Raw genomic sequence first — 111,811 nt, forward strand, 5'->3', positions numbered from 1 at the left:
GTGGTGCGGGCGGGTGTCCGCCTGCCGGGCGGACCGTCGGGTACCGGGACGGGGGACGCCGGTGGGGAGTCGGTCTGCCCGGCGGCGGATCAGGCCCGGCCGGTCAGCTCGTAGCCCGCGTCGTCGACGGCCGCGGTGATCGCGGCGTCGTCGGGCTCGCCGCCGGTGGTCACGGTCACCAGGCCGCCGGCGACGTCGACGTCGACGGAGATGACGCCGTCGAGGGCGCTGACGGACTTGGTGATCGCGGACTTGCAGTGGCCGCAGGTCATGCCGCTGACGGCGTAGACGGTGACGGTGCTGTCGGCGACCGCGACGGCGGTGGTCTCCGTGGTGGAGCAGCTGTTGTCGGGGGTGCAGCAGGAGCCCATGGCTTCCTCCTCGGTCGGGTTCTCGTGGCGATACCCTCGGGGGGTATCTGCGAACGAGTCCATGTATACCCCCGGGTGGTATCCGACCGCAAGCATGGATCCGACTTGACTTGATACCCCCCAGGGGTATGGTGAAGTGCATCGGGCGAACGAATCCCCGGCCCGCCCACGCCACCGCACGTACGGGAGAGCAGCCATGAACACCGGAGTGAAGATCACTGCCTTTGCCGCCGCGCTCGCCGCGACCTTCGGGACCGCGTACGGGGTCGGCAAGGGGGTCGGCCCCGTGGAGGAGCCGCAGAAGGCGGGCCACGGCGAGCACGCCGCGCAGGAACCGCAGAAGAAGCCGGGCCACGAGGGCCACGGAGAGGAGGCGACGACGGCGGCCGCATCGCTCCCGGGCGGCCTTCAGATCTCCCAGGACGGCTACACCCTGGCCCTGGAGACCCCGACCCCCGCCGCCGGCCGCAGCACCCTGAAGTTCTCCATCAAGGACGCGGCCGGCAGGAAGGTCACCGCCTTCACCACCGAGCACGGCAAGGAGCTGCACTTCATCGTCGCCTCCCGCGACCTCGACACCTTCCGCCACCTCCACCCGGTGAAGGCCGCCGACGGCACCTGGTCGGTGGACGCGGACCTGCCGGCCGCCGGCGGCTACAAGGCCTTCGCCGACTTCAAGCCGGCCGCGCCCGGCGCCAAGGGCGTCACGCTGGGTGCGGACCTCTCGGTCCCCGGGGCGTACGCCCCGAAGCCGCTGCCCGCCGTCGCCCCGACCGCGACGGTCGACGGCTACCAGGTCCGCCTGGGCGGCGTCCTGGACCCGGGCAAGGCGGGCGAGCTCCGCCTCACGGTCACCAAGGGCGGAAAGCCCGTCACCGACCTGCAGCCGTACCTCGGCGCGTACGGCCACCTCGTCGCCCTCCGCGACGGCGACCTCGCCTACCTCCACGTCCACCCGAACGAGGGCGGCCCCGGCCCGGACGTCTCCTTCACGGCGACGGCCCCCAGCGCCGGCACGTACCGCCTGTTCCTCGACTTCCAGCACGAGGGCAAGGTCCGCACGGCGTCCTTCACGGTGACGGCGGGCGCGACGGGGAAGGCGCCGGCGCCGGCCGCGACAGGGTCGGGTGAGGCGGGGCACGATGCGGGAGGTCACGCGCACGGCTAATCTGGTCATTGGACTAGACCTGTAGTCGTCATTCATGGAGGAATGGGCGAGATGAGCAACCGTGCTGTCCTTGAGGTGATCGCCCTCGACGAGGAAGACGCGGTCGCTGCCCAGACCGGTGGCGCCGACCGGCTCGAACTCGTCACCGACATGGCCGCGGACGGCCTCACCCCGTCCACGGCGTCCTTCACCGCCATCCGGGCCGCCGTCGACATCCCGCTGCGCGTGATGCTCCGCCTCGCCGACGGCTTCGCGGCCGGCGACGTCGACGCCCTGGTCGGCCGGGCGGAGGAACTCCGCTCGGCGGGCGCCGACGAGTTCGTCCTCGGCTTCCTCACGCCGGACGGCGAACCGGACCTGGTCGCGGTGGAGCGCCTCATCGCCGTCCTGGACGGCTGCCGCTGGACCTTCCACCGGGCGATCGACCGCGCCGCCGACCGCGACGGCCTCCGCAAGCGCCTCGCGGACCTGCCCGGCCTCGACACCTACCTGACGGCGGGCTCCGCCACCGGCGTCGACGACGGCCTCGCCACCCTGAAGGCCGAAGCCGCCCGCACGGGCGAGCCGGGCTACGAGCCCCAGATCCTCGTCGGCGGCGGCCTCCGCCTCGACCACCTCCCGACCCTCCGCACGGCCGGCCTCACCGCCTTCCACATCGGCGGCGCGGCCCGCCCCCAGGGCTGGACCCACCCGGTCTCGTCGGAAGCGGTACGCACGTGGCGCGAGGCGGTCGACACCCCGTAGCCGCTATCCGGGCAGCCGCTCCCGGTTTCGCCAGGCGGATTCCCAGCGGCGGGTCAGGGACGGGTAGACGATCAGGTGGCGGAACGGGGCGATCAGGGTCATGTAGAAGCGGCCGAGGCGGCCGTTGGGCTTCACCAGGACCGCCATGCGCAGTTCGTGGTCGCCCGCGGGCGTCCGTACCCAGCCCAGGTGCATGATCCCGTGGACCGTCGAGTTCGCCAGCTCGCCGGCGCTCTCGTCGTGGAGTTCGTAGAGGGGTGTGAACGGGCTGCCCTCGGGGGCGGGGGGTGCCGTCGACGTCAGCTCCTCCGGCATGCGCTCGCGCACCGGCCGGACCCGGGTGCCGAGGCCCGCCTGCTCCTTGTCCCAGCCGAGCAGGGCGCCGAGCTTCCAGCGCACCGCGAACAGGAACCGGGTGGCCGGGGACTGCCGGGCGAAGCCGCCGTCCGCCAGCATCGCGGCGAGCATCACCGGGAAGTCGTCGGGCCCCGCGCCCGGCGTCCGGTAGGACCACACGTCCAGGGTCGTGAAGTCGGGGGCGTACTCGTGGATCCGCCACGGTCGGCCGGTGTGCTCGCTGACGGGAAGTCTCATGACCGCTGCCGCCTTTCTCCTGCGTTCTATACGCTTGCGTATAACGACGAGGCCAACGATGCCAGACCTGATGTACGGAGGCGTACATTCGGTCGCCGAGTGAGGGAGGGCACACCGTGGGCGCCGCACGCACACCGCGCGAACGCTGGGTGGAGGAAGGACTGACCGTTCTCGCGGACGGCGGGCCCGACGCCGTCCGCGTCGAAGCCCTCGCCAAGCGCCTCGGCGTCACCAAAGGCGGCTTCTACGGGTACTTCGCCGACCGCGACGCCCTCCTCGCCGCCATGCTCGACACCTGGGAGCGCGAGGCCGCCGACCAGGTCGTCGAGCGGGTCCGGCAGGAACCGGACGGCGACCCCAGGGCCCTCATCACCCTCGCCGGCATGCTCACCTTCTCCGGCGAACGCCTCCGCCCCATCGACCTCGCCGTCCGCGACTGGGCCCGGCGCGACGAGGCCGTCGCCGCGCGCCTGCGCCGGGTCGACAACCGGCGCATGGAGCTGCTCCGCGAGATGATCGGCACCTTCTGCTCCGACCCCGACGAGGTCGAGGCCCGCAGCCTGCTCGCCTTCTGCGTGGCCATCGGGCACCACTTCCTCGCCGCCGACCACCAGGGCCGTAGCCGCGCCGAGGTGCTCGCCCGGGCTGGCGATCTCATCCTGGACCGGCCTCAATCCCCTGGTCCGAACGGCACGTGATCGCTAGCCTCGCGCGCATGACCTCCACCGGTATCGACGCCGCCCTCGTCCAGCGGCTCATCGCCGCCCAGTTCCCCGACTGGGCGGGGCTTCCCGTACGGGAGGTCGACTCGGCCGGCACCGACAACGCCATGTTCCGGCTGGGGGACGCGTACGCCGTACGCCTGCCCAAGGCCGACTGGGCGGTCGGGCAGGCCGAGAAGGAACAGCGCTGGCTGCCCCGCCTCGCCCCGCACCTCACCCTCCCCGTCCCCGTGCCCCTCGGTCACGGAGTGCCGGGGGAGGGGTACGACCGCGCCTGGTCGGTGTTCGCCTGGCTCGACGGCGACGACGCCCACAACGCCCCGCTCGCCGATCTCGCCCACACCGCCGTCGAGTTGGGCCGCTTCGGTCACGCCCTGCGCTCCGTCGACGCCGCCGGCGGCCCCGCCACCTCCCGCGGCGGCCCGGTCACCGGCTGGGAGGACGGCGCCATGGTCCCCGCCCTCCGGGCACTCGGCGCCGACGGCACGATCGACGCCGAACTCGCCACCGCCGCCTGGGAGTCCGTGCTCCGGCTCCCGCAGTGGGACGGCCCGCCCGTCTGGGTCCACGGCGACCTGCTGCCGGGCAACCTCCTCGGCCGCGACGGCCGCCTCAGCGCCGTCATCGACTTCGGAGCCCTCGGTACGGGGGACCCCGCCTGCGACACCATGCCCGCCTGGACCCTGCTCACCGCCGAGACCCGCCCCCTCTTCCGCGAGGCCGCCCGGGTCGACGACGCCACCTGGGCGCGCGGCCGGGGCTGGGCCCTGGTCTGGGGCGTCGTGACCGAGCACTACTACCGCGGGAAGAACCCGGTCCTCGCCACGATCGCCCACCGCAGCCACACGGAGGCCCTCGCCGAGTACGCGGCCGTGCTGTAGACGTTCGCCGGCGGCGCAGGTACGGAGCTGAGCGCGGGCGGTCGTCAGCCCGCCACCAGCTCCACCTCGAACCCGTCCTCGTTCTCCAGGTACGCCGCGTAGTGGCCCTCGCCGCCCGCGTACGGATGCCGGTCGGCGAACATCAGCCGCCAGCCGTGCGCCGGCGCCTCGGCGGCGAGGGCGTCGACGGCCGACCGGTCGCCGGCGTGGAAGGCCAGGTGGTTGAGGCCCGGCCGGAGGCGGTCGTGCGCGTCCGCCGTACGGGCCGGGGACTGCTCGACCACCAGGTAGCAGGAGCCGAGCGCCCAGCTGCGGCCGCCCTCCCAGGACTGGAACAGCGCGTAGCCGAGCGCCCCGAGCAGCCAGCCGAGGCTCCGCTCGGCCCGCTCCAGGTCACCCACCCACAGCTCGACGTGGTGCAGCGCCCCCCTCACGCAGGGGTCCCCAACTGCTCGGGAACCGGCGCCGAGTGGACGACCGTCAGGCCGGACACGGCACGGGTCAGCGCCACGTACAGGCGCCGCAGGCCGGTCCGCTCGTCCGGTTCGCCGTCGACGACGGCCGCCGGCTCGTCCAGGACCACGTAGTCGTACTCCAGACCCTTCGCCAGCGAGGCCGGGACGAGGGTGAGCCGGGACTCGGCCGTCGTCTCCTCGCCGGGCGAGAGGTACGCGAGCCCCGCCGCCGTCAGCGCCTCCGCGAGCGGCGCGATCCGCGCGTCGGCGGCGATCAGGCCGATCGAGCCCTCGTGCGTCAGCGCCTCGACGCAGGCGGCGACGACGTCCTCGTCGAGGGCCTCGCTGGGGCGGACCTCCAGGGAGCCCGGGTTCTCCCGGACCGACTCCACCGCCGCGAGCCCCGGCGACATGTGCGGAAGGAGCCGCGAGGCGTACGCGATCACCTCGCGCGGCACGCGGAAGCCGGCGGTCAGCTCCTCCACCAGCGCCTCCGGCTTCCCCAGGTGCCCGAGCGCCTGCGCCCAGCTCTCCGTCGCCCACGGCGTCGTGCCCTGCGCCAGGTCGCCGAGGACCGTCGCCGAGCCGGTCGTGCAGCGGCGGCCCACCGCCCGGTACTGCATGGGGGACAGGTCCTGCGCCTCGTCGAGGACCACGTGCCCGAGCGAGTGCGTCCGCTCCACCAGGTCCTTCACCTCGTCGATGAGGACGGCGTCCGCCGCCGACCACTTCGCCGTCCTCACGCTCCGCGCCGGCTTCGCCCAGAGGAGCAGCTTCTGCTCGTCCTCGGTGAGCAGCCCCTCGGCGTGCTCGGCGAGGAAGTCGGCGTCGCTCAGCAGCCGCAGGACCAGCTTCGCGGGCTCGACGAGCGGCCAGCACTCCTTCACGACGGCCTTCACGGCCGTGTTCCGCGCGACGGCGTTCTGCACCCGGTCGTCGGGGGCCTCGCCGGCCTCCTCCATCCGGACCAGGACGGCGTGCGCGATGCGCTGCGGGAGGGCCTCGCGGGCGGCGCCGTACCGGATGTCGCGGTCGAGCAACTCCCGTACCATCTCCTCGATCTCGTACGCGGGAACCCGCCAGCGTCGCGAACCGCGCACGACCATCAAGGACTCCGTCGGCAGCGTCACGTGCGAGCGGACCGCCCGCCGCAGCACCTCCGCCATCCGGGCGTCGCCCTTCACGACCGCCGTCGCCGCCTCGTCCGTGCCCCGCACCTCCACGTGCGCGACGAGGTCGTCGACCGTCGCCTGCTGCACCTCCAGCTCGCCGAGCGCGGGCAGGACCTGCTCGATGTAGTGGAGGAAGGAACGGTTCGGCCCGATGACCAGGGTGCCGGTGCGGGCGAGCCGCTCCCGGTGCGCGTACAGCAGGTACGCGACACGGTGCAGGCCGACGGCGGTCTTTCCGGTCCCCGGTCCTCCCTGCACGCACACCGTCCCCGACAGGTCGGAGCGGACGATCCCGTCCTGCTCCGGCTGGATCGTGGCGACGATGTCGCGCATCGGACCGACGCGGGGCCGCTCGATCTCCGCCTGGAGCAGCCGGCTGGTGTGTTCGAGCTCCTGAGGGTCGGAGAGGTGCTCGTCCTCGTACGCGGTGAGGTCGCCGCCCGTGTACCCGAAGCGGCGCCGCAGGCCGACGTCCTGCGGGTCCTTCTTCGAGGCCTGGTAGTACGGCTGGGAGACCGGCGCGCGCCAGTCGATGACCATCGGGTCGCCGTCGGCGTCGTGGACGTGCCGCCGGCCGATGTAGAACCGCTGCCCCTCCTGCGTGGTGTGCAGGTAGTCGAGGCGCCCGAAGAAGAGCGGGGTGTCCGCGAGGTCGGCGAGCGCCTTGATCCGGTCCTCGATCTGCCGCCCGAGGACCAGGGAGTTGACCCAGTTCGCGGTGACGTCCTTGATGTCGAGCGCCTCGACGTCCTCGCGCATCGCGCGCAGCGCGGCGCGGGAGGAGGTCAGATGGGCGCGCTCGCGCGCGAGCGGATCGTCGAGGGCGTCGGGAGCGTCGGATTCGGGCACGGACACGGACACGGTGAAGCCTCCGGGCAGGTGGATACGCGGACACGACAAGGTGGCCGCCGGTTTCCGACCGGACGGCGGCGCTCCACGGACGGGAAGCGGGGGAAGCCGGAAAGTGTAACTCCGCACGGACGGAGGGGCGAACCGTTTTGGCCCCTAGGGGCCGGGATCCGACGCGAGGAGGACCGGCTCTCCGACCCCGGGGACCGGGATCCGACGCGAGGCGGACCCCGGTTCACCCCCCAGACCGATGTGCCTGCAATGTCCGGATTCCATCATGGAGACATGACCGCGACGACCTTCACCCTCGTGACCACCGTCCCTCGCCCCCGCACCCGCCACCTCGCCACCGCCGCCCGCGCGATCCGCGCCTTCGGCGGCGCGGCGGCCGCGGTCGCCCTCCTGGGCGACCACGGCCCGGCCGAGGCCGGCGTCCGCGACCCGCGCCCGAAGTACCGGAGCCACTGAATCCGTTCCCCTCGCAGGAACCGGAGCCACTGAATCCGTTCCGGCGTGCAACTCTTCGCCGCCCTCGACGGTCTCCTCATCGCATCGCCCTGCAATCGAAGCAGTGAGGAACACAGCAGATCATGAGCAAGTCCTCCTTCGGCCGTCTCGCGCGACTCGCCGCGTGCGCCACCGCGGCCGGCCTGGTCACCGTCGGCGTGACCGCCGCACCGGCCGCCGCCGACAGCGACCAGCTGTGGATCGTCTCGCCCTGGGAGCTGGCGCTGCCCAAGGCCGTCGACGGCGGCGAGGCCCAGGCCGTCACCGTCGGCCTGGGGCTCTACCACGACAACGCCGGCTACCGGGTGACCGACGGCCGGCTGACCGTCGACGTCTCCGGCCTGGCGGGCATCGCCGACGTCACCTGGCCGGACACCTGCGCCCCGGCCGGCACCACCGCCGTCTGCTCCTTCCCCGAGGTCCCGCTGACCGGCGAAGCCCCGGTCGAGGTGAAGCTGCGCGCCGCCGCCGGCGCCGCGGCGGGCGTCACCGGCCAGATCAACTACACGGCCACGGCCACCACCGGCTCCGGCACCCTGGTCGCGCCCGAGGGCTCCACCACCGTCCGGGTCGCGTCCGGCCCCGACCTCGTCGTCACCCAGGCCGCCCCGGTGACCGGCGTCGCCCCCGGCAGCACCGTCCCCGTGCCCGTCTCCGTGGTGAACAAGGGCAACGAAGCCGCGAACGGCGTCCAGGTCACCCTCTACGTCACCCGCGGCCTCGACCTCGGCACGGTCGCCCCGCAGTGCACCCGCGAGCCGCTCGGCGAGGGCACGATCAAGCCGCTCACCAAGATCGACTGCGCCTTCGACGACGTCGTGGCCCCGGGCGGCACCTTCGCCCTGCCGACGGCGCTGCAGGCCAGGACCGCCCCGTACGCGATGGCCGAGCGCGTCGACATCGGCGTGCACGCCCGCGGCGGCGCCGAGGACCTCGACCCGGGGAGCAACGGCACGGTCGCCTCGATCGGCGTCACCAACACCGCGGACTTCGCCGTCCGCGGCGCGCGGCTCACCGCCGCCGCCGGCGAGACCGTCCGCGCGGACGTCACCTTCCGCAACCGCGGCCCGGCCTGGGTCGCCAACCTCGGCTCCGGCGACCCGGTCGGCTCCGTCGACGTCACCGTCCCGCAGGGCGCGACCGCGACCACGGTGCCGGACGCCTGCGAGCCGCGTACGGCGGACGGCGGCTGGTGGGAGAGCGAGGTGCGCACCGGCGCGCCGCGCTACGTGTGCCAGCTGCCGATCTGGGTGGCCGAGCAGCAGAGCATGACGTTCCCGTTCGAGCTGCGCGTCGACACGGCCGTCACCGGCGCGAAGGGCGCGATCGTCCTGAACCCGCCGTACGGCACGGGCTTCGCGTTCGACCCGAACGCGAAGAACAACAAGGCGAAGCTGGTCCTGAACCCGACGGTCTGAGGCCGACCGGGCGGGGTCCCGGTCCGTGCGGATCAGGACCCGGGCGGGGTCCCGGTCCGAAGCGGACCGGGACCCCGTCCCGTTCTCAGTCCCCGGCCAGCAGCTCGTCCGCGTCGACGATCCGGTACGCGTACCCCTGCTCCGCCAGGAACCGCTGCCGGTGGGCCGCGAAGTCCTGGTCGATCGTGTCCCGTGCGACCACCGAGTAGAAGTGCGCCTGGTGGCCGTCCGCCTTCGGGCGCAGGACGCGGCCCAGGCGCTGGGCCTCCTCCTGGCGGGAGCCGAAGGTGCCCGAGACCTGGATCGCGACCGTCGCCTCCGGCAGGTCGATCGAGAAGTTCGCGACCTTCGACACCACGAGGACGTTGATCTCGCCGTTGCGGAACGCGTCGAAGAGCTTCTCCCGCTGCGCGTTCGACGTCTCGCCCTTGATGACCGGCGCGTCCAGGTGCTCGCCGAGCTCGTCCAGCTGGTCGATGTACTGCCCGATGACGAGGATCTGCTGGCCCTCGAACTTCTTCACCAGGGCCTCGGTCACCTTCCGCTTCGTCGCCGTCGTCGCGCAGAAGCGGTACTTCTCCTCGGCCTCGGCCGTCGCGTACGCGAGCCGCTCGGAGTCCGTGAGGTTGACCCGGACCTCGACGCAGTCGGCGGGCGCGATGTACCCCTGCGCCTCGATCTCCTTCCACGGCGCGTCGAACCGCTTCGGCCCGATCAGCGAGAACACGTCGGACTCCCGCCCGTCCTCCCGGACGAGGGTCGCGGTCAGACCGAGGCGCCGCCGGGCCTGGAGGTCGGCGGTGAACTTGAAGACCGGCGCCGGCAGCAGGTGCACCTCGTCGTACACGATGAGGCCCCAGTCCCGGGAGTCGAAGAGCTCCAGGTGGGGATAGATCCCCTTCCGCTTCGTCGTGAGCACCTGGTACGTGGCGATGGTGACCGGCCGGATCTCCTTGCGCGTACCGGAGTACTCGCCGATCTCGTCCTCCGTCAGCGAGGTCCGCTTCACCAGCTCGTGCTTCCACTGCCGGGCGGACACGGTGTTCGTCACCAGGATCAGCGTCGTCGCCTTGGCCTGGGCCATCGCCCCGGCCCCGACCAGCGTCTTCCCCGCGCCACAGGGCAGCACGACGACACCGGAGCCGCCGTGCCAGAAGCCGTCGACGGCCTGCTTCTGGTACGGCCGCAGGCTCCAGCCGTCCTCGGCGAGGTCGATCCGGTGCGCCTCACCGTCCACGTACCCGGCGAGGTCCTCGGCCGGCCAGCCCAGCTTGAGGAGCGTCTGCTTGATCTGCCCCCGCTCGGAGGGGTGCACGGCGACGGTGTCCGCGTCGATCCGCTCCCCGACCAGCGGCTGCACCTTCTTCGACCGGAGGATCTCCTCCAGGACGGGCCGGTCGGTCGTGGTCAGCACGAGCCCGTGCGTGGGGTGCTTGGAGAGCGTGAGCCGCCCGTACCGGGCCATGGTCTCGGCGATGTCCACGAGCAGCGCGTGCGGCACGGGATAGCGCGAGTACTCGACGAGCGCGTCGACGACCTGCTCGGCGTCGTGCCCGGCGGCCCGCGCGTTCCACAGCCCCAGCGGCGTCACCCGGTACGTGTGGATGTGCTCCGGAGCCCGCTCCAGCTCCGCGAACGGCGCGATGGCCCGCCGACACGCCTCGGCGAGCTCGTGGTCGACCTCCAGGAGCAGCGTCTTGTCGCTCTGGACGATGAGTGGCCCATTCACGTCGATCAGGTCCTTCCCGGGCCGCTCCGATGACGGCCAATCCTCCAGTCTGCCTGATGCGGGGCCGTTGTCGGCGGGGGCTGCCACACTGAAGTCGTCGGTTTCCGCGCGAGGGAGGTGGCGAGAGATGAGCGTTGCTCACGATCCGCATGACGGGCCTTGGACGATGGAGGAGGTCCTGGCTCTGGGGGAGGACCGAGGTGAGCGTCGCGAATTGATGGGGGAAGCACTCTTGATGTCACCGGCTCCGGGATTCAAGCACCAGCGGGCGTCGTCGCGGTTGTGGGGCCTTCTGGACGCCGCTGTGCAGGCGGCGGGGGCTGATGCCGAGGTCCTTGAGGCCGTCAACGTCGTTCTGCCCGACGGCCTGTTCATCCCGGACATCGTCGTCGTGGAGGCGGCGGCGGCCGCCGAGAACCCGACCACGTGCGACGCGGACGCTGTCCTGCTCGTCGTCGAGATCGTCTCGCAGTCCTCCTCCGGCCGCCGCACCGACCGGCTTCTCAAGCCGCCGTACTACGCGGAGGCCGGCATCGAGCACCTGTGGCGCTTTGAGCTGGAGCCCGAACCGGCGCTGGTCGTCTCCGAGCTGCGGGACGGCCACTACGTGGAGCGGCTGGTCGCGGAGGCCGGGCGCGAGACGGCGATCGACGCGCCCTTCCCGTTGAAGGTCGACCCGGGCGCCCTGGTGAACCCGAGGCGCTAGACCTGGTCGTCCGCCAGTTCCGCCACGCCCGTGATCCGGTGCAGGGGGTACGTGCGGACCTCGTCGGCCGTGTGGTCGTAGCCCGTCACGAAGCCGCCCTCCACGCGGACCGGCGCGATGACCCGCTGGCTAGCCGCGCCCTCCGCGTTGACATAGCCGATCCAGACCGCCGAGCCGGTCATCGCCGCGGCCTGGACGGTGGCCAGGGTCTCGGCCGCCGAAGTGCGGGGGAGGCCGCCCGCCGCCGTCACGGGGGCCGCCGGCTCCTTCCGTACCGCCGTCGCCGCCCGGTCGCCCGCCCGGATCGCCTTCACCGCCGCGCCGAGGAGCGTGGCGTCGGGGGCCGGCGGGCCGTCGGGGACGGGCACCGGGGCCGTACGGGCCGGGGTGCGGTACGCGTCGGCGCGGGTGATCAGGACGTCGCCCTCCGCGGACTCGGCGGCCGGGGCGTACCCCATCGACCGCAGCCCGTCGAGCAGCGACGCCGGGTCCGTCTGCGCGGCCAGCACCGTCGGCGCGAGACGGCGCAGGCCCAGGGCGGCGGAGCGCCGGTCGGCCAGGATCTCGCCGAGGACCGTGTCGTCGTCGCAGCGGACGTACGCGGAGGCGGCTCCGATCCGCAGGTGCCCGTGCTTCCGCGCCACGTCGTCGATCAGATACGCCAGCGGCTGCGGCACGGGCGTGCGCGAGTGCGCGGTCAGGAAGTCGTGCAGGTCGGACGCCGACCGCCCGGAGTCCAGCGCGCGCCGTACGGAACCGGGCGTGAACCGGTACACCGTCGCGCCACCCTTCGATTCCACGTCCGCCAGGACCGCGAGCGCGTCCGCGAGCGGCCGCCGCAGCGGCCCCGGCGCGACGGCCGTCAGGTCCGCCTGGAGCAGCACGTGGTCGACGGCCTCGGGAAGCAACGGCGCGAGCAGGGTCGCCGCCCGCCCGGCGGCCACCGACAGTTCGACCCGGCCCCCGTGGTCGGCGGGGGCGGCGGCCTCCGCGAGCGGCAGGTTGAGCAGGGCCCGGGCGGGCGCCGCGAGCGCGCCCCGGCCCGTGAGCCCGAGCAGCTCGGCCTCGGCGAGGCTCCAGCGGGCGAGCCGGGAGCGGAGGTCGGTGGGGAGGGCGGAGCCGGCGGTGGGGGTGCCGGTGGCCGGGGAGTCGTCGGAAGCGGAGGCGCCACGCGCACCCGCAGCGCCGGCGGCACCGGCACCGACCGTCGGCTTCGGCGGGCTCGCCTGCGCGGCCGTCCGCAGCGGCCGCTCCCAGCGCATCCGCGCGAACAGCGTCTCCGGGTCCGCCGCCGCGCCCGGCGGGAGGGTCGCGAGGAGCTCCAGGACCCGGTGCCGGACCTCCGGCGCCGCCGCGCGGTCCAGGTCCGGGCCGAGCGCGGCCAGCGTGCGGCCCTTCGCGTCCGCGCCGCCCACCAGGCCCGCCACCCGGGTCGCCATGAGCCAGGGCGCGACCAGACGGGCCCAGCGCTCGGCGGCCGGCAGGTCGAGCCAGTCGTCGTACGCGGGCGTCGGCGCGTACCGCTCGTCCGCCTCGCCGTCCGAGGCGAGCAGCCCCGCCGCGAAACACAGCTCCAGCCAGAACGCGGCGAGCTGCTCCGTCACGTCCAGGGCCGCCGCCGTCCGCTTGAGGTCCCGTACGGCCATCCCGCCCGCCCGCAGGACCTGCGGCCCGCCCTGGTGCCAGGACTTGAGCAGCTCCTCGACGGTCGCGAGCGTCGCGTACGCCTGCCCGGCCGCCGTGCTGTCCACAACCTGGGGACGGTACTCGCGCGCCGTCTCCACGACCGGCGCCACCGGCTCCGGCGCCCGGTGCGCCCGTCCGCCCCGCAGATGCAGCGCCACCTCGCGCGGCAGCACCATGGTCCGCGCCGACACCGGAAGCAGCAGACCCCGGTCGCGCAGCCACTGCACGGGAGGCGCCGGGTTCGCGGTCACCTCGCCGTACGGCGGACCCCACACCAGCCGGTCCAGGACGGAGAGGGCCTCCGGCGACGCCTCGTCGAGGAGCGCGCCCATCCGCGCCCGGTCGGTGAACAGCTCCGTCAGCGCCGCGACCGCCGACACCGGGTCGTGCGTCGGCGTCAGCCCCGCCGTCGCGATGATCTCCTGCACCCGGCCCGGCGACATCCCCGCCGTCGCCTCCGCGACCGTCGGCCCGAGCCCGGTCGGCGACGGATGCTGCGCCGAGGGCGCGAGCAGCTCCCGCGCGGTCCGTACGAGCCGCAGCCGGTCGTCCTCGCCCCACACCAGCGCCTGCTCGCGCAGCAGCGCCACCGCGCCAGGCAGCGCCGCCTCGATCTCCGGATCGCCCTCGTCGCCGGTGAGCAGCGCGAGGAGCACGGGGTACGGGGCGGGGTCCGGGGCCACGGCCAGCGCCTCGGCCGTCTGGAGGGCGAAACGGTCGAGCCGCTCCAGGGCCCGCACCACCGAACCGCGCGTGCCGGCGCGGGTCGCCAGCTGCGTCAGGTCGTTCGGTACGGGGCTCAGCAGGTCGGGCCGGGCGCGCAGCAGCGCGGAGAGCCCCTCGTCGCCCCGCGCGCGGAGCGCCTCCGCGAGCGTGCGGGGCGCCGCGCCGGCGCCAGTTACCTCGGGCACGTGCGCCTCCCGGTCGAGCTCACCGATCCCCATCCGGACCACGTTAGCCGCTGTTCAGGCGCTAACGTCGGGCCGTACCGGGCGAACCGGCCGTGGAGGGGCATCGTGGGGATCGAGAGCGACCGTCTGGTCTACGACTATCTGAGCCGGGTCGGCGATCTGGCACAGCAGCGGCAGCTGCCGGCGAGCGACCGGATGAAGCTGGTCTCCGGCCTGCGGAACGAGATCGACCGCCGGCGCGCCACGCACGGCGAGGAGGGCGAGGCGGCGGTACGGGGCATCCTCGGCGCCCTGGGCACCCCGGACGAGGTCGTGGACCGGGCGGGCCCGTCGCCGGACCGTCCGCCGCTGCCGGAGCCCCGCACGGGGGAGGACGGGGGCACGGGCCGGACACGCGGCCTCCGCCGCCCCCGCGAAGCGGCCTCCGGCACGCCCGACAACCCGCGCACGGCGCCCGGCGCGTCGCGCGCCGCCATCCCCGCCCAGGACGACCGGGGCGGCCGCGCGGCCGGCCCTGCGGCGGACTGGTGGCGGACGGACCCCGACGACCCCTCCGACGAGGACGGCTTCCCCGGCTTCGTCGGCGGCATCGAACGCCCCGACCTCTTCACGCCGCCAGCGCCGGCGGAGGACGAGGACGACGCGGCCGAGGACCCCGCGCCGGGGAAGCGCCGCCGTCTGGCCCGTCTCCTCCGGCTCCGCAAGGCCCCGGCCCCGGCCCCCGAGGAGGCACCGGAGGCCGAGGAAGCCCCGGCCTCCGGCCGCGCCCGCCTCGCGAACCCCTTCGTCCTGCTCGCCGCGCTGCTCCTGCTCGGGGGCGCCGTCTTCAGTTCGCTGGTCGCGCTCGCGGCGGGCTGGCTGCTCGCGTACGCGTCCCGCCGGCTGACCCCGGGCGAGGTCAAGGGCGCGGTCCTCGTGATCCCCGGCCTCGCGGCCGCGAGCGGCATCGTCTGGCTGTGGGGGCGTGTCCAGGGCCGCTGGGGCGAGGCGGTGGCGCCGGGCGGCGAGGCGATGGGCGCGGCGATCGGCGAGACGTGGCCCTGGGTCCTCCGCGGCGCGGCCGTCGCGTCGGCCCTGTTCCTCCTCTGGCGCGCCCGCAAACACTGACGCGCTGCCTCCCGTTGTGGGCGCGCTTCCGCCGTTGTGGGCGCGCCCCGCCGTTGTGGGCAATCGTTCCGCTGGGGCGGAACGGGTGGGCACAACGGACGGCGCCCCTGCCGGCGCCAGGTTCCCGCGCCCTGACCCGCACCACGCGTGCGCCGCGCATCCGGTGCGGGTCCAGGCGCGGAACGCGGAGGCGCCGCGAGGGCGCCCGTCCCGTGTGCCCACCCGTCCCGCCCAGCGGGACGATTGCCCACACGGCGGTGGGCCGAGGCGCCGCCCAGCACGGGCGCGGGCGCCACACGGGGGGGGGGGGGGGGGGGGGGGGGGGGGGGGGGGGGGGGGTCAGGCGTCGGTCGGGACCACCGCGTCCGTCTGCCACGGCGCCCCCGGCACCACCAGCGGCGACCCCGTCACCGGGTCCGGGACCACCACCGACGACAGCCCGAAGACGTCCCGTACGAGCTCGGACGTGACGATCTCCGACGGCGCGCCCTCCGCGACCACCCGCCCCGCCTTCATGGCGACGAGGTGGTCGGCGTACCGGGCGGCCTGGTTCAGGTCGTGGAGGACGAGGACGACGGTCCGGCCGCGGAGCCGGTTGAGGCGGCGGACCAGGTCGAGGACCTCCACCTGGTGGGAGATGTCCAGGTAGGTGGTGGGCTCGTCGAGGAGGAGCAGGTCCGTCTCCTGGGCGAGGGCCATCGCGATCCACACCCGCTGCCGCTGCCCGCCCGAGAGCGCGTCGACGGACCGGTCGGCGAGCGCGGCGACGTCCGTGCGGTCCATGGCGTCGGCGACGGCCCGCTCGTCCTCCTCCGACCACTGCTTCCACCAGGCCTGGTGCGGCTGCCGGCCGCGGGAGACGAGGTCGGCGACGGTGAGGGCGTCGGGCGCGACGGGCGTCTGCGGCAGCAGGCCGATGGAGCGGGCGATCCGCTTCGTGGGCAGCTTCGCGAGCGACTCCCCGTCCAGCAGGACCGCGCCGCCCGCCGGCTTCAGCAGCCGCCCGAGGGCCCGCAGTGTCGTGGACTTGCCGCAGGCGTTGGGGCCGACGATCACGGTCACCTTGCCGTCGGGGATCGCGAGGTCGAGCTCCTCGACGACGGTGCGGTCCTCGTAGGCGAGGGTGAGTCCGCGTGCCTGCAGTCTGCTCACGACGTTCCTCCAACGGCTCGGCTCCGGACGATGAGCCAGATCAGGTACGGGGCGCCGACCGCCGCCGTGAGAACACCCACCGGCAGTTCGACGGGGGAGAAGAGGCGCCGGCCGAGGAGGTCGGCGACGACCACGATCACCGCGCCGGTGAGCGCGGAGCAGAGCAGCGGGATCTGCGCCGTCCGCGTCATGCGGCGGGCGATCTGCGGCGCGAGCAGCGCGACGAAGTCGACCGGCCCGGCGACGCCGGTCGCCACCGAGGCGAGGACGACGCCGACGGCGACGAGCCCGAGCCGGACCCCGCCGAGCCGGGCGCCGAGCGCGGTCGCGGTGTCGTCGTCGAGGGAGACGGTCCGCTGGGCGCGGGCCGCCCAGAGGACGGCGGGCAGCAGCAGGAGCAGGGTCCAGCGGATCGGCGCGGACTCGTCCCAGCCGCGTCCGTTGAGGGAGCCGGTCATCCAGATCTGGGCCTGCTGGGCGACGAGGTAGTCGCCCTTCGTCATGAAGAGCGTGATGAGGGACCGCAGCGCGATCGCGATGCCGATGCCGATGAGGACGAAGCGGGCCGCGTGGAGCCCGCCGCGCCAGGCGAAGGCGTAGACGAGGGCGGCGGCGAGGATGCCGCCGGCGATGGAGACGTACGGCAGGACGGTGTACGAGGTGAGGCCGAAGGTCATGGCGGCGACGGTGACGGCCCCCGCGCCCTGGCTGATGCCGATGATGTCGGGGCTGGCGAGCGGGTTGCGGGCCACGGTCTGGATGAGGCCGCCCGCGATGCCGAAGGCGGCGCCGACGGCGAGGGCGACGACGAGCCGGGGCTCGCGGAGCTCCTCGACGACGAACGCGGACGGCGACGACTGCCCGAGGAGGATCCGTACGACCTCACCCGGCGCCACGAACTTCTCGCCGACGCAGAGGTACGCGACGCAGGCCGCGGCCAGGAGCAGCAGGAGGCCCGTGGCGACGAGGGCCGAGCGGCGGTGGACGAGGAAGGAGCCGCGTCCGGCGCGCACGAGCCCGTACCCGGCGGGCCGGACGGCCTTCACAGCAACCCGGGCGGGCCGGACGTTCGCGGCGCTCACGCCGGCACCGCCTTCCGGCGCAGGGGCGTGCCAGGGACCGGCACTCCGGTCCGGCGCAGGGGCGTGCCCGGGACCGGCACTCCGGTCGGCGGCGCGCTCATGCCGGCACCGCCTTCCGCCGTACCAGCGTGACCAGGAACGGCACGCCGATCAGTGCGGTCATCACCCCGGCCGGGATCTCGCCGGGAGGGAACACGATCCGCCCGGCGACATCGGCGACGAGCAGCATCACCGGCCCGATGACCGCGGCCATCGGCAGCACCCAGCGGTGGTCGGAGCCGACGACGGCGCGGGCGATGTGGGGGACGGCGAGGCCGACGAAGGCGACGGGTCCCGCGGCGGCGACGGCCGCTCCGGTGAGGACGGTCGCGCCGAGCCCGCCCACGATCCGTACGGTCGCGACCCGTTGCCCGAGCCCCTTGGCGACGTCCTCGCCGAGCGCGAGCGCGTCGAGTCCGCGTGCCACGCAGAGCACGAGGACCGCGCCGAGCAGCAGGAAGGGCCAGATCTGGCCGACGATCTCGGTGTCGCGGCCGTCGAGGGAGCCGATCTGCCAGAACCGGAACTCGTCGAGCGCCGAGGCCCTGGTCGTGAGGACGCCGGTGGTGACGGAGAGCAGCAGCGCGTTGATCGCGGCTCCGCCGAGCGCCAGCTTCACGGGCGTGGCGCCGCCGCGCCCGGCGGCGGCGATCGCGTAGACGGCGACCGAGGCGAGGGCGGCGCCGGCGAAGGCGAACCACACGTACCCGCTGAGCTCGTGCACCCCGAGGAAGGCGATGGCGAGGACGACGGCGACCGACGAGCCCTGGCTGATGCCGAGGATGCCGGGGTCGGCGATCGGGTTGCGGGTGATGCCCTGGAGGGCGGTGCCGGCGAGCGCGAGGGCGGCGCCGACCATCAGCCCGATGAGGGTCCGGGGGACGCGGAGCTGCCGGACGACCTCGGCGTCGTCGCCGGTCGCGCCGTGCAGGAGGGCGTCGAGGACGGTGGAGGGCGCGATGGGGCGGGCGCCCACGGCGAGGCTGAGGAGGACGGCGAGGAGCAGGGCGACGAGGGCCGCCGAGGTCGCGAGGACCCGTCTGGTTCGGAAAGCGGCTGGCATCGGGACCCATCGGGGGAGTGCAGGTTTGGTTAGGCTCGCCTCAGTTTAAGCAGCCGCTCTGTGCGAACACATGTGCTATTCAGGGCCTCCGGACAATGGCTCCATGACGACCACACCGCCCGCGAACGCGCCCACCGTCGGTTTCGACCTCGACCTGACCCTGCTCGACACCCGCCCGGGCATCAGGGCGACCTGGGTCGCGTTCTCCGCGGAGGTCGGGGTCCCGGTCGACGCCGACCTCGTCGTGAGCCGCCTCGGGCCGCCCCTGGAGCAGGAGATGGCGCACTGGTTCCCCGCGGAGCACGTCACCGAGATGACCGCCCGCTACCGGGCGCTCTACCCCTCGTACGCGATCGAGCCCACGGTCCCGATGCCGGGCGCCCGGGACGCCATCGAGGCCGTGCGCGAGGCGGGCGGCCGCACGATCGTCGTCAGCGCGAAGAACGGGCCGCACGTCGAGCTGCACCTGGCCCACCTCGGCATCGAGCCCCACGCGGTCGCGGGCGGCCTGTGGGCCGAGGGCAAGGCGGAGGCGCTGCGCGCGCACGGCGCCGGGGTGTACGTCGGGGACCACGTCGGCGACGTCAGGGGCGCCGCCGCAGCGGGCGCCTTCTCGGTGGCCGTCGCGACCGGCCCCTGCCCCGCCGAGGAGCTGCGCGAGGCCGGCGCGGACGTGGTCCTGCCGGACCTGACGGACTTCCGCGCCTGGTGGGACGGGTACCTGGCCTGAGCCTCAGGCCGTCCGGCCGGAACGGGCCTGCCGCCGCTGGGCCGCGACCGAGCGCAGCACCCCGGCGGCGGCCACCAGGAATCCGACGCCCATCAGCATCGACACGAGGTACGCGACGGTGGGGAACGGGTCCGTCCCCAGGAACAGCGGGGCCACCGTGACCAGCGTCGCGACCGCGCCGACCGCGAACAGGATCACACCGGCTTTGACGAGTCCGTCACCCGGGGCACTGTCGTCCACCGGCACGGCGGGGGTTTCACTACGCATCGGGCCAGGGTAGTTCCCAGGCCGGAGGAACACATCGGCGGCGTCTTGTCACCGGCCTCCTGCCCATTAGCCTGGTGCCGGCGGGTCGGCCGACGACCCGCTGTTTGCCATCCCCATCGACGAGGACGAGGACGAGGACAGACGTGCCTACCGGCAAGGTCAAATGGTTCAACACCGAGAAGGGCTTCGGCTTTCTCTCCCGCGACGACGGCGGCGACGTCTTCGTCCACTCGTCGGTGCTCCCTGCCGGAGTCGACGCACTGAAGCCTGGTCAGCGGGTGGAGTTCGGGGTCGTCGCCGGCCAGCGCGGCGACCAGGCGCTGTCCGTCACGATCCTCGACCCGACCCCGTCCGTCGCCGCGGCGCAGCGCCGTAAGCCCGACGAACTGGCGTCCATCGTCCAGGACCTGACGACGCTCCTGGAGAACATCACGCCGATGCTGGAGCGCGGCCGCTACCCGGAGAAGGCGGCGGGCAAGAAGATCGCCGGCCTGCTCCGCGCGGTCGCCGACCAGCTCGACGTGTAGCCCGTCCCTACGGGAAGCGCAGCGCGTCCGGGCCGAGGGGCGGTACGAGCCCCTCGGCCGCGGCGCGCGTGAGCAGCCCGCGGACCGCCGCGTAGCCGTGCTCGCCGAGGTCGGCCGTGAACTCGTTCACGTAGAGGCCGATGTGCTGGTCGGCCACCTTCGGGTCCATCTCCTGGGCGTGCTCCAGGACGTACGGCCGGGAGGCCGCCGGATCGTCCCAGGCCATCCGTACCGACGCCCGGGCGGACTCGGCGAGCAGCTCAAGCGTCTCGGCGCCCAGGGAACGACGGGCGACGATCGCGCCCAGCGGGATCGGGAGCCCGGTCGTGGACTCCCAGTGCTCGCCCATGTCGGCGAGGCAGTGCAGCCCGTAGTTCCCGTACGTGAAGCGGGCCTCGTGGATGACGAGCCCCGCGTCGACCTTCCCGTCCCGTACGGCGGGCATGATCTCGTGGAACGGCATCACGACGACGTCCCCGACCCCGCCGGGCACCTTCTCGGCCGCCCACAGCCGGAACAGCAGGTACGCGGTCGAGCGCTCGCTCGGCACCGCGACCGTCTTCCCCGCCAGGTCGGCCCCCGTCCCCGCGTCCCGCGTGAGGACGAGCGGCCCGCAGCCGCGGCCCAGGGCGCCGCCGCAGGGCAGCAGGGCGTACTCGTCGAGGATCCACGGCAGCACCGCGTACGACACCTTCAGGACGTCGTGGGTGTCCCTGCCGCTCTCCGCCCAGCCGTTGGTGACGTCGATGTCCGCGAACGTCACGTCGAGCCGCGGCGCGCCGGGGACCCGGCCGTGCGCCCAGGCGTCGAAGACGAAGGTGTCGTTGGGGCAGGGCGAGTAGGCGATCTTGAGCTTGGTCACGACGGCTCCCACGACTCCACGAAGACGGTTCTGCTGAGCGGCTCGAAGGCGAGCCGGAGGGCGCCCAGGGCCTCGCCGATGCGCCAGGCGGCGCGGTCGCGGGGGCCGACGGCGTTCGACACGGCACGGATCTCGACGACCGGCACGCCGTACGCGGCGGCGGCCTCGGCGACGCCGAAGCCCTCCATCGCCTCGGCCGCGGCCGTCGGGTGCCGCTCCGCGAGTTCGGCGGCGCGGCGGGCGGTGCCGGTGACGGTGGAGACGGTGAGGACGGGCGCGAGGGCGTACGGCGGGCCCCCGGCGGTCTCCAGGGCGGCGGTGATCCGCCCGGTCAGCGCCTCGGGCACCGGGTGCACGGAGCGGCCGAAGCCGAGCTCGTCGACGGCGAGGTACCCGTCCGGGGTCTCGGCCCCGAGGTCGGCGGCGACGATCGCCGAGGACACGACGACGGACCCGAGCGGCGCGGCCGGCTGGAAGCCGCCGGCGATCCCGGCGGACAGGACGAGTCCGTACGGGTCCCCGGTCAGGGACCCGCGGGCGAGCGCCGTCCCGGTCGCGGCGGCGACGGCGGCAGGGCCGACCCCGCCGACGAGCACGTCGAGGCGCCCGTCGTGACGGCGCAGGGTGAGCCCCCCCGGCAGCGGGAGGAGCTCCGGGGCGCCGAGGCCGAGGCCGGCGGAGACGGAATCCGCCTCCGCCGCCACGGCCGTCACGATCAGGATCCGGTGGACCACCGGCGGATCAGGAGTCCTTCTTCAGCTGGAAGTGCCAGATGCCGGTCAGCTTCTTGCCGGTGTTCTCCACGATGGTCACCTGGGTCTTGTCGGTGACCTCACCCGTCGGCGACTGGGAGAAGAAGGCGCTGGCCGGGATGGTCCGGTACGTCTTCTTGTACGGCTCGGGCTCGGCCTGCTGGCCGCCGAGGAAGATCGTCCAGCCGTGGTCCGCGATCTCCGGGTCCACGCCGAAGCGGATCTTGTCGTCCGTGGAGACCGTGATGGTCTTCTCGGCCTTCTTGTTGAGGCACTGCTGGATCTGTGACTCCTTGATGGCGTCGCCGTCGTTGTAGCAGGCGGCCTCGGAGTGCACCGAGTCGGTCCCGACCGTCAGGGTCGCGAGCGGAGTCGGCTTGTCGCAGGCGGAGAGTACGAGGAGCCCGGCGGAGACGGCCCCGAGGGCGACGGCGGCCCGGCGGCGCGAGCCGGAGAAGAACGCAACGGTCATGAGCCGAAGGCTATCGGGCCGCCGCGTCCGCGCCACGCGGGGGTACGGCGTGCCGCCACGGCGTACCGCTTCGTACGGAGTGTCCCCCGGTCCGGCCCTAGGCCACTTTCGCCTTGGACCGGCCGCCCTTCGGGCCCGGGCGCCGGGCCGCCGACAGGAGGCCGCGGACCGAGAGGAGCGCGCCCACGGCCAGGATCCCGGCCGCGACGGACATGCCGAGGGTGCCGTTCAGGGGCAGGGAGATGCCGATCCCGCCGCCCACCACCCACGCCATCTGCAGCGCCGTCTCGGAGCGGGCGAACGCCGAGGTCCGCACCAGCTCCGGCACGTCCCGCTGGATCAGCGCGTCCAGGGACAGCTTCGACAGGGCCTGGGTGAGCCCCGCGACCGCGCCGAGGACGGCGACCATCAGGCCGCCGAAGAAGACGGCCGTGCAGATGGCCGTACCGCAGACCACGCTGATCATCGTGGCGATGATCACCTCCGGCCCGTGGCCGCGGTCCCGCAGCAGGGAGCCGACCGCCGTCCCGCAGGCGTTCCCCGTGCCCGCCGCCACGCCCACGATCCCGAGGGAGACGGCGGCGCTCTGCCCGGACAGCGGGTGCTCGCGCAGCAGGAACGCCAGGAAGAAGATCAGGAAACCGGACAGCATGCGCTGCGCGGCGTTCGCCTGGAGCCCGTGCAGCACCGACGGGCCCACCGTCCGCAGGCTCGGCTTCTTCTCGCCGTGCGTCAGCAGGTGCGCCCGCCGCTCGCCCTTCGCGGAGTCCACCTTGGGCGGCATCCGCAGCGCCCAGAACGTCCCGAGCAGGAACAGTGCGCACGCCCCGTACAGCGGCCAGCGCGGCCCGATCAGCTGGAGCCCCGCCCCGATGGGCGCGGCGATGCCGGTGGCCAGCAGGCCGGCCAGGGTGACCCGGGAGTTCGCCTTCACGAGCGAGAAGTTCGGCGGCAGGAGCCGGGGCACGACGGCACTGCGGACCACCCCGTACGCCTTGGAGGCCACGAGGACGCCGAGCGCGGCGGGATACAGCTCAAGACCGCCCGTCGCCACGGCCCCCGACATCATGATCGCGAGGACGGCCCGGGTGAGCATCGCGCCCGCCATCGCCGCGCGCCGCCCGTGCGGGACGCGGTCCAGGAGCGGGCCGATCACGGGGGCGAGGAGGGTGAAGGGGGCCATCGTGACGGCGAGGTAGAGCGCGACGCGGCCGCGGGCCTCGTCGGTCGGCACGGAGAAGAACACGGTGGAGGCGAGGGCGACGGTGATCATGACGTCACCGGCGCCGTTCACCGCGTGCAGCTCGATCAGCTTCCCGAGCCCGGACTCGCCCGCGCCGTGCGCGTGCGTGGCCTTCCGGATGCCCTTCGCGGTCCCGGTGAACGGCAGGTGCAGGGCGCGCCCGACCTTCCGGCCCGCTCGGCGGAGCGGCCCGGCGGGATCGTGTGATCGTACGGGGGACCGTGCGGCTGCCACTCCGTCATAGTGCCCCACGGGCGCGCCCGACGAACCGTGGCACGACGAGGGACCGCGCCCCGGGAACGGCCGGCGGACCGCCGCGCGGCCCTGGGAAACCGGCCCCCGCGGGCCCGTGACAGGGCCGCTTCACACGGCGTACGGGCTTCCGCGTCCCGTCGGTTCGCCCGGGCGCGTCGTCCGCGATACGGGCCACTTGGGACGGGCAGGTGGGCGGAGGCCCGCGAACGGGGTAGCGTGCGTAGCGCGTCACCGGCGGAATCTCTCGGCCGCGCGCCTCTTCGGCATCCCGCAGAATGGATGGCGATAGGTGTGCCCGAGACGCGCGAGACAAGTCGGGTGCGGACGTCGATGCGGCCCTCTGGTCCGCTCCGCCCGCCGCCCGTGGCTTCGCTCCCGCCCCTCGGCCGGCGCACCCGTGAGACGGCGTAGGAGAGAAGCGAGACCTGTGAGTGCTGCGACGACGCGAAGCGGTACCCCGCGTACCCCGCGAGCCACGCGTACCCCCGACCGCCTGTGCGCGGAGGCCGTAGACCTCGCGCGGGAGGCCGCCGAGGAGGCGGCCGCGCCCGGGATCGTCGGCGCGCACGTCGAGGTGGTCGCGGAGGGCGACCGCGTCGTCACGCACTACTTCGAGTCCAAGGAGCCCGGCTACCGGGGCTGGCGCTGGGCGGTGACCGTCACGCGCGCCTCCCGCGCCAAGAACGTCACGCTTGACGAAACCGTCCTGCTGCCGGGATCGGACGCCCTCATGGCCCCCGAGTGGGTGCCGTGGAGCGAGCGGCTGCGGCCGGGCGACATGGGGCCGGGAGACCTCCTCCCCACGGAACAGGACGATCTGCGCCTGGAGCCCGGCTACTCGGGCGAGGACACGCCGCCGCCGAACTCCGCCGTGTCGGAGGAGATGTCGGAGCACCTGGACGAGGAGGACGCGGAACTCACCTCGCGCACCCCGTCGCGGGGCGCGATCGCCGCGGTCGCCGAGGAACTCGGCATGCGCCGGGCCCGGGTCCTGTCCCGGTACGGCCTCCACGTGGCGGCGGACCGCTGGGACGAGGCGTTCGGCGCGAAGACCCCGATGGCACAGGCGGCGCCGGCGTCCTGCGAGTCCTGCGCGTTCCTTGTGCCGCTGGCCGGGTCCCTGAAGCAGGCCTTCGGCATCTGCGCGAACGAGTTCTCCCCGGCCGACGGCCGGGTCGTGTCCCTCGCGTACGGCTGCGGGGGGCACTCGGAGGCGGCCGTCATGCCGAAGCCGCCGCGGCCCGCGCCGCCGGTCCTGGACTCGATGGCCGCGGACGCCTTCCCGCTCCGCCCGGCGAAGGACTCCGGCTCCACCACGGAACCGGACGCGTCCTCGGAGGACCTGGGCCACTCGTAACGGGGCCGCGCCCGCGGGACGGCGCGCCCAGCGGCGCCTCCGCGTTTCGCGCCCGGACCCGCACCCCCTGTACCGAACTGGTGGTGCGGGTCCAGGCGCGTAAGCCTCTGGCGCCGGCAGGGCGCCGTCCGTTGTGCCCACCCTCCCCCAAGCTCTCGGCTTCGCTCGAGCAGGGGCCCCCACGCCCCTTGCGGAACGCCTGCCCACAACGGGCGCGGCGAGGGCGCCGCCCACAACGGGCGCGGGTCCGCGGACCGGCAGCTTCGGGGCCCGGGTCGGTGCAGGCCCCGCCCACCAGGGCCAACGACCCCGCGCGCCCCCCACCCCCGACGTGCCCCGTCCGTCCCCGCCCCGTGGCGCACGGTACCTTCGGGCCCCGGGCTCAATGGCCCGGTGGCAGTCCCGCCCCGCAGAGTGGAGTCAGACGTGAGCGTCAGCGTCCGGACGACGACCGACGGAACCGACCCCTTCGGCACCGCACGGCTGCGGCGGGGCGTGCTCGACGCCTGGGGCGCGAGTCCGGCCCGCTTCCGGGAGGACGCCAACGCCGAGGAGGACCTGGCACTCGGCGGCTACCGCGACCGCCTCGTCGTCGAGCTGGCGCAGAACGCCGCCGACGCCGCCCACCGCGCCGGCGTCACCGGCCGCCTCCGCCTGACCCTGCACCCGGCGGACCACGAGGGCCCCGCGGTCCTCGCCGCGGCGAACACCGGCGCCCCGCTGGACGCCGCGGGCGCCGAGTCGCTGTCGACCCTCCGCGCCTCCGCCAAGCGCGAGCAGACGCACGGCGCCGTAGGACGTTTCGGCGTCGGGTTCGCCGCCGTCCTGGCGGTGAGCGACGAGCCCGCCGTCCTCGGCCGGCACGGCGGCGTCCGCTGGTCCCTCGCCGAGGCGCGCGAACTGGCCGCCGAGGCCGCCCGGTACAGCCCGGGCCTCGGCGACGAACTGCGCCGCCGCGACGGCCACGTCCCCCTCCTCCGGCTCCCGCTGCCCGCCGAGGGCACCGCGCCCGAGGGCTACGACACCGTCGTCGTCCTCCCGCTGCGGGACGCGGCGGCCGAGGACCTGGCGGAGCGGCTGCTCACCTCCGTCGACGACGCGCTGCTCCTCACCCTCCCGGGTCTCGCGGAGATCGTGGTGGAGACGGCCGGGGGCGTACGGACCGTCCGCCGCTCCGAGGACGACGGCTACGTCCGTATCGACGACTCGGCCACGGGCACCCACCGCTGGCGGACCGTCAGCCACGGCGGCCCTCTCGATCCGGGCCTCCTCAAGGACCGCCCGGTCGAGGAGCGGCTCCGCCCGCACTGGTCGGTCACCTGGGCCGTGCCGGTGGACGCGGAGGGGGCCCCGCGCTACCCCCGTACGACCCCCGTCGTGCACGCGCCGACCCCCACCGACGAGCCCCTCGGCATCCCCGCCCTGCTCATCGCGTCGCTCCCGCTGGACACCGCCCGGCGGCACCCGGCGCCCGGGCCGCTGACCGACTTCCTGGTGCAGCGGGCGGCCGACGCGTACGCCGAACTCCTCGCCGACTGGCACCCGGTGACGACCGCGACCCTGGACCTGGTCCCCGGCCCGCTGGGCAAGGGCCATGTTGACGGGGCGCTGCGCGAGGCGATCCTGGACCGGCTGCCGAGGGTCGCGTTCCTGGCGCCGGCCGCGCCGTCCGAGGAGCTGCCCGCGCTGCGTCCGATCGAGGCGGAGGTCGTGGAGGGCGCGGGAGCGGAGACCGTCGACGTCCTCGCCGAGGTGTTCCCGACGCTGCTCCCCGCAGGCCTGGAGCGGCGCCCCGAGCTCCGTACCCTCGGCGTCGGCCGCGTACCCCTCACCGAGGCGATCGACCGCCTGGCCGGTGTGGACAGGGCGCCGACGTGGTGGTGGCGGCTCTACGACTCCCTCGCGGGCGTCGACCCGGACCGTCTGACGGGCCTGCCGGTGCCGCTCGCGGAGACCGAGGAGGGGGCCAGGGTCCGTACCACGATCGGCCCTCGGCAGGTCCTCCTTCCGCAGGAACGTACGCCCGCCGAGTTGACGCGGCTCGGCCTGAAGGTGGCGCACCCGGAGGCGGCCCATCCGCTCCTGGAGAAGCTGGGCGCGCTGCCGGCCACGCCCCGCGCGGTCCTGACGACCCCGCAGGTGCGGGCGGCGGTCGCCGCGTCGCTGGACGCGGGGGAGATCTGGGACGAGGACGCGGACGCGCCGGACGCGGAGGAGCTGGCCGACACGGTCCTCGCGCTGGTCCGCGACGCGGAGCTCGGCCCCGGCGAGGAGCCGTGGCTCGGCGCGCTGGCCCTGCCCGACGAGGACGGCGAACTGTCCCCGGCGGGCGAACTGGTCCTGCCGGGCTCGGCGTTCGCGGCCGTGATGCGCGAGGACGAACTGGCCTTCGTGGACGCCGAGCTGGCGTCCCGCTGGGGCGAGCAGCCCCTCGCCGCGTGCGGGGTCCTGGCGAACTTCGCCCTGGTCCGCGCGACCGACCTGGTCCTCGACCCGGACGAGGTGGAGCCCCGCGAGGGCGACTACCCGGAGCCGGACGACGCGGGCCTGCTCGACGCGGTCGACGTGTGGTGCGAGGACGTCCTGGACCGCCTCCCGATGACCGCCGTACCCCCCGTGGCGACGGAGATCGTGGCCGTACGGGACCTGGACCTGGTCGACGACGACGCCTGGCCGCAGGCGCTGGCGCTCCTCGCGCAGCCGCCGCTGCGGGACGCCCTGACCCAGCCCGTACGGATCCTCCTCCCGGACGGCACGACGGAGACGGTCCGCTCGTACACGGCGTGGTGGCTGCGCGACCACCCGGTCCTGGACGGCCGCCGCCCGGCGGGCCTGCGCGCCGAGGGCTCGGACCCGCTGCTCTCCGGCCTGTACGACTCCGCCGACGCGACCGGCTTCGAGGACGAGCAGGTCCTCCGCGCGCTGGGCGTCCGCACCTCGGTGGCGGCGCTCCTCGACGAGCCGGGCGGCGCGGCGGAGCTCCTGGCCCGCCTGGCGGACCCGACGCGGGAGGTGACGGCGCCCCAGCTGCACGCCCTGTACACGGCGCTGGCGGACCTGGACCCCGAGCAGGTGACGCTCCCCGATGACCTGCGCGCGGTCGTGGACGGCAGCCTGGTCGTGGTCGAGGCCTCGGAGGCCCTGGTGGCGGACGCCCCGGACCTCCTTCCGCTGGCCGGTGACCTGCCGCTCCTCCCGGTCTCCCCGACCCGCGCGGACGACCTGGCGGACCTCTTCCAGGTCCGGCGCCTGAGCGAGGCGGTGGAGGCGGAGGTCACGACGGTCGGCGAGGAGCACGAGGTCCCCCCGTCGGTCCACGCCCTCCTGGGCCCGGCGACCCCCTCCTCGTACATCGAGCACGAGGAACTCCACGCCGGCGGCGTCGAACTCGACTGGCGCCGCACCCCCGACGGCGTCGTCCACGCCGCCACCCTGGAGGGCGTCGCGGCGGGCCTCGCCTGGGCGGCCGGCCAGTGGCCCCGCCGCTTCGAGGTGGCGGCCCTCCTGGAGGACCCGTCGAGGACGGCGGAACTGGCGAGGGACCGCTGGTTCGACTGACCGGGGGCCGTGGCGGCGCGGCGGCGGGCGGGACCCGGAAACGGGCTGGTAGAGACCTGAGCGGCGGCGGCGCCGAGCGACCCGTCGCCTCACCCGCCCCGAGGAGGCCCCGCATGCCGCATGTTCGTGCCGACGACGTGAATCTCGCCTACGACTCCGTGGGCGAGGGCGAACCGCTCGTCCTCGTCCATGGTTCGTGGAGCGACCGCACGAGTTGGCAGGGGGCGATCGAGGCGGACATCCGGGCGTCCTTCACCGTGATCGCCTACGACCGGCGCGGCCACGGTGACAGCGAGGCGGTGCCGGGGCAGGGCACCCGGAGGCAGGACGAGGACGATCTCGCCGCGCTGATCGAGGGGCTCGGCCACGCCCCCGCGCACGTCGCCGGCAGTTCCTTCGGCGCGTCGATCGTCCTCGGCCTGGCGGCGCGGCGGCCGGAGCTGTTCCGCAGCATCACGGTCCACGAGCCCCCGCTGGTGGGGGTCGTGGCCGACGACCCGGAGACCATGGCGGAACTGCAGCAGACGCTCGTCGCCTTCGACAACGTCCTCGACCACCTCCGCAAGGGCGAGAACGAGCAGGGGGCGCACGCGTTCGTGGAGGAGGTGGCGCTGGGCCCCGGCATGTGGGACAAGCTCCCGCCCGCGATGCGGGAGACGTTCGTACGGCACGCCCAGACCTGGCTGGACGAGCAGAACGACCCGTCCTGGCCCGAACTGGACCTCGAAGGCCTCTCCGCCTGCACGGTCCCGGTCCAGCTGAGCCGCGGCACCGAGAGCCCGGCCTGGTTCGCGACGGTCCTCGACCGCCTGGCCGCGGTCCTGCCGCACGCCCGGCACCACACCTTCGAGGGCGCGGGCCACATCCCGCACGTCACCCACCCCGAGGACTACGCGACCGCCGTCACCCGCTTCGTCCGTACGGCGACACCGGGCGCCTGACCCAGCACATCCTCGCGGCCGGGGTGCGGGTCTTGAAGTGCTGTCCTTGGTCAGTTCGGCCAGGTGATGGTCTGTGCTTCCGGAGTGAGTGTGATCCGGAAGCGGTCGAGGCTGGGGGAGCCGTCCTGGCGCCATCGAGCCACGTTTTCCTCGATCCGGTTCCACAGGCGGTCCGGACCGCCTTGGCGGACGATCCAACGATCGTCGCCGTCACGGTGGAGCGCGGCCCACGCTCCCGCAGCCACGTCGATGAGTACGGGCCGCCCCTCGCCGTCGTCGGAGGAGAGCCGGATGAGCTGAGCCCGAGGCGCGGCGAGTTGGGCGACGAAGCGGGTGGTCCAGTCGTCCAAGGCGTCCGGGCCGAGGGCGGTGGCGCGTTCCTCGCCGCTCGTGAGATCGGGGAGTACTCCCAAGGACGGTGGGACCTGGGGGCGGGCCGGCATGAAGGAGATGCGGCCGCCCAGGAGCCGGCCGTGGGCGGCGCCGTCGGCGTCGATGATGAGGCGGGCGAGCTCGGAGGAGTACATCCAGCCGCACACGGTGGCCAGGATCTGGCCGCCGGGTCTGGACTGGGCGAGCCAGGCGGGTGGGATCGACAGAACTCCGCAGGTGGCCACGATCCGGTCGTACGGGCTGCCGTCCGGGTCCCCGGCGAGACCGTCCCCGACGAGCAGGCGGGGCATGTGCCCCGTGCTGCCGAGGGCGGTGCGGGCACGGACGGACACGTCCTCGTCGACCTCGACCGAGGTCACGAGGTCGTCGCCGAGGCGGTGACACAGGAGGGCGGTCGAGTAGCCGGTACCGGTGCCGATCTCCAGGACGCGCATGCCGTCGTCCAGAAGGAGCTCTTCGAGCATCCGCACCACGAGGCTCGGCATGGTGCTGGAGCTGGTCGGAGACCGGAAGATCCGGCCCTGAATGTCGCCCGGGGTGATCGTCCCGGCGATCTGGGTCACCAGCGACTCGTCCGAGTACGCGGCCGGGAGCCACGCCGGGTCCTCCGGCATGACCGGCTCCCAGCCGGTGGGGCCGTTGCCGTCGACCCGCCGGAAGTAGCCGCCGCGTAGGAACTCGTGGCGAGGTGTTTGGACCACGGCCCGGCGCCAGCCGGCCGAGCGCAGGTGACCACCTGCGGCCAGCCGGTCGGCCAGGTCCCGTCGAAGGATCGCGTCGTCGTTCACGTGGCCTTCCTCTCCAGAAGGTCGGCCATGGCCGCGACCATGGGCAGTCCCGTCTCCGGCGCCATCCACGCCCACTGGCCTGAGGGGTTGCACTCCAGGAACCACCATGCCCCCGCACGGTCCACCGCGAAGTCGAAAGCGCCGAAGACCAGTCCGAAGTGGTCGAGGTAGCGGCGGAGGGCGTCGGTGATTCCCGGCGGCGGTTGGACGACGGTGTAGTTGAGCCGGTCGTAGTCCGTGCGCCAGTCGAGCAGCCCGGAGTCGATCCGTACGCAGAACACCTGCTGGCCGATGACGGTCACACGAACATCGGCGATCTTGTCGATCCGATGCTGGAACAGGTGGGCGGTGCCGGCCACACGCTCGTCGATCTGGTCCAGAGTGACCTCGCCGACCTCGACGGTGCAGGACACCCCGTCGACACGGTAGAGGGGCGTCGACAACGGCTTGTAGAGAACGGGCCCCTGGGCCCGGATGAAGGACCGGGCGGCGACGGGGTCCGACGTGACCAGTGTCGGCGGGACCCGGAAGCCGCACCGAAGGGCGGCCGCGAGGCCGGAGGGCTTGAACTCGGCATCGCCGATGCGGTGGGGGTGGTTGACGTACAGGCAGTCGGGGAGCGAGGCCAGGATGCCACCGAGACCGTAGCGGGCCTGGGTGACCGCGAAACGGGCGTCCTGTTCGTCGAGGTGGGTGAAGGTGAAGCCGGAGGGCCGACGGTAGTACAGCGACCGTACGCGGGAGAGGTCGGCGGTCCGCGTGGGGGTGGACAGTGTTCCTGCGATGCCATGAGGCGTGAGGGTGGCCGCGAACGACAGGGTGGCGGGGAAGTCCCCCGAGTCGAGCCGCACGACCGGGACGCCCCGGTCGTGCAGCTCTCCGATCACCAGGTCGGCCGTGGGGTCGTCGATCATGGTGACGACCAGCACCGGACCGATGTGGGTCACTGGTCGGAATCGTTCCCGGTGTCGCTGTCCCCGCCGCCGGAGCCGCCCCCGCTGGACCCGTCGGCCGGGTTGCCGGTGTTGGTGGCCGGGTTGGTGCCGGTACTGGTGCCGTGCGCGGGCATCTCCATGACCTGGCCCGCCTGGTCGAAGTAGCGGGCGGTCTGGCTGTCCGGGTCGACCTCGGCCCGCGACCAGGCCGGAGCCATGGCGGGGTACGGGACCATGCGCTGCACGCCCCAGGGGGCGGGGGTGGCGTGGCCCATGGGCAGGGGCGATCCGGTCGGGAGCCGGTCCATGTGGTGGAACAAGGGATTCTCCAGGCTTGGTTCGCAGGGGCATCCGGCCCGCCGGATGGAAGGGTCGGGGTCTCGGCCGGCATGCGCCGGGGTTCTCCGTGAGGGCGGGCTACGGGACAGCGGCGTGGATGTTGTCCGCCGAGGTCGTCCACTCGACGCCGTTCGTGGGTCGAATGTGGGCGACGCGGACCACGCGGCCGTCGTTGTGCAGCTCGTGCGTCACCGCCGTCAGTTCACCTTCGCCTTGACTGGCGATGTCGCGAACGCGGGTGTGAAGCAGGGGGTGTTGCTCGTAACCGTCGTGACCGACCTGGTTCACGTCTTCGTCTCCCGTACGGCTCCGACCTCGGCCCGCCGCATGAACGTCACCCAGCCCGCAACCGCCCGCATGCGGAGCGCCCGGCTGGGAGCGCCCGGGGTCGGGTCGGGGGAGTGGTGGATCCGTCCGCTGGATCCGGGCGTTCGGCGGGGCAGTTCCGAGGTGGTCATACGATCACTCCTCTCGCGGGCCGAGGACGTCAACGCCCTTGACCCGTACGGGTGCTGGTTGTTTCCGCGTCTTGAACGTACGGTCGGGGCGGGCGCGGTAGGACTGACTGGCAGTACGTGTAGGAGACGGAGCGGTCTCGGGAGCCGACATGGTGAAGCCGCCGGTACGAGGAACCGTTGCGGGATTCGTGCTGCGTCTGGCGCGCGAGAGCATCCCGCGTACGCAGGTGTCCATGGCGGAAGCGTTGGCCGTGGATCTGGGCACGATGCAGGGCTGGGAGTCGGGGCGTAGACCGCTGGCGAACGTGAAGGCCGGAGCGCTGCTGGCTCTGCGGCGTCGACTGGGTGTGCTGGGCGCGGACCCGGCGGTGGTCGGGCTCTTGGACGCGGCGATGGACGCGGACCAGATCATCGGTGCCTCGTTGGAGCCTGCGGATGACATCGGGCTGCACCCACTCGCGACCTGGGTCCACACCCGGGACACTGCTCACATGCTGGCCTGGGCCCTGAACGGAGTGGCGCCCCCGGCACTCACCGGACGGGTCACGGGTCCCCGGCGAGGTCCTGCCGCCGCCGCTCCGCTGCTGGCGTCGGAGGACAGGGCGCTGTTCTTCGACCGCCTGCGCCGCACTGCCGAGGTTGCCCGGAGACCTGGGGGTGGCACGCTGCTGCACCGGCAGGCTCTCTACCTCGCCTCGTACGACCGGGGACCGGAAGCAGCCGCGTGGACGGCGCTCGCCCTGCACGCCCGGCGGGGAGTTCTCGCCCGCCGAGGATGGTCCGAGCACTGGGCCGAGGCCCGCTCGACTGCAACGGCGCTGGCCCGTCTGGGCGATCCCCAGCCACTTCTGGACTTCATCGAGCGTTCCCTGGCCGGTGACGACACCGCTGAGGCGGCGAACCTCAACTACTGGGCGTACTGGCTGGGCGGCGTACGGCTTCCCCAGTCCGATGACCAGTTCATGCGGGACCGGCAACTGACCGGCTGGGATCCCGTCACACTCTTACGCGGACTCACGCATGGGATGCACCAAGCTCCGGGATACGTCGATCTCTACGCGCACACCCTGTGGGCCCTGCTGGCTGCCCACCCATGGCTTCCGCAGGCGTCACCACCACTGGCACGGGACCTGGCTCAGCGCACAGGCCGACTGCTGGACGAAGGTGTCGCCTCCGGAAGAGCCCGCCATGAACTCGACACCGTGCATTACGTTTTGCGTGATCGCACCTGAGAACCGGAGGTCACCACATGGCAGACGAGACGGCGAACGCGCAGGGTACGGCCGGGTTCATCTTCGAGATGGGCGTGCTCAAGAACGCCAAGCGGACCGGATGGTGGTTCACCGGCAACAACAATCCCGAGTCGATCGCCGAACACTCGTTCCGGGTGGGCGTCATCGGCGCCGTCCTGGCCATGATGGAGGGTGTGGACCCCGCCAAGGTCGCCTTGATGTGTCTGTTCCACGACACGCAGGAGACGCGGATCGGGGACATCCCGCACATCGGGCGCCGCTACATCGACGCCGCGACGAATCAGACGGTCACCGCCGATCAGGTGTCCGCCGCGCACCCGGCGGTGAGGGCCGGGGTGCAGCGTGTGGTGGAGGAGTACGAGGCCAACGACACGCCCGAGGCGATCGTGGCCAAGGACGCGGACAAGCTGGAGTGCCTCGTGCAGGCCGTCGAGTACCGCGCCCAGGGCAACACCCTGGTCCAGGACTGGATCGACACGTCCCTGAACAGCCTCAAGACGCCGTCCGCCCAGGCCCTCGCCGAGGCCGCGCTCACCATGTCACCGCTGGAGTGGCGCAAGACCTTCCTCGGCTGACGGGTCACCTCCGGACGGCTTCCAGTCTTTCCCTGATGGTGGCGACCCTGGTGTGGACCTGGGCGGCAGGGAGGGGGGTTCGGGGGCGGGGGACGGGTTCGCCGCGGCAGGGACCGCAGTCGCCGCCTTCGAGGGTGTCGGCGTATCCCGGCGCGCCGCAGGTGCCGCATTCGAGGATGCGGGGCGGGGCCGGGGTGCGGCGGATGGGGAGGGGCGGGAGCTTGTCGGTGAGGCGGCGGCGGACGAGGCCGGCGGGGTGATGGACGGGCTGCGGTAGGCCGGTGGTGAGTACGCGCAGGATGAAGTCGTCGGTGGCCTCGCGGTCGAACCACTCCTCGACCAGCGGGGTGAGGGCGTGGCACTCGGCATGCGACAGGGACAGCGCGGAGTTGGAGCGGCCGAGGGCGGCGAGGAGGACGTAGGCGCGTGAGCGCGTGTTCCGCTTCGACTCGCGGGGGACGTCGCCCTGCTGGAACGCCGCCCACCACGCGCTGTCACGCGGCGTTCGGGTGAACCACGTTCGAGTGATCCATTTTCCGTTCGGGCACTCGCGTCCGCGCCGCAGATGTCCTGCCCGCTGGATGCGGTTGAGCGCGGTGCTCAGGGCGACCTGGCCGTACGGCAACTGCTTGGCCAGCGTCTTCACCGAGATGTCGCTGCCCTCGGGCAGCCGGTCGATGTACGCGGCGACGGCGGCCTCGCGGGCCGGGAGGTGAGCGAAGTCCTGCGGGCCCCGGGGGAGCTGGTGCGGCGCGGCACGTTTGCCGTATCCCGGGTTGGCCAGGGGGTGGGGGGCAGCACTAAAGTCGGTGTTAGCCATGGTGATCGGTCCGATCTCTCGATCTCGGTGGTGAGACCCCCTCCAGGTGTTCCCGCACCTTGTGGGGGTCGCTTGTTTCCCAAGCTCGCCGGTCACGCTAGAGGCATATGACACTGCGTGGCAAGTCGGCCACCCTCCGTCAACTCGCGGGGTGGGTGGGTGGGTTGAATCCCAGGCCCGATCCCATTCCCTCAAACACCGCTCGAAGCTCGGCGCTTGAGCTTCGGGGCCGGCCGCGCCCCACGTCGGGCCTCGGCTACGCCGGGAACCTCCGGTCCACCCACCGCCACGCGAGTTCCAGCAGTGCCGCGCCCGCCGCCGCGATGGCCACCGCCGTCCAGGGCATCGTCACGCCCACCAGCTTCAGGGCGAAGAACTCCTGGAGCCACGGGACGGCGAGGACGAGGAGGAAGGCGGCTCCCATCGCGGCGACCAGGGCGACGCGCCACCAGGTGTAGGGGCGGGCGATGATCGCGAGGACCCACATGGAGACCAGGAAGAGGGTGAGGGTGGCCGCGCTGGTCTCCGCGCCCAGGGCGTCCTCGCCCGTGTAGTAGTGGCGCGCCAGCACGTACGTGGTGAAGGTGGCCGCCGCCGCGACGACGCCGCCGGGGATCGCGTACCGCATGACCCGCCGTACGAAGTTCGGCTTGGCGCGTTCCTTGTTGGGGGCGAGGGCGAGGAAGAACGCCGGGATGCCGATCGTGAGGGTGGAGAGCAGGGTCAGGTGGCGGGGGAGGAAGGGGTACTCCACCTGGGAGACGACCACCAGGATCGCCAGGAGGACCGAGTAGACCGTCTTCGTGAGGAAGAGGGTGGCTACTCGGGTGATGTTGCCGATGACGCGGCGGCCTTCCGCCACCACCGACGGGAGCGTCGCGAAGCTGTTGTTCAGGAGGACGATCTGCGCCACCGCCCGCGTCGCCTCCGAGCCCGAGCCCATCGAGACGCCGATGTCGGCGTCCTTCAGGGCCAGGACGTCGTTGACGCCGTCGCCCGTCATGGCGACCGTGTGGCCGTGGGACTGGAGCGCCGCGACCATGTCCCGCTTCTGCTGCGGGGTGACCCGGCCGAAGACCGCGTTCTCGTCGAGGACCTTCGCCATGTCCTCCCGCGCGGTGGGCAGGTGCCGGGCGTCCACCGTGTTCTCCGCGCCCGGCATGTTCAGTTTTCCGGCCACCGCTCCCACCGAGACCGCGTTGTCGCCCGAGATGACCTTGGTGGCGACGTTCTGGTCGGCGAAGTAGGCGAGGGTGTCGGGGGCGTCGGGGCGCAGGCGCTGTTCCAGGACCACCAGGGCGGTGGGGCGGGTGTCCGCCGCCACCTCGGGGGAGTCGAGTTCCCGGGTCGTACGGGCCAGGAGCAGGACCCGCAGGCCCTGCTCGTTGAGGTGGTCGATCTCCGGGAGTGTCGGGTCGCCCGCCTTCAGGAGGACGTCCGGGGCGCCCAGGAGCCAGGTCGAGTCCTCCCCGTCCCCCTCGCTGAAGGACGCCCCGCTGTACTTGCGGGCCGAGGAGAACGGCAGGCTCTCCGTGCAGCGCCACTCCACCGTGTCCGGGTAGGCGTCGATGATGGCCCGGAGGGAGGCGTTCGGGCGGGGGTCGGACTCGCCGAGGGCGCCCAGGACCTTGCGTACGTAGGTCTCGTCCGATCCGTTCAGGGCGCGCACTTCCGTGACGTCCATGCCGCCCTCGGTGAGCGTGCCCGTCTTGTCCAGGCAGACCACGTCCACCCGGGCCAGGCCCTCGATCGCCGGCAGCTCCTGCACGAGGCACTGCTTGCGGCCGAGGCGGATCACGCCGATCGCGAAGGCGACGGAGGTGAGGAGGACGAGGCCCTCGGGGATCATCGGGACGATGCCGCCGACCGTGCGGGCGATCGCGTCCTTGAAGTTGTCGTCCTTCACGACGAGCTGGCTGATGACGAGCCCGATGGCGGTCGGGACCATCATCCACGTCACGTACTTGAGGATCGTGGAGATGCCCGTACGCAGCTCGGAGTGGACCAGGGTGAAGCGGGAGGCCTCCTCGGCGAGCTGGGCGGCGTACGCCTCGCGGCCGACCTTGGTGGCGGTGAACGCGCCGCCGCCGGCGACCACGAACGAGCCGGACATCATGCGGTCGCCCGGTTTCTTCACCACCGGGTCCGCCTCGCCCGTGAGGAGCGACTCGTCGATCTCCAGGCTGTCGGCCTCCGCCACCTCGCCGTCGACGACGACCTTGTCGCCCGGGCCCAGCTCGATCAGGTCGCCCAGGACGATCTCCGAGGTGGACAGCTCGGCCGCCACTCCGTCGCGCCGGACGGTGGGTTTCGCCTCGCCGATGACCGCCAGACCGTCGAGGGTCTTCTTGGCGCGGAGCTCCTGGATGATGCCGATGCCGGTGTTGGCGACGATCACGAAGCCGAAGAGGCTGTCCTGGATCGGCGCGACGAACAGCATGATCACCCACAGCACGCCGATGATCGCGTTGAAGCGGGTGAAGACGTTCGCGCGGACGATCTCCGTGGTCGAGCGGGAGCTCCGTACGGGTACGTCGTTGACCTCGCCGCGCGCGACGCGTTCGGCGACCTCGGCGGAGGTCAGTCCTCCGGGGCGGTGCACGACGGGCGGCCCGGTCGTCGCCGTCCCGGCTTCGGACCTGCCGCCGCCCGTGTCGATCTTCGCCCGCTGAGTCATGTTTTCGACGGTACGACCGGATTCGGTCGTTCACCTGCCGAGGAGGGCGAAGATCAGACCGGGGGAGGAGGGGAATCGTCCCCTGGTGCTACGCGCTCGTGCCCGGGTGCGACTCGGGGCTTCCGGTGGTCTCGGTGGTCGCCGCCGCCTGCGCCGCCGCGTACCGCTTGATCGCCGCGTCCCGCTTCCGCACGTACCAGATGCCGATCAGGCCGAGCCCGGCCCCCGCCAGGCACGTCCACACCCACCAGGTGAGGTCCCGGTCGTCGAACCAGCCGTAGAAGGGGACCTGGACGAGGAAGAGGACGAACCAGAGGATCGTTCCGCCGGTGATGGTGGCGACGACCGGCCCTTCGAGGGGCTCGGGTGCCTCGTGCTTCGGTGTCCACTTCGCCATGGGGCTCAGTCTAGGCCGGTCATTTTCGTGTCTACGCGCGGAGATGGACTGGCACTCGTTCATGTGTTCATACTGAAACGGTTTGCCTCTGGCGGGTTCCCTTCGTATGAACCGCCAAAAAAGGACTTTCTGAACCTCCGAAGAGGAACCCCCATGAGCTCGACGGCCACCGCCAAGGCCATGCCCCCGTCACCGGAAGACCAGCTCCCCGCGGGCCCCGTCTCCGGTCTCGACCGCTACTTCAAGATCTCCGAGCGCGGCTCGACCGTCGCCCGCGAGATCCGCGGCGGCTTCGCCACCTTCTTCGCGATGGCGTACATCATCGTGCTGAACCCGATCATCCTCGGCAGCGCCAAGGACATGTACGGGCACCAGCTCGACAGCGGTCAGCTCGTCACCGCAACCGTCCTCACGGCGGCGTTCACGACCCTCCTCATGGGTGTCATCGGCAACGTCCCGATCGCCCTGGCCGCCGGACTCGGCGTGAACACGGTCGTCGCCCTCCAGCTCGCGCCGAAGATGTCCTGGCCCGACGCCATGGGCATGGTCGTCCTCGCCGGCATCGTCGTCATGCTGCTCGTCGCCACCGGGCTGCGCGAGCGCGTCATGAACGCCGTCCCGGTCGGCCTCCGCAAGGGCATCGCCATCGGCATCGGCCTCTTCATCATGCTGATCGGCCTCGTCGACTCGGGCTTCGTCTCCCGCATCCCCGACGCCGCGCACACCACCGTCCCGCTCCAGCTCGGCGGCGACGGCCACCTCACCGGCTGGCCGGTCCTCGTCTTCATCCTGGGCACGCTGCTCACCCTCGCGCTGATCATCCGCAAGGTGTCCGGCGCGATCCTCATCTCGATCGTCGTCATGACGATCGTGGCCATGGTGATCAACGCGGTCGCGACCGTCCCCTCCTGGGGCCTCACCACCCCCGAGTGGCCCGGCAACCCGGTCGCCTCGCCCGACTTCGGTCTCGTCGGCCAGGTCAGCCTCTTCGGCGGCTTCGGCAAGGTCGGCCTCCTGACGGGCGTCCTCTTCGTCTTCACCGTGCTGCTGTCCTGCTTCTTCGACGCCATGGGCACGATCCTCGGCGTCGGCGACGAGGCCAAGCTGATCGACAAGGACGGCAACTTCCCCGGCATCAACAAGGTGCTGCTCGTCGACGGCCTCGCCGTCGCCTCCGGCGGCGCGACCTCGTCCTCCGCCACCACCTGCTTCGTGGAGTCCACGGCAGGCGTCGGCGAGGGTGCCCGCACCGGTCTCGCCTCGGTCGTGACCGGCGCGCTGTTCTCCGTGGCGCTGTTCCTCACGCCGCTCGCGACCATGGTGCCGTCGCAGGCCGCGACCCCCGCGCTGCTCGCGGTGGGCTTCCTGATCCTGGCCGGGTCGGTCAAGGACATCGACTGGAGCGACTTCACCATCGCGGTGCCGGCGTTCCTGGCCATGGTGATGATGCCGTTCACCTACTCGATCACGAACGGCATCGGCATCGGCTTCATCGCCTTCACCGTGCTGCGCCTCGCGGCCGGCCGGGGCCGTGAGGTCCCGGTGGCCATGTACGTCGTGTCGGCGGTCTTCGTCTTCTACTACGCGATGCCGGCGCTCGGCCTGACCTGATCCCCGGGCGCGTCGGACGCCCCGTAGAACTTCTCCGTCTCGTCGACGGCGGTCTTGAACCGCTCGTCGAAGTCCTCGCGAATGAGCGTCCGGGCCACATAGTCCTGGACGCTCATTCCTCTTTTCGCGGCGTGACTCCTGAGCCGGTCGAGCAGCTCACCGTCGATGCGCAGGCTGAGCACTGTCGATCCCATGCCGTTCAGGGTCGGGGCAGCCGGGGCCCCTTTGCGTCACTTTCCGGATCCGACTCACTCATTTGGGTGATACATGGATGCCGAAGCGTGATCTGGCGTGTGCCGTGCTGTCGCCGCGCGCGGGAGTTGTGGGTGTGATGCGTGTGACGTCCGACCCCTCCCGTTGGTATTTAGACAGAGTAATGAGTTAGGCTAACGAACATGCCAGATCTGTCCCACGGCACCGCCGACGACGCCGCGGCCGTGAACGCGCTCCGCTCCTCCGTCATGCGACTGGGCCGACGCCTCAAGCACCAGCGCGTCGACGAGTCGCTGAGCCCCACCGAGATGTCGGTGCTCGGCACCCTGTCGCTCTGCGGCTCCGCCACCCCCGGTGAGCTGGCCCGCAAGGAGCACGTCCAGCCGCCGTCGATGACCCGCATCGTCGCGCTGCTCGAAGCCAAGGGACTGGTCCGGCTCGAGCCGCACCCCGACGACCGCCGGCAGAAGGTGGTCAGCCAGACCGAGCAGGCCGAAGCCATGCTCGAAGAGTCCCGCCGCAAGCGGAACGCCTGGCTGGCCTCCCTCGCCGAAGGCCTGGACGAGGACGAATGGGCGAAGCTGCGCGCGGCCGCCCCGGTCCTGGAGAAGCTCGCCCACCTTTGACCGAGGCGCCAAGGAGGCGACGCACTTTGAGTACGGGACCCGGAGCAGACTCCGCACCCGTCCATAAACCCACCCTCAAGACCCGTGGGCGGGGGGAAACCTTCTCCTCGCTCCGCATCCGCAACTACCGGCTGTTCTTCACCGGAGCCATCGTCTCCAACACCGGTACCTGGATGGCGCGGATCACCCAGGACTGGCTGGTCCTGAGCCTCACCGGCTCGGCCGCCGCCGTCGGCATCACGACGGCCCTGCAGTTCCTGCCGATGCTGCTCTTCGGGCTGTACGGCGGTGTCATCGCCGACCGCTACCCGAAGCGACGCCTGCTCCTCGTCAGCCAGGCGGCCCTCGGCCTGTGCGGGCTCGCGCTCGCCGCCCTCACCCTCTCCGGCTCCATCCAGGTCTGGCACGTCTACCTGATCGCCTTCCTCCTCGGCATGGTGACGGTCGTCGACAACCCGGCCCGGCAGACCTTCGTCTCCGAGATGGTCGGCCCGAAGCAGCTCCGCAACGCCGTCTCCCTGAACTCCGCGAACTTCCAGTCCGCGCGGCTCATCGGACCCGCCGTCGCCGGTGTCCTCATCGCCGGGGTCGGCAGCGGCTGGGCCTTCCTCCTCAACGGGCTCTTCTTCCTCGGGCCCATCACCGGCCTGCTCCTGATGCGGCCCGCCGAGTTCCACCCGGTGGAGCGCGTCCCGCGCGGCAAGGGGCAGCTACGGGAAGGACTGCGGTACGTGGCGGGCCGGCCGGACCTGATCTGGCCGATCGTGCTGGTCGGCTTCGTCGGGACCTTCGGTTTCAACTTCCCGATCTGGCTCACCGCCTTCTCCGGCGACGTCTTCCACGTCGGCGCCGGTTCGTACGGCCTCCTCAACACCCTGATGGCCGCCGGCTCCCTCGTGGGCGCCCTCGCCGCCGCCCGCCGCGGCTCCACGCGGCTGAGGATGCTGGTGATCGCGGCGGCCGTCTTCGGCGTCCTGGAGATCGCGGCGGCCCTGTCGCCGGCCTTCTGGGTGTTCGCGCTGCTGCTCGTGCCGATCGGCATGATCGGCCTCACGGTGAACATCACCGCGAACTCGGCCGTCCAGATGGCCACCGACCCCGCCATGCGGGGGCGGGTCATGAGCCTCTACATGATGGTCTTCGCCGGCGGTACGCCGATCGGGGCCCCGCTCCTCGGCTGGGTCACCGACACGTACGGCGCGCGCGTCGGCTTCGCCACGGGCGGCGTGATCTCGCTCGCGGCGGCGGTCATGGTGGGCCTGGTGCTCGCCCGGGTCGGCGGACTCAAGGTCGCGATGGGCTGGCACCACGGGCACCCGCAGGTGCGGTTCGTGGCGCGGGAGCGGCTGGCGACGGCCGCCTGACGGTGCGGGGTGCGGGGTGCGGGGTGCGGGGTCACTGATGCGGGGCGCTTCCGGCGCCCCGGCGCCCCGTGTCCCGTCGCCCCTCAGAACCGCCGTTCCAGCACCTGGCCCGGCCAGTCGCCCACCTGGAACGGTTCCGTGCGGGTGAAGCCCCGGCCCTCGTAGTACTCGATCAGGCGGCCCTCGCTGCCCGCGAAGCAGTCCACGCGGAGGAGCGACACGCCCTGGCGGCGGGTCTCCGCCTCCGCGTGGGCCAGGAGCGCCGCTCCCACCCCGTGGCCGTGGAAGCGGGCGTCCGTCGCCAGGAGGCGGACGTACACCTCGGGCTCGTCCGCCGGGGCGATGTACTGGCCGGGGTGCGGGGTCAGCGTCATCGTGCCCGCCGGTACGCCGTCGATCTCGACGATCCACGGATCGCCCTCGGACATCGTCCGCTCGACCTGCTCCACCGCCTTCGGCCGCCCGGAGAAGGACTCCGTGCCCCACTGGGCGGTGATCCCCTTGTCGTTGAGCCACACCACGGCGCTGTCGAGTATCGCGAGTATCGCGGGGAGGTCCTCCGCCCCGCCCTTCCTGATCTTCATGCCGGAGACGTTAGTCGGTGCCAGACTTCTGTCATGAGGCTCTTCGCCGCCGTCGTGCCCCCGCCGGAGCGGCTCGACGAGCTCGGACACGTGGTCGGCCGGCTCCGTCGGCTGCCCGGGGCGGACCGGCTCCGCTGGACCGCGCGGCCCGGCTGGCACCTCACCCTCGCCTTCATGGGGGAGGTCGAGGAGGAGCTGCTGCCCGAGCTGCGGGTGCGTCTTGAGCGGGCCGCGCACCGGACGCCGCCGTTCTCGCTGCGGCTGCACGGCGGCGGGCATTTCGGGCGGCGGGCGCTGTGGACCGGGGTCGCCGGGGATCTGGACACGCTGCGGCTCCTCGCCGAGCGGTCCGACGCCGCCGCGCGCCGGGCCGGGGTGGCGATGGACGAGCACCGCCGCTACCAGGCGCACCTGACCGTCGGCCGGGCGCGGGGGGACGGGGTGGCGCTCGGTTCGTTCGTGGACGAGCTCGGCGGGTTCGAGGGGGCGCGGTGGCCGGTGACCGAGCTGGCGCTCGTGCGGTCGAACCTGCCGGGGGGCGGGGTGCCGGGCGCGCAGCCCCGGTACGAGACGGTCGGCGCCTGGCCCCTTGAGGGGCGCGAGGGGCACTCGGGTTAACCTCGTCGGGTGGACCCGAAGACCCGTAACCGGATCATGGCCGGCGTGCTCGTACTGATGTTCGCGATCATCGCGGTGGCCTCGCTGGCCGGCCAGTAGCCCCCCGTACCCCCTCGTACCCTTCCCTGCCCATGCCGTGGGAAGGGCCTTGCTTCGAGTGCGCTCGAAGCAGTTGGCTTGACGTCCATGGAGTACACGCAGCTCGGACGCACCGGACTCAAGGTCAGCCGACTCGTCCTCGGGACGATGAACTTCGGACCGCAGACGGACGAAGCCACCAGTCACGCCATCATGGACACCGCCCTCGACGCGGGGCTCAACTTCTTCGACACGGCCAATGTGTACGGGTGGGCGGAGAACAAGGGGCGTACGGAGTCGATCATCGGCTCCTGGTTCGCCCAGGGCGACGGACGCCGTGACCGCACGGTCCTCGCCACCAAGGTGTACGGGAACATGGGCCCCGACGGCGAGGCCTGGCCCAACCACGACAAGCTCTCGGCGCTCAACATCCGCCGCGCCGTGGAGGCCAGCCTGAAGCGGCTCGGCACCGACTACATCGACGTCTACCAGTTCCACCACATCGACCGGGCCACGCCCTTCGAGGAGATCTGGCAGGCCGTCGACGTCCTCATCCAGCAGGGCAAGGTGCTCTACGCGGGCTCCTCGAACTTCCCCGGCTACAAGATCGCCCAGGCCAACGAGGCCGCCGCCCGGCGCGGCTCGGTCGGGCTCGTCAGCGAGCAGTGCCTCTACAACCTCTTCGAGCGGCGCGCCGAGATGGAGGTGATCCCGGCCGCGCAGGAGTACGGCCTCGGCGTCATCCCCTGGTCGCCGCTGCACGGCGGTCTGCTCGGCGGCGTCCTGAAGAAGGAGACCGAGGGCAAGCGGCGTACGGAGGGCCGCGCGGCGGCCACCCTGGCCGACCCGGCCGTCCGGGCCCAGCTCCAGGCCTACGAGGACCTGCTCGACAAGCACGGCCTCCAGCCGGGCGAGACGGCCCTCGCCTGGCTGCTGACCCGCCCCGGCGTCACGGGCCCGATCGTCGGCCCCCGCACCCCGGACCAGCTGGCGGGCGCGCTGCGTGCGCTGGAGCTGGAGCTGAGCGAGGAGGTGCTGGCCGGCCTCGACGAGATCTTCCCGGGTCCGGGCCCGTCTCCGGAGGCCTTCGCCTGGTGACGTGACCTCTTCCTAAGGGGTTCCCAGCCAGCTGGTGGCGTCCAGGCGGAACGCCGTCTCCGCGGGGACGACGTTCCGCAGGGCCGCCTCCATGTCGCGGACGCGGTCCGTGCCGAGGGTGGCGGCCCATTCCGCCCGCAGGTCGTCGAAGATCGCGGCGGAGCGGGCGAGGGCGTCGTATCCGCGCGGGGTGAGCCGGACCAGTTTGCGGCGCGCGTCGGCGGGGTCGTCGGCGCGCTCGGCGTAGCCGACGGCGAGCAGGCGGTCGACGGTCTTGCCGGCGGCCTGCTTGGAGACGCCGAGGCGCCGGCCGATGTCGCTGGCGGTGGCGCCGTGGACGCCGATGGCCTGCATGGCGAAGCCGTGGGCCGGGCGCATGTCGGGGTGGCCCTCCTCGGCGAGGCGGGCGTGGAGCCGGTCGATAAGGGTGCGGAAGCCGCCGAAGAGGAGCAGGGGCAGCTCGTATCCGGGGGTGTCCCGTACGGGTACCCCCTTGCCCTTATCGACAACCTGGTTTACGTTTTCTCCAGCGACATGGTCAACCATGTTGTCCATTCTAGCCAGGGGGAACCGCCTTGTCCGCACCCGTCGACATGTCCGCCCGCACCGCCGCCGCCGTCGCCCTCCTCAAGGAGTCCCCGGAGACCCTCGACGGCTTCCTCAAGCTCAGCGCGGTCTTCGAGTCCACCACCCTCGACCCGCACTCCCGCGAGACGGTCATCCTGACCGTCGCCGAACGCAACCAGTGTCACCTCTGCGTCGACATGCACGAAGCGAAGATGGCCGCCCTCGGCCCGGCCCCCGACGCCGAACGCCTCGCCGCCGTAAGGACGTTCACCCTCCGCGTCCTCGCCTCCTCCGGCGCCGTCGGCGACGAGGACCTCGCCGACTTCGAGAAGGCCGGCTACACCCGCCGCAACGCCCTGGAGGTCGTCCTCGGCATCGGTACGTACACGGTGTCGACCTTCGCGAACCGCCTCACGCGGGCCGCCTGACCCCTCAGCCGGCGTACCGGCCGCCCAGGCCCCACGCCTGGTGCATCGCGTCGGCGAACGCGGCGGCCAGCTTGCGCTCGCCGCTCGGGCCGGGGTGCGTCCCGTCGTACGTGTCCACCCGGAGGTCGTACGACTCCGGAACCGTCGCCAGGAGCAGCGGCGAGGCCGCCGTGTCCAGGTCGGCGACCGCCTTCGCGAGGAGCTCGTTGAAGCGGGCGCACTCCGCGGCGAAGTCGGCGTCGTACCCGGCGCGGACGTTCGGGATGACCGGCAGGAGGACCGCCCGGACGCGGGGGTTCGCGGCCCGGGCCGCCGCCACGAACGCCCGGACGTTCTCCTCCGTCTGGTCGCTGTTCGTGTAGAAACCCAGGTCGATCAGACCCAGCGAGATCAGCAGGACGTCCGCCCCCGTCGCCGCGACCGTCCCGCCGATCACCGGCGCCATGTGCAGCCAGCCCTCGCCCCACCCGGCCAGATGACGCCGGGCGGCGGCGGGGAACGCCGGATCGGGGTACGCCTCCGAGGCCGGGGCGTCGGCGGCGGGGTCGTACAGACCGGAGCGCGGGCCGACGATCTCGTACCCACCGGGGAGCGTCGCCTCCAGGTGCTCCCACATGCGGTAACGCCAGGTCCAGTCGCCGGCGCGTCCGATGGTCATGCTGTCGCCGACGAACAGAAAACGCATGGTCACATCATCGCGGACCGTGTCCCGGAGCTGCGACGTGATCCGGGACACGGACCCCTTCTACGGGCCCCTTCTACGGGCCCCTTCCACGGGCCCCTTCAGGCGGCCAGGAAGCCGTCGACCGCCGCCACGAGCCCCGCCGCGTCGTCGTGCCACGGGAAGTGCCCCGCCCCCGCCAGGACCGCGAGCTCCGCCTTCGGGAACAGCTCCGCGTACGCGGTGGCCGTCGGCACGGGGGTGTTGGCGTCGCCCTCCCCGGCCACGACGAGCACCGGACGGTCGAACTCCGCGAACACCGCGCGCGTGGCCGCCGGTTCGAAGGCACCCTCGCTCGCGTAGACCCCCGCGGCCTCCCCGTTCCGCCGCCGGTGACCGTCGGCGTGCCGCTCCCGCGCCGCCTCGTCCCAGGTCCCGTGGAAGAACGGCGCCACCGCCTGGAACGTCTCCGCCGAACCACGCCCCGCCGCGAGCTCCTCCAGCGCCGCGTACGCCGGGCCGAACCACGGCTCCTCCTCGCGCCACGCCTGCCGCGCCGCCGCGAGCCGCTCCTCCCCGGACGTCTCCAGACCGACCGCCGCCGTGCCCGGCGTCAGGAGGACCAGCCGCGCCACCCGCTCCGGATACCGGGTCACGTACAGCGCGGCCAGGTTCGCGCCCGCCGAGTGCCCGAGCAGGTCGACCGAGTCGAGCCCGAGGTGCACCCGCAGCGCCTCCACGTCCTCGACGAGCCGGTCGCAGCGGTACGAGTCCGGGTCCTCCGGTGCCTCCGACGCGCCCGTGCCCCGCAGGTCCAGACGGATCAGCGTCCGGTGGGCGGCGATCCCGCCCAGGTCCCCGAGGTAGACCGAGTCCTGCATGGGACCGCCGGGCAGACAGATGAGCGGGGCGCCGGAACCGGACGCGTGGTACGCGAGGAGGGTGCCGTCGGGAGCGGGGAAAGTAGGCATGGGCGCGACCATGACAGCGGCTTGGGAGCAGGTCAAGAAGGTTTCCGTGCCGTCGTGGCAGGCTTGATCCATGCGATCTGCTCTCTGCGCCCTCGGCGCGGCCGCTGCCCTGGCGCTGCTCCCGGCCGGCCATGCCCGTGCCGAAGGGCAGGAACCCGACCGGGACTTCACGATCGAGGACTCCCGGATCACCGAGTCCAGCGGCCTCGCCGCGAGCCGGGCCCACCCCGGGATCTACTGGACGCACAACGACCAGGACGCGCCCCTGATCTACGGCATCGACTCCCGTACGGGAAAGACCGTCGCCACCCTGACCATGGCCGGCGTCGGCACCCCCCGCGACATGGAGGCGATCGCCGTCGGCCCGGACGGCGCCCTCTACGTCGGCGACATCGGCGACAACCTCGACGGCTCGTGGGACCACGTCTGGATCTACCGCTTCCCCGAGCCGAAGCAGCTGAAGGACCAGACCGTCCGCGCGCAGCAGTACGTCGTGAAGTACGCCGACGGGGCCCGCAACGCCGAAGCCCTGATGGTCCATCCGAAGACCGGCCGGGTGTACATCGCGAGCAAGAACGAGGACGGCGGCGGCCTGTACGCCGGCCCCGAACACCTCTCCGCCTCCGGCACCAACGTCTTCCGACGCGTCGGGGACGTCCCCTGGGTGACGGACGGCGCCTTCTCCCCGGACGGCGACCGGCTCGTCCTGCGCGGCTACTTCAGCGCCAAGGAGTACGCGTGGAAGGACGGCCGCCTCGCCGACGAGGGCACGGCGGTCGGGGCCCCCTTCCAGGGCCAGGCGGAATCGGTGACGTACACGACCGACGGCTCGGCCTTCATGTTCGGCTCGGAGGGCAGGAACAGCCGCGTGGTGCGGGTGGACCGCACCTCCGGAGGGCCTTCGGCGAAGCCCAAGCCGACGGAGGCATCGGGCGGCACACCGAAGTCCCCGGCAGCGGCCGACAAGAACGACCCGGGGAGCGGGAGCGCCACCACCGGCTTCCTCGTCCTGGCGGGAGCCACCGTCCTCGTCGTCGGCGTCAAGCGGCTGCTCCGCAAGCAATAAGTCAAGCGGCTGCTCCGCAAGAAATAAGGGGACAGCCGAAGGGCCCGGCGTCGGACATGTCCGACGCCGGGCCCTCCGTACGACCGCAGAGGTCAGAGCTTCTCGATGACGTAGTCGATGCAGGCCGTCAGGGCCCGCACGTCCGCCGGGTCGATCGCCGGGAACATCGCGATGCGCAGCTGGTTGCGGCCCAGCTTGCGGTACGGCTCGGTGTCCACGATCCCGTTGGCGCGCAGCACCTTCGCGACCGCCGCCGCGTCGACCTCGTCCGCGAAGTCGATCGTGCCGATGACCTGCGAGCGCTTCGCCGGGTCGGTGACGAACGGGGTCGCGTACTTCGACTCCTCCGCCCAGCCGTACAGCGCCTGCGAGGACTCCTTCGTCCGGGCCACGGCCCAGTCCAGACCGCCCTGGCCGTTGATCCACTTCAGCTGCTCGTTGAGCAGGAAGAGGGTCGAGAGCGCCGGCGTGTTGTACGTCTGGTTCTTCAGCGAGTTGTCGATCGCCGTCGGGAGCGAGAAGAACTCCGGGATGTGGCGGCCGGACGCGTGGATCCGCTGCGCCCGCTCCAGAGCGGCCGGGGAGAAGGCCGCGAGCCACAGACCGCCCTCGGCGGCGAAGGACTTCTGCGGGGCGAAGTAGTAGACGTCCGTCTCGGTGATGTCGACCGGGAGACCGCCCGCGCCGGAGGTCGCGTCGACCAGGACGAGCGCGCCCTCGTCGGCGCCCGCGACCCGCTTCAGCGGGGCGGCGACACCGGTGGAGGTCTCGTTGTGCGTGTACGCGTAGACGTCCACGCCCGCCTCGGCCACCGGCTCCGGGTGGGTGCCCGGGTCGGAGGAGATCACGGTCGGCTCGGCAAGCCAGGGAGCCAGCTTGGCGGCCTTCGCGAACTTGGAGGAGAACTCGCCGAAGGTGAGGTGCTGCGACTTGTTCTCGATGAGACCGTGCGTCGCGACGTCCCAGAAGGCGGTGGAGCCGCCGTTGCCCAGGATCACCTCGTAGCCCTCGGGCAGCGAGAAGAGGTCGGAGATGCCGGCACGTACCTCGCCGACCAGGTTCTTGACCGGAGCCTGGCGGTGGGACGTGCCGAGGAGGGAGGTGCCGGTGGCGGCCAGGGCGTCCAGCGCCTCCGTACGCACCTTGGAGGGGCCCGCGCCGAAACGGCCGTCGGCGGGCTTGATGTCAGCGGGAATCTGGATCTCAGCCACGAGGCGGAGAGTATCGGGTCGGGGCGGGCCCGGTCGCCGGATGTCCGCCCGATGAGACGAGGACTGAGACATCCTGGCCTTGTGGAAACACACGAGGAACACCCGTCCGCACTGGCCTCCGACCTGCGCGCGGCCGTCGCCGGAGAGGTCGACTTCTCCGTCACCGCGAGGGCCCTGGCGACGATGGACGCCTCCAACTACCGCCGCGTTCCGGCCGGTACGGTCGCGCCGCGCGACGCCGCCGACGTCGCCGCCGTCCTGGAGGTCTGCCGGGCGCACGGCACCACCCCGGTCGTCGCGCGGGGCGCCGGGACCTCGATCGGAGGCCAGGCGACGGGCACCGGCGTCGTGCTCGACCTCACACGGCACATGGGCGGGATCGTCTCGCTCGACCCTTCCGAGCGCACGGCGGTCGTCCAGCCGGGCCTCGTCCTGGACCGGCTGCGGGCGGCGGCCCGCCCGTACGGCCTGACCTTCGGCCCCGACCCTTCCACGCACAGCCGCTGCACCCTCGGCGGCATGATCGGCAACAACGCCTGCGGGGCGCACTCGGTCGCCTGGGGGACCACGGCGGACAACGTGCGCTCGCTGGAAGTGGTGACGTACCGGGGTGAGAGGTTGACGCTGGGGCGGGGCGGACAGGGCGCGCCGACGGGTCTTCTGCGTCTCGTCGACCGTCATCTCGCCCTCCTCCGGACCGGCTACCCGGAAGGCCTCCCGCGCCGGATCTCCGGCTACGCCCTCGACGCGCTGCTCCCCGAGCGGGGGGTGGACGTGGCCCGCTCCTTCTGCGGCAGCGAGGGCACCCTCGGCGTGGTGACGGAGGCGACGGTGTCGCTCGTCCCGCTGCCCGCCGAGCCGGTCCTCGTGGTCCTGGGGTACGCGGACGAGACCGCGGCGGCGGACGCGGCGGCGGGCTTGCTCGGGTACGGGCCGCTGACGGTGGAGGGGATGGCGGCCGATCTCGTACGGGGGGCTTCGGGGCTGCCTCGCGGCAGGGCGTGGCTGTTCTGCGAGACGGACGGTGCTCCGGCCGCCGCGGATCTGGTCCGGGCGGCGGACGCGCTGGACGCGGTCGTGGTGCGGGAGCCGGCCGGGCAGCGGGCGCTGTGGCGGATCCGGGAGGACGCGGCCGGGACGGCGACCCGGATGCCGGGGGGCGGGGACGCCTGGCCCGGGTGGGAGGACTGCGCGGTGCCGCCGGCCCGGCTGGGCGCGTATCTGAGGGAATTCCGGTCCCTGCTGGCGGATTTCGGCCTCAGGGGCGTCCCGTACGGGCACTTCGGCGACGGCTGCGTCCACGTCCGCATCGATTTCGACCTGTGGACGGGGAAGGGCGTACGGGACTTCCGCCGCTTCTCGGAGGCGGTCGCCGACCTCGTGGTCGCCCACGGCGGCTCGCTCTCCGGGGAGCACGGCGACGGTCAGGCGCGGGCCGAGCTGCTGCCGAGGATGTACGGGGAGGAGCTGGTCGGCCTCTTCGGCGCGGTCAAGGACGTGTGGGACCCGGACGGGGGCCTGAACCCGGGGATGCTGGTGAGGCCGCGGCGACTGGACGAGGGACTGCGCTTCGAGGGCCTGCCGGTGGTGGTGGTGGGGGTGGGGGTGGACGTGGGGGCGGACGTGGGGAGGGCCGCCGCCCGCTGCGTGGGCGTGGCGAAGTGCCGGGTGGCGGGGCCGAGCGCGGGCCCGGGGGTGATGTGTCCCTCGTACCGGGCGACGGGGGAGGAGAAGCACTCCACCCGGGGCCGGGCGCGGCTGCTGCACGAGATGGCGCTGGGCGAGGTGATCACGGACGGCTGGCGCTCGGAGGAGGTGAGGGAGGCCCTCGACCTGTGCCTGTCGTGCAAGGGCTGCCGCAGCGACTGCCCGGTGGGCGTCGACATGGCGGCGTACAAGGCGGAGTTCCTGGACCGGCACTACGCGGGACGGCCGTTCGCGCGACCGCGCTCGCACTGGACGATGGGCCGGCTCCCGGGCTGGCTGGCGCACTTCGGGCGGGGGCTGAACGCGGCGATGCGGCTGCCGTTCGCGGCGCGGCTCGCGGGGGTGACGCCGGAGCGGACGATGCCGAGGGTGGCGGAGCGGTCGTTCGTGTACTGGTTCGGCGAACGCGCCTCGAACCGCGCGCCGTCGCTCACCCTGTGGCCGGACACCTTCACGAACCACCTGGCACCGGAGGTGGGCGAGGCGGCCGTCCGGGTCCTGGAGGACGCGGGCCTCGGGGTGGAGCTGCCGCCGGGGAGGGTCTGCTGCGGCCTCACGTATGTGTCGACGGGGCAGCTGGGGGCGGCGCGGAAGGTGATGCGGAGGATGTTGGACGTGATGGGGGCGGGAGGTACGAGCCCCATCGTGGTCCTGGAGCCCTCCTGCGCTGCCACCCTCCGCACCGACCTGCCCGAACTGCTGCCGGACGACCCGCGCGCCGCGCGCCTCGCGGCCTCCGTACGCACCTTCGCGGAGGCCCTGGAAGAGCTCGCCCCCGACTGGACCCCGCCCCGCCTCGACCGCCCGGTCACCGGCCAGACCCACTGCCACCAGCACGCGGTCCTGGACGACGCGGCGGACCGTCGGCTGAGGGAGAAGGCGGGCCTCACGGGCGACCTGGCGGGCGGCTGCTGCGGCCTGGCGGGCAACTTCGGCTTCGAACCCGGCCATTACGAGGTGTCGGTGGCCTGCGCGGAGGACCAGCTGCTCCCGGCGCTCCGGGCCGCCGGGGACGCGACGGTCCTGGCGGACGGCTTCTCGTGCAGGACCCAGATCGGGGACCTGACGGACAGGCGGGCCCGGCACTTGGCGGAGCTTCTGGCGGAGGGGTTGGAGGAGGGTTTGGAGGAGGGCTTGGGGGAGGGGGCGTAAGACCGGGTCAGGCGGTGTTCTTGGCGACGGCGTCCGCGATGGCGTCCTCCATCTGCGACCGGCTCGCCGGTGGCGCCGACGTCACCGGTGACGGGCGGGCCGACCTGCTGGAACGCGTACGACCGGGTCTTCTGACCGGAGCGGGTCACCCGGCTTCGAGGGCTTCTGGTGCGGCCGCCCTCTTTCCGAGTGTGGCGGCCTCCACCACCGCGTCAAGGGCACGTCGGCTTCGCCGATGGGCTGCGCCCACCCTTGACCCGGCGGCGGAGGCCGCCTTTTCACACTCGGAGGGCGGCCGGGGGCGGGGCCGCGCGGGGGCCCGGGCAGTGTCCGGGGGGGTGTGCGGCTGGTGGCCGGTGGGTGGGGGCTGGGTTCGTGGCCGGGCGGGTGGGGCCGTTTCCGATGTGCTCGGGGTGCGCGGGGTGCGCGGCCCGTTGGACGGGGTGGTTGGGGTCGGCTCGGCGGGCTGCGGTTGCTTTTTGGTGGGGATTCAGGCCCCGCTGGTCACTCGTGGGGGGGGGGGGGGGGGAGTGGTTTCTGTGGGTAACTCGGGTCTGCGGGCGGGGCGGGGAGAGGGCGAGGGCTCCGGGTGGAGTCCTCGCCCTCTGTGGTGGGCGTCAGGCGGATTCGGTCGGGAGGCCGGCCTCGACCCAGTCCTGGATGCCCTCGCGGTACTTGCGGACGTCGGTGTAGCCGAGCTGGGTGAGCCGGTCGGCGACCTGGCCGCTGTTGGGGCACGCCGGGTTGGAGCAGTACGTGACGATCGCGGCGTCGCGGTCGGGGAGCAGCGTGGTCGCGCGGGTGTCGACGTCGGCCGGGGGCAGCGCCAGGGCGCCCGGGAGGTGCTGCTGGGCGTAGTACTCGCCGCCGAGCGTGTCGAGGACGGTCACGGCCTCGGCCTTGATCGCCGCTGCCAGTTCCTCGCGGGTGATGAGTGCGGTCATGCCACTGCCTCCAAGGGAATCGGACTACAGTCCAGATATGACTCACGACAGTAGCGGACTGCAGTCCGGTTCGGCAATGTCCTTGGAGCTGCTGCGGACGCCCCCGCCCAAGGAGCGCGCCGACGCGGCCCGGAATCGGGTCGCGGTGCTGGAGGCGGCCGCCAGGCTGTTCGCCGAGCAGGGCGTCGAAGCGGTGTCCATGGATCAGATCGCCGCGGCCGCCGGCGTCGGCAAGGGCACGCTGTTCCGCCGGTTCGGCGACAAGTCGGGGCTGGCGGCCGCACTCCTCGATGCCCGTGAACGCGTCCTGCAGGAGGCCGTCCTGCACGGGCCGCCCCCGCTCGGCCCCGGCGCCCCGGCCGAGGAGCGCCTGTCCGCGTTCCTGGACGCCTACGTCGACTACCTCCTGGAGCATCTGGCGCTGGTCCGCATGTCCGAGACCGCGACTCCCGGCGCCCGGTACAGGATCGGGGCCTACCGGTTCTGGCACCGCCACGTGGCGATCCTGCTCGCCGCCGCCCCCGACCCCGACCATGCCGCCCACGCCCTGCTCGCCGCCGTGGCGGCCGACCACGTCGCCGCACTCCTGCCCGAACTCGGCGAACAGCGGATGCGTGACGGGCTTCTGCGCCTGGCTCGGTCGCTGTCCCTCAGTTCCCGCTGACGATCTCCCGGGCCATCGCCACCAGCGCCTCCGTCGCCGGGTGCGGGAACGCGTCGCGCCAGGCCAGGACGACCGGGAGCGGTGGTGCGTCGGGGAGCGGGCGGTAGGCGACGCCCGGGTGGGGGTGGAGGGCGGCGGTGGAGGCGGAGGAGACGCCGATGCCCCGGCCGGCGGCGATCGCGGTGAGCCAGTCGTCGGTGTTGGCGACGGTCAGGGTGGCGGCCGGGCGGGCGGTGGCCGGCCAGAGGGACAGCGTGGTCGTGCCGGAGACTGTGTTGAGGACGACGGTCTCCCCGGTGAGGTCGCCGAGGGCGAGCCGGGGGCGCTCCGCGAGCGGGTGGTCGGCGGGGAAGGCGGCCACGCGGCTCTCGGTGGTGAGCTCCGCGGTGACCAGGCCCGGTGCCTCGACGGCCCCGCGGAGCAGGGCCGCGTCGACCTCGCCGCGGGCGAGGCCGGCGGTGCGGTCGTCGATACGGAGCAGCTCCAGCGGGGTCTCGGGGTGGGCGCGCTGCCAGCGCCGGAGCAGGGGAGTGGTGTACGGGCCGAAGGCCGACCAGGCGTGCCCGAGGCGCAGGGGGCGCTGGCGCAGTCGGGCCGGGTCGACGGCGGCGTCGAAGGCGGCGAGGGCGGCGGCGGCCCGGTCCTGGAAGGCGCGGCCTTCGGCGGTGAGGGCGAGGTGGTGGGTGGAGCGGTCGACGAGCCGGGCGCCGAGGTGCTGTTCGAGGGCGGCGAGGGTGCGGGAGACGGCGGGCTGGGTGAGGTGGAGCCGGGCGGCGGCCCTGGTGAGGCTGGATTCCTCGGCGATGGCGAGGAAGCAGCGGAGGTGGCGCAGCTCGATGCTCATGCGTCCGGAGCATAACCGCAGCGCAATCGGCATTTCCGGTGCCGCGCGGGGGCTCGTAGCGTGGCGGGTGACGGGGGAGGGGAATCCCGGCTGCGGTCGCAGCGAGGGTGCATTATTCTGGACCAGGGGTCCAATTCAATGAACTAGCTGTGGATGAGGAGCCTTGGTGGACACTCGGGTCAAGGAAGCGGCCCCGGCGTCGCCGGTGCGGGCGGCTGCGGCTCCGTCCTCCGCGGCCGGTCATCGGCTCGGGCCCGTCGCGCTCGTCGTCGCCGGTGGGCTGTCCGTGCAGTTCGGTTCGGCCGTCGCGGTGCTGCTGATGCCCCGGGCGGGAGCGCTCGGGGTCGTCACCCTGCGGCTCGTGCTCGCCGCCGCCGTGCTGCTCATCGTGTGCCGGCCGAAGGTCCGGGGTTACGGCCGGGCCGATTGGGGGACGATCGTCGCCTTCGGCACCGCCATGGCCGGCATGAACATCCTCTTCTACCAGGCGGCGGACCGGATTCCGCTGGGTGCGGCCGTGACCCTGGAGGTCCTCGGTCCGCTGATCCTCTCGGTCGTGGCCTCGCGCCGCCTCGTCAACCTCCTCTGGGCCGGACTCGCCCTCGGCGGCGTCGTGCTCCTCGGGGGCGGCGGCTTCGACCGCCTCGATCCGCTCGGCGCGGGCTTCGCGCTGGCGGCGGGGGCGATGTGGGCGGCGTACATCGTGTTCAGCGCCCGTACGGGCCGCCGTTTCCCGCAGGCCGACGGGCTGGCCCTCGCGATGGCCTTCGGTGCGGTCCTCAGCCTGCCGCTCGGCATCGCGGAGGCGGGCGACAAGCTCCTCGTACCGTCGACGATCGGCCTGGGCCTCGCGGTCGCGCTGATGTCCTCGGTCCTCCCGTACACCCTGGAACTCCTCGCGCTGCGCCGCCTGCCCGCGCCCACGTTCGCGATCCTGATGAGCCTGGAACCCGCCATCGCGGCGGCGGCCGGCTTCCTCATCCTGAGTCAGGCCCTGTCCGCCACCGACGCGCTGGCGATCGCCCTGGTGATCGGGGCGAGCATGGGGGCGGTCCGCACCCAGTCGCGGAGGGCGCGGCGGGACGGGTGAGGCGCGTGGCCGGTAGGGCGGATTCCTTCTGGGGGCCGCCTCATAGACTCCGGCCGTGATCGCCGAACTGGAGTGCATCGTCCTCGACTGCTCCGCGCCCCGTGAACTCGCCTCCTTCTACCGAGCGCTGCTCGGTGGGGAGATCGACCGGCCCGACCCCCGCTGGTCCCTCGGCGAGGGCTGGTCCACGCTGCACACCCCCGGCGGGCTCGTGCTCTGCTTCCAGGGCGTCGCCGACCACCGGCCGCCGACGTGGCCGGACCCGGAGCGCCCCCAGCAGCTCCACCCGGACTTCGGCGTCGCGGATCTGGACGCGGCCCAGGAGCAGGTCCTCGCGCGGGGCGCGACCCTGCTCGACGGCGGGGCGGGCACGCGGAGCTGGCGGGTGTACGCGGATCCGGCGGGGCATCCGTTCTGCCTGGTCAGGCGCTGACCCGATCCCTTCGATCCTTGGCCACCGGGCTGTTTCCGGCGGCCGGGGCTCGTGTGGATCATGGAGTCGTTCTCGGCCGTACGAAGAGGGGAAGCCGACCATGGCCCTGGAGATGCGAGACCGCTGCGAGCGCTGTGAGACGGCGGTCCTGACGGTCGACGGACCCGCGCGGATCTGTACGTACGAGTGCACCTTCTGCGTGCCCTGCGCCGACGCCATGGCCGATGTCTGCCCCAACTGCGGCGGCGAGCTCGTCCCCCGTCCGCGCCGGGCCGCCTAGGGCCTGTCCCTCGCGGGCTGCTGTTCCCGCTGGTCGGCCGGGGGGTTCCCCCGGTCGTCCATCAGCTTCCCTGATGATAGTTGATACCTTCGCGAAGGTTTTTATTTCATGGGTGCATGACCGCATCCACCAGCTCCACTCCGGAGCCGGCGACACTGCCGGCTCGTCCCGGGGCCTACCCGGACGGCAGGACCCCCCTCGCCGACGCCGTGCTCGCAGTCGCACGACGGGACATCGCCACGTTCCACGCGCTGCCGCTCTCGCACGGCCGGTCTATCCGCGACTCCCACATGCGGGAGACCTACGAGGCGCTCTTCGGCGTCGCGCAGCTCGCGGCCGACGTGTCCTACAGCGGCACGATGCTGGACTCCTTCTTCCGGCCCCGGGGCCCGCTCCGCGAGGCCCAGCGCCTCGCGGCCCGCAGCTTCGGCGCCGACGCCACCTTCTTCCTCTCCGCCGGCACCAGCACCGCCAACCGGGTCGCCCTGACCGCGCTGACCCAGCCCGGCTCCCGGGTCCTCGCGGACCGGTCCTGCCACCAGTCGGTGCACTTCGCCCTCAACTCGCTCGGCGTCCAGGTCGCGTACGCCCCCATGCAGCGCTGCTGCGACGGCTGCCCCCGGACGTACGCCGACCTGCCCCGGCTCCTGGAGATGTTCCGCGCCGCCGCCGCCGAGGGACGGCCCTTCGACACCGTCGTCCTCTCCGCCGTCTCCTACGACGGCGTCCGGTACGACCTGCCGACCGTCCTCGCCGAGCTCGTCGCCGTCCACCCCACCGTCTCCGTCCTCGTCGACGAGGCCTGGGGCGCCGCCCACCGCTTCCACCCCCGGCTGCGCCCGCTCACCGCGCTCCACGCCGTCGAGGCACTGCGCGCCGAAAACCCCCGGCTCGCCATGAACGTGGCCGTCACCCACTCCGCGCACAAGTCGATGTCCGCGCTCCGCCAGGGCTCCTACCTGCACCTCATCGGCGACGGCGAGGCCCAGGAGCGCACCGCCCAGGCCCTCTTCCAGCACCACACCACCTCGCCCAGCTGGCCCGTCCTCGCCAGCCTGGACCTGGCCCGGCTCCAGGCCGAGACCGAGGGCGAGTCGCTCCTCGGCCGCTCCCTCGGGCTCGCCCGCACCCTGCGCGTCGAGCTCGCCACGGACCCGCGGCTCTCCGCGTACCGCCCGCTCGGCCCCGACGGCCACCTCACCGACGCCGCGCAGCTCGTCAGCGACGACCCCACCCGGGTCCTCGTCGACATCAGCGCCCTCGGCATCACGGCCGCCGACTTCCGCCGGATGCTCTTCGACGAGTACGCGCTGTACGTGGCCCGGGAGAGCGGCGACGCCGTCCTCTTCCACATCCACATCGGAGTGGACGAGGCCACCCTGCTGCGCCTCCTCGACGCCCTGCGCACCATCCAGCGCACCTACCGGAGCGCCTCCGCGGCCCTGGCCACGGGCACCTCCGAGCACTTCATCATCGCCTACCCGCCCGGCATCCCCATCACGGTGCCCGGCGAGAAGCTCTGCGAGCGGACGCTCAGTCAGATCGACGAGCTGCGCTCCAGCGGCTGCGAGATCTACACGCTGCGGAACCCGACCGTCTCCGCGCGCGAACTCGCCGTCCAGGCCGCCGTCACCGGCTCCGTGCCCGCCACGGTCGATCGCCTGCCGGCCCGTACGGCCGAGTCCCGCGCGACCGAGCAGCTCGCCGGTGCCGCCGCCGCCGTCTCGGCCACCGGCACCACCGCGGCCACCGTCACGGCCGCCGCGACCGCCGTCGCCACCAGCTGATCCGCCCGCCCAGATCCCGAGGAGGAACTCCATGATCAAGATCGCGGACATCCGCAAGCACGCCGCCCGCTGGCCCCAGCGCGTCGCCGTCGTCGACGGCGAGACCCGCATGACCTGGGCGAACTTCGCCGACAAGGTCAGCCGGGTGGCCTGCGCCATCCAGGACCTGCTGCCCGAGGCCCGGCCGGCCCGCGCGGTCTTCCTCGCCGAGAACAGCTGGGAGCTGGTGGTCTCCATGGCCGCCGTCAGCTCCCTCGGCATCCCCTGCGTCGGCCTCGACTACACCGCCGGGCCCGTCGCGACCGCCGCCGCGCTCGACCAGCTGGAGCCGACCGTCGTCATCACCTCCAGGGCCCACCGGGGTCTCGTCGAGGAGTGCGGCTGGCCGAACGGCAGAGACATCCTCGACATATCCATCGACAGCGAGCCCGTGGGCCTGCCCGACGGCCAGACCGTCTCGGTCAGCTTCACCGACCTCCTCGTGTCGGCGCCGGGCGAACCGCAGCCGGTGGAGCAGCCGTTCGAGGCCTTCTCCTTCACCTCCGGCACCAGCGGCGTCCCCAAGATGGTCGTCCGGCGCACCTCCTTCGAGGCCCGCCGCTTCGCCGACCTCGTCGACCAGTACGCCTTCGACGAAGAGGACGTCCACCTCGTCACCGTCCCGCTCTACCACGCCTCCGGTCCCGGCTGGGCGCGGATCTTCCTCACCCTGGGCGGCACCGTCGTCCTCGGCCCGCACGACGACGCCGAGGAACTCATCCGGATCATCCAGGACGAGGGCGTCTCCACCACCCTCATGGTGCCGCCCGTCCTGGCCCGGGTCGTCGCCCACCCGAACTCGGAGCACCTGCACAAGACCTCCCGCCTGCACTTCGTGCTCTCCGGCGGCCGGCACCTCAACCGGTGGGTCATCAACAACGCCTGGGACCGTCTGGGTCCGGTGCTGCACCTCTACTACGGCACGACCGAGACCGGCGTGAACGTCATGATCGGTCCCGAGGAGCTGCACGTGGCGCCCTGCCGCTCCGGCCGCCCCATGCCCGGGAACACGGTCGTCGTCCTCGACGCCGACAACAAGCCGCTCCCGAAGGGCAGCCGGGGCCGGGTCGCCATCGCCAGCTACCAGCTGATGGACAGCTACGCGACGAGCGAGCCCGACTTCATGACGCTGGACTACGGCGGCCGTACGCAGCGCTTCCTGCTCACCGGCGACAGCGGGCTCGTCGACGAGGCGGGCCGGCTCGAACTCACCGGCCGCAACGACGGCGTGGCGAAGGCGGAGGCGGGCAAGCCGCTCGACGTCAACATCTTCGGCCTCGAAGCCGATCTGATGGACCTGCCCTGCGTGCGCGAGACGGCCGTCCTGCGGACGAGCCTGCCCGGCGCGGGCGAGGTGCTCGTGGTGCCCTTCACCCCCGTCGCGCCCGAGCGGCAGGAGAGCGGCTACCGGGCGGTCAGCGCCGCCTGCGCCCGCCGGGTGCCCTGCCTCCCGGCGTACGTCGTCCCCGTCGACGCCATCCCGTACAGCCCGACCGGCAAGGTCCGGGCCGCCCAGCTCCTGGAGTCGGTCCTGCCGCTGCTCGACATCCGGCCCGCGGAGTCCCGTACGCCGGAGCCGGCCGGGGTCTGACCGTCCGTCCCCGTCCCCGTCCGTTCCCGTCCCTGTCCGTCCCCGTCCCCGTCCGTCCCCGTCCGGGGGCCGGGTTCCGCACCCCCTCCGCAGGACCCGGCCCCGCCCCGCAGAACCCCCTCACCTCCCACTCCCAGCCGGCTCAGGCCCGACAGGAAGACTCATGAACAGTCAGAACACGTACACGCGAGGCGTTCTCCTCTGCCTCCTGGCCACGGTGTCCTGGGGCGCGATGTTCCCCCTCATGGACTCCACCCTGAAGCACATCGACCCCTTCACCTTCACCGTGATGCGCTACACCATCGCCGGTGCGATGTTCCTGGTCTTCCTCCGGATCCGCGAGGGGAAGGCGGGGCTGCGCCTCAAGGGCGAACGCATCGGTCTGGCCTGGCTGTTCGGCACGGCCGGCTTCGCGGGCTTCCAGTTCCTCGTCTTCTTCGGCCAGGACCTCATCGGTGAGCGCGGCGCCCTCAACGCCTCGATCATGATGGCGACCATGCCCATGATGGGCTTCCTGGTGAACTGGGTGCTGAAGAAGGTCGTTCCGCCGAAGTTCTCGCTCGTCTTCATCGCGATGTCCTTCGTCGGCACCATCCTCGTCGTCTCCGACGGCGACATCGGCTCGCTGATCGCCTCCCCGAAGACGGCCGGCGCCGACGCCCTGCTGCTCTTCGCCGCACTGTGCTGGGTCGTCTACACCTCGGGCGCGAGCTACTTCCCGACCTGGTCCCCGATCAAGTACACCGCCATCACCACGGTCCTCGGCCTCGCCAGCGCCGCCGTGATCACGGCGATCATCCTGGCCGCCGGCGGCGTCCCGGTCCCGACGGCGGGCGCCGTGGGCTCGATCCTGCCCCAGCTGGCCTACATGAGCGTCATCGCCGGCTTCGTCGGTGTCCTCGGCTGGAACTTCGGCAACCGCTACCTCGGCCCGCTCAACGGCGTCCTCTTCATGGACGTGGTGCCGATCACCGCGTTCGTGATCTCCGCCCTGACCGGTGTCGTCCCGGCCGGCATGCAGATCGTCGGTGCCTCGCTCACGGCGGCGGCGCTCGTCCTCAACAACCTGTACCTGCGCCGGGTCGCCGCGAAGGCCGCCCCGGCCCCGTCCCCCGTGGCGGCTTCCGGTTCCGGTACGGCTTCCGGTACGAGCTCCGCTTCCGCTCCGGCGCCGGTCGGCTCGGGCAGCAGGTCCTGACCGCTCCCGACCCGTCGCACGCGTACGGCGTGGCCTCCCACATCCGTGGGGGGCCACGCCGTTTCCCGGTCTCTCACGGCGCGCACGCGGCTGATCAGCCGCGCAGCCCTTCGAGGAGGACGGCCCGCAGCTCCGCGTGCCGCTCGGTGAGGTCCTTGCGGCGGCTGAGGACGTCCGAGATGTGCTGCATGCCGAAGAAGGCGGAGACCAGCACGCGGGCCGCCGCGCGCGGTTCCACTCCGGCCCGCAGTTGTCCCGCGTCCCGGGCCTCGGCGATCAGCCGGGTGAGGTAGTCCTCCCAGCCGACGTACGGCTCCGGCAGCTCGGCGTCGATGAGCGCCCGCTCGATCTGGAGCCGTGCGCCGGCCTGGACGACGATGTCCGTCGCGAACGCCCGGGTGACCGTGTCGAGGACGGCGACGAGCGTGTCGAAGGGCTCCTCGTGGTTGCCCTCGGCGCCCTTGAGGATCCCGGGCCAGCGCGCGTAGTGCTCCTGCACGACCGCGACGGCCAGGGCCTCCTTGTTCGTGTAGTGGAAGTACACCGCTCCCTTGGTCATCTCCGCGCGTTCGGCCACGTCCTGAAGGGTCACGGTCGCGTAGCCGCGCTCGGCGAAGAGCTCGGCGGCCGACTGGAGGATGTGCACCTTCGTGCGCCGGGCGCGCTCCTGCTTCGGTTCGCCGCGCTGCTTGGGCTCGGCGCCGCGCTGCTTCGGCTCGGTGCTCCGTCGCCTCGGTTCCGCGCTCCGGGGCGACTGCTCGCTTCGGGGTGTCGGTTCCGTGCTCCGGGGCGTCCGTTCGCTTCGGGGTGTCGCCATGCCTGTCCGCCTCTCTCGTTCCTACGCCTTGCAATATACATTCCCGAAGGTATATTTCTTGCTGCCGAGGGGCCACCGAGGTCCCTCGTCGCCACGATGTTCCACCTTGAGGGGGATAAGGATGTCCATCGGTGTGCTGCAGACCGTGTTATCCGTCGAGCCGCTCGCGCCCGTCGAGTCCCTGGAGCCGCTCATCCGGGAGGCCAAGGAAGAGCTGAGCTTCGACCGCACGATCTCCCGCAGGTTCGTGCACCGCGCCTCGGTGACCGAAGTCTTCCTCACCGACGCCGTCGTCGCCGGGCCCGACCGCTTCCTGGTCGGCGCGCAACTGCCCCGGAACCACGCGCTGTACCGCCCGGAGGAGACCGGGCAGGCCGACTTCATGCTCCTCGTCGAGACCGTCCGGCAGGCCGGCATCTTCCTGAGCCACCGCTACCACGACGTGCCGCTCGGCCACCACTTCATCTTCAAGGCCCTGTCCCTGCACATCAGCGACCCCGCCGCCCTCCGGGTCGGCTGCGGCCCGCTCGCGGCGGTCTTCGACATCAAGGTCGTGACGCCCGCCGGAGCGCGCAACCCGCGCCGCTTCGACGCCCGCTTCGACATGGTGATCGAGGTGGGCGGCCGGGAGTGCGCCCGCGCCTCCGCCGGCGTCGTCGTCATCGACGGCGTGCGGTACGGGCGGCTGCGGCAGCGCGGCCGGACCCCGCAGACCGCGATCCCGCAGGCCTTCGCGTACGGGGAGCCCGAGGGCGCCGCGGACGACCGGGCCGTCCTGTGCCCCGTACCCGCCGAGGAGGCCCTGACCAGGCCGGCCGGCACGCGGGAATGGCGGCTGCGCGTCGACCCCACCCACCCCGGCTACTTCGAGCACCCCTCGGACCACGTGCCCGGGATGCTGCTCCTGGAGGCCTTCCGGCAGGCGGCCCGGCGGACGGCGGGGGGTGCGGCGGCGCCGGCCACGCTGACCTCCCTGGACGCCGACTTCGCCGTCTTCGGCGAGCTCGCCGAGGCCGTGGCCGTCGAGGCCGCGCCGCTGGAGGACGGCCGGGTGCGGCTCTCCGCGGCCCAGGGAGGACGCGTCCTCGCCACGGCCGTCGCCCGGTGCGCGTGACAAGCAAGGCTCCCTGACGGACGAGCGTAGAAAGGCAGAAGGATGGAACTCCAGCACTTACGGGCCTTCCGCGAAGTGGCCCGGGAACTCAGCTTCACCCGCGCGGCCCACAACCTGCACTACTCCCAGCCCGCGGTGACCGCGCAGATCAAGGGCCTGGAAGAGGACATGGGAGCCTCGCTCTTCCAGCGGCGCGGCAACCGCTCCGTCGAGCTCACGCCGGCCGGCGCGCGGCTGCGTCCGCTGGCGGAACGGATCCTCGAACTGGTCGAGACGGCGCAGTACGAGATCGCCGACCCCGCCCCCACGGTGGTGGACCGGCGGATGGCACCGCAGGGCGGCATGACCGGCCGCTTCGCTGACGCCCGCCCCGCCGACCGCCCCCTCCTCGGCAGAGGAGGCAGAGCATGAGCCTCGCTCCCGCCAGGGCCGCCTTCTTCGACGTCGACGAGACCCTGATCACCTGCAAGAGCATGGCCTGCGTCCTCGCCCGGTACTGGGGGCACGGCGAGGTCGCCTCCCGCCGGCTCGCCGCGGCGCGCACCTCGCTCCAGCGCCAGATCCGCGAGGGCGTGCCCCGCGAGCAGGTGAACCGTTCCTTCTTCCGCTTCCTCGCCGGCAGTCACCTCGACGACCTGGAGGCCTCCGGCCGGGAGTGGTACGAGAAGGCCCGCGCCGGCGGGCTGTTGCACACCCCCGTGTACGAGGCGCTGTGCCGCCACCGGGACGCCGGCGACCTGGTCGTCCTCGTCTCCGGAGCCTTCTCCGCCTGCCTCGACCCGCTGGCCCGGGAGGTCGGCGCCGATCTCGTGGTGTGCACCGTGCCCGAGGTGACCTCGGAAGGCGTGCTCACCGGGGAGCTGTCGGGGCCGCCCATGATCGGCGAGCCCAAGGCCGAGGCCGCCCGCCGCATCATGACGGCCTTCGGCCTCGCCGCCGAGGAGTGTTTCGCGTACGCCGACGACGAGAGCGATCTGCCGCTGCTGCGCTCCGTCGGCCATCCGGTCCTGGTCGGCGACGGACCGGTCTCCGCGCCGCCGTCGGAGACGGCGTCCTGGTCCTGGCTGCCCGGCGCGGCGCCGGTGACCCCCGCCGACTCCCCGGCCGCATCCCCGGCGGCCGCGCGGCCCGCGCGCGCCCTGGCGCCACGGGCGGCTTGAGACACCGGGCCTTCGGTCTCCGGACCTTCAGGCACCGGAGCTTCAGGCTTCGGACCTTCAGGTACCGGCAGGCTGCGGACCTTCAGGCTCCGGACCGGGCGCGGACCTTCAGGCTCCGGACCGGGCGCGGACCTCTCCGCCGCCGCAGCCCGTCATGAACGCCTTGCCCGTCACGGACGTGATGCCCGCCAGGGGCGCCTTGCCCGTCACGGACGTCGTGCCCGTCACCGAAGCCCCGCCCTCTGCGAGAGCCCCGCCGCCACGGTGGCTCCGAGGGGATCCGTACGCCTCCGGCGGCGACGGAGCCCGCGCGAGCTGCGTGACCCGTGGACCTCCCCCCACCCCACGGGTTCCCGCCGCAGCGCCCGCGGAGGTCCCGTGACTCCCGCGAGTTCACCCCCACATGCATCGCCCACGGTTCAGTCGCCCCCGGTTCAGTCGCCGCGGGATCCCGACAACGCGGGCTCCAGAAGGTCCCACACCTCGCTCACCAGCTCGGCGGGACCGGTCGCGTCCGTCGCCGTCACCACGGCGGGGGCCCCGACGAGGAGGGCCACGACGAGCCGGGCCAGCAGGTCGGCCGAGTGGGCGGTGCGGACGGAACCTTCCTCCTGGCCCTTGCGGACGAGGAGGGCCACGACACGACAGAGCTCGCCGAGGGGGGCGGGCGAGGTCCCTTCGGCGAGGGCGGTGTCCATGACCAGGCGCAGTCCGGCGGCGAAGGGCACGTCCTCGTACACCCGGCGGGCGAGGCCGACGAGCAGTCTCCGCAGGGTGGGCAGTGCGGCGCCGCTCTCCTCCGCCTCGCCGGCGGCGGTGGCGAGGGCGTCGGCCCAGGCGGCCTCGAAGGAGCGGGTCAGTTCGCCCGCGAGATCGGCCTTCGAGGAGAAGTGCCCGTAGAGGGCTCCTTTGGTCAGTCCGGTGCGGGCCGTGATGTCGGCCAGGTTCGTCCCCGCGAATCCGTGCAGGGCGAACTCGGCGGCTGCCGCGCCGAGCACCAGGTCATAGGTCATGCGGGCCCTGTCCTGTTGCCTCACCGAGCGTCCGCCTCCTTCTGCTGTGGCTGCCCTCCATGGCTTTCATGACGGCCTCTCAGAAAATACCTTCCGGACCGAATCTTTTTCTACTCGCATCAGGACCACCACTGAACCTCCACGCAAAGGAGTACTCGTCATGACAGTCGTCGACGCCCCCGCCTTCGTCACGGCCGACCACCTGCGGGCCGCCGCCGCGCGCCACGCCGAGGAGGCGGAGCGGACCGGGCGGCTCCACCCCGAGGTCGTCGGGGCGATGACCGCCGTCGGTCTCGCCCGGCACTTCGTGCCCCGCCGCTGGGGCGGTACGGCCGGAGGCTTCGTCGAGCTGCTCGACACCGTCGCCGGAGCCGGTGCGGCCTGCGCCTCCACCGCCTGGTGCGCGGTGCTGCTCGCCGCCCACGGCCGCCTCGCCGCGCACCTTCCGTCCGAGGGGCAGCGCGAGGTGTGGGGCGACTCGCCCGACGTGCGCGTCGCGGCGGCGATCGTGCCCCCGGCCGGCCGGCTGGTCCGGGCGCCCGGCGGCTGGAGCCTGTCGGGGGAGTGGGCCTTCGCCAGCGGGATCGAGCACGCCGACTGGGTCCTCCTCGCCTCCCTCGACCACTCGGGGGCCGGGGCCCCCGCGTACCGGGTGCTCGCCGTGCCGCGCGAGGAGGTCGGGATCCGGCGGACCTGGGACGCGGTCGGGCTGCGCGCCACCGGCAGCCACAGCGTCACGGTCGACGGGGTGTACGTGCCCGAGCACCGCACCTTCCTCCGCGAAGCCCTCGTGGCCGGCGTCGCCGGCGCCGACGCGGCGCCCTGCCACCGGGTGCCGTACCAGCTGGTCGCCGCCCTCCTCTTCGCGCTGCCCGCGCTCGGCGCGGCGCGCGGGGCCCTGGACGCCTGGACCGGGCTCGTCGGCCCGCGCCGCCTCCCCGACGGGCGGCCGCTCACCGGCGACCCCACGGTCCAGCAGACCCTGGCCCGCTGCTCGGCGGAGATCGAGGCGGCCCGCCTGCTCCTGGAGACGGCGGCGACGAGAGCCGACGGCCGGGCGGCGGGGGAGACGGGGACCGCCTTCGGCCCGCGTGACGCGACGCTCGCCGCCGCCCTCGACCCGCGGGACCTGGTGGTTGCCGCCGCCCTCAACCAGCGGGACGTGGCGCTGGCCGTCGACCTCCTCACCGGTGCCGTCGAACGCCTGATGCGTACCGGCGGCGCCCGCGGCCTCCACGCCGGCGGCGGCCTGGAGCGCGCCTGGCGCGACATCCACGCGATCGCCGCCCACGCCGCCCTCCAGCCCGCCCCGGCGCCCGCCGCCTACGCGGCGACGGTCTTCCCGCCGGCCGTCTGACCGCCGCCGCCCCTGCCGGCGGGCGGCTGCGGGGGCACGCCGTTCCCGCGCCAGGCGGCGTAGATGCCGGCCACGGCGACGGCGATGCGGCCGGCGACCCCTGCGACCCCGGCGCGACGCCGCGAAGGACGAGGGCCGCGCCGGTGACGAGCACGGCGGGCCCGGCGCCCCCGGACTCGACCGCGGGGACTATACGTGCGATGTATACACCGCGCGTATAGTCGGGCCCATGGCACCGCCCACATCCACCCCCCTCGCCCCCCGCCTCCTCAAAGCGCTGATCGTCTCCACCCTCGGAGTCGCCGCCGCGCACCTGATCCTCTCCGACACGCTCTATCTCTCCTTCGCCGGTCAGGCCGCCTCCTCGCTCGGGGCCGGGCCCGGTTACTCCGCCGATCAGGCGTTCACCTCGGCGCTCATCAACACCTTCCTGGTCATGCCGGTGGTCCTGTGGATCGGGATGCTCGTCGCGGGGGAGCGGCGGGTGGGGTCGATGGTGCTCGTGGGGACGGTCGCCTGGGTCACCGCCGTCGGAAACGGCATCGACCTGATCGACGACGCCCCCGGCACCCTCCTCCCGTTCCGCTCCCTCGTCCTCGTCGTCGGAGTCACCGCCCTCGCCTCCCTCGTACGGAGGAGGAAGAGGCGCTAGGCCGCCTGGAGCGCGTCCACGACCACCATCCGGCGGACCCTGCGGGCCGGCAGGACCGAGGCCGCGACGCCCGTGAGGACGGTGGCCGCGAGGATCGCCAGGATCGTCAGGGCCGTACCGCCCGAGGAGGCCAGGGCTTCCAGCGGCGAGACGTGGCCCGCCAGGACGGAGCGGGCGGCCAGCGTCCCGTACAGCAGGCCGAGGAGAGTGCCGGCGAGCGCCCCGGTGAGCGCGAGCAGCACCGATTCCAGGGTCAGCATGCGGCGCAGCTGCTCGCCCGCGAGGCCGATCGCGCGGAGCATCCCGAACTCGCGGGTGCGTTCCTCCACCGTCAGCATCAGGGTGGCGGCGACGCCGAGCGCGGCGATCGCGATGGAGAAGCCGAGCAGGACGGTGACGACGAGCATCATCCGGTCGAGCAGGGAGCGGATGAGGTCGGCGTCGGAGCCGGTGTCGGCGATCCGGATCTCCGGGTGCGTGGCGAGCGCCCGCTCCACGGCCGCACGGGCCGCGTCGTGGCCGGTGTCGCCGGCCGGGTTGAGCAGCACGGTGGAGACCGTCGAGGCGTGCGGCGCGAGCCGGTCGAGGGTGGGGCCGGTGACGTACACCGCGGCCTCCGGGTAGAGGGAGACGGGGAGCGCCGCCGCGCCGGTCACGACCGTGAGCCGGGTGCCCGAGACGGTCAGTTCCCGGCGCTGGGCGAGGGCGATCGCCTCGCCGTCCTTCAGTGCGCGGGCCGCGCCGACGCCCTCCGCGTCCGGGTTGAGCCCGGCCGGGTCCGCGGCGGCGACGACCGTCTTCCGTCCGTCGACGGTGAGGGTCGCGGTACGGACCGGGGTGACGGTCAGCGCGCGTTCGGCGCGCAGCGCGGCGATCGCGTCGGCGGGCACCCGGCCGGTGTCCGTGTCGAGGGCGAAGACGGCCGGCATGCGGCTCGCGAGCATGCTGTCCAGGCCGCCCCCGGCCGCGCCGATCGCGGTCACGGCGGAGACGGCGACGGTCACGCCGACGAGCATCGCGGAGGAAGCGGCGGCGGTCCGGCGGGCGTCGGCCCGCAGCTGCTGCACGGACAGCCTGCCGACCGTGCCGAACGGGCGGCGCAGTGCGAGCCCGAGCAGTCCGACGAGCGGGGGCAACAGGTACCGGGCGTACCGGAGTACGGCGAAGAACGTGAGGATCGCGCCGAGCGTCACCAGCAGGAGGGAGAGCGGCGAGCCGCCGAACGCCCCGAGCACGAGCAGTCCCGCACCGGCCACGAGCATCAAGACCGACACGGCCTCGCGGACGGCGCGGCTGCCCGGCTCCGGCAGCTTCGCCGAGCCGCTCGCGGCGAGCGCGGCGACCGGCGGCACGGCCGCCGCGGCCCGTGCCGGCTTGCGGACCGCCCACAGGGTGAGCAGGACGCCGAAGACCCCGGCGAGGGCGAACGTCCACGGGCCCGGCACGAGGGAGACCTCGATCGGGCCGAGGTCGGCCAGGCCGTTGATCACGGTCGTGCCGAGCGCGCAGGCCGCGGCGCCCGCCACGAGCCCGGCGGTGGAGGCGAGCGCGCCGAGCATCAGGCCCTGGCGGCGGATGATCCGGAGGAGCTGGTCGCGGTCGGTGCCGACGCAGCGCAACAGGGCGAGCTGGCGGGCGCGTTGGGCGAGGACGACGGAGAAGGTGTTGGTGACGACCATGCGGGCCACGGCCATCGCGATGAGGACGAAGGACAGGGCGGCGGTCATGACGACCGCGTGCAGGGTCCTGGCGCCCTGGAGGGCGTTGCCCACGGCGCCGTCGTGGGTGTACGCGGACACCGTGCCGCCCAGCGCCTTCCTGGCCGCCTTCGCCACCGCGAGCGGGTCCGCGCCCTGGGCCACGGAGAGGTCGAGGTGGGTGGCCCGTACTCCCGTCGCGTACGTCTTCACCTGCGCGTACGGGACACCGATCGCGGGCTGCGAGCCGAGGGCCGCCGAGGCGGAGGTGTCGAGGAGGCCGGTGAGCCGGACGTCCGCTGTGCCGCCGTCGGCCCGCGTGACCCGTACGGTGCCGCCGGGCGCCGCGCCGACGCGTTCCGCGCTGTCCCGGTCGAGGACGACCTCGCCCGGGCCCTCGGGCCAGCGGCCCGCGTCGAGGCGCTGCCAGCGGAGGGCCGGGTCGGCGGCGATCGAGGTGACCAGGGCGCGGTCGTCGAGGGGACGACCGGAGGGAGCGATCACGTTGGCGTGACCGGCGAGGCGCTCCGCCACCGACGTCACCTCCGGTACGCGTGCGGCGCGGGCCGCCGCGCCGGCGGGCAGCGACCCGTCGGTGCCGTCCGGGACGACCTGGACGGCGGCGTCGCCGACGTCGGCCGCGGCGGACTGCTCGTACGACTGGACGAGGGCGCCCGCGCCGCCGACGGAGAGCACGAGGAACGCCACGCCGACGGCGACGGCCGAGCCGGTGAGGACGAGACGGCGCAGCTGGGCGCGGAAGTCCTTGAGGGTGAAGGTGAGGAGTGACGGGGGCATGGTGTCCACGCTAGGAGGGGGGAGGGGGCGAACACGGCCCCGCGGAGGGGGATTCGCCGTCATCCCGAAGACGCCCAGGGGGCGCCCGGCGTACCTCTCGGGGATGACCACCGCCACCTCCGTGTGGGCAATCGTCCCCTCCCCCCTCCTAGCGTGGGGGACCCCCACGCCCTTGCGGAACGCCTGCCCACAACGGGCGGGGCGCCGCCCCGGCGGAACGCATGCCCACAACGCGCGTAACGAACAAAGCAAGCACGCTTGATTGTTTCTGGTCTCGCTGGCATGCTCCTGCGCGAAGGCCCGTGACCGCCCGTCCCCCGAGGGGAGCGCACCGTGTCCGACCCCGTCGACGTCCTCGACGACCTGCGCGACGAGAGCGAGGAACTCGACGCTCTTGTCGCAGAGTTGATCGAGGAGCAGTGGGGCGCCCAGACCCCCGCCCCCGGCTGGACGATCGCCCATCAGATCGCCCACCTCGCCTGGACCGACCACGCCGCCCTCCTCGCCGCCACCGACGCCGACGCCTTCGCCGCCGAGACCGCGAAGGCCGTCGCCGCCCCCGACCGCTGGGTCGACGAGGGCGCCGAGGAAGGCGCCAAGGTGCCGCCCGCCGAGCTCCTCGCCCGCTGGCGCACCGGCCGCGAGCAGCTCCAGGAGGCCCTGCGCGCCGTCCCGCCCGGGGCCAGGTTCCCCTGGTACGGGCCGCCGATGAGCGCCCCCGCCATGGCCACCGCCCGGCTGATGGAGACCTGGGCGCACGGCCAGGACGTCGCCGACACCCTGAACATCGTCCGCACGCCCACCGCCCGGCTCCGGCACGTCGCCTGGATCGGCCACCGGGCCCGCGACTACGCCTTCCTGGTGCGGGGCATCCCGGCGCCCGCCGAGCCGTTCCGCGTCGAACTGGAAGCACCCGACGGCGGGTTGTGGACGTACGGCCCCGAGGGCGCCGCCCAGCGCGTCACCGGACCGGCCCTCGACTTCTGTCTGCTCGTCACCCAGCGCCTCCACCGCGACGACACCGCCCTGGTCGCCGAGGGCGCGGACGCCGAGCGCTGGCTCGGCATCGCCCAGGCCTTCGCGGGCCCGGCAGGTGGCGGCCGCGCACCGCACGGAGCCCCGGAATGATCCGTATCGGCAACGCCTCCGGCTTCTACGGCGACCGCTTCGACGCCGTCCGCGAGATGCTCACCGGCGGTGAACTCGACGTCCTCACCGGCGACTACCTCGCCGAGCTCACCATGCTCATCCTCGGCCGCGACCAGCTCAAGGACCCCACGGCCGGGTACGCGAAGACCTTCCTGCGCCAGATGGAGGAGGGCCTCGGCCTCGCCCACGAGCGCGGCGTCCGGATCGTCGCCAACGCGGGCGGCCTCAACCCCGCCGGCCTCGCCGACGCCCTGCGCGCCCTCGCCGCCCAGCTCGGCCTGCCGACCCGGATCGCGCATGTCGAGGGCGACCTGCTGCCCGCCCGCGACGGCGCCCTCACCGCCAACGCCTACCTCGGCGGCGCCGGCATCGCCGCCTGCCTCGCCGCGGGCGCCGACGTCGTCGTCACCGGCCGCGTCACCGACGCCGCCCTCGTCACCGGGCCCGCGCAGTGGCACTTCGGCTGGGGCCCGGAGGCGTACGACGAGCTCGCGGGCGCGGTCGTCGCCGGGCACGTCCTGGAGTGCGGCACCCAGGCCACCGGCGGCAACTACGCTTTCTTCCGGGGCCATGACGTGCGCCGCCCCGGCTTCCCGGTCGCCGAACTCCACGCCGACGGGTCCTCCGTCATCACCAAGCACCCGGGCACCGGCGGCCTCGTCGACGTCGGCACGGTCACCGCCCAGCTCCTCTACGAGACCGCCGGCGCCCGCTATGCGGGACCCGACGTGACCGCCCGCCTCGACTCCGTACGGCTCACCCAGGACGGCCCCGACCGGGTCCGCGTCGAGGGCGTACGGGGAGAGGCCCCGCCTCCCGCCCTCAAGGTCGGGCTCAGCAGGCTCGGCGGCTTCCGCAACGAGGTCGTCTTCGTCCTCACCGGCCTCGACATCGAGGCCAAGGCGGACCTGCTCCAGGAGCAGATCGCCGACGCCCTCGCGAAGAACCCGCCCGCCGAGGTCCGCTGGGAACTCTCCCGCACCGACCGCCCCGACGCGGCTACCGAGGAGACCGCGAGCGCCCTGCTCCGTCTCGTCGTCCGCGACCGGGACCCCGACAAGGTCGGCCGCACCGTCACCGGGGCCGCCGTCGAACTGGCCCTCGCGAGCTACCCCGGCTTCCACGTCACCGCCCCGCCCGGCAAGGGCGCCCCCTACGGGGTCTTCGAGAGCACGTACGTGCCCCAGGGCGAGGTCCCGCACACGGCGGTCCTCCCCGACGGGACCCGCAGGGAGCTCCCCGTACCCCCGAGGACCCGCGGCCTGGTACCCGTACCCGACCCGGACCTCCCACCGCCGCTCCCCGAGGGGCCCACCCGGAGAGCACCCCTCGGCCGGATCGCCGGGGCCCGCAGCGGCGACAAGGGCGGCGACGCGAACGTCGGCGTGTGGGTGCGGACGGAGGAGGAGTGGCGCTGGCTGGCCCACACCCTGACCGTGGAGAAGGTGAAAGAACTCCTCCCGGAGACACGTGACTTGGAAGTTGTGAGGCATTTGCTGCCGAACCTGCGGGCCCTCAACTTCACGATTGCCGGACTGCTCGGCGATGGCGTCGCCTCGCAGTCCCGCTTCGATCCTCAAGCCAAGGCCTTGGGCGAATGGCTTCGTTCCCGGCGCTTGGACGTACCGGAGGAACTGCTTTGAACCCTCTCCCTCGGCGAGCGAGGGAGATTCCTGGCTCACGCTGCTCGGTTGCTCAGCAAGCATCCGAGTCTGACGCGATCAGTGCCAGTCGGGTTGGAACCAGCCCGATTTCCCCAAACGAGGAGGTTGTTGTGCCAGCTTGGTTCTCGCGAAGCACAACGCGACTTTACCACCGGGCGCAGGGGGTTCAGTGACCTTCATCACTTCCGCCCTCGACACCGGCGGGCCCGACCACGCCGCCCACCGCGCGGCCATGCTGGACAAGCTCGCCGCCCTCGACGCCGAACACGCCAAGGCGCTCGCCGGCGGCGGCGAGAAGTACACCGCCCGCCACCGGAAGCGCGGCAAGCTCCTCGCCCGCGAGCGGATCGAGCTGCTCGTCGACCCGGACAGCCCGTTCCTCGAACTCTCCCCGCTCGCCGCCTGGGGCAGCGACTACACCGTCGGGGCTTCCCTGGTGACCGGCATCGGGGTCGTCGAGGGCGTCGAGTGCCTGATCACCGCCAACGACCCGACCGTGCGCGGCGGCGCCTCCAACCCGTGGACGCTGAAGAAGGCCCTGCGGGCCAACGAGATCGCGTACGCCAACCGGCTGCCCGTCATCTCGCTCGTCGAGTCCGGCGGCGCCGACCTGCCCTCCCAGAAGGAGATCTTCATCCCGGGCGGGGCGCTCTTCCGCGACCTCACCCGGCTCTCCGCCGCCGGCATCCCGACGATCGCGGTCGTCTTCGGGAACTCGACGGCGGGCGGCGCCTACGTCCCCGGCATGTCCGACCACGCCGTGATGATCAGGGAGCGGTCGAAGGTGTTCCTCGGCGGGCCGCCGCTGGTGAAGATGGCGACGGGCGAGGAGAGCGACGACGAGTCGCTCGGCGGCGCCGAGATGCACGCCCGCACCTCCGGTCTCGCCGACCACTACGCCGTCGACGAGGCCGACGCGATCCGCCAGGCCCGCCGGATCGTCGCCCGTCTCAACCACCGCAAACACCATGCGGACCCGGGCCCGGTGGAGCCGCCGAAGTACGACGAGGAAGAACTCCTCGGGATCGTCCCCGGCGACCTCAAGACGCCCTTCGACCCGCGCGAGGTGATCGCCCGGATCGTCGACGGCTCGGACTTCGACGAGTTCAAGCCGCTGTACGGGACGTCGCTGACCACGGGCTGGGCGCGGCTCCACGGCTATCCGGTCGGCATCCTCGCCAACGCGCAGGGCGTCCTGTTCTCCGCGGAGTCGCAGAAGGCCGCCCAGTTCATCCAGCTCGCCAACCAGCGCGACATCCCGCTCGTCTTCCTCCACAACACCACCGGCTACATGGTCGGCAAGGAGTACGAGCAGGGCGGCATCATCAAGCACGGCGCGATGATGATCAACGCGGTGTCGAACTCCCGCGTGCCCCACCTCTCCGTCCTCATGGGGGCGTCGTACGGAGCCGGGCACTACGGCATGTGCGGCCGCGCCTACGACCCGCGCTTCCTCTTCGCCTGGCCGAGCGCGAAGTCCGCCGTCATGGGCCCGCAGCAGCTCGCCGGTGTCCTCTCCATCGTGGCGCGCGCCTCCGCCGCCGCGAAGGGACAGCCGTACGACGACGAGGCCGACGCCGGGCTGCGCGCCCTGGTGGAGGCGCAGATCGAGTCCGAGTCGCTGCCGATGTTCCTCTCCGGCCGGCTCTACGACGACGGGGTCATCGACCCCCGCGACACCCGCACGGTCCTCGGACTGTGCCTCTCCGCGATCCACACGGCACCGGTCGAGGGCGCGCGCGGCGGCTTCGGCGTCTTCCGAATGTGAGGCACTGATGATGCAGACCGTACTGGTCGCGAACCGGGGCGAGATCGCCTGCCGGGTCTTCCGCACCTGCCGTGAGCTGGGCATCTCCACCGTCGCCGTGTACTCCGACGCGGACGCGGGCGCGCTGCACGTCCGGGAGGCCGACGCGGCGGTACGACTGCCGGGGGCCGCGCCCTCGGAGACGTACCTGCGCGGCGATCTGGTCGTGAAGGCGGCGCTCGCGGCGGGCGCCGACGCCGTCCACCCCGGGTACGGCTTCCTCTCCGAGAACGCCGACTTCGCGCGCGCCGTGACCGACGCCGGCCTGATCTGGATCGGCCCGCCGCCGGAGGCGATCGAGGCGATGGCGTCGAAGACCCGGGCGAAGGAACTCCTCGGGATCGAGCCGCTCACGGACATCACCGAGGCCGATCTGCCCGTCCTGGTGAAGGCGGCGGCGGGCGGCGGCGGCCGGGGCATGCGGATCGTACGGGAACTCTCTTCTCTGGAAGGTGAGTTGCGGGCGGCTTCGGCCGAGGCGGCGAGCGCGTTCGGGGACGGCGAGGTGTTCGTCGAGCCGTACGTGGAGAACGGCCGGCACGTCGAGGTGCAGCTCCTCTGCGACACCCACGGCACGGTCTGGGCGCTCGGCACCCGCGACTGCTCCCTCCAGCGCCGGCACCAGAAGGTGATCGAGGAGGCGCCCGCGCCCGGTCTGCCCGCCGCGCTCGAAGCGCAGCTCCTCGACACGGCCGTCCGGGCCGCGAAGGCCGTCGGGTACGTGGGCGCGGGCACGGTCGAGTTCCTCGTCGCGGGCGGGCGGGCGCACTTCCTGGAGATGAACACCCGCCTCCAGGTCGAGCACCCGGTGACGGAGGAGGTGTACGGGGTCGACCTGGTCGGGCTCCAGCTCGCCGTCGCCGAGGGCCACCCGCTTCCCCCCGAGCCCCCGGCCCCGCGCGGCCACGCGGTCGAGGCCCGGCTCTACGCCGAGGACCCGGCGCGGGGCTGGGCCCCGCAGACGGGCGTCCTGCACCGCTTCGAGGTCGCCGGGGGCGTGCGCGTCGACACCGGATACGCCTCGGGGGACACGATCGGCGTCCACTACGACCCGATGCTCGCGAAGGTGATCGTCCACGCCCCGACCCGGGAGGCGGCCCTCCGCAAGCTCGCCCACACCCTGGAGCGGGCGGTGGTCCACGGCCCGGTCACCAACAGGGACCTGCTGGTCGCGTCGCTCAGGCACCCGGAGTACGCGTCGCAGGGGGCTCTCGACACGGGCTTCTACGACCGGAACCTGCCCGCGCTGACGACCCCGGCGCAGGGCGGGGAGTACGCGGCGGTGGCGGCGGCCCTCGCCGAGGCGTCGTCCCGCAGGAGCCGCTTCGGCGGTGGCTGGCGCAATCTCCGCTCGCAGGACGAGACGAGGACGTACGGGGACCACGAGGTCCGCTACCGGCCGACGAGGGACGGAGGCTACGAGGTCACGTCGCCGGAGGGCGTACGCGTGGTGCAGGCCGGGCCCGGCTCCGTGAGCCTGGAAGTGGCGGGAGTCGTCCGGCACTTCGAGGTCGCCGCGTACGAGGACACCGTCCACGCGGGCGGCCACCGCCTCACCGTCCGGCCCCGCTTCACCGACCCGCGCGACCAGTCGGCACCCGGCTCCCTGCTCGCCCCGATGCCCGGCACCGTCGTCCGGGTCGCGGACGGCCTCGCCGTCGGCGACCGGGTCACCGCCGGACAGCCGCTGCTCTGGCTGGAGGCCATGAAGATGGAGCACCGGGTCGTCGCCCCCGCCTCCGGCACGCTCACCGCACTCCACGCCGTGCCCGGCCGCCAGGTCGAGGTGGGCGCCCTGCTCGCCGTCGTACAGGAAGCCGTACAGGAAGCCGTACCGGAAGCCGTGCAGCAAGCCGTACCGGAAGCCGTACAGGAACACGCCCCGTCCGAAGCACAGGAGGAAGACCCCGCATGAGCACCCTCATCGATTCCCCCGAGCACACCGCGCTGCGCGCCGCCGTCTCCGCGCTCGGCCACCGCCACGGCCCCGGCTTCGACCGGGCCGAGCTGTGGGCCGAGGCGGGCAAGCTCGGCTACCTGGGCGTGAACCTCCCCGAGGAGTACGGCGGCGGGGGCGGCGGCATGGCCGAGCTGTCGATCGTCCTGGAGGAGGCGGGCGCGGCCGGCGCGCCGCTGCTCATGATGGTCGTCTCGCCCGCGATCTGCGGCACGGTCATCGCCCGCTTCGGGACGGAGGAGCAGAAGCGGGCGTGGCTGCCGGGGCTCGCGGACGGTTCGAGGACGATGGCGTTCGGGATCACGGAGCCCGACGCGGGCTCGAACTCGCACCGCATCACGACCACGGCCACGCGCACGGAGGAGGGCTGGGTCCTGAACGGGCGGAAGGTCTTCGTCTCGGGCGTGGACATCGCGGATGCGACGCTGATCGTGGGCCGCACGTCGGACGCCCGCACGGGCAGCCTGAAGCCCTGCCTCTTCATCGTCCCGCGCGACGCCCCCGGTTTTGAGCGCCGTCACATCGAGATGGAACTGGACGCGAACGAGAAGCAGTTCGAGCTGACCCTCGACGATGTGCACCTCCCCTCCGAGGCGCTGGTCGGCGACGAGGACGCGGGGCTGCTGCAGCTCTTCGCGGGCCTGAACCCGGAGCGGATCATGACGGCGGCCTTCGCGATCGGAATGGGCCGGTACGCCCTCGCGCAGGCGGTGAAGTACGCGAAGGAGCGCCAGGTCTGGAAGGCCCCGATCGGCGCCCACCAGGCCATCGCCCACCCGCTCGCCCAGGCCCACATCGAGCTCGAACTGGCCCGCCTGATGATGGCGAAGGCGGCGCACCTCTACGACGCGGGCGACGACATGGGCGCGGGCGAGGCCGCGAACATGGCGAAGTACGCGGCGGCGGAGGCCTGCGTGAAGGCCGTGGACACCGCCGTCCACACCCTCGGCGGCAACGGCCTCACCAAGGAGTTCGGCCTGGCCCGCCTGGTCACGGCGGCCCGGGTGGCGAGGATCGCGCCCGTCAGCCGGGAGATGATCCTGAACTACGTCTCCCACCAGACGCTGGGCCTGCCCAAGTCGTACTGAGCGAGCCGGGGGTCCTCGCGCTCCTCGGGCAGGGCGGCGACCTCGTCGATCCACTGCCGGACCTTCGCCTCGAAGTCGACCTGGCCGACCTCGTGGTGGGCGGCCGTGACGTACGCGCAGGGCGGCTTCTCGTTCCATCTCTTCTGGAAGAAAGCCGCCTTGCGGACGTAGATCTCGCTCCCCACCGCGTTGGTGTGGAAGGTGACCTCCAGGTGCTGCGGGCGGTCCGAGCGGGTCGCGGCCTGCGAGTCGATCAGGCGGAAGCTCTGCCGCAGGGAGAAGTGGCGCTCGGCGCGCGGAATGTCGCCCAGTTCGTCGATCTGCGCGCTGCTGCAGCTGTAGCCCGCGGCGGCGAAGGCGTCGAGGACGGTCTCGTGCAGCGGCGTCGCGCCGACGCGCAGGGGGTCGCTGTCCGTCCGTTCCTCGATGCCGTCGGCCTCGACCTCGGTGTACGCGGCCAGCCGCACCCCGTCGAGCCGCTTCCCGTGCACCTCGGAGACGGGGGTCTCCCACTTCAGCCGGTACTCGAGCGACACCCGCCGCTCCTGGCCCTTCCCGACGGTGAGCGTGCCGGTGCCGAGGAAGAGCGAGAACACGTAGCCCGAATCCGTGTCCACCTCTGCGTTCTTGCCGAGCGCGGGCGACGTGTTGGCGACGAGCTTCACCTTCACGACCCGAACCCGCACGTCACGTTCGGGTGCGCGCAGCACGACCTCTCCGCGCAGCAGGCCGCCCGGCTGCACCGGCTCGTCGGGTATGACGGTGTCGACCATCAACGGAATCCCGCTGCTGTCCCCGCCCTTGCCCCACAGTCTCTTGAACACCATGGGCGCAGGCTAACGGCCGTCGGCTCCGCGGGGTACGCCCCGCTTCTGGCACAGTCCGGAGTCGATTCCGTACAGAGGGGCATCAGTTGTGAACATTCTGTGTACGATCCGGGTCACTTGACTACCGCTCAGGAGCCTCCGTGTACCCGCCGCCCCACCCGTACCAGCCCGCCCCGATGCCCGTCCGGCGGCGCTGGTGGCAGCATCCCGCCCTGATCATCACCCTGTTGGTGATCCTCCCGCCGGCGGGCATAGCCCTGACCTGGACGAGCCGGTGGGGTCGGACGCAGAAGATCGTCGCGACCGTCCTGTCGGGCCTGTGGTTCCTGCTGTTCGCCCTGAGCGACCCGCCGGAGGAGAAGGGCGGGACCGACCCCAAGCCGGCCACCTCGGCCACGGCGACCCCCACGCCCGGGGCCACCACCGAGCCGACCCCGACGACGGCTCCCACGACGGAGCCCACGCCGACGCCCGAGCCCACGTCCGCGACGCCCGTGCCGACGACCGAGGCGCCGACGCCCACCCCCACGCCCAAGCGCACCCCGGCGCCGCGCCCGTCGACCCAGCAGCCGGAGACCGCCGAACCCAGCGCGACGGCAGACGAGTCGAACGTCTACTACGAGAACTGCACGGCCGTCCGCGCCGCCGGCGCCGCCCCCATCCACCGAGGCGACCCGGGCTACAGCAGGAAGCTGGACCGCGACGGCGACGGCGTGGCCTGCGAGGGCTGAGCCACGCCGAGACGTTCTCCGACGGCCCGCTCCTCCTCGGAGGGCGGGCCGTCGGCCGTCCCCCGAATCATGCAAGCATGCTTGATTGTTTTCCGGGGTACTGACAAGGTCTCCCCAAGTACCGCCCGCAGCAGCGATCCTGAGCAGCGATCCTGGCGATCACCTTCCACCTCTCCCAGGGGGCCAGCATGGTGTTCCACAGCGCGTACGAGCCCGTTCCCACCGTCTCCCTCCCCATCCACGACGCCGTCCTCGGGCGCGCCGCCGCATGGGCGGACACGCCCGCGCTGATCGACGGGGCCGGGGAGCTCAGCCTCACGTACGGGCAGGTCGACGCGTTCCACCGGAAGGTCGCCGCCGGGCTCGCCGAGGCCGGGGTGCGGAAGGGCGACGTCCTCGCCCTGCACAGCCCCAACACCGTGCTGTTCCCCATCGCCTTCTACGCCGCCACGCGCGCGGGTGCCGCCGTCACCACCGTCCATCCGCTCGCCACGCCCGAGGAGTTCGCCAAGCAGCTCCGCGACTCCTCCGCACGGTGGATCGTGACCGTGTCCCCGCTGCTCGCCGCCGCCCGCGCCGCCGCCGAACTCGCCGGCGGGATCGAGGAGATCCTCGTCTGCGACCGGGCCGACGAGGGGGAGGGCGTGCGGTCGCTCCAGGACTTCCTCGGCTCCACCGGGCCCGTACCCGATGCCGACCTCGACCCCGAGCAGGACGTGGCGGCGCTGCCGTACTCCTCGGGGACCACCGGCACACCCAAGGGCGTGATGCTCACCCACGCCTCCATCGCCACCAACCTGGCGCAGCTGGAGCCCGTCATCCCGATGGGCCCCGGCGACCGGATCCTCGCCGTCCTCCCCTTCTTCCACATCTACGGGCTCACCGCCCTCATGAACGCGCCCCTCCGCTCCGGCGCCACCGTCGTCGTCCTGCCCCGCTTCGAGCTCGACACCTTCCTCGGCGCCATCCAGAAGCACCGCATCAACGGGCTGTACGTCGCCCCGCCGATCGTCCTCGCCCTCGCCAAGCACCCGGCCGTCGCCGACTACGACCTGTCCTCCCTGGAGTACATCGTCAGCGCCGCCGCCCCCCTCGACGCCGCCCTCGCCGAGGCCTGCTCGGCCCGGCTCGGCCTCCCGCCGGTCAGCCAGGCCTACGGGATGACGGAGCTGTCGCCCGGCACCCACGTCGTCCCGCTCGACGCCCCGGCGCCCCCGCCCGGCACCGTCGGCAGGCTCCTGCCCTCCACCGAGATGCGGATCCTCTCCCTCGACGACCCCGCCAAGGACGCCGCGCCCGGCGAGGAGGGCGAGATCGCCATCCGCGGCCCCCAGGTCATGAAGGGCTACCTCGGCCGCCCCGACGCCACCGCCGCCATGATCGACACCGACGGCTGGGTGCACACCGGCGACATCGGCCGCGTCGACGGGGACGGCTGGCTCTTCGTCGTCGACCGCGTCAAGGAACTCATCAAGTACAAGGGCTTCCAGGTCGCCCCCGCCGAACTCGAAGCGCTCCTCCTCACCCACGAGGGCATCGCCGACGCCGCCGTCATCGGCGTCACCGACACCGACGGCACCGAGATCCCCAAGGCCTTCGTCGTCCGCCAGCCCGCCGCACCCGGCCTCACCGCCGAGGACGTCATCGCCCACGTCGCCGCCCGGGTCTCCCCGTACAAGAAGGTCCGCGCCGTGGAGTTCATCGACACCGTGCCCCGGGCAGCGTCCGGGAAGATCCTCCGAAGGGAACTGAGGGACCGCGCATGAGCCAGCCGCTGATCGACGTCACCGAGGAGCGGGGCATCACCACCCTCGCCCTGGACTCCCCGCACACCCGCAACGCGCTCTCCGCCCCGCTCGTCGCCGAACTCGCCGACGCGCTCACCGCCTGCGGCAAGGACCCGGCCGTCCGGGCCGTCGTCCTCACCCACACCGGCTCCACGTTCAGCGCCGGCGCCGACCTGAAGGCCCCGCCCAGCCCGTACGCCTTCGTCGACCTGCTCCGGCAGATCGTCGAGCTCCCGAAACCCGTCGTCGCCCACGTCACCGCCGGCAGCCACACCCGCGCCGGCGGCCTCGGCCTGCTCGGCGCGGCCGACATCGTGGTGGCGGGGGAGGGAGCGGACTTCGCGCTCACGGAGGTACGGATCGGGGTCGCGCCCGCCGTCATCTCGCTCACCCTGCTCCCCCGGCTGGAACCGCGCGCGGCCGCCCGGCACTACCTTACGGGCGAGCGGTTCGGGGTCCGCGAGGCCGTCGCGATGGGTCTGGTGACGGCCGGGGCGGAGGAACTCGACACCATCCTCGACTCCCTCCGCGCCGGCTCCCCGCAGGGCCTGCGGGAGGCGAAACGACTGGTCACCGCTAGAGTCCTGGAGACCTTCGAACGCGACGCGGAGGACCTGGTGCAGAGGTCGGCCACGCTCTTCGCCTCCGCCGAGGCGCGCGAGGGGATGACGGCCTTCCTCGAACGACGGGACCCCGCATGGCGGCTCTGACCGCGCCCAAGCCCGACCGGAACCCCAAGCAGGACCGCAGCCGTGCCACCCGGCAGCGGCTGCTCGAAGCCGCCGTGTCCTGCCTCGCCGAGCACGGCTGGGCCGGCTCCACGGTCGCCGTCGTCGCCGAACGCGCCGGCGTCTCCCGGGGCGCCGCCCAGCACCACTTCCCCACCCGCGAGGACCTGTTCACGGCGGCGGTCGAGTACGTCGCCGAGGAGCGTTCGCAGGCGCTGCGGGCGGTCCGCACGGACGACCGCGAACAGGCCGTCGCCGCCCTCGTCGGCCTCTACACCGGGCCCCTCTTCCGGGCCGCGCTCCACCTGTGGGTCGCCGCGTCCGGCGAGGAGCAGCTCCGCGAGCGGGTCACCGAGCTGGAGGCCCGCGTCGGCCGCGAGTCCCACCGCGTCGCCGTCGAGGTCCTGGGCGCCGACGAGTCACGGCCCGGCGTCCGCGAGACCGTCCAGGGCCTCCTGGACATGGCCCGCGGCCTGGGCCTCGCCACCCTCCTGACGGACGACCGCGCCCGCCGGGAACGGGTGGTGTCCCAGTGGGCGCGGCTGGTGAGCGAGGCGCTGAGCGACTAGGGCCGGTCCTTCGGATCGGGCCCGCGACCCGGCATGCCCCGAAAGACAGGCCCTGGAGGCCAGGGGGCGGCCCGGATCAGACGCCCGGAATGGCGCGCGCCCGGAAGGCGTCCCGTACGGCCGCGGCGGCCTGCGTCCCGTACATCTTCTGCGCCGTCGCGACCGTCGTCAGGGCCGCGTCCTTGAAGCTGGTGTCGGCGGCGAAGCCGAACTGCGCGTTCACGATGATCCGGTCGGCCGTGCGGGCGCCGAGCTTGTTCCGGATGTCGAAGAGCGCGCGGGACCAGATCTCGCCGTCCGCGTGCACCTCGCCCGCCCAGTCCGCGTAGGTCTTGGTGCCGTCGATCCGGCGCAGGCAGTGCGGGGCCGCGCTGTAGCCGGTCGAGTCCCAGTCGGCGACGCAGGCCAGGTCGGTCTTCATCGGCCAGCCGTACTTGGAGACCGCGTTCGTGCCGACCTCCACCGCCAGGTAGTCGCCGAAGGCCTCGCCGATCGCGCCGGCCTCCGCGGAGGTGCCGAAGCCGGGGACCTGGGCGTTGTGCACCGCGTGGCCGTACTCGTGGACGATCACCTCGGCGTCCTCGGCGTCGTCCACGCCGCCCTTGCCGAAGCGGATCTCGGCCTTCTTGTCGGTGAAGAAGGAGTTGTCGGCACCCCACTGGTTGAGGCGGACCGGCTGCACCCGGTCGTTCGCCCCGCGCAGCTCGGAGCCGAAGCCGAGGCCCTGGAGGTACTCCTGCGCCTCGTTGACCCAGAAGTACGCCATGACCTGCTCGAACTCGTCGTCCGAGCGGTCGAACGAGGCGGCGTCGGCCGCCTTCGCGGGGTTGCCGGTCTCCGAGCGGACGGCGGCCCACTTCCCCGACAGGGCGCCGCTCGCGTCGAGGTTGCGGAGCGCGACCGTGGCGTACGCGGACGCGGGGACGTCGCTCACCGCGTCCTTGTGGTCGGTGAGGGACTGGTCGCCCGAGGACTGGACCGGGTTCACCATGAAGACGCGGGCCTGCGGCGCGGTGGCCGCGGAGGCCCCCGCGGACGGGAGCAGCGCCGCGGTGGCGGTGGCCACGGTGACGGCGGCCGCGGCGACCAGGCCACGAGAGGTGCGGCGGGTCATGGACATCCTCCTGCGATGGGATGCTGCGACGGGAAGCATGGCGTGTACGCAACATGCGTGGCGGCGATCTTCGCGTAGACCCGCCACTTTGAACAGACTTTGAGCCATCCAGGAGCCGGACGTGACGCGGGCCACAGTCGCCCGCTCACGCCCGCAGTACGCTGACTCCATGCCTCTGCTCGTACGCCGTCGCCACGTGGACTACGTCCGCGTCACGAGCATGGGCTGTCGCCGCTCCGCCTGACCTTCCGGGGTACCACTCCACACCCCTGCGGTCCCTCGTCCGAGCCCCAAGCCGACCGGCACCCGTGGCCCCCGCCCCACCCTTGGCGGCCGCCCCGGGCACCCGTACACCCCGCGGATGCATACATGACGAACAGCTCGTACTCCTCGCAGCTCCCCATCGTCGATCTCTCGGCCGCAGACCGAGACCCCCAGGCCCGGAAGCTGCTCCACGCACAGCTCCACTCGGCCGCCCACGACGTGGGTTTCTTCCAGCTCATCGGGCACGGCATCACCCAGGCCGAGACCCAGGCCCTGACCTCGGCCATGCACGCCTTCTTCGCCCTGCCCGAGGCCGACCGGCTCGCCCTGGACAACATCAACTCGCCGCACTTCCGCGGCTACACGCGCATCGGCGACGAGCGCACCGCCGGCGCCCGCGACTGGCGCGACCAGCTCGACATCGGCGCCGAGCGGCCCGCGCGCGAACCGGCGCCCTGGGAAGCCCCGTACTGGTGGCTCGAAGGCCCCAACCAGTGGCCCGCCGCGCTCCCCGAGCTCCGTACGGCCGCCCTGCACTGGATCGACCGCCTCAGCGGCGTCGCCGAGCGGCTCCTCCACGAGCTGCTCGCCTCCATCGGCGCGCCCGAGGACTTCTACGACGACATCTTCGGCCCGCGCGCCCACCCGCACCTCAAGCTGGTGCGCTACCCGGGCAGCAGCGGCGAGGGCGACGACCAGGGCGTCGGCGCGCACAAGGACTACGGCTTCCTCACCCTGCTGCTCCAGGACCAGGTCGGCGGGCTCCAGGTGCAGCGCGAGGACGGGATGTTCCACGACGTGCCGCCGCTGCCGGGAGCCTTCGTCGTCAACCTGGGCGAGCTGCTGGAGGTGGCCACGAACGGCTACCTGATCGCCACGAACCACCGGGTGGTCTCGCCGCCCGGGGCGACGGAACGATTCTCCGTGCCGTTCTTCTACAACCCGCGGCTCGACGCCCGGATCGCGCCGCTGGAGTTCCCGTTCGCGGACCGGGCCCCCGGCGTCACGACCGACCCGGCGAACCCGCTGTTCGCCGAGTACGGCCGCAACGAACTGAAGGGCAAGCTCCGCGCCCACCCGCTGACGACGGCCCGCCACCACGCGGACCTGCTGCTGCATCCGCAGGAGCAGTCGGCGCAGCTGGTGTAGGGGGCCGGTGGGGTCGACGGGCCCCGGCGGGACGTGCGGGCCGGTGGGGTCTGGCAGGGCTGTGCGGGCTCGCCAGGCACCACCACCGGCTCCTTGCCGCGATCAGCGGCCGGCGATGTCCCCGTAACCCTCGATCTCGCGCGGGTCCCGCTGGCCGGGGCCCGTGTAGCGGGCCGACGGACGCACGAGGCGACCGGTGCGCTTCTGCTCCAGGATGTGCGCCGACCAGCCGGCCGTACGCGCGCACGTGAACATCGACGTGAACATGTGCGCCGGGACCTCGGCGAAGTCCAGGACGATCGCCGCCCAGAACTCCACGTTGGTCGCGAGGACGCGGTCGGGGCGACGGTTGTGCAGCTCCTCAAGGGCGGCCTTCTCCAGGGCCTCGGCGACCTCGAAGCGCGGCGCGGCCAGCTCCTTGGCCGTACGGCGGAGCACGCGCGCGCGGGGGTCCTCGGCGCGGTACACACGGTGGCCGAAGCCCATGAGGCGCTCGCCCTTGTCGAGGGCCTGCTTCACGTACGCGGTGGCGTCGCCGGTCCGCTCGATCTCCTCGATCATGCCGAGGACGCGGGAGGGCGCGCCGCCGTGCAGCGGCCCGGACATGGCGCCGACGGCACCGGACAGGGAGGCGGCCACATCGGCACCGGTGGAGGCGATGACGCGCGCGGTGAACGTGGAGGCGTTCATGCCGTGCTCGGCGGCGGAGGTCCAGTAGGCGTCGACGGCCTTGACGTGCTTCGGGTCGGGCTCGCCGCGCCAGCGGATCATGAAGCGCTCGACGACGGACTCGGCCTTGTCGATCTCGCTCTGCGGGACCATCGGGAGGCCCTGGCCGCGCGCCGACTGCGCGACGTACGAGAGGGCCATGACGGCCGCGCGGGCGAGGTCGTCGCGGGCCTGCTCGGCGGAGATGTCGAGGAGCGGTTTGAGGCCCCACACGGGCGCGAGCATCGCGAGCGCGGACTGCACGTCGACGCGGATGTCACCCGAGTGCACGGGGATCGGGAAGGGCTCGGCGGCCGGCAGGCCGGGGTTGAACGCGCCGTCGACGAGGAGGCCCCACACGTTCCCGAAGGAGACGTGACCGACGAGGTCCTCGATGTCGACCCCGCGGTAGCGGAGGGCGCCGCCCTCCTTGTCGGGTTCGGCGATCTCCGTCTCGAACGCGACGACTCCCTCGAGCCCGGGTACGAAGTCGGACATCAGGCGGCTCCTCTATCGATGATCGATCAACCGTGCGAGGCGATCGTGGGGAATCAACAGTCATCCAGCCCAAGAGTCTGTACGGTTCCGATGATGCGGGGAAGCGTGACATCCGGCACACTCCGCCGATTCGGGCAGAGAGGATTAGCGCCCGGCGGTGCCGGGCAGACTGGGGCGCTGCGGCAGGATGACCCTGTGACCGACGCCCTGGATCCCGCCGACATGCGCGAGCAGTACCGCACCACGGAGCTGTCCGCGGCCGACCTCGCGCCCGAACCCATCGGCCAGTTCGCCCGCTGGTTCAAGGAGACCGCCGCGAATCCGGCGATCCACGAACCGAACGCGATGATCGTCTCGACGGCGACCGCCGAAGGCCGCCCGTCGTCCCGCACGGTCCTCCTGAAGCACTACGACGAGGCCGGCTTCGTCTTCTACACCAACTACGACTCCCGCAAGGGCAGGGAGCTCGCGGCGAACCCGTACGCCTCGCTGCTCTTCCCCTGGCACCCCCTGGCCCGCCAGGTCATCGTCACCGGCCGCGCGGTGCACGTGGGCCGCGACGAGACGGTGGCCTACTTCCGCACCCGCCCGCACGGCTCCCAGCTCGGCGCCTGGGCGAGCCCCCAGTCCCAGGTCATCGCCTCCCGCGCGGACCTCCTGGCCCGCTACGACGAACTGGCCGCCCGCTACCCGGACCGCGAACAGGTCCCGGTCCCCCCGTCCTGGGGCGGCATCCGCGTCGTCCCCGAGACGGTGGAATTCTGGCAGGGCCACGAGAACCGCCTCCACGACCGCCTCCGCTACGTCCACGAACAGGACGGAACCTGGCGAGTGGAGCGCCTGGCGCCCTGACGGCCCACGGCGGCTCTCAGGGCCGCGGGCCCCGACGGGCCCGGAAACGCAGGCGACCCGTGAGTCTTGGCGCCGTCCGCCTAGGTTCGGACGGATGCCTGCCGGCCGGACTGCCGGCGACTCACGGGTCGGGTGACTGCGTTGGTGTTCGGCAGAAGGCCTGCCGAGGTGCACAGAGTGCGACTGGCAGGCCTTAGCCCGCAGTCACCTCACGAGTCCGAAAAGAAACCATTTTTTCGGATCACCTCCTTTCGCGTGTACCCACACACTACGAACGGCCCGCCCCCCGCTCAAGCGATTTATGGGGGTGATTCGAAACGAATGATTTGGGCGAACGTGGTGTGCTCCACGTCACGTTCCAGTTGAATGGTCGCAGCATGGGGGGTGCCTGGATGAGTGCATTCACGGGGGCCACGAGCGACGACGTCTCCGTCCCGGGGGCGGGGGCCGATCTGTTGGCCGCGTTGCTCGACGGGATGGACGCGGCGCTCTGCGCGTTCGACGCCGACGGGACGGTCACGCACTGGAACCGGGAGGCCGAGCGGATCCTCGGCTGGTCCGCCGGGGAGGCCGTCGGGCGGCGCGGGTTCGAGGGGTGGGCGGCGCGGAGCGCGGACGCCGAGGAGACCCTGGGCCGGCTGATGGGGGCCATGAAGGGGCCCGGACGTCAGGTCCATGAGTTCGTGCTGCTGCGCAAGGACGGCGGGCGGGTCCTCGTCCGGAGCCAGGCCGCCGGGGTGCGGGGCGCCGACGGCAGCCCCGCCGGGGTGTACTGCGCGTTCAGCGAGGTCCACGTCCAGCTCGACCTGGAGCGGTCCGTCGCCCTGAGCGAGGCGCTGTTCGAGGACGCGTCCTGGGGCGTCGTGCTCGTCGACGCCGATCTGCGGCCGGCCGTCATCAACGGCCACGCCGCCCGCGCCTTCGGGACCGGTCGTACGGCCCTGCTCGGGCGGCCCCTCGGGGACGTCCTCCTGCAGGGCGTGGAGGAGCTGGAGGGGGCTCTCCAGCACGTGCTCGCGGAGGGCACGCCGCCCGCGCCCGCCGAGGTGTGGGTGACGCTCAGGACCTCCTCCGGGGAGCGGCGCCGGTGCTGGCGCAGCGGCTTCCTGCGGCTGTCGTCGCCGATGGCGGAGGAGCCCGTGCCGCTGGGTGTCGCCTGGCTGTTCCAGGACGTCACGGAGGAGCGGCTCGCGGCGCGCGAGGCGGACCGGCTGCGGTTCCGGTGGAGCCAGCTGCACCGGGCGGGCGCGGCGGTCGCGGAGTGCGAGGACCCGGCGGAGGCGGCGACGGTGCTGCTCGACTTCGCCCTGGCCGGGTTCGCCGACCACGCCCTGGTGGACCGGCCGGCGGGGGAGCGGCGCCTCACCCGGGCCCTGGCCACCCCGGCGGGTGCCGTCCCCGGCCCGTCCTCGCCCGTCGTGGGCGGCGGCATCCCGCTGCGGTACGGGCCGAGGCACCCCGCCCTGCAGGCCTGGGACCGGCTGGGCACGGTGCGGGCGAGCGCGGGCCGGACGGCCGAGGTGTGGGCGGAGGCGCATCAGTGGCCGGGGGACGCGGCCCACGCCCTGTGCGTGGTCCTGCGCTCCCGGGGCCGGACCCTCGGCGTCCTGACGTTCCTGCGGGCCGCCTGCCGGGCGCCCTTCGAGCGTGAGGACGTGGTGTACGCGGAGGCGGTGGCGTCCCGGGTGGCGATGCACCTCGACCTCGCCGGCACCCCCTAGCCCCCCCCGTACACCCACTTTTTTGTGGGTACTTGTCCGTCGTTCCGGGTCCGGGAGAACCTGGTCGCGGCCCGGACGGAGAGGGGAGCGACAGGGCCTCAGGAGGCGGCCCGTGCCGCCGTCAGCCGGTCGATCCGGCGATGGCCCCAGTCCGACAACGGGCCGAGCAGTTCCGAGAGTTCGCGCCCGAACTCCGTCAGCGAGTAGACGGTCTTCGGCGGCAGCACCTCGTGCACCTCGCGGTGTACGAGCCCGTCCGTCTCCATCTCCCGCAGTGCCTGCGTCAGCACCTTCTCGCTGATCTCGGGGAGCCTGCGGCGCAGTTCGCCGGGCCGGTGCGGGCCGGATTCCAGCAGCCACAGCAGCGACGTCTTCCACTTGCCGTCGATGACGGCGATCGCGGCGGTCACACCGCAGACGTTCGTGTCCTGGGCCCGGAGGCGTGTCATGCGCGTCCCTCTCCTTCGTCAGTCGTCTCTGTATCTCACGTATGTGCAAGGGAGTTCCGTCATGTCTTCTTCCGACGAGCGTTTTTCGGTCACCGTCCTGGGGCTCGGACCGATGGGCCGGGCGTTGGCCGGCGCGTTCCTGGACGCCGGGGTGCGGACCACGGTGTGGAACCGCACCCCGGGCAAGGAGGGCGACCTCGGCGCGCGGGGCGCGGTCCTGGCGGCGAGCGCCGAGGAGGCCGTCGCGGCGAGCCCGCTGACGGTGATCTGCCTGGTCAACTACGACGCCACGGACTCCGTACTGCGGCAGCCGGCCGTCGCGGACGCGCTGAAGGGCCGGACCGTGGTGAACCTGAGCGCCGACGTCCCGGAGCGGGCCCGGGACACCGGCCGCTGGGCGGCGGAGCACGGCATCGGTTACCTGGACGGCGCGATCATGACCCCGACGCCGAGCATCGGGACGCCCGCCGGGGTCTTCCTGCACAGCGGCCCGGAGGCGCTGTACGGGGAGCACCGGCGGGTCCTGGACGCGCTGGGCGGTGTCCACACGCACCTCGGCGAGGACGTCGGCCGGGCGGCGGCGTACGACATCGCGCTGCTCGACATCTTCTGGACGTCGATGACGGGGTACGTGCACGCGCTCGCGGTGGCCCGCGCGGAGGGGATCTCGGCGCGGGAGCTGGCACCGTTCGCGCAGGGCATCGGGGCGATCCTGCCGCCGCTGTTCGAGGAGTGGGCGGGGGACGTGGACGGCGGCTCGTACTCGGGCGAGGGCAATCCCCTGACCTCCGCCGTGTCGACGATGACCCACGTCGTGCACGCGGCCGAGGCTCACGGCATCGACGCGAGCGTCATGCGCGCGGCGGAGGCGCTGGCGCTGCGGGCGGTGGACCGGGGCTTCGGCGCGGACGGCTTCACGCGCGTGACGCAGGTCCTGGACCGTCCGTGGCAGGCGCGTCCGTAGCAGGCAGGGAAGAGGGGCCGGATGCTGCCGGGTCCCGGCATGGACGGCCCCGGGTGAGCGGGACGACGATGGGCTCACGTTCGAGAGCTCTGGGGGGCCGTCGTGGTGGAGTGGGTGCTGGGAGTGAGCATGCCTTTCGGCGTGCTGGCGGTGGTGCTGGGCGTGGTCGCGTTCCGCAGGGGCTGGATGATCCCGCCGGCGCGCCGGCACGTCCGGCGGCCCCGCGTGTACGGCGTCGGTGTCGCGCTGACGGGCGTGGGCCTGCTCGTCTCGGATGCCGTGTGGATGGGTGTCCGGGAAGGTCTCCTGCCGAACCCGCCCTGGGGCGCCCTCGCCGGGAACGCCGTGCTGCTCGTCGGCATCGCCTTCATCGCGGCGAGCTACCTGCGCCCGCGCCACGGACGGTCCCCGCACCCCGCGGCGTAGTGCCACCCGTGCGCGAGAGGCGTGTGCGGAGGATGCTGCGGCGGATGGAGAGCGGGGAGCCGGTCGAGCTGGCCTCCTCCATGACGACGATGAAGGGGCTCGTCCGGCTCGCTCTCGTCGCGGAGCGGTTCGGGTACGCGTACGCGGACCTGCGGCAGGCCGGCGACGGCGGGTTCGTGATGTCGCTCGTGCCGGACCCCGGCCCGGAGGCCCGGGCGCTCGCCGCGGAGAACCGGGCCCGGTATCCGCACGCGGGCGCGGGGGGCGCGCTCCCGCCGCTCGTGCCCGGGGCGGCGGACCTTCTCATGGCGCGGATGTACCTGGACCTCAGGGGCCGGTACTCCACCGGGGAGAGAGCGGTGCTCACCGTCGTCGGTTCGGTCGCGGCGTCCCTGGTCTTCGGCTTCGAACTCGGCGGGAACGCGACCGGCGCCCTCACGATCGCGGGCGTCGCCTGGGCCTCGTCGATGGCCCTCCTGACCGTCCCGCTGGTCCTCGGCCGACGCCACGCCGTCAGGTACGCCGCCCGTCTCGAAGCCGCCGGGTACACGCCGGTGACCGACCGGGACGGTCGGCTGCGGTATGTCCCCGGGCCGAGGGCCTAGTGGCGGAAGAAGATCCGGTCCCCGTACTCGCTCATCACGCGCCCGTTCCACTCGTGTCCGCCGTCGACGTTGCCCGAGCGCAGCAGCGGCGGCTCGATGCCGAGGTGTACGAGTTCCTCGGCGGCGGCGGCCATCGTGGCCTGCATGAGGGCGCTGGTGACGACGGTGGAGGCGGGGGCGAAGGGTGCCTCGATGCCCTCGTGGGTGAGCTCCGCGTCCCCGATGGCGATCTTCGAGTCGAGGACGATGTCGCAGTGGTCCTTGAGGTACGTCCCCGAGACGTGCCGTGACTTCGTCTCCGTGGCGTACGCCACCGAGGTGACGCCGATGACGGTGAGGCCGAGCGCGCGGGCGTTCATGGCCATCTCCACGGGCAGGGCGTTGCGCCCGGAGAGGGAGATGATGATCAGGACGTCGCCTGCCTTGGCGGGGGAGGAGTCGAGGACCGCTCCGGCGAGGCCGTCGACGCGCTCCAGGGCGGAGCCGAGGGTGGCCGGCATGACGTCGACGCCGACGACGCCGGGGACGGCGAGCAGGTTCATCAGGGCGAGGCCGCCGGCCCGGTAGACGACGTCCTGGGCGGCGAGCGAGGAGTGTCCGGCGCCGAAGGCGAAGAGCCGGTTGCCGTGTGCGACGGCCTCGGCGATGGCCTTCCCCGCGGCGGCGATCTCGGCGGAGTCTCCGTCGCGGACCTGCTGGAGCAGGCCGATCGCGGCGTCGAAGAACTGTCCGGCCAGCTTGCTCTCGCCCATGGCGGCGGCTCCTTCTCGTCCTCGTGGTCGCCGATCACGGTGCGGTCTGGACCATTGCTCTGTCAATACCGCCTCACCCCGCATCGGCCCGGTTGTCCGTCCGATGCGCAAGAATTGGTGCAGGGCCAGCGCACGACTCATCGAGGGGCACGTATGTCCGGACTGATCGACACAACGGAGATGTATCTCCGCACCATCCTCGAGCTCGAGGAGGAGGGTGTGGTCCCCATGCGTGCCCGCATCGCCGAGCGGCTCGACCAGAGCGGCCCCACGGTGAGCCAGACGGTGGCCCGGATGGAGCGCGACGGCCTGGTGGCCGTGGCGAGCGACCGCCACCTGGAGCTCACGGACGAGGGGCGTCGCCTCGCCACCCGCGTGATGCGGAAGCACCGTCTCGCCGAGTGTCTGCTCGTGGACGTGATCGGCCTGGAGTGGGAGCAGGTCCACGCCGAGGCCTGCCGCTGGGAGCACGTGATGAGCGAGGCCGTGGAGCGGCGGGTGCTGGAGCTGCTGCGGCACCCGACGGAGTCGCCGTACGGGAACCCGATCCCGGGCCTGGAGGAGCTGGGCGAGAAGGCGGAGGCCGAGGCCTTCCTCGACGACTCGATGGTGTCCCTCGCCGACCTGGACGCGACGGGCGGCAAGACGGTGATCGTGCGGCGGATCGGCGAGCCGATCCAGACGGACGCCCAGCTGATGTACACGCTGCGGAGGGCGGGCGTGCAGCCCGGCTCGGTGGTGTCGGTGTCGGAGTCGCCGGGCGGTGTCCTGGTGGGCAGCAGCGGTGAGGCGGCGGAGCTGGACGCGGAGGTCGCGGCGCACGTGTTCGTCGCGAAGCGCTGAGTTCCCGCGGTCGTACGTGACGGGGGGCGCCCCGCCGGTCCTGTGAGCGACCGGCGGGGCGCCCCCTGTCCACTTGTCGGTGGGAGTTGTGCGGGACGGGGTCACGAAGCCGTATCGGCTCGGCCTCGGAGGGCCAACGAAACGTCGTGCGCCCCGTTTTACGCCGGAATCGCCACGCCCGCGCCCTCGCCGTGCCACGCTGGTGGGAGCCGGGCGTGGAGGGGGTGGGGCCATGAGGGCTACGGACGGCGGAGGATCGCGGACCGCGGGCGACAGAGGGCCCCGGCACCTTCCGGCGCCGGGGCCTGTCCTCCCCTGTGCTGACCTGGAGCCCCGAGCTCTCAAGGTCATTCCCCTCGGACCGTTTTTCCCCGAGCGGTCCGCCTCCCGCTCAAGATCTCCCCTCGGCAGCGCGCGTCAATCCTTGAGCCCTGTCACTCGAACGAGGGGTGTTGCGCGGCAGGAGCGCATTTTCGAATGCGAGTTCGATAGTCTGGCGAGGTTCGACGGAAAAGAGGGGGTGCCGGATCCATGGCGCGACGACTCGACGTCACCGGGGCCGACGGCGTCCGGCTGGCGGCCTGGGACCACACGGCCGCGGACTACGCCGCCGCGGGCCATCCGGGCCCCGGCCACGCGGGCCCCGGCCACGCGGCCGCGGACTACGCCGCGGCGGGTCATCAGGGCCCCGGCCACCAGGGCCCCGGCCACCCGGTCCCGGATCAGGCGGCCCCCGGTCGTGGGGACTGGAGCTACCCGCCCGGACCCGAGAGCCGCGGGATCGTCCCGCAGCCCGGGCCGGACGCCGTCGCGCGCCCCGGCGGCCTGCGCCCCGCACGGGTCCCGCAGGCACGGCCCTCGGGCGCTCCCGCCCCCGGGGTGTTACTCCTCCACGGCCTGATGGGGCACGCCGGTCACTGGGCGCCCGCCGTCCGCCGGCTCACCGGAGGGCACCGGATCGTCGCCCTCGACCAGCGCGGGCACGGCGCGAGCGAGAAGCCCCCGGGCGGCCCCTTCACGCGCGAGGCGTACGTGGCGGACGCCGCCGCCGTCGTCGAGCAGCTCGGCCTCGGCCCCGTCACCCTCGTCGGCCACTCCATGGGCGCCCTGACCGCCTGGCAGCTGGCCGCCGAGCGCCCCGACCTCGTCCGCGCCCTCGTCATCTGCGACATGCGCGCCTCGGCCCTCGGCGCGGCTTCGCAGCGCGCCTGGCAGGACTGGTTCCGCGGCTGGCCCGCGCCCTTCCCGTCCCTGGAGGCCGTCCACCGCTGGTTCGGCGACGAGGATCCCTGGGTGGAGACCCCGAACCCGGCGCGGGGCGCGTTCTTCGCCGAGGTGATGACCGAGCGCCCCGACGGCTGGCGGCCGGTCTTCGACCCGGAGCAGATGCTGACCTCCCGCGAGACCTGGGTCCACGACGCCCACTGGGACTCGCTCGCCCAGGTCCGCTGCCCCACCCTCGTCGTCCGCGGCCTCGACGGCGAGCTGGGCCGCGCGGAGGCCCAGGAGATGGTCCGGGTCCTGCCCCACGGGGCGTACGCGGAGATCCCCGACGCCGGCCACCTCCTCCACTACACCCACCCGGAGGCCTGGAGCGAGGCCGTGGAGCCCTTCCTGAACGGGGTGCTCACCCCCTGACGCGGAGGCCCCCGGGAAGCAGCCATTCCGCTAACGGGGCCCCTGCGGTGGAGCGGGAGAACCGGCGCGGTACGGTCCCTGTCACGGCGCGTCGAGCAGTACGCCTCCGCGCCGGTTGGAGGGAACTCGATGCGCATATCCATGCTGCGGCGCGTGGCCACGGTGGCCACGACGCTGGGGCTCACCTCGCTCGGCCTGTTCGGCGCGGGCGTGGCGCCGGCGCAGGCAGCCGTCAGCGACTGCCCGTCCGGCTACTTCTGTGCCTGGAAGACCGACAACGGCACCGGCACGATGTACAAGACGAACGCGAACGCGGCGACGCTCGGCGGCTGGGACAACACGTTCCGCTCGGTCGTCAACCGCACCGACAAGTTCGCCTGCCTGTACGAGGACGCCGGCTACGGCACGTCGGGGGCCGTCTATTCGACGCCCCCGGACCCGGCGGGCACCGAGTGGGGCGGCCCGGGAAGCAACTCCGTCAGCTCGGTGAAGCTCGTACCGACCGAGCGGGAGTGCGTCCTGCCCGCGTACCCCGAGTGGTACGCCGCGACCGCCACGAAGGCGGCGGGCTTCGGCGACCTGAACGCCGACAAGAAGTCGGACGTCCTGGTCCGCGACAAGGCCGGCCGCATGTGGTTCCTGCCCGGCGACGGCTCGGGCAAGCTGGTCGGCAGCGGCGGCTGGAACACCATGAACGCCCTGACCCGGCACGGTGACTTCAGCGGCGACGGCCGCGAGGACGTCATCGCCCGTGAGGGCTCCACCGGCAAGCTGTGGCTGTACCCGGGGACGGGGACCGGCGCCGTCGGCTCGCGCGTGCTGATCGGCAGCGGCGGCTGGAACGCCATGGACAAGCTCACCGCGTACGGGGACCTGACCGGCGACGGCCGCTCGGACCTGCTCGCCGTCGAGAAGTCCACCGGCAAGCTGTGGCTGTACCCGGGCACCGCCACGGGCGTCGGCGCGCGCAAGCTCCTCGGCACGGGCGGCTGGAACGGCATGAACGCCCTCGTCGCCACCGGTGACCTGAACGGCGACCTCCGGCCCGACCTGGTCGGCCGCGAGGGCTCCACGGGCAAGCTGTGGTTCTACCCGGTCACGGCCACGGGCACGTTCGGCTCGCGCGTGCTGATCGGCTCGGGCGGCTGGAACGTCATGGCGTCGTTCCTCGCGGTCGGCGACTACAACGCCGACGGCCGCAACGACCTCGCGACGATCACCAACGCCGCGTACGTCTCCCCGGAGTGCCGCGGAGTGGGCTGCCTGGTCCTGTACACCGGCAAGGGCACGGGCGCGTTCGACACGGGCGTCCCGGAGGACGGCAACTGGTGGGGCCTGAACGGCGCGTTCTGACCCACTGAACAGCGACTGAGGGCCCCCACCCCGACGGGTGGGGGCCCTCACGCATGCCCGTCTAGCGGCCGTTCTCGCGGGCCTTGCGCCTGCGGAGCTCCTGGATGTCGCCACCGAGGAGGAGCAGATCGACGGCCAACCCCGCGCCGCGCACGACCCACGTGACGGCCCGTACCAGAACCTCGTCCACAGCGCTCTTCCTTCCCCCACAGGCGTTTCCCCTTCAGACTCACCCGGGACCGGGAAGGTTGCGCGGGTCGGATCAGCGTCGAAGGGGACGTGGAAGGAACGCAGCTCACCGGCTCAGGCGCCACACCTGGTCCTCGCCCGTCTCCGCCGGGGCCGTGGGCTCGTGGGGGCGGCGGAGGTGGGCGGTGAAGCCGAGGCGGGAGGGGACGGCGCCGCTGGCGTGGTTGGCGACGTCGTGGGCGACCTCGACGGCGGTCACACCGGGCAGGCGGAACGCCTGCGCGACGAGCGCCCGGGCGGCGCGCGTCGCGAGCCCCTTGCCGGTGGCGGCCGGGTGCAGCCAGTAGCCGACCTCAAGGGTCCCGTCCGGGGTGTCGTCGTGCCGGTGCAGGCCGCAGGAGCCGACGATCGCCCCGTCGAGCACGATCGCGTAGCTGTACGCCTCGCCGCTCGCCCACTGTTCCGCCCGGGACGCCAGGAACTGGGCCGTGCTCTCGCGGCTGTGCTCGGCGACCCACGGCATCCACGGGCGCAGGTGCTCCACCGACGCGTCGACGACCCGGAAGAACTCCGGAAGATCCGCCTCGCCCTCGAACGCGCGGAGCACGACCCCGCCGTCCAGCTCGATGACCGTCTCAGGTGAAAGGTTCATGCCGGGAGGATCGTCCGCCCAGATTCACCGCGGCAAAGGGATTTCCGGAGGTACGCGCGCAGGCGCGGGCGAAAGCGGCCTGCCGGCCGGCCGCGCCGCCCCCGCGCGCGTACTGACGGAGGCGGCTACCCCTTGCTGACCGACGCCAGGATCTCCGGCAGCCGCTTCGCCGTGCGCGGGGCCGCCAGCTTGAGGCCCGCGAGGACGAGCAGCGCGCCGTAGAGCAGGCCGGCGGGGAGGAGGAGCCACAGCAGGGACTGCCGGTCGGAGACGTGGAGGTAGATCGTCGCGCCGATGAGCGGGGAGCACAGCACACCGGCCGCGAGCATGCCGCCCATGATCGACATCCAGGCGAGTCCGCCCTGCCCCGGTGCGACGTTCTTGTAGCCGCTGTCCTGGGGGATCGAGTACGGGAAGCTCGCCGAGGTCACCGCGCCCGTCCCGACCATCGCGCCGAGCAGACCGAGCGACAGGCCGAGGGCCTCGGGGAGCTTCGCCCAGTCGCCGAGGACACCGGCCGTCAGAGCCGTCACGAGGACCGTGAACGGCAGCGTGATCATGAGCAGGGCCATGGCCCGCGCCCGGAGTTCGGCGTACGCGTCGGCCGCCGTCGAGATGGTCTGCGCGACCATCCAGAACGCCGAGCTGTCCTGCCCGAACTGGTTGTACATCAGCATGCCGAGCATGCCGGAGGCGAAGCACGCGAAGTAGACCGAGCCGGCGCCCTGGAAGGCGTTGAAGAGGGGGACGATCAGGCCGATGGCGAGCGAGGTCACCCACGCCGCCTTCGTCTTCGGGTCGCGCCAGATGTACCGCAGGGCCCGCTCCATGACCGTGCCGGTCCGTCCGGCCGGAAGGATCCGCGCGAGCAGCCCCGAACCGGCGGACTTGTCCTGGGCGCCCGCGTCCGGGGCCGCGCCGATCGTGGAGCCGTCCGGCTCGACCATCAGCCGCACCAGGCTCCGCTGCCACCAGTACAGGAGGCCCACGAGCGCGGCCGCCGTGAGCAGCAGCCGGGCCGCGGCCACCGCGTAGTCGCCCTGGCTCGCGGCGTCGACGGCGCCGATCGCGGCGGCCGGCGGGAGCCAGCCGACGACGGCCGTGGCCGGTTCGAGGGACTCCAGACCGCCGGCCTGGCCCAGGCGCTGGGCGGCGAAGTTCACGAACTGCATGCCGACCGCGATCACCAGACCGCTGAGCAGCGCCAGGTCACGGCCCTTGCGGGAGGTGAGGAGCCGGACGTTGGCGGCGGCCACGGCCCGGGACAGCGCCACGCACGTCACCGCCGCGAGCGGGACGGCGAGGACGGCGAGGACCGTGCCGGCGGCGCCGTGGGCGACCGAGAGGACCGCGCCCAGGGCGAGGACGAGGGTGAGGACGGGGCCGACGCCCACGAGGGAGGCCACGAGCAGCGCCCGGACCAGCGGCCGGGGCTGCAGCGGCAGCATCACGAGCCGCGAGGGGTCGAGGGTCTCGTCGCCGCTCGGGATGAACAGCGGCATGACCGTCCAGGCCAGCGCGAGCGCGCCGATGAGGAGGATCGCCACGGTGTCGGCGTCCGCGTTGCCCCGCATGAGGACGAATGTGAGGACGATGCCCGCGGCGAAGAGCGCGCCGAAGACGATCGACAGGATGTACGCGGCGGTGCGTCCGCCGGACTGCCGCAGCCCGTTCTTCAGCAGCGACAGCTTGAGCCGTACGAAGACGGACGTGAGGGACGGTACGGGAGCGGTGGCCGTCGGTACGGGAGAGGTGGCGGCACTCATCGCTGCGTACCGCCCGTGCCCGCCCCGCCGCCCAGCCAGTCCAGCGAGTCCCCGGCCGCCGCGCGGCCGTTCGCGCCGACGAGCTCCAGGAACGCCGCCTGGAGCGAGGGCGCCGAGCCCCGCACCTCGGCCAGCGGGCCCTGCGCCCGGATCCGCCCGCCCGCCATGACGGCGACCCAGTCGCAGAGCGACTCGACGAGCTCCATCACATGGCTGGAGAAGACGACGGTGGCGCCGGAGGAGGTGTACCGCTCCAGGACGCCGCGGATCGTCTGCGCGGAGACCGGGTCGACGCCCTCGAAGGGCTCGTCGAGGAAGAGGACCTCGGGGTTGTGGAGGAGCGCGGCGGCGAGGCCGATCTTCTTCCGCATGCCCGTCGAGTAGTCGACGACCAGCTTGTTCTGCGAGCCGGTCAGGTCGAGGACGTCGAGGAGCTGCGCGGCCCGCTTGTCGACCTCGGCGCCGGGCAGACCGCGGAGCCGTCCGCTGTAGGCGAGGAGTTCACGGCCCGAGAGGCGCTCGAAGAGCCGCAGGCCCTCCGGCAGGATGCCGATGCGGGCCTTGACCTGGGCGACCGACTCAGGGTCGGCCCACACGTCGTGGCCGGCGACGAGGATGCGCCCGTGGTCGGGCCGCAGCAGGCCGGTGATCATGGAGAGGGTCGTCGTCTTGCCGGCGCCGTTGGGCCCCACGAGCCCGATGAACCGGCCGGCGGGCAGGACGAGATCGATCCCGTTCACCGCGATCTGCTGTCCGAAGCGCTTCCACAGCCCCTCCACACGCACGGCGGGCACCGCACCGTCCCCCGGTGCGGCGCCCGCCTTGTCGAACGCTCCGTCAAATGCCTGGTCAGGCATGGTCCGTCAACCCTTCGATGGTCCCCGTCATACTTACGGGGACCACCCTACGACCGGGCCCCGCCGGGCCCGCGGGTCACTGCGCGCGGCCCCTCGCCTCCGCGGCCTCCCGGCCGCACGCGTACGCGAGGGCGCTGATCAGCTCCTCCGCGTCCGGCAGCCAGCGGTTCGCCGGGGTGGGGCGCCGCGCCCACTGCACCGCGCCGAAGCCGCCGACCCGGGTCGGCGGGGCCGCCACGTAGTGGCCCTCGCCGCGCGTGACGAGGTCGATGGAGGCCGGGGCCCAGCCGAGCTTGCGGACGAGGTCGGGCACCTTGGTCGCGGCGCCGGGCAGCACGAAGAAGTACATCCGGCGGTCCGGGGTGCAGGTCACGGGGCCGAGCGTCAGCTCCATCCGCTCCATGCGGGCGAGCGCCAGGAAACCGGCCGTCTCCGGCACCTCGATCGCGTCGAAGGTGCGGCCGGTCGGCAGCAGGATCGAGGCCTTCGGGGTCTTCGACCACATCCGCCGCGCCCCGACGCCGCTGCCGGTCGCCTGGGTCGACCAGTCGGGCCTGACGGCGTGGGCGCCGGGCACGGCGCACGCGTCCGCGCCGCAGGAGCAGCGCTCCTTGCCCTCGACGACTTCCAGCCAGGTCCCGGGAAACACGTCCCAGTGCCGCTCTTCCGCGTACCGCACGGCGCTGTCCAGCAGCTGCTCGCCCCGCTGCTTGGGGATCTGTGCGGCTTCCGTGACTCCCATGGTCTCTTCCACGGTGAACACAACTTCCCCCGCCACCTGGGGTTACGGGCGTGGCGGGGGCCGTGTTGACGCATCGATCCTGCACGCGGGGCGCATGGGTGCACTGGCGGGGGCGCGCGGAGGGCCGGGGAGCGGGGGTGGGTACGGAGAGGTGGGGGCGCCGGCGGCGGGGGTGGCTTTTCTCCGTGCGGCCGACGTGTCCGGTTTCGCGTGTTCACATCGGCATTGACCGGATATCCACCGGGCAGTGATCTCTTCTCGGTGATCACCGCACGGCCTCAGGGGGTACTCATGGCAGCCAGGCCACTCGTTCCGCGTCAGCTCAACGAACGGCTCCAGGCGCTCATCCAGGAGGCGGGCTGCTCCAACGCCGGCCTCGCCCGCAGGGTCAACATGGTCGGCGCGGAGCGCGGCCTCGACCTGCGGTACGACAAGACGTCGGTGGCGCGCTGGCTGCGCGGGCAGCAGCCGCGCGGCCGGGCGCCCGGGATCATCGCGGAGGCCCTCGGCCGCAAGCTGGGCCGCACGGTCACGATCGACGAGGTCGGCATGGCCAACGGCCGGAACCTCGCGGCCGGGGTGGGGCTGCAGTTCGCGCCGACCGTGCCCGGGGCGATCGAGCAGGTCTGCGAGCTGTGGCGCAGCGACGTGGGGCGCCGCGACTTCCTGAACGGCTCGACCGTGGCGGCCTCCGCGCTCGTCGAGCCCAGCAGGGACTGGCTGATCACGGGGCCCGACGCGCACGTGGCGCGGATGGCGGGGGCCCGGGTCGGGGTCGCGGACGTGGCGGCCGTACGGGAGATGACGGCCGCGCTCGTCGACCTCGACCGGCGCTTCGGCAGCGGCCATGTGCGGCCGGTGGTCGTGCACTACCTCAACAGCGTGGTGTCGGGGATGCTGTCGGGCTCGTACCGGGAGGCGGTCGGCCGGCAGCTGTTCGCGGCCGTCGCCCGGCTGACCGAGCTCGCCGGGTACATGGCGGTGGACACCGGTGAACCGGGGCTGGCGCAGCGGTACTACATCCAGGCGCTGCGGCTCGCGCAGGCGGCGGGGGACCGGGGGTACGGCGGCTATGTCCTCGCCGCCTCGATGAGCCACCTCGCGGCGCAGCTCGGCAACCCGCGGGAGATCGCCCAGTTGGCGCGGGCCGCGCAGGAGGGCGCGCGCGGCAAGGTGCCGCCGCGCGCGGAGGCGATGTTCCTCGCGGCGGAGGCCCGCGGGCACGCGCTGATGGGCGACGTCCGCGCCTTCGAGACGGCGGCGGGCCGTGCCGTACGGGCCCTTGGGCAGGCCGATCCGGAGGCGGGCGACGACCCGGCGTGGATCGCCCACTTCGACGCGGCCTACCTCGCGGACGAACTGGCGCACTGCCACCGGGACCTGGGGCAGGCGGAGGAGGCGGCGCGGGCCGCGGAGGAGTCGATCGCCGGGCATCCGGAGTCGCGGGCGCGGCGGCGCGCGATCGGCCTCGCGCTGCTCGCCTCGGCGCAGGTCCAGCAGCGGGAGGTCGAGCAGGCCTGCCGGACGGGTACGCAGGCCCTCGAACTGCTCGGCACGCTGCGGTCGTCGCGGGGCGTCGAGTACCTGGACGATCTGAGGGAGCGGCTCGAGCCGTACGCGGGGGAGCCGGTGGTGCGGGAGTTCGGCGTGCGGATGGAGCTGTACGCGGCGTAGTGGCCGAGGGAGCTGTACGCCCCCTGGACGCCCGGGGACGTTTCGTAAACAGCTTGTGTAACCGGTCTCACACGTGTGTGCGGAGCCCAGTCGGCACCCGGTAGCGTGAGCCGACGATTCCGTAGGTTGGTCCATCAGTGGGAGTCCCGGTGACGCAGAACGGACAGGGTCCGGAGCATGGCGGCGGTCAGCCGTGGGGCGGCGCCTGGGGTCCCGCAGGTGGCCAGCAGGGCGGCCAGCAGGGCGGGCAGCCGCTGCCGCCCGCGCAGCCGCTGCCCCCGGAGGCGCCGCAGGGCGCCGCCGACATGCAGTCCACCCAGTACCTGCCGCCGATACCGCCGCAGCAGGCCCCGCCGCAGCCCGGCTACGGCTACCCGGGCCCCGGCGCCCCGGCCGCCGCCGACATGCAGGCGACCCAGCACATCGCCCCGGTCCCCGGCGGGATGCCCCCGGTGCAGCCGCCGCAGCCGGGCGGGATGCCGCCGGCGCAGGCCGCCCCCCAGCCGGGGTACGGCTACCCCGGTCCGGGCGCTCCGGCCGCCCCGCAGCCCGGCTACGGCTACCCGGGCCCCGGCGCCCCGGCCGCCGGCGACATGCAGGCCACGCAGCACATGGCGCCGGTGCCGCCGCAGCAGGGCGGGGGCTCCGACACCCAGTTCCTCGGCACGGGCCCGCTCGCCCACCAGGGGCCCGCCGCCCCGGCCGGCGCCTCGGACGCCACCCAGTACATGGCCCCCGTGCCGGCGCAGACGCCCGGTGAGCGGCAGCCGCCCGCCGAGTTCGACAGCCTCTTCCGTACGGAGGCCCCGCGGCCGCCCCAGCAGCCGCACGCGCCGCAGGGCTACCAGCAGCCGGGCCCGGCCCCGTACCAGCAGCAGCCTCAGCACCAGCCGCCGCAGCCTCCGCAGCAGTTCGGTTTCCAGGACGCCTACTACGACGACGAGGAGCCCGAACCGCGCCGCAAGTCGCCGCTCGCGCTGATCGCCGCCGTCGTCGTCGGCTGCGCGGTCGTCGGCCTCGGCGCCGGCGCGCTGCTCAGCGGCGGGGACGAGGAGAAGGACCCCAAGACCGGCGGGCAGAACGTGGCGGCCAGCTCCGCCGCGCCGTCCGCCTCGGGGCAGCAGCCCTCGGAGAAGCCGGCCGATCCGGCGGAGCCGCAGGCGCAGGAGCTCAGCAAGCTCCTCGCGACCAGCAGCAGCAGCCGTCAGACGGTGATCGACTCGGTCGCGTCCATCAACCAGTGCAAGAACCTCGACAAGGCCGGGAGCGATCTGCGGGGCGCCGCCGAGCAGCGCCGCGGGCTGATCACCCAGCTCCAGGCGCTGTCGGTCGACAAGATCCCGGACAACGCCGCGCTGACGGCGGCGCTCACCCAGGCCTGGCAGGCCTCTGCCGCCGCCGACGACCACTACGCGGCCTGGGCCGACCAGATGAAGAACAAGAAGGCCTGCAAGGGCGGCCACGCCCGCTCGACCAGCCAGAAGGCCGCGGGCGACGCGAAGAGCGGCGAGGCCAGTGCCGCGAAGAAGACGGCGGCCGGGCTGTGGAACCCGACCGCCGTGAAGTACGGCCTCGACAAGCGGAGCTGGACGCAGCTCTGAGCCGGATCGGCTCCGAGCAGGGTTACGGGGTGCTGAGGACGGTCTCGCCGACGTCGACGAAACCGGGCTTCTGCGCCACGAGCCGCCCCTGGCGCACCACCTGGAACGTCACCTCGTGGTTGACGATCCGGGTGAAGCCGGGGGCGCCGAGCAGGTCCTCGTACTTCCAGCGCAGGCTGGGGGTGAGGCCGCCGGTGTCGATCTGCTCGCCCCGGTCGAGGGCGTGGGTGATCTGCCCGGCCGTGATCGTGTCCTCGTCGAGGGACTCGATGACGTCCTTGAGGACCGTGTACGCGATCCAGGTGGTCTGTACGCCGGTGTCGGCCGGGTCGACCCGGTTGTCGGCGAAGGCGTGCTCCTGGATGACCTTGCGCATCGGCGCCCAGCTCTCGTCGCCCGCCGCCGGGTACCAGCCGGTGACGAACGCGCCCTCGAAGGGGCTGTGGGCGCCGCCGGTGCGGTCGATGACGGGCTGGTCGACGCTGCCGAGGACCGAGGAGATCCGGACGGTGTCGCGCTTCTTCTCCTCCTGCTGCGCGGGGAGCCGGCGGAAGGAGTCGAAGAAGGTCTGGGTCCGCTCGCCGAGGACGGCGGTCACGCAGCCCTTCTCGTCACCGGCCCGGGTGCGGGCGCGGCCTGCCTGCTGGGTGTACTCGGCGGCGTCCTCCATGGCCGGGATGTCGACGGCGCTGCGGTGACTCGCCTTGCGCAGGCCGGAGTTGAGGAGGTCGGGGAGCTTGTCCCCGGCGGTGGTGTCGGGGCGGACGAGGGAGACCTTCTCGCAGGAGTCGGCGAGCTGCATGCCGTGCCCGGCGACGAGCGAGGCCACCCCGCCGTTGACGGGGTACGAGAGCGGGCTCGTGAACTCGTCCTCCGCGATGCCGTAGCCGCCGATGTACGGGATGTCCGCGGCCTCCAGGGGGGCCATGAAGGCGCGGCCGTTCTGGCTGTACGAGCCGACGACGGCGACCGCCTTCTCGCGGACCGCGCGGCGGGCGCAGGCGGCGGCGCCGGCGCTGGAGTTCTGTTCGTTGCAGGTGAGGACGCGCAGCTCGTGCCCGTTGATGCCGCCCTGGGAGTTGACCCACCGGGCGAAGGTCTGCGCCATGGCAGGCATTCCGGGCATATTGGTCGCTCGGGTCTGGTCGGGGGCCCAGGTCATCACCGTGACGGGCTCCCTGGAGCCCCCCGTGGCCCCAGGGAGCACGCCACACCCGGTGAGCAGCGACGCTCCGGCCGCCGCGGTCGTGACATGCGCGAGGAGTGAGGTCAGTCGCCTACCGGTCATGGGCATGCACATTTCCGCCTCACGGGTAACGCGGGAGTGAGCACGGTTCAACGGGGGGTGACGTGAAGGTGAATTGCGGGGGCGGGCGATCGGATGGGGAGGGGGCGAGTCCGCTTACCGGACAAGGAAACGTACGATCGAACGATGTCCAGTCCAGTCCCCGGTTCGGTCTCCGGTTCGGTTAACTCTTCCCGTCGCGGCCGTCGCTCCTCCACCATGGGCGGCATGCCGCTCAACGACATGCCGTGGTGGCGCTGGCGCAGCAACGCGCGCTCGGCGCTGCACATGCTCTCCGACCCCGGATTCCACGAGACGACCTGGCTGGCCGGCCAGGACGGGTACGGCGACGTCACCGACGCCGTCTACCGCCTCGTCGAGGACACCTGGCTCGACAACTGGTCCGCCGAGAAGTACGTCGGCTCGATCTTCCGGGACTCCGGCGAGGCCGCCCTCGTCGACGTCGCCGTCCTCCGCGTGCTGCGGATCATGCACCAGGTGGGCCCGGACGCCCCCTTCTCGGCGTACATGCAGCACCCGGGCTGGCCGGAGGCCGTACGGGCCGCCCGCGAGGCCCACGTCCGCCTCGCCCAGGCCGACGGCGAGGACCCCGACACACCCCCGCGCTCCCTCGATGTGCTCCATATCATGACGCGGTCCTGAGGCGTTCCGCCTGGCGGACGGTGGTCCTCCCGGCGGGACGCTTGTGGCAGGCTGACGGGATGACCGACCAGTACGTCCTCACCCTCTCCTGCCCCGACAAGCAGGGCATCGTGCACGCCGTGTCGAGCTACCTCTTCATCACCGGCTGCAACATCGAGGACAGCCAGCAGTTCGGAGACCGCGACACGGGTCTCTTCTTCATGCGGGTCCACTTCTCGGCCGAGGCCCCCGTGACGGTCGAAAAGCTCCGGGCGAGCTTCGCCGCCGTCGGCGACGCCTACGCGATGGACTGGCAGATCAACCGAGCCGACCAGCCGATGCGGGTCGTGCTCATGGTCTCGAAGTTCGGCCACTGCCTGAACGACCTGCTGTTCCGGTCGCGGATCGGGGCGCTGCCGGTGGAGATCGTCGCCGTCGTCTCCAACCACCGGGACTTCGAGGAGCTGGTGGGCTCGTACGGGATCCCGTTCCGGCACATCCCGGTGACGAAGGAGAACAAGCCGGAGGCGGAGGCGGAGCTCCTCGACCTCGTCCGGTCCGAGAACGTCGAGCTGGTCGTCCTGGCCCGCTACATGCAGGTCCTCTCCGACGACCTCTGCAAGCAGCTCTCCGGGCGGATCATCAACATCCACCACTCCTTCCTCCCCAGCTTCAAGGGCGCCAAGCCCTACCACCAGGCGCACGCGCGCGGCGTGAAGCTCATCGGCGCGACGGCGCACTATGTGACGGCCGACCTCGACGAGGGCCCGATCATCGAGCAGGAGGTCGAGCGGGTGGGCCACGAGGTGACGCCGGACCAGCTGGTGGCGATCGGGCGGGACGTCGAGTGCCAGGCGCTGGCGCGGGCCGTCAAGTGGCACGCGGAACGCCGAATCCTCCTGAACGGCCGCCGCACGGTCGTCTTCGCGTAGCCCCCGTTGTGGGCTGCGCCCACCCCACGTGTGGGCAATCGTCCCGCAGGGCGGGACGGGTGGGCACACGGGACGGCGCCCTCAGCGGCGCCTCCGCGTTCCGAGCCTGGACCCGCACCACCGGCTCGGTGCACGGGGTGCGGGTCCAGGCGTGGAAGCCTCTGGCGCCGGCAAGGGCGCCGTCCGTTGTGCCCACCCGTTCCGCCCCAGCGGAACGATTGCCCACAACGGGGGGCCCGGGCCCTACAGCCGGCTCAGGGACGCCGCTGCCGACAGGACGTCGCGGATCGCCTCCCGGTCCCCGTCCTGCCCCGCCGCCGCCTCCTCCGGCGTGATGTGCCCGGCCACCAGCTGGCAGAACTCCACCCCGTCCATCGCGACCTGCGCCACCGCCCGCTCCGGGGAGCCGAGGGCCGCCGGGGAGTCCAGGGAGATGTACCAGTGGCCGCCGCCCGCGCCCTCCACCTCCAGGTGGAGCGAGCGGCCGGGCGCGCCCGCGGCGACGAGTTCCTTGGCGGGGCCGGCCAGGCCCGTGCGGCGGCGGTTCGCGAGGGCCGCCGGGAGCTGCCGGGCCGCGAGGTCGATCATGCCGTGCAGGTGCGCCCCGCTGGGCGGCGCGTACGGGTAGGCGACCGCCGTCGCGATGTCGTCCGCGTGCAGCCAGCACTCGAAGGCCCGCTCCAGGAGGGAGTCCCGGAGCGGGAGGGCGAAGTCCTTGTAGCCGACCGTCAGGTCCGCCACGCCCCGCCCCGCGAACGCGACCGTACGGATCAGCGCGTGCGACTGGTCCCGCCACGGACCGCGGAGGGACCGGTTCGGCGGCCGGTCCAGGGCCGACCAGAACGCTTCCGTCCGATCCGTCGGGGACAGCTCCGGGACCCCGGCGCCGAGCGGGTCGTCCAGGCCGAGGGCGGCCGACACCAGGCCGTCCACCGCCAGGAGGTGTCCGATGACCGCCGCGACGGTCGCCTTGCGGCGCACCACGCGGTCCTCCTCGTACCACTTGAGCCGTACCGGCGCGTGCCACTCGGACTCGCCGATGTCCCGGAGGAGCGCGTCGAGCCGGGCGGTCTCGGCGTCGTAGGGCGTGACCCAGTCGGGGACGGGGATGCGGGCGGGGCGGCGGCCCAGGCAGTTCTCCAGGACCCGGGAGCGGAGCAGCGGGTCGAGGTCCAGGTCGCGGTCCTCGTGGAGGAGCGCGACGGCGTCGCGGAGCCGGAGGGCCTCGTCGGCGCAGGGCGCGCACCCGGTGAGGTGGTTCTCGACGGCCTTGGTCTCGCCGGTGGAGCACGCCGAGAGCGCCCAGGCCCCGAGCAGGGACTTGAGCACGTTGTGGCTGAGGTCCGGTACTTCCGGCTCCTCCGGCTCCTCCGGCTCCTCCACCTCCTCCGGCTCACGGGGCAGCGGTGCCGTCAGGTCCGCGTGGTCGTCGGCGGACCGGCGCGGTCCCGGTATCCAGGGGGCGCGTGCGACGTCGTCGCCGTCGCCGTTCGCCCCGGTCACGGTGTCCGTCCGTAGCCGGGCGGCGAGGACCCTTCGAGCGGCCGGGTGTTCGCGGAGGAGAGCAGCTGGAGGCCGAGGCGGAGGCGCCGGCGGGCCTCGTCCTCGGTGACGCCGAGGTCGGCGGCGGTCTGCCGGTAGTCGCGCCGCTGGAAGTACGCCAGTTCGAGCGCGGCCCGCAGCGGGGCGGGCATGGAGGTCACGATGTAGTCGGCGCGGGCGGCGACCGAGGCCCGGTGGACCTTCTGCTCCAGTTCCTCGGCGGAGCCGAGCCCCGTCTCCGCGTACGCCAGGGTCTCGGCCTGCCGCAGCCGGTGCACGGCCTGCCGCTGGGTCAGCTTGGCGACCCACGAGCGCATGTTGCCCTGCTTCGGGTCGTACGAGTCGGGGTTCTCCCAGATGTAGCCGAAGACCTCGCGGGTGACCTGGTCGGCCGCCGCGTCGTCGTCGAGGACCCGGTGGGCGAGGCTGTGCACGAGGGCGGCGAACCGGTCGTAGAACTCGCCGAGGGCGGCGGCTTCTCCGCGCGCCAGCCGCTGCTGCATCCTGCGGTCCCAGCGCGGTGGTGTGTCCATCGCCATGAGGGCCTCCGTCCCGGTTCTCCTCCAAAGTAATGCGCCGCTCGGACAGCGCACTCCTGTTTGCCGCAAGTGCGCCCTTGACGCGGATGCGGATGGTAAGGAAAGCGTCATCCCTCACGCCGGGGGTTTCGCGGCCTGCTCGTGGGGCAGGCGGCGTCCGTGACGACGATCGATGTCGACGAGGACGAGCACGGCCCCTGGACGGTTCTCCGCGTCCGGGGGGAACTGGACCTGGTCACCTCCCCCCTGATACGCCGACGTGTCCACGACGCCGTCGCGGGCGGCCGCCACGATCTGGTGATCGACCTGTCGGCCGTGCGGTTCTGCGACTCCAGCGGTGTCGGCGTGCTGATCGCGTCGCGCCGGCTGCTCCGCTCCTGCGGCGGCCGGCTGCGCCTGATCCTGCCCGTGGACGCCGCGGACCGGGACGGCGGGCACGTCGGCCGGGTGCTCTCGGCGCTGGGCGTGCGGCGTCTCTTCGACGTGTACGAGGACGTGCCGGAGGCCCTCGCGGAGGTCACCGGGGCGCCGGGCCGAAGCGCTCCCTGAGCTGGTACTTGAGGACCTTCCGCAGGGTGTCGTTGCGGGGCAGGGCTTCCACCACCTCCAGCTGTTCCGGCAGCTTGTGGACGGAGAGCCCGGCCTCCCGCAGGAAGGCGGTGAGCTGCGGAAGGGCGAGCGGGGCGGCGCCCGGGGGCTGTTCGACGACGGCGCAGACGCGTTCGCCGCGCTCGGCGTCGGGGAGGCCTATGACGGCGGCGTCGCCGACGTCCGGGTGCCGGTGGAGGAGGTCCTCGATCTCCTTGGCCGAGATGTTCTCTCCCTTTCGGATGATGATGTCCTTGATGCGGCCGGTGAGGACGAGGTGGCCGCTCGGCGTGAGGTGCCCGACGTCGCCGGTGATGAGGAAGCCGTCCTCGTCGAAGGCGGCGGCCGTCTGCGCCGGGTCGAGATAGCCCCGGCAGACGGCCTCGCCGCGGAGCCGGACCTCGCCGTCGGCGGTGATCCGGATCTCCATGCCGGCGGGCGGACGGCCCTCGGTGGAGGCGAGGTTCTCGGCGGTGTCGTCGGGGGCGCCCATCGTGATCATGGGGACCTCGGTCATCCCGTACCCGTGGGTGAGCTGGCAGCCCAGCTCCTTCCGCACGGCGTGGTAGATCTCGGGCGGCTTGGGCGCGCCGCCGCCCGCGAGCAGGCGGAGGGTGGGGATGACGGGCTTCCCGGGCTGTTTGCGCTGCTCGGCGAGGAACATCGCGTAGAAGGCTGTGGAGCCGCCGGCGACGGTGACGCCGTGCCGGTTGTACGCGTCGAGGGCCTCCGGCAGCGCGAACTGCTCGAACATCACGGCCGGGAACCCGTACAGCAGGAGCATCACCGTGTAGTCGGGCCCGGCGATGTGCGCGTACGGGAAGGCCATCGAGCCGATGTCCTCCGAGGTGAGCTGGAGGGCGTGGGCGAGGCAGGAACCGCCGGCGAGGAGCGAGCGGTCGGTGTGCAGGACGCCCTTGGGGTCGGAGGTGGTGCCGGAGGTCCAGTAGATCCAGCGGACGTCGGTGCCGGAGGCGGGCGGGGGAGGGAGCACGGCCGGGTCGCCGTCGGGGAGGCTCTCGGGGGAGTACGCCTCGAAGATCCCGCGCGCGCCGAGCCTCCGCGCCATCTCCGCATGGTCGAATCCGCGCCAGATTCCGGGGACGGCGAAGAACTCGGCCTTGGACTCGCGCAGCGCGAAGCCGACTTCCTTGCCCCGGTAGAAGGGGATCACCGGGGACTGCACGGCGCCGATGCGGGCGAGCGCGAAGGAGAGCACGGCGGTCTCGATGCGGGTGGGCAGCTGCCAGGCGACGACGGTGCCGGGGCGCACGCCCATCCCGTACAGGCCGGCGGCGCAGCGCTCGGCGCGCTCGCGGAGTCCGCCGAAGGTGAGGACGCGGTCGTCCTGGAGGAGGACGGGCCGGTCGGGGGTGAGGGCGGCGCGCCGCTCGACGAGCTCCCAGAGCGTCCGGGACTCGCCGAGTGCGTGCGCGGTCTCGTTCATGACCGTACTCCTCTCGTCCGTACTCCTCATGGCTGACGTTCCGTCAGATCGTGCGGTGAGCGTAGAGGTCGGGCGCTTGTCGGTCCAGGGGTGCGGGGCTAGCCTGATCCCGTCAGATCTGACGGGTCATCAGAAACGGGCCGGAAGCGGTCCGCCGTAACGGGCCGCGAACGGTCCGCCGAATCCGGGAGAGGCTCCATGACGGAACTGCCCCGCATCATCAGCGTCGACGACCACGTGATCGAGCCCGCCCACCTCTTCGAGACCTGGCTCCCGAAGAAGTACCGCGACCGCGGGCCGCAGCCCCTCACGGCCGGCATCGGCGAGCTCGCCTACGTCGCCGGCAAGTACCAGATCACGATGGACCCCGAAGGCCCGCCCACGGACTGGTGGATCTACGAGGACCTCAAGTTCCCGTACAAGCGGAACATCGCCGCCGTCGGCTTCGACCGCGACGACATGACCCTGGAGGGGATCACACGGGAGGAGATGCGCCGCGGCTGCTGGGACCCGGCCGCCCGTCTCAAGGACATGGACCTCAACCACGTCGAGGCCTCCCTCTGCTTCCCCACCTTCCCCCGCTTCTGCGGGCAGACCTTCGCCGAGGCCCACGACAAGGAGGTCGCCCTCGCCTGCGTCCGCGCCTACAACGACTGGATGGTCGAGGAGTGGTGCGGGGACAGCGGGGGCCGGCTGATCCCGCTCTGCATCATCCCGCTCTGGGACATCGACCTGGCCGTCGCCGAGATCCGGCGCAACGCCGCGCGCGGGGTCAAGGCCGTCACCTTCTCCGAGATCCCGACGCACCTCGGGCTCCCGTCGATCCACTCCGGGTACTGGGATCCCTTCTTCGCCGTCTGCCAGGAGACCGGGACGGTGGTGAACATGCACATCGGCTCCAGCAGCCAGATGCCGGCCGCCTCCCCCGACGCCCCGCCCGCCGTCCAGGCCTCGCTGAGCTTCAACAACGCCATGGCCTCGATGATGGACTTCCTGTTCAGCGGGGTGCTCGTGAAGTTCCCGCGGCTCAAGCTCGCCTACAGCGAGGGCCAGATGGGCTGGATCCCCTACGCCCTCGAACGCGCCGACGACGTCTGGGAGGAGCACCGGGCCTGGGGCGGGGTCCGCGACCTCATCCCCGAGCCCCCGTCCACGTACTACTACCGGCAGATCTTCTGCTGCTTCTTCCGCGACAAGCACGGCATCGCCTCGCTCGACGTGGTGGGACGCGACAACGCCACCTTCGAGACCGACTACCCGCACGTCGACTCGACCTTCCCCCACACCAAGGAAGTCGCCCTCGACCACGTCCAGGGCCTCGACGACGAGACGATCTACAAACTCATGCGCGGCAACGCCATCCGCATGCTCGGTCTCGGGATCGTCTGATGGACCTCTCCTGCACGGACGAGGAGGAGGCCTACCGCGCCCGTCTGCGGGAATGGCTCGCCGCCACCCTGCCCGGCCTCCCCGAGCGGCCCGACCCGCTCGACTGGCCGGCCCGGCGGGCGTACGACTGCGGCTGGCAGCGACGCCTGTACGACGCCGGATACGCCGACACCCACTGGGACGCCTCCCCGACCCAGCGCCTCATCTTCCTGGAGGAGACCGAACGCGCCGGCGCGCCCTACGTCGGCGCCAACTTCGTCGGCCTGCTCCACGCCGGCCCCACCATCGCCGCCGAGGGCACGGAGGCGCAGCGCGCCCGGTGGCTGCCGCCGATCCTGCGCGGCGACGAGGTCTGGTGCCAGGGCTTCAGCGAGCCGGACGCCGGGTCGGACCTCGCCTCCCTGCGGACGAAGGCCGTACGGGACGGGGACGCGTACGTCGTCACCGGCCAGAAGATCTGGACCTCGCACGCCGAGGTCGCCGACTGGTGCGAGCTGCTCGTCCGCACGGACCCCGAGGCCCCCAAGCACCGGGGCATCACCTGGCTCGCCATGCCCATGGACGCCCCCGGCATCACCGTACGGCCGCTGCGGACCCTCGCCGGGTCCACCGAGTTCGCCGAGGTCTTCCTCGACGAGGTGCGGGTGCCGGTGTCCCACCGGGTCGGGGAGGAGAACGACGGCTGGCGGGTCACCATGGTGACCCTGTCCTTCGAGCGCGGCACCGCCTTCGTCGGCGAGGTCGTCGCCTGCCGCCGGCTCCTCGGCGAACTCGCCCGTACGGCCCGGAAGAACGGCACCTGGGACGACCCCGTCCTGCGCCGCCGGCTCGGCAGGCTCTCCGCCGAGTTCCAGGCGCTGTGGCGGCTCACGCAGGCCAACGTCAGCGAGGCCCAGGCGTCGGGCGGGGTGCCCGGGGCCGGCGGGTCGGTCTTC

106 protein-coding genes (1 of these 106 running past the window's edge) are annotated in these 111,811 nt (G+C 73.0%); 60 read left to right on the plus strand and 46 right to left on the minus strand.

The window, feature by feature from the left end; genetic code table 11:
* Window positions 1-89: 89 nt before the first annotated feature.
* On the minus strand, window positions 90-371 hold the full coding sequence (locus tag AB5J54_RS22585) for a heavy-metal-associated domain-containing protein (protein ID WP_041130551.1): 282 nt from the start codon (window positions 369-371) through the stop codon (window positions 90-92).
* A gap of 196 nt (window positions 372-567) precedes the next feature.
* Here AB5J54_RS22585 and AB5J54_RS22590 point away from each other — a divergent pair, with 196 nt between their 5' ends.
* Window positions 568-1,539 carry a hypothetical protein gene (locus tag AB5J54_RS22590; protein ID WP_369145717.1) on the plus strand — a complete coding sequence of 324 codons (972 nt, stop codon included), beginning with the start codon at window positions 568-570 and terminating at the stop codon, window positions 1,537-1,539.
* A 51-nt stretch (window positions 1,540-1,590) separates the two neighbouring features.
* Complete coding sequence (locus AB5J54_RS22595) at window positions 1,591-2,283, plus strand: copper homeostasis protein CutC (RefSeq protein ID WP_369145718.1); 693 nt, start codon at window positions 1,591-1,593, stop codon at window positions 2,281-2,283.
* A gap of 3 nt (window positions 2,284-2,286) precedes the next feature.
* Here the strand turns inward: AB5J54_RS22595 and AB5J54_RS22600 are convergent, their stop codons facing one another.
* Window positions 2,287-2,877, minus strand: a complete 591-nt coding sequence (locus AB5J54_RS22600; RefSeq protein WP_369145719.1) for a DUF2867 domain-containing protein — start codon at window positions 2,875-2,877, stop codon at window positions 2,287-2,289.
* Window positions 2,878-2,993: 116 nt separating this feature from the next.
* Between AB5J54_RS22600 and AB5J54_RS22605 the strand changes: the two genes are divergently transcribed.
* Both AB5J54_RS22605 and AB5J54_RS22610 read left to right on the plus strand, forming a co-directional pair.
* The gene (locus AB5J54_RS22605; RefSeq protein WP_369145720.1) at window positions 2,994-3,575 is read left to right on the plus strand and encodes a TetR/AcrR family transcriptional regulator; all 582 of its coding nucleotides are present in this window, start codon (window positions 2,994-2,996) and stop codon (window positions 3,573-3,575) included.
* 17 nt (window positions 3,576-3,592) lie between these two features.
* Window positions 3,593-4,480 carry an aminoglycoside phosphotransferase family protein gene (locus AB5J54_RS22610; RefSeq protein ID WP_369145721.1) on the plus strand — a complete coding sequence of 296 codons (888 nt, stop codon included), beginning with the start codon at window positions 3,593-3,595 and terminating at the stop codon, window positions 4,478-4,480.
* 44 nt (window positions 4,481-4,524) lie between these two features.
* On the opposite strand, the gene AB5J54_RS22615 is transcribed toward AB5J54_RS22610, so the two are convergent.
* Window positions 4,525-4,914 carry a VOC family protein gene (locus AB5J54_RS22615; RefSeq protein WP_369145722.1) on the minus strand — a complete coding sequence of 130 codons (390 nt, stop codon included), beginning with the start codon at window positions 4,912-4,914 and terminating at the stop codon, window positions 4,525-4,527.
* Window positions 4,911-6,968, minus strand: coding sequence for a UvrD-helicase domain-containing protein (locus AB5J54_RS22620; protein WP_369145724.1), 2,058 nt, complete (start codon window positions 6,966-6,968; stop codon window positions 4,911-4,913). The genes AB5J54_RS22615 and AB5J54_RS22620 overlap by 4 nt, the downstream gene beginning before the upstream one ends.
* A gap of 273 nt (window positions 6,969-7,241) precedes the next feature.
* On the opposite strand from AB5J54_RS22620, the gene AB5J54_RS22625 reads away from it, so the two are divergent.
* Window positions 7,242-7,424, plus strand: a complete 183-nt coding sequence (locus tag AB5J54_RS22625; protein WP_369145725.1) for a hypothetical protein — start codon at window positions 7,242-7,244, stop codon at window positions 7,422-7,424.
* Window positions 7,425-7,546: 122 nt separating this feature from the next.
* Window positions 7,547-8,881, plus strand: a complete 1,335-nt coding sequence (locus AB5J54_RS22630) for a CARDB domain-containing protein (protein WP_369145726.1) — start codon at window positions 7,547-7,549, stop codon at window positions 8,879-8,881.
* 85 nt (window positions 8,882-8,966) lie between these two features.
* Here AB5J54_RS22630 and AB5J54_RS22635 read toward each other — a convergent pair whose 3' ends face one another.
* Entirely contained in the window at window positions 8,967-10,610 is a 1,644-nt protein-coding gene (locus AB5J54_RS22635) for a DNA repair helicase XPB (RefSeq protein ID WP_369145727.1), read from the minus strand.
* Between the two features lie 127 nt (window positions 10,611-10,737).
* On the opposite strand from AB5J54_RS22635, the gene AB5J54_RS22640 reads away from it, so the two are divergent.
* The gene (locus tag AB5J54_RS22640; protein WP_369145728.1) at window positions 10,738-11,316 is read left to right on the plus strand and encodes a Uma2 family endonuclease; all 579 of its coding nucleotides are present in this window, start codon (window positions 10,738-10,740) and stop codon (window positions 11,314-11,316) included.
* Here the strand turns inward: AB5J54_RS22640 and AB5J54_RS22645 are convergent.
* Window positions 11,313-13,946, minus strand: a complete 2,634-nt coding sequence (locus tag AB5J54_RS22645; protein WP_369145729.1) for a helicase C-terminal domain-containing protein — start codon at window positions 13,944-13,946, stop codon at window positions 11,313-11,315. The genes AB5J54_RS22640 and AB5J54_RS22645 overlap by 4 nt on opposite strands.
* A 72-nt stretch (window positions 13,947-14,018) precedes the next feature.
* On the opposite strand from AB5J54_RS22645, the gene AB5J54_RS22650 reads away from it, so the two are divergent.
* Window positions 14,019-15,020 carry a hypothetical protein gene (locus tag AB5J54_RS22650; protein ID WP_369145730.1) on the plus strand — a complete coding sequence of 334 codons (1,002 nt, stop codon included), beginning with the start codon at window positions 14,019-14,021 and terminating at the stop codon, window positions 15,018-15,020.
* Window positions 15,021-15,359: 339 nt separating this feature from the next.
* Here AB5J54_RS22650 and AB5J54_RS22655 read toward each other — a convergent pair whose 3' ends face one another.
* The 3 genes from AB5J54_RS22655 to AB5J54_RS22665 form a co-directional block, all read right to left on the minus strand.
* A complete protein-coding gene (locus tag AB5J54_RS22655) occupies window positions 15,360-16,172 on the minus strand; it encodes an ABC transporter ATP-binding protein (protein ID WP_369145731.1) in 813 nt (270 codons plus the stop codon).
* Window positions 16,169-17,254 (minus strand): FecCD family ABC transporter permease, encoded by a 1,086-nt coding sequence (locus AB5J54_RS22660; protein WP_369145732.1) that lies wholly within the window; start codon window positions 17,252-17,254, stop codon window positions 16,169-16,171. Before AB5J54_RS22660 ends, AB5J54_RS22655 begins: the two co-directional genes overlap by 4 nt.
* Before the next feature lie 97 nt (window positions 17,255-17,351).
* A complete protein-coding gene (locus tag AB5J54_RS22665) occupies window positions 17,352-18,356 on the minus strand; it encodes a FecCD family ABC transporter permease (protein ID WP_369145733.1) in 1,005 nt (334 codons plus the stop codon).
* Window positions 18,357-18,459: 103 nt separating this feature from the next.
* On the opposite strand from AB5J54_RS22665, the gene AB5J54_RS22670 reads away from it, so the two are divergent.
* Window positions 18,460-19,086: an HAD family hydrolase gene (locus tag AB5J54_RS22670; protein WP_369145734.1), complete on the plus strand. Its 627-nt coding sequence runs from the start codon at window positions 18,460-18,462 to the stop codon at window positions 19,084-19,086.
* 3 nt (window positions 19,087-19,089) lie between these two features.
* On the opposite strand, the gene AB5J54_RS22675 is transcribed toward AB5J54_RS22670, so the two are convergent.
* Window positions 19,090-19,353, minus strand: coding sequence for a hypothetical protein (locus AB5J54_RS22675; protein WP_369145735.1), 264 nt, complete (start codon window positions 19,351-19,353; stop codon window positions 19,090-19,092).
* A 143-nt stretch (window positions 19,354-19,496) separates the two neighbouring features.
* On the opposite strand from AB5J54_RS22675, the gene AB5J54_RS22680 reads away from it, so the two are divergent.
* On the plus strand, window positions 19,497-19,880 hold the full coding sequence (locus AB5J54_RS22680; RefSeq protein WP_369145736.1) for a cold-shock protein: 384 nt from the start codon (window positions 19,497-19,499) through the stop codon (window positions 19,878-19,880).
* 7 nt (window positions 19,881-19,887) lie between these two features.
* Here the strand turns inward: AB5J54_RS22680 and AB5J54_RS22685 are convergent, their stop codons facing one another.
* The 4 genes from AB5J54_RS22685 to AB5J54_RS22700 all read right to left on the minus strand — a co-directional run bounded on the left by AB5J54_RS22685 (window position 19,888) and on the right by AB5J54_RS22700 (window position 23,443).
* Window positions 19,888-20,742: a 1,4-dihydroxy-6-naphthoate synthase gene (locus AB5J54_RS22685; protein WP_369145737.1), complete on the minus strand. Its 855-nt coding sequence runs from the start codon at window positions 20,740-20,742 to the stop codon at window positions 19,888-19,890.
* Window positions 20,739-21,476 (minus strand): futalosine hydrolase, encoded by a 738-nt coding sequence (locus AB5J54_RS22690; RefSeq protein ID WP_369145738.1) that lies wholly within the window; start codon window positions 21,474-21,476, stop codon window positions 20,739-20,741. The genes AB5J54_RS22685 and AB5J54_RS22690 overlap by 4 nt, the downstream gene beginning before the upstream one ends.
* A 7-nt stretch (window positions 21,477-21,483) precedes the next feature.
* Window positions 21,484-21,966 (minus strand): DUF2771 domain-containing protein, encoded by a 483-nt coding sequence (locus tag AB5J54_RS22695; protein WP_351184847.1) that lies wholly within the window; start codon window positions 21,964-21,966, stop codon window positions 21,484-21,486.
* 97 nt (window positions 21,967-22,063) lie between these two features.
* Window positions 22,064-23,443: an MFS transporter gene (locus tag AB5J54_RS22700; RefSeq protein ID WP_369145739.1), complete on the minus strand. Its 1,380-nt coding sequence runs from the start codon at window positions 23,441-23,443 to the stop codon at window positions 22,064-22,066.
* A 448-nt stretch (window positions 23,444-23,891) separates the two neighbouring features.
* Between AB5J54_RS22700 and AB5J54_RS22705 the strand changes: the two genes are divergently transcribed.
* From AB5J54_RS22705 to AB5J54_RS22715, 3 genes are all read left to right on the plus strand, one after another.
* Complete coding sequence (locus AB5J54_RS22705; RefSeq protein WP_369145740.1) at window positions 23,892-24,821, plus strand: DUF3027 domain-containing protein; 930 nt, start codon at window positions 23,892-23,894, stop codon at window positions 24,819-24,821.
* A 414-nt stretch (window positions 24,822-25,235) separates the two neighbouring features.
* Window positions 25,236-28,379 carry a sacsin N-terminal ATP-binding-like domain-containing protein gene (locus tag AB5J54_RS22710; RefSeq protein WP_369149426.1) on the plus strand — a complete coding sequence of 1,048 codons (3,144 nt, stop codon included), beginning with the start codon at window positions 25,236-25,238 and terminating at the stop codon, window positions 28,377-28,379.
* A 113-nt stretch (window positions 28,380-28,492) separates the two neighbouring features.
* Window positions 28,493-29,320, plus strand: a complete 828-nt coding sequence (locus tag AB5J54_RS22715) for an alpha/beta fold hydrolase (protein ID WP_369145741.1) — start codon at window positions 28,493-28,495, stop codon at window positions 29,318-29,320.
* 50 nt (window positions 29,321-29,370) lie between these two features.
* Here AB5J54_RS22715 and tgmC read toward each other — a convergent pair whose 3' ends face one another.
* From tgmC to AB5J54_RS22735, 4 genes are all read right to left on the minus strand, one after another.
* Window positions 29,371-30,501, minus strand: coding sequence for an ATP-grasp peptide maturase system methyltransferase (gene tgmC, locus AB5J54_RS22720; RefSeq protein ID WP_369145742.1), 1,131 nt, complete (start codon window positions 30,499-30,501; stop codon window positions 29,371-29,373).
* Complete coding sequence (tgmB, locus tag AB5J54_RS22725) at window positions 30,498-31,448, minus strand: ATP-grasp ribosomal peptide maturase (RefSeq protein WP_369145743.1); 951 nt, start codon at window positions 31,446-31,448, stop codon at window positions 30,498-30,500. The genes tgmC and tgmB overlap by 4 nt, the downstream gene beginning before the upstream one ends.
* Window positions 31,445-31,756 (minus strand): putative ATP-grasp-modified RiPP, encoded by a 312-nt coding sequence (gene tgmA / locus AB5J54_RS22730; protein ID WP_369145744.1) that lies wholly within the window; start codon window positions 31,754-31,756, stop codon window positions 31,445-31,447. Before tgmA ends, tgmB begins: the two co-directional genes overlap by 4 nt.
* 303 nt (window positions 31,757-32,059) lie before the next feature.
* A complete protein-coding gene (locus AB5J54_RS22735) occupies window positions 32,060-32,233 on the minus strand; it encodes a hypothetical protein (protein WP_369145745.1) in 174 nt (57 codons plus the stop codon).
* 149 nt (window positions 32,234-32,382) lie between these two features.
* Between AB5J54_RS22735 and AB5J54_RS22740 the strand changes: the two genes are divergently transcribed.
* On the plus strand, window positions 32,383-33,465 hold the full coding sequence (locus tag AB5J54_RS22740; protein WP_369145746.1) for an XRE family transcriptional regulator: 1,083 nt from the start codon (window positions 32,383-32,385) through the stop codon (window positions 33,463-33,465).
* Window positions 33,466-33,482: 17 nt separating this feature from the next.
* Entirely contained in the window at window positions 33,483-34,061 is a 579-nt protein-coding gene (locus AB5J54_RS22745; protein ID WP_369145747.1) for an HD family hydrolase, read from the plus strand.
* A 4-nt stretch (window positions 34,062-34,065) separates the two neighbouring features.
* Here AB5J54_RS22745 and AB5J54_RS22750 read toward each other — a convergent pair whose 3' ends face one another.
* The 3 genes from AB5J54_RS22750 to AB5J54_RS22760 all read right to left on the minus strand — a co-directional run bounded on the left by AB5J54_RS22750 (window position 34,066) and on the right by AB5J54_RS22760 (window position 37,955).
* Window positions 34,066-34,881 (minus strand): hypothetical protein, encoded by an 816-nt coding sequence (locus tag AB5J54_RS22750; RefSeq protein ID WP_369145748.1) that lies wholly within the window; start codon window positions 34,879-34,881, stop codon window positions 34,066-34,068.
* A 256-nt stretch (window positions 34,882-35,137) separates the two neighbouring features.
* On the minus strand, window positions 35,138-37,558 hold the full coding sequence (locus tag AB5J54_RS22755) for an HAD-IC family P-type ATPase (RefSeq protein WP_369145749.1): 2,421 nt from the start codon (window positions 37,556-37,558) through the stop codon (window positions 35,138-35,140).
* A gap of 88 nt (window positions 37,559-37,646) precedes the next feature.
* Entirely contained in the window at window positions 37,647-37,955 is a 309-nt protein-coding gene (locus tag AB5J54_RS22760; RefSeq protein ID WP_369145750.1) for a DUF2530 domain-containing protein, read from the minus strand.
* A 180-nt stretch (window positions 37,956-38,135) separates the two neighbouring features.
* Between AB5J54_RS22760 and AB5J54_RS22765 the strand changes: the two genes are divergently transcribed.
* Window positions 38,136-39,566 (plus strand): NCS2 family permease, encoded by a 1,431-nt coding sequence (locus tag AB5J54_RS22765; RefSeq protein ID WP_369149427.1) that lies wholly within the window; start codon window positions 38,136-38,138, stop codon window positions 39,564-39,566.
* Here AB5J54_RS22765 and AB5J54_RS22770 read toward each other — a convergent pair.
* The gene (locus AB5J54_RS22770) at window positions 39,536-39,760 is read right to left on the minus strand and encodes a hypothetical protein (RefSeq protein ID WP_369145751.1); all 225 of its coding nucleotides are present in this window, start codon (window positions 39,758-39,760) and stop codon (window positions 39,536-39,538) included. The two genes, AB5J54_RS22765 and AB5J54_RS22770, sit on opposite strands and share 31 nt — an antisense overlap.
* A 201-nt stretch (window positions 39,761-39,961) precedes the next feature.
* Here AB5J54_RS22770 and AB5J54_RS22775 point away from each other — a divergent pair, with 201 nt between their 5' ends.
* Together AB5J54_RS22775 and AB5J54_RS22780 are read left to right on the plus strand one after the other, a co-directional pair.
* Window positions 39,962-40,405 (plus strand): MarR family winged helix-turn-helix transcriptional regulator, encoded by a 444-nt coding sequence (locus tag AB5J54_RS22775; RefSeq protein ID WP_030693586.1) that lies wholly within the window; start codon window positions 39,962-39,964, stop codon window positions 40,403-40,405.
* Window positions 40,406-40,431: 26 nt separating this feature from the next.
* The gene (locus AB5J54_RS22780) at window positions 40,432-41,769 is read left to right on the plus strand and encodes an MFS transporter (protein ID WP_369145752.1); all 1,338 of its coding nucleotides are present in this window, start codon (window positions 40,432-40,434) and stop codon (window positions 41,767-41,769) included.
* Window positions 41,770-41,852: 83 nt separating this feature from the next.
* Here AB5J54_RS22780 and AB5J54_RS22785 read toward each other — a convergent pair whose 3' ends face one another.
* Window positions 41,853-42,353, minus strand: a complete 501-nt coding sequence (locus AB5J54_RS22785) for a GNAT family N-acetyltransferase (protein WP_369145753.1) — start codon at window positions 42,351-42,353, stop codon at window positions 41,853-41,855.
* Between the two features lie 33 nt (window positions 42,354-42,386).
* On the opposite strand from AB5J54_RS22785, the gene thpR reads away from it, so the two are divergent.
* Both thpR and AB5J54_RS22795 read left to right on the plus strand, forming a co-directional pair.
* Entirely contained in the window at window positions 42,387-42,971 is a 585-nt protein-coding gene (thpR, locus tag AB5J54_RS22790; protein WP_369145754.1) for an RNA 2',3'-cyclic phosphodiesterase, read from the plus strand.
* Between the two features lie 186 nt (window positions 42,972-43,157).
* Window positions 43,158-44,147 carry an aldo/keto reductase gene (locus AB5J54_RS22795; RefSeq protein WP_369145755.1) on the plus strand — a complete coding sequence of 330 codons (990 nt, stop codon included), beginning with the start codon at window positions 43,158-43,160 and terminating at the stop codon, window positions 44,145-44,147.
* Between the two features lie 12 nt (window positions 44,148-44,159).
* On the opposite strand, the gene AB5J54_RS22800 is transcribed toward AB5J54_RS22795, so the two are convergent.
* Window positions 44,160-44,693 (minus strand): MarR family winged helix-turn-helix transcriptional regulator, encoded by a 534-nt coding sequence (locus tag AB5J54_RS22800; protein ID WP_369145756.1) that lies wholly within the window; start codon window positions 44,691-44,693, stop codon window positions 44,160-44,162.
* Window positions 44,694-44,740: 47 nt separating this feature from the next.
* Between AB5J54_RS22800 and AB5J54_RS22805 the strand changes: the two genes are divergently transcribed.
* Entirely contained in the window at window positions 44,741-45,142 is a 402-nt protein-coding gene (locus tag AB5J54_RS22805) for a carboxymuconolactone decarboxylase family protein (RefSeq protein WP_369149428.1), read from the plus strand.
* A 4-nt stretch (window positions 45,143-45,146) separates the two neighbouring features.
* Here AB5J54_RS22805 and AB5J54_RS22810 read toward each other — a convergent pair whose 3' ends face one another.
* Entirely contained in the window at window positions 45,147-45,827 is a 681-nt protein-coding gene (locus tag AB5J54_RS22810; RefSeq protein ID WP_369145757.1) for a GDSL-type esterase/lipase family protein, read from the minus strand.
* A 98-nt stretch (window positions 45,828-45,925) separates the two neighbouring features.
* Entirely contained in the window at window positions 45,926-46,774 is an 849-nt protein-coding gene (locus AB5J54_RS22815) for an alpha/beta fold hydrolase (RefSeq protein WP_369145758.1), read from the minus strand.
* Between the two features lie 70 nt (window positions 46,775-46,844).
* On the opposite strand from AB5J54_RS22815, the gene AB5J54_RS22820 reads away from it, so the two are divergent.
* A complete protein-coding gene (locus AB5J54_RS22820; RefSeq protein ID WP_369145759.1) occupies window positions 46,845-47,840 on the plus strand; it encodes a WD40 repeat domain-containing protein in 996 nt (331 codons plus the stop codon).
* Between the two features lie 92 nt (window positions 47,841-47,932).
* On the opposite strand, the gene serC is transcribed toward AB5J54_RS22820, so the two are convergent.
* Window positions 47,933-49,051 (minus strand): phosphoserine transaminase, encoded by a 1,119-nt coding sequence (gene serC / locus AB5J54_RS22825; RefSeq protein ID WP_369145760.1) that lies wholly within the window; start codon window positions 49,049-49,051, stop codon window positions 47,933-47,935.
* Window positions 49,052-49,102: 51 nt separating this feature from the next.
* Here serC and AB5J54_RS22830 point away from each other — a divergent pair, with 51 nt between their 5' ends.
* Complete coding sequence (locus AB5J54_RS22830; RefSeq protein WP_369145761.1) at window positions 49,103-51,910, plus strand: FAD-binding and (Fe-S)-binding domain-containing protein; 2,808 nt, start codon at window positions 49,103-49,105, stop codon at window positions 51,908-51,910.
* Window positions 51,911-52,527: 617 nt separating this feature from the next.
* Here AB5J54_RS22830 and AB5J54_RS22835 read toward each other — a convergent pair.
* On the minus strand, window positions 52,528-52,854 hold the full coding sequence (locus AB5J54_RS22835) for a rhodanese-like domain-containing protein (protein WP_369145762.1): 327 nt from the start codon (window positions 52,852-52,854) through the stop codon (window positions 52,528-52,530).
* Window positions 52,855-52,891: 37 nt separating this feature from the next.
* Between AB5J54_RS22835 and AB5J54_RS22840 the strand changes: the two genes are divergently transcribed.
* A complete protein-coding gene (locus tag AB5J54_RS22840; RefSeq protein ID WP_369145763.1) occupies window positions 52,892-53,518 on the plus strand; it encodes a TetR/AcrR family transcriptional regulator in 627 nt (208 codons plus the stop codon).
* Here the strand turns inward: AB5J54_RS22840 and AB5J54_RS22845 are convergent.
* Window positions 53,505-54,362 carry a LysR family transcriptional regulator gene (locus AB5J54_RS22845; protein ID WP_369145764.1) on the minus strand — a complete coding sequence of 286 codons (858 nt, stop codon included), beginning with the start codon at window positions 54,360-54,362 and terminating at the stop codon, window positions 53,505-53,507. The two genes, AB5J54_RS22840 and AB5J54_RS22845, sit on opposite strands and share 14 nt — an antisense overlap.
* Before the next feature lie 205 nt (window positions 54,363-54,567).
* On the opposite strand from AB5J54_RS22845, the gene AB5J54_RS22850 reads away from it, so the two are divergent.
* The 6 genes from AB5J54_RS22850 (at window position 54,568) to AB5J54_RS22875 (ending at window position 60,780) form a co-directional block, all read left to right on the plus strand.
* Window positions 54,568-55,452: a DMT family transporter gene (locus AB5J54_RS22850; RefSeq protein WP_369149430.1), complete on the plus strand. Its 885-nt coding sequence runs from the start codon at window positions 54,568-54,570 to the stop codon at window positions 55,450-55,452.
* A gap of 55 nt (window positions 55,453-55,507) precedes the next feature.
* The gene (locus AB5J54_RS22855; RefSeq protein ID WP_369145765.1) at window positions 55,508-55,885 is read left to right on the plus strand and encodes a VOC family protein; all 378 of its coding nucleotides are present in this window, start codon (window positions 55,508-55,510) and stop codon (window positions 55,883-55,885) included.
* Window positions 55,886-55,985: 100 nt separating this feature from the next.
* Window positions 55,986-56,165, plus strand: coding sequence for a DUF1272 domain-containing protein (locus AB5J54_RS22860; protein WP_369145766.1), 180 nt, complete (start codon window positions 55,986-55,988; stop codon window positions 56,163-56,165).
* Window positions 56,166-56,281: 116 nt separating this feature from the next.
* Window positions 56,282-57,952, plus strand: coding sequence for an arginine decarboxylase (locus AB5J54_RS22865; RefSeq protein ID WP_369145767.1), 1,671 nt, complete (start codon window positions 56,282-56,284; stop codon window positions 57,950-57,952).
* A gap of 31 nt (window positions 57,953-57,983) precedes the next feature.
* Window positions 57,984-59,582, plus strand: coding sequence for a class I adenylate-forming enzyme family protein (locus tag AB5J54_RS22870; RefSeq protein ID WP_369145768.1), 1,599 nt, complete (start codon window positions 57,984-57,986; stop codon window positions 59,580-59,582).
* Window positions 59,583-59,745: 163 nt separating this feature from the next.
* Window positions 59,746-60,780, plus strand: a complete 1,035-nt coding sequence (locus AB5J54_RS22875) for a DMT family transporter (RefSeq protein WP_369145769.1) — start codon at window positions 59,746-59,748, stop codon at window positions 60,778-60,780.
* A 94-nt stretch (window positions 60,781-60,874) separates the two neighbouring features.
* Here the strand turns inward: AB5J54_RS22875 and AB5J54_RS22880 are convergent, their stop codons facing one another.
* Window positions 60,875-61,597, minus strand: a complete 723-nt coding sequence (locus tag AB5J54_RS22880) for a ScbR family autoregulator-binding transcription factor (RefSeq protein WP_369145770.1) — start codon at window positions 61,595-61,597, stop codon at window positions 60,875-60,877.
* Between the two features lie 121 nt (window positions 61,598-61,718).
* Between AB5J54_RS22880 and AB5J54_RS22885 the strand changes: the two genes are divergently transcribed.
* From AB5J54_RS22885 to AB5J54_RS22895, 3 genes are read left to right on the plus strand one after another with little or no spacing between them, the layout of a single operon-like run.
* Window positions 61,719-62,711, plus strand: coding sequence for a ScbA/BarX family gamma-butyrolactone biosynthesis protein (locus AB5J54_RS22885; protein WP_369145771.1), 993 nt, complete (start codon window positions 61,719-61,721; stop codon window positions 62,709-62,711).
* A 42-nt stretch (window positions 62,712-62,753) separates the two neighbouring features.
* Window positions 62,754-63,122, plus strand: coding sequence for a LysR family transcriptional regulator (locus AB5J54_RS22890; protein ID WP_369145772.1), 369 nt, complete (start codon window positions 62,754-62,756; stop codon window positions 63,120-63,122).
* A complete protein-coding gene (locus tag AB5J54_RS22895) occupies window positions 63,119-63,871 on the plus strand; it encodes an HAD family hydrolase (RefSeq protein WP_369145773.1) in 753 nt (250 codons plus the stop codon). Before AB5J54_RS22890 ends, AB5J54_RS22895 begins: the two co-directional genes overlap by 4 nt.
* 434 nt (window positions 63,872-64,305) lie before the next feature.
* Here AB5J54_RS22895 and AB5J54_RS22900 read toward each other — a convergent pair whose 3' ends face one another.
* Window positions 64,306-64,884: a TetR family transcriptional regulator gene (locus AB5J54_RS22900; RefSeq protein ID WP_369145774.1), complete on the minus strand. Its 579-nt coding sequence runs from the start codon at window positions 64,882-64,884 to the stop codon at window positions 64,306-64,308.
* A 160-nt stretch (window positions 64,885-65,044) separates the two neighbouring features.
* On the opposite strand from AB5J54_RS22900, the gene AB5J54_RS22905 reads away from it, so the two are divergent.
* Both AB5J54_RS22905 and AB5J54_RS22910 read left to right on the plus strand, forming a co-directional pair.
* Window positions 65,045-66,241, plus strand: coding sequence for an acyl-CoA dehydrogenase family protein (locus tag AB5J54_RS22905; protein ID WP_369145775.1), 1,197 nt, complete (start codon window positions 65,045-65,047; stop codon window positions 66,239-66,241).
* 229 nt (window positions 66,242-66,470) lie between these two features.
* Complete coding sequence (locus AB5J54_RS22910; protein ID WP_369145776.1) at window positions 66,471-66,893, plus strand: hypothetical protein; 423 nt, start codon at window positions 66,471-66,473, stop codon at window positions 66,891-66,893.
* Here the strand turns inward: AB5J54_RS22910 and AB5J54_RS22915 are convergent.
* Complete coding sequence (locus tag AB5J54_RS22915; protein ID WP_369145777.1) at window positions 66,890-69,388, minus strand: FtsX-like permease family protein; 2,499 nt, start codon at window positions 69,386-69,388, stop codon at window positions 66,890-66,892. The genes AB5J54_RS22910 and AB5J54_RS22915 overlap by 4 nt on opposite strands.
* Window positions 69,389-69,721: 333 nt before the next feature.
* Between AB5J54_RS22915 and AB5J54_RS22920 the strand changes: the two genes are divergently transcribed.
* From AB5J54_RS22920 to AB5J54_RS22940, 5 genes are all read left to right on the plus strand, one after another.
* A complete protein-coding gene (locus AB5J54_RS22920; protein ID WP_369145778.1) occupies window positions 69,722-70,516 on the plus strand; it encodes a TIGR03084 family metal-binding protein in 795 nt (264 codons plus the stop codon).
* The gene (locus AB5J54_RS22925) at window positions 70,513-72,180 is read left to right on the plus strand and encodes an acyclic terpene utilization AtuA family protein (protein WP_369145779.1); all 1,668 of its coding nucleotides are present in this window, start codon (window positions 70,513-70,515) and stop codon (window positions 72,178-72,180) included. Before AB5J54_RS22920 ends, AB5J54_RS22925 begins: the two co-directional genes overlap by 4 nt.
* 190 nt (window positions 72,181-72,370) lie before the next feature.
* Entirely contained in the window at window positions 72,371-73,969 is a 1,599-nt protein-coding gene (locus tag AB5J54_RS22930) for an acyl-CoA carboxylase subunit beta (RefSeq protein WP_369145780.1), read from the plus strand.
* A gap of 7 nt (window positions 73,970-73,976) precedes the next feature.
* Window positions 73,977-75,923, plus strand: coding sequence for a biotin carboxylase N-terminal domain-containing protein (locus AB5J54_RS22935; protein ID WP_369145781.1), 1,947 nt, complete (start codon window positions 73,977-73,979; stop codon window positions 75,921-75,923).
* Window positions 75,920-77,053 (plus strand): acyl-CoA dehydrogenase family protein, encoded by a 1,134-nt coding sequence (locus AB5J54_RS22940; RefSeq protein ID WP_369145782.1) that lies wholly within the window; start codon window positions 75,920-75,922, stop codon window positions 77,051-77,053. The genes AB5J54_RS22935 and AB5J54_RS22940 overlap by 4 nt, the downstream gene beginning before the upstream one ends.
* Here the strand turns inward: AB5J54_RS22940 and AB5J54_RS22945 are convergent.
* A complete protein-coding gene (locus AB5J54_RS22945; protein ID WP_369145783.1) occupies window positions 77,011-77,880 on the minus strand; it encodes a sporulation protein in 870 nt (289 codons plus the stop codon). The genes AB5J54_RS22940 and AB5J54_RS22945 overlap by 43 nt on opposite strands.
* A gap of 140 nt (window positions 77,881-78,020) precedes the next feature.
* Between AB5J54_RS22945 and AB5J54_RS22950 the strand changes: the two genes are divergently transcribed.
* From AB5J54_RS22950 to AB5J54_RS22965, 4 genes are all read left to right on the plus strand, one after another.
* On the plus strand, window positions 78,021-78,611 hold the full coding sequence (locus AB5J54_RS22950) for an excalibur calcium-binding domain-containing protein (RefSeq protein ID WP_369145784.1): 591 nt from the start codon (window positions 78,021-78,023) through the stop codon (window positions 78,609-78,611).
* A gap of 188 nt (window positions 78,612-78,799) precedes the next feature.
* On the plus strand, window positions 78,800-80,377 hold the full coding sequence (locus AB5J54_RS22955; protein ID WP_369145785.1) for an AMP-binding protein: 1,578 nt from the start codon (window positions 78,800-78,802) through the stop codon (window positions 80,375-80,377).
* A complete protein-coding gene (locus AB5J54_RS22960; RefSeq protein ID WP_369145786.1) occupies window positions 80,374-81,108 on the plus strand; it encodes an enoyl-CoA hydratase family protein in 735 nt (244 codons plus the stop codon). Before AB5J54_RS22955 ends, AB5J54_RS22960 begins: the two co-directional genes overlap by 4 nt.
* On the plus strand, window positions 81,096-81,695 hold the full coding sequence (locus AB5J54_RS22965; protein ID WP_369145787.1) for a TetR/AcrR family transcriptional regulator: 600 nt from the start codon (window positions 81,096-81,098) through the stop codon (window positions 81,693-81,695). Before AB5J54_RS22960 ends, AB5J54_RS22965 begins: the two co-directional genes overlap by 13 nt.
* Before the next feature lie 76 nt (window positions 81,696-81,771).
* Here AB5J54_RS22965 and AB5J54_RS22970 read toward each other — a convergent pair whose 3' ends face one another.
* Window positions 81,772-82,809 carry a M4 family metallopeptidase gene (locus AB5J54_RS22970; protein WP_369145788.1) on the minus strand — a complete coding sequence of 346 codons (1,038 nt, stop codon included), beginning with the start codon at window positions 82,807-82,809 and terminating at the stop codon, window positions 81,772-81,774.
* Window positions 82,810-83,178: 369 nt separating this feature from the next.
* Between AB5J54_RS22970 and AB5J54_RS22975 the strand changes: the two genes are divergently transcribed.
* The gene (locus tag AB5J54_RS22975) at window positions 83,179-84,222 is read left to right on the plus strand and encodes an isopenicillin N synthase family dioxygenase (protein WP_369145789.1); all 1,044 of its coding nucleotides are present in this window, start codon (window positions 83,179-83,181) and stop codon (window positions 84,220-84,222) included.
* Window positions 84,223-84,324: 102 nt separating this feature from the next.
* Here the strand turns inward: AB5J54_RS22975 and AB5J54_RS22980 are convergent, their stop codons facing one another.
* Window positions 84,325-85,428 carry a citrate synthase 2 gene (locus tag AB5J54_RS22980; protein WP_369145790.1) on the minus strand — a complete coding sequence of 368 codons (1,104 nt, stop codon included), beginning with the start codon at window positions 85,426-85,428 and terminating at the stop codon, window positions 84,325-84,327.
* Window positions 85,429-85,623: 195 nt separating this feature from the next.
* Between AB5J54_RS22980 and pdxH the strand changes: the two genes are divergently transcribed.
* Window positions 85,624-86,280 carry a pyridoxamine 5'-phosphate oxidase gene (gene pdxH / locus AB5J54_RS22985; RefSeq protein WP_369145791.1) on the plus strand — a complete coding sequence of 219 codons (657 nt, stop codon included), beginning with the start codon at window positions 85,624-85,626 and terminating at the stop codon, window positions 86,278-86,280.
* A 392-nt stretch (window positions 86,281-86,672) separates the two neighbouring features.
* Window positions 86,673-88,001 (plus strand): PAS domain-containing protein, encoded by a 1,329-nt coding sequence (locus tag AB5J54_RS22990; RefSeq protein WP_369145792.1) that lies wholly within the window; start codon window positions 86,673-86,675, stop codon window positions 87,999-88,001.
* A gap of 98 nt (window positions 88,002-88,099) precedes the next feature.
* Here AB5J54_RS22990 and AB5J54_RS22995 read toward each other — a convergent pair whose 3' ends face one another.
* Window positions 88,100-88,450, minus strand: a complete 351-nt coding sequence (locus tag AB5J54_RS22995; RefSeq protein ID WP_369145793.1) for a winged helix-turn-helix transcriptional regulator — start codon at window positions 88,448-88,450, stop codon at window positions 88,100-88,102.
* Between the two features lie 61 nt (window positions 88,451-88,511).
* Between AB5J54_RS22995 and AB5J54_RS23000 the strand changes: the two genes are divergently transcribed.
* The 3 genes from AB5J54_RS23000 (at window position 88,512) to AB5J54_RS23010 (ending at window position 90,445) form a co-directional block, all read left to right on the plus strand.
* Window positions 88,512-89,414: an NAD(P)-dependent oxidoreductase gene (locus tag AB5J54_RS23000; protein ID WP_369145794.1), complete on the plus strand. Its 903-nt coding sequence runs from the start codon at window positions 88,512-88,514 to the stop codon at window positions 89,412-89,414.
* A gap of 129 nt (window positions 89,415-89,543) precedes the next feature.
* On the plus strand, window positions 89,544-89,840 hold the full coding sequence (locus AB5J54_RS23005; RefSeq protein ID WP_369145795.1) for a hypothetical protein: 297 nt from the start codon (window positions 89,544-89,546) through the stop codon (window positions 89,838-89,840).
* A gap of 44 nt (window positions 89,841-89,884) precedes the next feature.
* A complete protein-coding gene (locus AB5J54_RS23010) occupies window positions 89,885-90,445 on the plus strand; it encodes a hypothetical protein (RefSeq protein ID WP_369145796.1) in 561 nt (186 codons plus the stop codon).
* Here the strand turns inward: AB5J54_RS23010 and AB5J54_RS23015 are convergent.
* Window positions 90,442-91,197, minus strand: a complete 756-nt coding sequence (locus AB5J54_RS23015) for an SIS domain-containing protein (RefSeq protein ID WP_369145797.1) — start codon at window positions 91,195-91,197, stop codon at window positions 90,442-90,444. The two genes, AB5J54_RS23010 and AB5J54_RS23015, sit on opposite strands and share 4 nt — an antisense overlap.
* 153 nt (window positions 91,198-91,350) lie before the next feature.
* On the opposite strand from AB5J54_RS23015, the gene AB5J54_RS23020 reads away from it, so the two are divergent.
* The 3 genes from AB5J54_RS23020 to AB5J54_RS23030 all read left to right on the plus strand — a co-directional run bounded on the left by AB5J54_RS23020 (window position 91,351) and on the right by AB5J54_RS23030 (window position 95,031).
* Window positions 91,351-92,040, plus strand: coding sequence for a metal-dependent transcriptional regulator (locus tag AB5J54_RS23020; RefSeq protein ID WP_369145798.1), 690 nt, complete (start codon window positions 91,351-91,353; stop codon window positions 92,038-92,040).
* 531 nt (window positions 92,041-92,571) lie between these two features.
* Entirely contained in the window at window positions 92,572-93,678 is a 1,107-nt protein-coding gene (locus AB5J54_RS23025; RefSeq protein WP_369145799.1) for an alpha/beta fold hydrolase, read from the plus strand.
* A gap of 129 nt (window positions 93,679-93,807) precedes the next feature.
* The gene (locus AB5J54_RS23030; RefSeq protein ID WP_369145800.1) at window positions 93,808-95,031 is read left to right on the plus strand and encodes an FG-GAP-like repeat-containing protein; all 1,224 of its coding nucleotides are present in this window, start codon (window positions 93,808-93,810) and stop codon (window positions 95,029-95,031) included.
* Between the two features lie 61 nt (window positions 95,032-95,092).
* Here AB5J54_RS23030 and AB5J54_RS23035 read toward each other — a convergent pair whose 3' ends face one another.
* The 5 genes from AB5J54_RS23035 to AB5J54_RS23055 all read right to left on the minus strand — a co-directional run bounded on the left by AB5J54_RS23035 (window position 95,093) and on the right by AB5J54_RS23055 (window position 99,258).
* Complete coding sequence (locus AB5J54_RS23035; RefSeq protein ID WP_369145801.1) at window positions 95,093-95,221, minus strand: hypothetical protein; 129 nt, start codon at window positions 95,219-95,221, stop codon at window positions 95,093-95,095.
* Window positions 95,222-95,326: 105 nt separating this feature from the next.
* Entirely contained in the window at window positions 95,327-95,872 is a 546-nt protein-coding gene (locus tag AB5J54_RS23040) for a GNAT family N-acetyltransferase (RefSeq protein ID WP_369145802.1), read from the minus strand.
* A gap of 125 nt (window positions 95,873-95,997) precedes the next feature.
* Window positions 95,998-97,638, minus strand: coding sequence for a transporter (locus AB5J54_RS23045; protein WP_369145803.1), 1,641 nt, complete (start codon window positions 97,636-97,638; stop codon window positions 95,998-96,000).
* Window positions 97,635-98,495 (minus strand): ABC transporter ATP-binding protein, encoded by an 861-nt coding sequence (locus AB5J54_RS23050; protein ID WP_369145804.1) that lies wholly within the window; start codon window positions 98,493-98,495, stop codon window positions 97,635-97,637. The genes AB5J54_RS23045 and AB5J54_RS23050 overlap by 4 nt, the downstream gene beginning before the upstream one ends.
* A gap of 76 nt (window positions 98,496-98,571) precedes the next feature.
* The gene (locus tag AB5J54_RS23055; protein ID WP_369145805.1) at window positions 98,572-99,258 is read right to left on the minus strand and encodes a bifunctional DNA primase/polymerase; all 687 of its coding nucleotides are present in this window, start codon (window positions 99,256-99,258) and stop codon (window positions 98,572-98,574) included.
* Window positions 99,259-99,528: 270 nt separating this feature from the next.
* Here AB5J54_RS23055 and AB5J54_RS23060 point away from each other — a divergent pair, with 270 nt between their 5' ends.
* Together AB5J54_RS23060 and AB5J54_RS23065 are read left to right on the plus strand one after the other, a co-directional pair.
* A complete protein-coding gene (locus AB5J54_RS23060) occupies window positions 99,529-100,911 on the plus strand; it encodes a transcriptional regulator (RefSeq protein ID WP_369145806.1) in 1,383 nt (460 codons plus the stop codon).
* 149 nt (window positions 100,912-101,060) lie between these two features.
* On the plus strand, window positions 101,061-102,512 hold the full coding sequence (locus AB5J54_RS23065) for a hypothetical protein (protein ID WP_369145807.1): 1,452 nt from the start codon (window positions 101,061-101,063) through the stop codon (window positions 102,510-102,512).
* Between the two features lie 22 nt (window positions 102,513-102,534).
* Here AB5J54_RS23065 and AB5J54_RS23070 read toward each other — a convergent pair whose 3' ends face one another.
* Window positions 102,535-103,812, minus strand: coding sequence for an ABC transporter substrate-binding protein (locus tag AB5J54_RS23070; RefSeq protein WP_369145808.1), 1,278 nt, complete (start codon window positions 103,810-103,812; stop codon window positions 102,535-102,537).
* 204 nt (window positions 103,813-104,016) lie between these two features.
* Between AB5J54_RS23070 and AB5J54_RS23075 the strand changes: the two genes are divergently transcribed.
* Entirely contained in the window at window positions 104,017-104,460 is a 444-nt protein-coding gene (locus AB5J54_RS23075) for a hypothetical protein (RefSeq protein ID WP_369145809.1), read from the plus strand.
* Window positions 104,461-104,519: 59 nt separating this feature from the next.
* A complete protein-coding gene (gene purU / locus AB5J54_RS23080; protein ID WP_369145810.1) occupies window positions 104,520-105,371 on the plus strand; it encodes a formyltetrahydrofolate deformylase in 852 nt (283 codons plus the stop codon).
* A 243-nt stretch (window positions 105,372-105,614) separates the two neighbouring features.
* On the opposite strand, the gene AB5J54_RS23085 is transcribed toward purU, so the two are convergent.
* Together AB5J54_RS23085 and AB5J54_RS23090 are read right to left on the minus strand one after the other, a co-directional pair.
* Entirely contained in the window at window positions 105,615-106,874 is a 1,260-nt protein-coding gene (locus AB5J54_RS23085; protein ID WP_369145811.1) for a maleylpyruvate isomerase N-terminal domain-containing protein, read from the minus strand.
* Window positions 106,871-107,452: a sigma-70 family RNA polymerase sigma factor gene (locus AB5J54_RS23090; RefSeq protein ID WP_351185086.1), complete on the minus strand. Its 582-nt coding sequence runs from the start codon at window positions 107,450-107,452 to the stop codon at window positions 106,871-106,873. Before AB5J54_RS23090 ends, AB5J54_RS23085 begins: the two co-directional genes overlap by 4 nt.
* Before the next feature lie 159 nt (window positions 107,453-107,611).
* Between AB5J54_RS23090 and AB5J54_RS23095 the strand changes: the two genes are divergently transcribed.
* Complete coding sequence (locus tag AB5J54_RS23095; protein WP_369145812.1) at window positions 107,612-108,001, plus strand: STAS domain-containing protein; 390 nt, start codon at window positions 107,612-107,614, stop codon at window positions 107,999-108,001.
* Here the strand turns inward: AB5J54_RS23095 and AB5J54_RS23100 are convergent.
* Window positions 107,970-109,487, minus strand: a complete 1,518-nt coding sequence (locus AB5J54_RS23100) for a class I adenylate-forming enzyme family protein (protein WP_369145813.1) — start codon at window positions 109,485-109,487, stop codon at window positions 107,970-107,972. The two genes, AB5J54_RS23095 and AB5J54_RS23100, sit on opposite strands and share 32 nt — an antisense overlap.
* A 198-nt stretch (window positions 109,488-109,685) precedes the next feature.
* Here AB5J54_RS23100 and AB5J54_RS23105 point away from each other — a divergent pair, with 198 nt between their 5' ends.
* Together AB5J54_RS23105 and AB5J54_RS23110 are read left to right on the plus strand one after the other, a co-directional pair.
* Window positions 109,686-110,876: an amidohydrolase family protein gene (locus AB5J54_RS23105; protein WP_369145814.1), complete on the plus strand. Its 1,191-nt coding sequence runs from the start codon at window positions 109,686-109,688 to the stop codon at window positions 110,874-110,876.
* Window positions 110,876-111,811 carry the 5' portion of an acyl-CoA dehydrogenase gene (locus AB5J54_RS23110; RefSeq protein WP_369145815.1) on the plus strand. Its footprint extends 198 nt past the window's final position, so the window shows 936 of its 1,134 coding nt (coding positions 1-936); the start codon lies at window positions 110,876-110,878; its stop codon lies off the right edge, out of view. Before AB5J54_RS23105 ends, AB5J54_RS23110 begins: the two co-directional genes overlap by 1 nt.

Origin of the sequence: Streptomyces sp. R44, from assembly GCF_041053105.1 — a bacterium.
In the GTDB taxonomy this organism is placed as follows: domain Bacteria; phylum Actinomycetota; class Actinomycetes; order Streptomycetales; family Streptomycetaceae; genus Streptomyces.

Coding starts and splice junctions, on each gene's coding strand:
- AB5J54_RS22890 (WP_369145772.1), top strand. CDS start 62,754: ATGGAACTCCAGCACTTACGGGCCTTCCGCGAAGTGGCCCGGGAACTC.
- AB5J54_RS22840 (WP_369145763.1), top strand. CDS start 52,892: ATGACTCACGACAGTAGCGGACTGCAGTCCGGTTCGGCAATGTCCTTG.
- AB5J54_RS22675 (WP_369145735.1), bottom strand. CDS start 19,353: ATGCGTAGTGAAACCCCCGCCGTGCCGGTGGACGACAGTGCCCCGGGT.
- AB5J54_RS23010 (WP_369145796.1), top strand. CDS start 89,885: ATGGAGAGCGGGGAGCCGGTCGAGCTGGCCTCCTCCATGACGACGATG.
- AB5J54_RS22610 (WP_369145721.1), top strand. CDS start 3,593: ATGACCTCCACCGGTATCGACGCCGCCCTCGTCCAGCGGCTCATCGCC.
- AB5J54_RS22775 (WP_030693586.1), top strand. CDS start 39,962: ATGCCAGATCTGTCCCACGGCACCGCCGACGACGCCGCGGCCGTGAAC.
- AB5J54_RS22935 (WP_369145781.1), top strand. CDS start 73,977: ATGATGCAGACCGTACTGGTCGCGAACCGGGGCGAGATCGCCTGCCGG.
- AB5J54_RS22915 (WP_369145777.1), bottom strand. CDS start 69,388: ATGCCCCCGTCACTCCTCACCTTCACCCTCAAGGACTTCCGCGCCCAG.
- thpR (WP_369145754.1), top strand. CDS start 42,387: ATGAGGCTCTTCGCCGCCGTCGTGCCCCCGCCGGAGCGGCTCGACGAG.
- AB5J54_RS23090 (WP_351185086.1), bottom strand. CDS start 107,452: ATGGCGATGGACACACCACCGCGCTGGGACCGCAGGATGCAGCAGCGG.
- AB5J54_RS22995 (WP_369145793.1), bottom strand. CDS start 88,450: ATGACACGCCTCCGGGCCCAGGACACGAACGTCTGCGGTGTGACCGCC.
- AB5J54_RS22830 (WP_369145761.1), top strand. CDS start 49,103: ATGAGACGAGGACTGAGACATCCTGGCCTTGTGGAAACACACGAGGAA.
- AB5J54_RS22745 (WP_369145747.1), top strand. CDS start 33,483: ATGGCAGACGAGACGGCGAACGCGCAGGGTACGGCCGGGTTCATCTTC.
- AB5J54_RS22900 (WP_369145774.1), bottom strand. CDS start 64,884: ATGACCTATGACCTGGTGCTCGGCGCGGCAGCCGCCGAGTTCGCCCTG.
- AB5J54_RS23030 (WP_369145800.1), top strand. CDS start 93,808: ATGCGCATATCCATGCTGCGGCGCGTGGCCACGGTGGCCACGACGCTG.
- AB5J54_RS23045 (WP_369145803.1), bottom strand. CDS start 97,638: ATGAGTGCCGCCACCTCTCCCGTACCGACGGCCACCGCTCCCGTACCG.
- AB5J54_RS22715 (WP_369145741.1), top strand. CDS start 28,493: ATGCCGCATGTTCGTGCCGACGACGTGAATCTCGCCTACGACTCCGTG.
- AB5J54_RS22815 (WP_369145758.1), bottom strand. CDS start 46,774: ATGCCTACTTTCCCCGCTCCCGACGGCACCCTCCTCGCGTACCACGCG.
- AB5J54_RS23020 (WP_369145798.1), top strand. CDS start 91,351: ATGTCCGGACTGATCGACACAACGGAGATGTATCTCCGCACCATCCTC.
- AB5J54_RS22600 (WP_369145719.1), bottom strand. CDS start 2,877: ATGAGACTTCCCGTCAGCGAGCACACCGGCCGACCGTGGCGGATCCAC.
- AB5J54_RS23070 (WP_369145808.1), bottom strand. CDS start 103,812: ATGTGCATGCCCATGACCGGTAGGCGACTGACCTCACTCCTCGCGCAT.
- AB5J54_RS22895 (WP_369145773.1), top strand. CDS start 63,119: ATGAGCCTCGCTCCCGCCAGGGCCGCCTTCTTCGACGTCGACGAGACC.
- AB5J54_RS23005 (WP_369145795.1), top strand. CDS start 89,544: ATGCCTTTCGGCGTGCTGGCGGTGGTGCTGGGCGTGGTCGCGTTCCGC.
- AB5J54_RS22765 (WP_369149427.1), top strand. CDS start 38,136: ATGCCCCCGTCACCGGAAGACCAGCTCCCCGCGGGCCCCGTCTCCGGT.
- AB5J54_RS22810 (WP_369145757.1), bottom strand. CDS start 45,827: ATGCGTTTTCTGTTCGTCGGCGACAGCATGACCATCGGACGCGCCGGC.
- AB5J54_RS23040 (WP_369145802.1), bottom strand. CDS start 95,872: ATGAACCTTTCACCTGAGACGGTCATCGAGCTGGACGGCGGGGTCGTG.
- AB5J54_RS23100 (WP_369145813.1), bottom strand. CDS start 109,487: ATGAACGAGACCGCGCACGCACTCGGCGAGTCCCGGACGCTCTGGGAG.
- AB5J54_RS22885 (WP_369145771.1), top strand. CDS start 61,719: ATGTCCATCGGTGTGCTGCAGACCGTGTTATCCGTCGAGCCGCTCGCG.
- AB5J54_RS23060 (WP_369145806.1), top strand. CDS start 99,529: ATGGCAGCCAGGCCACTCGTTCCGCGTCAGCTCAACGAACGGCTCCAG.
- AB5J54_RS22695 (WP_351184847.1), bottom strand. CDS start 21,966: ATGACCGTTGCGTTCTTCTCCGGCTCGCGCCGCCGGGCCGCCGTCGCC.
- AB5J54_RS23075 (WP_369145809.1), top strand. CDS start 104,017: ATGGGCGGCATGCCGCTCAACGACATGCCGTGGTGGCGCTGGCGCAGC.
- AB5J54_RS22760 (WP_369145750.1), bottom strand. CDS start 37,955: ATGGCGAAGTGGACACCGAAGCACGAGGCACCCGAGCCCCTCGAAGGG.
- purU (WP_369145810.1), top strand. CDS start 104,520: ATGACCGACCAGTACGTCCTCACCCTCTCCTGCCCCGACAAGCAGGGC.
- AB5J54_RS22735 (WP_369145745.1), bottom strand. CDS start 32,233: ATGACCACCTCGGAACTGCCCCGCCGAACGCCCGGATCCAGCGGACGG.
- AB5J54_RS22805 (WP_369149428.1), top strand. CDS start 44,741: ATGTCCGCCCGCACCGCCGCCGCCGTCGCCCTCCTCAAGGAGTCCCCG.
- AB5J54_RS22590 (WP_369145717.1), top strand. CDS start 568: ATGAACACCGGAGTGAAGATCACTGCCTTTGCCGCCGCGCTCGCCGCG.
- AB5J54_RS22820 (WP_369145759.1), top strand. CDS start 46,845: ATGCGATCTGCTCTCTGCGCCCTCGGCGCGGCCGCTGCCCTGGCGCTG.
- AB5J54_RS22795 (WP_369145755.1), top strand. CDS start 43,158: ATGGAGTACACGCAGCTCGGACGCACCGGACTCAAGGTCAGCCGACTC.
- AB5J54_RS22740 (WP_369145746.1), top strand. CDS start 32,383: ATGGTGAAGCCGCCGGTACGAGGAACCGTTGCGGGATTCGTGCTGCGT.
- AB5J54_RS22860 (WP_369145766.1), top strand. CDS start 55,986: ATGGCCCTGGAGATGCGAGACCGCTGCGAGCGCTGTGAGACGGCGGTC.
- AB5J54_RS22960 (WP_369145786.1), top strand. CDS start 80,374: ATGAGCCAGCCGCTGATCGACGTCACCGAGGAGCGGGGCATCACCACC.
- AB5J54_RS22975 (WP_369145789.1), top strand. CDS start 83,179: ATGACGAACAGCTCGTACTCCTCGCAGCTCCCCATCGTCGATCTCTCG.
- AB5J54_RS22770 (WP_369145751.1), bottom strand. CDS start 39,760: ATGGGATCGACAGTGCTCAGCCTGCGCATCGACGGTGAGCTGCTCGAC.
- AB5J54_RS22875 (WP_369145769.1), top strand. CDS start 59,746: ATGAACAGTCAGAACACGTACACGCGAGGCGTTCTCCTCTGCCTCCTG.
- AB5J54_RS22925 (WP_369145779.1), top strand. CDS start 70,513: ATGATCCGTATCGGCAACGCCTCCGGCTTCTACGGCGACCGCTTCGAC.
- AB5J54_RS22870 (WP_369145768.1), top strand. CDS start 57,984: ATGATCAAGATCGCGGACATCCGCAAGCACGCCGCCCGCTGGCCCCAG.
- AB5J54_RS22625 (WP_369145725.1), top strand. CDS start 7,242: ATGACCGCGACGACCTTCACCCTCGTGACCACCGTCCCTCGCCCCCGC.
- AB5J54_RS22990 (WP_369145792.1), top strand. CDS start 86,673: ATGAGTGCATTCACGGGGGCCACGAGCGACGACGTCTCCGTCCCGGGG.
- AB5J54_RS22785 (WP_369145753.1), bottom strand. CDS start 42,353: ATGAAGATCAGGAAGGGCGGGGCGGAGGACCTCCCCGCGATACTCGCG.
- AB5J54_RS22585 (WP_041130551.1), bottom strand. CDS start 371: ATGGGCTCCTGCTGCACCCCCGACAACAGCTGCTCCACCACGGAGACC.
- AB5J54_RS22905 (WP_369145775.1), top strand. CDS start 65,045: ATGACAGTCGTCGACGCCCCCGCCTTCGTCACGGCCGACCACCTGCGG.
- AB5J54_RS23050 (WP_369145804.1), bottom strand. CDS start 98,495: ATGCCTGACCAGGCATTTGACGGAGCGTTCGACAAGGCGGGCGCCGCA.
- AB5J54_RS22880 (WP_369145770.1), bottom strand. CDS start 61,597: ATGGCGACACCCCGAAGCGAACGGACGCCCCGGAGCACGGAACCGACA.
- AB5J54_RS22800 (WP_369145756.1), bottom strand. CDS start 44,693: ATGGTTGACCATGTCGCTGGAGAAAACGTAAACCAGGTTGTCGATAAG.
- AB5J54_RS22645 (WP_369145729.1), bottom strand. CDS start 13,946: ATGGGGATCGGTGAGCTCGACCGGGAGGCGCACGTGCCCGAGGTAACT.
- AB5J54_RS22970 (WP_369145788.1), bottom strand. CDS start 82,809: ATGACCCGCCGCACCTCTCGTGGCCTGGTCGCCGCGGCCGCCGTCACC.
- AB5J54_RS23015 (WP_369145797.1), bottom strand. CDS start 91,197: ATGGGCGAGAGCAAGCTGGCCGGACAGTTCTTCGACGCCGCGATCGGC.
- AB5J54_RS23025 (WP_369145799.1), top strand. CDS start 92,572: ATGGCGCGACGACTCGACGTCACCGGGGCCGACGGCGTCCGGCTGGCG.
- AB5J54_RS22665 (WP_369145733.1), bottom strand. CDS start 18,356: ATGCCAGCCGCTTTCCGAACCAGACGGGTCCTCGCGACCTCGGCGGCC.
- AB5J54_RS22955 (WP_369145785.1), top strand. CDS start 78,800: ATGGTGTTCCACAGCGCGTACGAGCCCGTTCCCACCGTCTCCCTCCCC.
- AB5J54_RS22755 (WP_369145749.1), bottom strand. CDS start 37,558: ATGACTCAGCGGGCGAAGATCGACACGGGCGGCGGCAGGTCCGAAGCC.
- AB5J54_RS22980 (WP_369145790.1), bottom strand. CDS start 85,428: ATGTCCGACTTCGTACCCGGGCTCGAGGGAGTCGTCGCGTTCGAGACG.
- AB5J54_RS22865 (WP_369145767.1), top strand. CDS start 56,282: ATGACCGCATCCACCAGCTCCACTCCGGAGCCGGCGACACTGCCGGCT.
- AB5J54_RS23105 (WP_369145814.1), top strand. CDS start 109,686: ATGACGGAACTGCCCCGCATCATCAGCGTCGACGACCACGTGATCGAG.
- AB5J54_RS22630 (WP_369145726.1), top strand. CDS start 7,547: ATGAGCAAGTCCTCCTTCGGCCGTCTCGCGCGACTCGCCGCGTGCGCC.
- AB5J54_RS22965 (WP_369145787.1), top strand. CDS start 81,096: ATGGCGGCTCTGACCGCGCCCAAGCCCGACCGGAACCCCAAGCAGGAC.
- AB5J54_RS22940 (WP_369145782.1), top strand. CDS start 75,920: ATGAGCACCCTCATCGATTCCCCCGAGCACACCGCGCTGCGCGCCGCC.
- AB5J54_RS22910 (WP_369145776.1), top strand. CDS start 66,471: ATGGCACCGCCCACATCCACCCCCCTCGCCCCCCGCCTCCTCAAAGCG.
- AB5J54_RS22835 (WP_369145762.1), bottom strand. CDS start 52,854: ATGACCGCACTCATCACCCGCGAGGAACTGGCAGCGGCGATCAAGGCC.
- AB5J54_RS23000 (WP_369145794.1), top strand. CDS start 88,512: ATGTCTTCTTCCGACGAGCGTTTTTCGGTCACCGTCCTGGGGCTCGGA.
- AB5J54_RS22845 (WP_369145764.1), bottom strand. CDS start 54,362: ATGAGCATCGAGCTGCGCCACCTCCGCTGCTTCCTCGCCATCGCCGAG.
- AB5J54_RS22640 (WP_369145728.1), top strand. CDS start 10,738: ATGAGCGTTGCTCACGATCCGCATGACGGGCCTTGGACGATGGAGGAG.
- AB5J54_RS22595 (WP_369145718.1), top strand. CDS start 1,591: ATGAGCAACCGTGCTGTCCTTGAGGTGATCGCCCTCGACGAGGAAGAC.
- AB5J54_RS22670 (WP_369145734.1), top strand. CDS start 18,460: ATGACGACCACACCGCCCGCGAACGCGCCCACCGTCGGTTTCGACCTC.
- AB5J54_RS22750 (WP_369145748.1), bottom strand. CDS start 34,881: ATGGCTAACACCGACTTTAGTGCTGCCCCCCACCCCCTGGCCAACCCG.
- AB5J54_RS22945 (WP_369145783.1), bottom strand. CDS start 77,880: ATGGTGTTCAAGAGACTGTGGGGCAAGGGCGGGGACAGCAGCGGGATT.